This window comes from Halobellus rufus, from assembly GCF_000739575.1.
Taxonomy (GTDB): domain Archaea; phylum Halobacteriota; class Halobacteria; order Halobacteriales; family Haloferacaceae; genus Haloquadratum; species Haloquadratum rufum.
Genome location: NZ_BBJO01000024.1, coordinates 1 through 113528, shown reverse-complemented (window position 1 = coordinate 113528; position 113528 = coordinate 1). Strand labels below are relative to the sequence as shown.

111 protein-coding genes, 2 tRNA genes and 1 pseudogene are annotated in these 113528 nt (G+C 63.8%); 65 read left to right on the top strand and 49 right to left on the bottom strand.

Annotated features, from left to right (window positions below):
- Positions 1 to 183: 183 nt before the first annotated feature.
- The 3 genes from ACP99_RS10600 to ACP99_RS20025 all read left to right on the top strand — a co-directional run bounded on the left by ACP99_RS10600 (position 184) and on the right by ACP99_RS20025 (position 2789).
- Positions 184 to 1272, top strand: coding sequence for a tyrosine-type recombinase/integrase (locus tag ACP99_RS10600; protein WP_156105681.1), 1089 nt, complete (start codon positions 184 to 186; stop codon positions 1270 to 1272).
- A gap of 346 nt (positions 1273 to 1618) precedes the next feature.
- Entirely contained in the window at positions 1619 to 1948 is a 330-nt protein-coding gene (locus ACP99_RS10595) for a hypothetical protein (RefSeq protein WP_049986574.1), read from the top strand.
- Between the two features lie 133 nt (positions 1949 to 2081).
- Positions 2082 to 2789 (top strand): hypothetical protein, encoded by a 708-nt coding sequence (locus tag ACP99_RS20025; protein ID WP_156105679.1) that lies wholly within the window; start codon positions 2082 to 2084, stop codon positions 2787 to 2789.
- Positions 2790 to 3061: 272 nt separating this feature from the next.
- Here ACP99_RS20025 and ACP99_RS10585 read toward each other — a convergent pair whose 3' ends face one another.
- On the bottom strand, positions 3062 to 4060 hold the full coding sequence (locus ACP99_RS10585) for a tyrosine-type recombinase/integrase (protein WP_049986572.1): 999 nt from the start codon (positions 4058 to 4060) through the stop codon (positions 3062 to 3064).
- Positions 4061 to 4345: 285 nt separating this feature from the next.
- On the opposite strand from ACP99_RS10585, the gene ACP99_RS10580 reads away from it, so the two are divergent.
- The 4 genes from ACP99_RS10580 to ACP99_RS10570 all read left to right on the top strand — a co-directional run bounded on the left by ACP99_RS10580 (position 4346) and on the right by ACP99_RS10570 (position 6924).
- Entirely contained in the window at positions 4346 to 5140 is a 795-nt protein-coding gene (locus ACP99_RS10580; RefSeq protein WP_049986571.1) for a DUF6997 domain-containing protein, read from the top strand.
- Between the two features lie 215 nt (positions 5141 to 5355).
- Positions 5356 to 5520: a hypothetical protein gene (locus ACP99_RS20020; protein ID WP_156105677.1), complete on the top strand. Its 165-nt coding sequence runs from the start codon at positions 5356 to 5358 to the stop codon at positions 5518 to 5520.
- A gap of 1 nt (position 5521) precedes the next feature.
- Positions 5522 to 5839, top strand: coding sequence for a hypothetical protein (locus tag ACP99_RS10575; RefSeq protein WP_049986570.1), 318 nt, complete (start codon positions 5522 to 5524; stop codon positions 5837 to 5839).
- A gap of 227 nt (positions 5840 to 6066) precedes the next feature.
- Positions 6067 to 6924 (top strand): hypothetical protein, encoded by an 858-nt coding sequence (locus ACP99_RS10570; RefSeq protein WP_156105675.1) that lies wholly within the window; start codon positions 6067 to 6069, stop codon positions 6922 to 6924.
- Between the two features lie 28 nt (positions 6925 to 6952).
- Here the strand turns inward: ACP99_RS10570 and ACP99_RS10565 are convergent, their stop codons facing one another.
- Positions 6953 to 8344: a PAS domain-containing sensor histidine kinase gene (locus tag ACP99_RS10565; protein ID WP_049986568.1), complete on the bottom strand. Its 1392-nt coding sequence runs from the start codon at positions 8342 to 8344 to the stop codon at positions 6953 to 6955.
- A gap of 127 nt (positions 8345 to 8471) precedes the next feature.
- On the opposite strand from ACP99_RS10565, the gene ACP99_RS21230 reads away from it, so the two are divergent.
- From ACP99_RS21230 to ACP99_RS10550, 4 genes are all read left to right on the top strand, one after another.
- Positions 8472 to 8594, top strand: coding sequence for a hypothetical protein (locus tag ACP99_RS21230; RefSeq protein WP_269319667.1), 123 nt, complete (start codon positions 8472 to 8474; stop codon positions 8592 to 8594).
- Positions 8595 to 8802: 208 nt separating this feature from the next.
- On the top strand, positions 8803 to 9813 hold the full coding sequence (locus ACP99_RS10560; RefSeq protein WP_049986567.1) for an NADP-dependent oxidoreductase: 1011 nt from the start codon (positions 8803 to 8805) through the stop codon (positions 9811 to 9813).
- 226 nt (positions 9814 to 10039) lie between these two features.
- Positions 10040 to 10113 (top strand) — tRNA-Phe (locus ACP99_RS10555).
- A gap of 457 nt (positions 10114 to 10570) precedes the next feature.
- Positions 10571 to 12673 (top strand): DUF7845 domain-containing protein, encoded by a 2103-nt coding sequence (locus ACP99_RS10550; protein WP_049986566.1) that lies wholly within the window; start codon positions 10571 to 10573, stop codon positions 12671 to 12673.
- 386 nt (positions 12674 to 13059) lie between these two features.
- Here the strand turns inward: ACP99_RS10550 and ACP99_RS10545 are convergent, their stop codons facing one another.
- The 6 genes from ACP99_RS10545 to ACP99_RS20015 form a co-directional block, all read right to left on the bottom strand.
- Positions 13060 to 15303: a type I restriction endonuclease subunit R gene (locus ACP99_RS10545; protein ID WP_197052432.1), complete on the bottom strand. Its 2244-nt coding sequence runs from the start codon at positions 15301 to 15303 to the stop codon at positions 13060 to 13062.
- Positions 15201 to 16022, bottom strand: coding sequence for a type I restriction endonuclease (locus ACP99_RS20535; RefSeq protein WP_197052431.1), 822 nt, complete (start codon positions 16020 to 16022; stop codon positions 15201 to 15203). Before ACP99_RS20535 ends, ACP99_RS10545 begins: the two co-directional genes overlap by 103 nt.
- 22 nt (positions 16023 to 16044) lie before the next feature.
- Positions 16045 to 17319 carry a restriction endonuclease subunit S gene (locus ACP99_RS19245; protein ID WP_081927420.1) on the bottom strand — a complete coding sequence of 425 codons (1275 nt, stop codon included), beginning with the start codon at positions 17317 to 17319 and terminating at the stop codon, positions 16045 to 16047.
- A 2-nt stretch (positions 17320 to 17321) separates the two neighbouring features.
- Entirely contained in the window at positions 17322 to 19313 is a 1992-nt protein-coding gene (locus ACP99_RS10540) for a type I restriction-modification system subunit M (protein ID WP_049986565.1), read from the bottom strand.
- A gap of 136 nt (positions 19314 to 19449) precedes the next feature.
- Positions 19450 to 20145, bottom strand: coding sequence for a hypothetical protein (locus ACP99_RS10535; protein ID WP_049986564.1), 696 nt, complete (start codon positions 20143 to 20145; stop codon positions 19450 to 19452).
- A gap of 317 nt (positions 20146 to 20462) precedes the next feature.
- On the bottom strand, positions 20463 to 21335 hold the full coding sequence (locus tag ACP99_RS20015; protein WP_156105673.1) for a hypothetical protein: 873 nt from the start codon (positions 21333 to 21335) through the stop codon (positions 20463 to 20465).
- A gap of 614 nt (positions 21336 to 21949) precedes the next feature.
- Here ACP99_RS20015 and ACP99_RS20010 point away from each other — a divergent pair.
- A complete protein-coding gene (locus ACP99_RS20010; protein ID WP_156105671.1) occupies positions 21950 to 22138 on the top strand; it encodes a hypothetical protein in 189 nt (62 codons plus the stop codon).
- Here ACP99_RS20010 and ACP99_RS10525 read toward each other — a convergent pair.
- Both ACP99_RS10525 and ACP99_RS19240 read right to left on the bottom strand, forming a co-directional pair.
- Positions 22135 to 23274, bottom strand: a complete 1140-nt coding sequence (locus tag ACP99_RS10525) for a DUF4238 domain-containing protein (RefSeq protein ID WP_049986562.1) — start codon at positions 23272 to 23274, stop codon at positions 22135 to 22137. The two genes, ACP99_RS20010 and ACP99_RS10525, sit on opposite strands and share 4 nt — an antisense overlap.
- Positions 23275 to 23596: 322 nt before the next feature.
- The gene (locus tag ACP99_RS19240; RefSeq protein ID WP_081927419.1) at positions 23597 to 24190 is read right to left on the bottom strand and encodes a site-specific integrase; all 594 of its coding nucleotides are present in this window, start codon (positions 24188 to 24190) and stop codon (positions 23597 to 23599) included.
- A 305-nt stretch (positions 24191 to 24495) separates the two neighbouring features.
- On the opposite strand from ACP99_RS19240, the gene ACP99_RS20005 reads away from it, so the two are divergent.
- The 5 genes from ACP99_RS20005 (at position 24496) to ACP99_RS19220 (ending at position 29867) form a co-directional block, all read left to right on the top strand.
- Positions 24496 to 25188 carry a hypothetical protein gene (locus tag ACP99_RS20005; protein WP_049986561.1) on the top strand — a complete coding sequence of 231 codons (693 nt, stop codon included), beginning with the start codon at positions 24496 to 24498 and terminating at the stop codon, positions 25186 to 25188.
- 1 nt (position 25189) lies between these two features.
- Positions 25190 to 26050 carry a serine/threonine protein kinase gene (locus ACP99_RS19235; RefSeq protein WP_197052430.1) on the top strand — a complete coding sequence of 287 codons (861 nt, stop codon included), beginning with the start codon at positions 25190 to 25192 and terminating at the stop codon, positions 26048 to 26050.
- A gap of 2 nt (positions 26051 to 26052) precedes the next feature.
- Positions 26053 to 27255: a hypothetical protein gene (locus ACP99_RS19230; protein WP_081927417.1), complete on the top strand. Its 1203-nt coding sequence runs from the start codon at positions 26053 to 26055 to the stop codon at positions 27253 to 27255.
- A gap of 24 nt (positions 27256 to 27279) precedes the next feature.
- Positions 27280 to 27966, top strand: coding sequence for a metallophosphoesterase family protein (locus ACP99_RS19225; RefSeq protein ID WP_081927416.1), 687 nt, complete (start codon positions 27280 to 27282; stop codon positions 27964 to 27966).
- 1700 nt (positions 27967 to 29666) lie between these two features.
- Positions 29667 to 29867 (top strand): hypothetical protein, encoded by a 201-nt coding sequence (locus ACP99_RS19220; RefSeq protein ID WP_081927415.1) that lies wholly within the window; start codon positions 29667 to 29669, stop codon positions 29865 to 29867.
- A gap of 5 nt (positions 29868 to 29872) precedes the next feature.
- Here the strand turns inward: ACP99_RS19220 and ACP99_RS10510 are convergent, their stop codons facing one another.
- A complete protein-coding gene (locus ACP99_RS10510) occupies positions 29873 to 31144 on the bottom strand; it encodes a site-specific integrase (RefSeq protein WP_049986559.1) in 1272 nt (423 codons plus the stop codon).
- Positions 31145 to 31298: 154 nt separating this feature from the next.
- Here ACP99_RS10510 and ACP99_RS10505 point away from each other — a divergent pair, with 154 nt between their 5' ends.
- Positions 31299 to 31520, top strand: coding sequence for a hypothetical protein (locus ACP99_RS10505; protein ID WP_049986558.1), 222 nt, complete (start codon positions 31299 to 31301; stop codon positions 31518 to 31520).
- Between the two features lie 25 nt (positions 31521 to 31545).
- Here ACP99_RS10505 and ACP99_RS10500 read toward each other — a convergent pair whose 3' ends face one another.
- The 6 genes from ACP99_RS10500 to ACP99_RS10475 form a co-directional block, all read right to left on the bottom strand.
- Positions 31546 to 32331, bottom strand: a complete 786-nt coding sequence (locus ACP99_RS10500) for an FkbM family methyltransferase (RefSeq protein ID WP_049986557.1) — start codon at positions 32329 to 32331, stop codon at positions 31546 to 31548.
- Between the two features lie 218 nt (positions 32332 to 32549).
- Positions 32550 to 33251, bottom strand: coding sequence for a TVP38/TMEM64 family protein (locus tag ACP99_RS10495; protein ID WP_049986556.1), 702 nt, complete (start codon positions 33249 to 33251; stop codon positions 32550 to 32552).
- Between the two features lie 69 nt (positions 33252 to 33320).
- Positions 33321 to 33704 (bottom strand): glycine cleavage system protein GcvH, encoded by a 384-nt coding sequence (gene gcvH / locus ACP99_RS10490; protein WP_049986555.1) that lies wholly within the window; start codon positions 33702 to 33704, stop codon positions 33321 to 33323.
- Positions 33705 to 33713: 9 nt separating this feature from the next.
- Positions 33714 to 34907: an iron-containing alcohol dehydrogenase family protein gene (locus ACP99_RS10485; RefSeq protein ID WP_231554278.1), complete on the bottom strand. Its 1194-nt coding sequence runs from the start codon at positions 34905 to 34907 to the stop codon at positions 33714 to 33716.
- A gap of 222 nt (positions 34908 to 35129) precedes the next feature.
- The gene (locus ACP99_RS10480) at positions 35130 to 36602 is read right to left on the bottom strand and encodes a M81 family metallopeptidase (RefSeq protein WP_049986554.1); all 1473 of its coding nucleotides are present in this window, start codon (positions 36600 to 36602) and stop codon (positions 35130 to 35132) included.
- Positions 36602 to 38047, bottom strand: coding sequence for an aldehyde dehydrogenase family protein (locus tag ACP99_RS10475; protein ID WP_049986553.1), 1446 nt, complete (start codon positions 38045 to 38047; stop codon positions 36602 to 36604). The genes ACP99_RS10480 and ACP99_RS10475 overlap by 1 nt, the downstream gene beginning before the upstream one ends.
- Positions 38048 to 38393: 346 nt before the next feature.
- Between ACP99_RS10475 and ACP99_RS10470 the strand changes: the two genes are divergently transcribed.
- Positions 38394 to 39725 carry a glutamine synthetase family protein gene (locus ACP99_RS10470; RefSeq protein WP_049986552.1) on the top strand — a complete coding sequence of 444 codons (1332 nt, stop codon included), beginning with the start codon at positions 38394 to 38396 and terminating at the stop codon, positions 39723 to 39725.
- A 33-nt stretch (positions 39726 to 39758) separates the two neighbouring features.
- Here the strand turns inward: ACP99_RS10470 and ACP99_RS10465 are convergent, their stop codons facing one another.
- The 5 genes from ACP99_RS10465 to ACP99_RS10445 all read right to left on the bottom strand — a co-directional run bounded on the left by ACP99_RS10465 (position 39759) and on the right by ACP99_RS10445 (position 44661).
- A complete protein-coding gene (locus ACP99_RS10465; RefSeq protein WP_049986551.1) occupies positions 39759 to 40478 on the bottom strand; it encodes a helix-turn-helix domain-containing protein in 720 nt (239 codons plus the stop codon).
- 143 nt (positions 40479 to 40621) lie between these two features.
- Positions 40622 to 41434 carry an ABC transporter permease gene (locus ACP99_RS10460; protein ID WP_049986550.1) on the bottom strand — a complete coding sequence of 271 codons (813 nt, stop codon included), beginning with the start codon at positions 41432 to 41434 and terminating at the stop codon, positions 40622 to 40624.
- 2 nt (positions 41435 to 41436) lie between these two features.
- Entirely contained in the window at positions 41437 to 42369 is a 933-nt protein-coding gene (locus ACP99_RS10455; RefSeq protein ID WP_049986624.1) for an ABC transporter permease, read from the bottom strand.
- Between the two features lie 5 nt (positions 42370 to 42374).
- Entirely contained in the window at positions 42375 to 43436 is a 1062-nt protein-coding gene (locus ACP99_RS10450) for an ABC transporter ATP-binding protein (RefSeq protein WP_049986549.1), read from the bottom strand.
- 34 nt (positions 43437 to 43470) lie between these two features.
- Positions 43471 to 44661: an ABC transporter substrate-binding protein gene (locus ACP99_RS10445; protein ID WP_231554277.1), complete on the bottom strand. Its 1191-nt coding sequence runs from the start codon at positions 44659 to 44661 to the stop codon at positions 43471 to 43473.
- A 446-nt stretch (positions 44662 to 45107) separates the two neighbouring features.
- Between ACP99_RS10445 and ACP99_RS10440 the strand changes: the two genes are divergently transcribed.
- The 6 genes from ACP99_RS10440 to nucS all read left to right on the top strand — a co-directional run bounded on the left by ACP99_RS10440 (position 45108) and on the right by nucS (position 49750).
- Complete coding sequence (locus ACP99_RS10440) at positions 45108 to 46967, top strand: formate/nitrite transporter family protein (RefSeq protein WP_049986548.1); 1860 nt, start codon at positions 45108 to 45110, stop codon at positions 46965 to 46967.
- 155 nt (positions 46968 to 47122) lie between these two features.
- The gene (locus tag ACP99_RS10435; RefSeq protein WP_049986547.1) at positions 47123 to 47317 is read left to right on the top strand and encodes a cold-shock protein; all 195 of its coding nucleotides are present in this window, start codon (positions 47123 to 47125) and stop codon (positions 47315 to 47317) included.
- A 206-nt stretch (positions 47318 to 47523) separates the two neighbouring features.
- Entirely contained in the window at positions 47524 to 48216 is a 693-nt protein-coding gene (locus ACP99_RS21415; RefSeq protein ID WP_394324865.1) for an aldo/keto reductase, read from the top strand.
- The gene (locus ACP99_RS21535) at positions 48099 to 48368 is read left to right on the top strand and encodes an aldo/keto reductase (protein WP_394324866.1); all 270 of its coding nucleotides are present in this window, start codon (positions 48099 to 48101) and stop codon (positions 48366 to 48368) included. The genes ACP99_RS21415 and ACP99_RS21535 overlap by 118 nt, the downstream gene beginning before the upstream one ends.
- On the top strand, positions 48368 to 48862 hold the full coding sequence (locus ACP99_RS10425; protein WP_049986546.1) for a VanZ family protein: 495 nt from the start codon (positions 48368 to 48370) through the stop codon (positions 48860 to 48862). Before ACP99_RS21535 ends, ACP99_RS10425 begins: the two co-directional genes overlap by 1 nt.
- A gap of 84 nt (positions 48863 to 48946) precedes the next feature.
- A complete protein-coding gene (gene nucS / locus ACP99_RS10420) occupies positions 48947 to 49750 on the top strand; it encodes an endonuclease NucS (RefSeq protein ID WP_049986545.1) in 804 nt (267 codons plus the stop codon).
- 8 nt (positions 49751 to 49758) lie between these two features.
- Here nucS and ACP99_RS10415 read toward each other — a convergent pair whose 3' ends face one another.
- On the bottom strand, positions 49759 to 50415 hold the full coding sequence (locus ACP99_RS10415) for a type 1 glutamine amidotransferase (protein WP_049986544.1): 657 nt from the start codon (positions 50413 to 50415) through the stop codon (positions 49759 to 49761).
- Between the two features lie 175 nt (positions 50416 to 50590).
- Here ACP99_RS10415 and ACP99_RS10410 point away from each other — a divergent pair, with 175 nt between their 5' ends.
- Positions 50591 to 51121, top strand: a complete 531-nt coding sequence (locus ACP99_RS10410; RefSeq protein WP_049986543.1) for a 50S ribosomal protein L16 — start codon at positions 50591 to 50593, stop codon at positions 51119 to 51121.
- A gap of 269 nt (positions 51122 to 51390) precedes the next feature.
- Here ACP99_RS10410 and ACP99_RS10405 read toward each other — a convergent pair whose 3' ends face one another.
- The gene (locus tag ACP99_RS10405; RefSeq protein ID WP_049986542.1) at positions 51391 to 51753 is read right to left on the bottom strand and encodes an Hsp20/alpha crystallin family protein; all 363 of its coding nucleotides are present in this window, start codon (positions 51751 to 51753) and stop codon (positions 51391 to 51393) included.
- A 355-nt stretch (positions 51754 to 52108) separates the two neighbouring features.
- On the opposite strand from ACP99_RS10405, the gene gap reads away from it, so the two are divergent.
- The 3 genes from gap to ACP99_RS10390 all read left to right on the top strand — a co-directional run bounded on the left by gap (position 52109) and on the right by ACP99_RS10390 (position 55043).
- Positions 52109 to 53152, top strand: a complete 1044-nt coding sequence (gap, locus tag ACP99_RS10400) for a type I glyceraldehyde-3-phosphate dehydrogenase (RefSeq protein WP_049986541.1) — start codon at positions 52109 to 52111, stop codon at positions 53150 to 53152.
- Between the two features lie 109 nt (positions 53153 to 53261).
- Entirely contained in the window at positions 53262 to 54494 is a 1233-nt protein-coding gene (locus ACP99_RS10395) for a phosphoglycerate kinase (RefSeq protein WP_049986540.1), read from the top strand.
- Positions 54495 to 54509: 15 nt separating this feature from the next.
- The gene (locus tag ACP99_RS10390) at positions 54510 to 55043 is read left to right on the top strand and encodes a metallophosphoesterase family protein (RefSeq protein ID WP_049986539.1); all 534 of its coding nucleotides are present in this window, start codon (positions 54510 to 54512) and stop codon (positions 55041 to 55043) included.
- On the opposite strand, the gene ACP99_RS10385 is transcribed toward ACP99_RS10390, so the two are convergent.
- A complete protein-coding gene (locus tag ACP99_RS10385) occupies positions 55040 to 55630 on the bottom strand; it encodes a DUF2391 family protein (protein WP_049986538.1) in 591 nt (196 codons plus the stop codon). The genes ACP99_RS10390 and ACP99_RS10385 overlap by 4 nt on opposite strands.
- 69 nt (positions 55631 to 55699) lie before the next feature.
- Entirely contained in the window at positions 55700 to 56773 is a 1074-nt protein-coding gene (locus ACP99_RS10380) for a type II glyceraldehyde-3-phosphate dehydrogenase (RefSeq protein WP_049986537.1), read from the bottom strand.
- Between the two features lie 203 nt (positions 56774 to 56976).
- Here ACP99_RS10380 and ACP99_RS10375 point away from each other — a divergent pair, with 203 nt between their 5' ends.
- The 5 genes from ACP99_RS10375 (at position 56977) to ACP99_RS10360 (ending at position 60630) form a co-directional block, all read left to right on the top strand.
- Positions 56977 to 57927 carry an aminopeptidase gene (locus ACP99_RS10375; RefSeq protein ID WP_049986536.1) on the top strand — a complete coding sequence of 317 codons (951 nt, stop codon included), beginning with the start codon at positions 56977 to 56979 and terminating at the stop codon, positions 57925 to 57927.
- A 120-nt stretch (positions 57928 to 58047) separates the two neighbouring features.
- Positions 58048 to 58707 (top strand): HVO_0476 family zinc finger protein, encoded by a 660-nt coding sequence (locus tag ACP99_RS10370; protein WP_049986535.1) that lies wholly within the window; start codon positions 58048 to 58050, stop codon positions 58705 to 58707.
- A gap of 125 nt (positions 58708 to 58832) precedes the next feature.
- Positions 58833 to 59042, top strand: coding sequence for a hypothetical protein (locus tag ACP99_RS20000; RefSeq protein WP_156105667.1), 210 nt, complete (start codon positions 58833 to 58835; stop codon positions 59040 to 59042).
- 70 nt (positions 59043 to 59112) lie between these two features.
- Positions 59113 to 59751 (top strand): protein-L-isoaspartate(D-aspartate) O-methyltransferase, encoded by a 639-nt coding sequence (locus ACP99_RS10365; protein WP_156105665.1) that lies wholly within the window; start codon positions 59113 to 59115, stop codon positions 59749 to 59751.
- 72 nt (positions 59752 to 59823) lie between these two features.
- Positions 59824 to 60630: a protein-L-isoaspartate O-methyltransferase family protein gene (locus ACP99_RS10360; RefSeq protein ID WP_049986534.1), complete on the top strand. Its 807-nt coding sequence runs from the start codon at positions 59824 to 59826 to the stop codon at positions 60628 to 60630.
- A gap of 22 nt (positions 60631 to 60652) precedes the next feature.
- Here the strand turns inward: ACP99_RS10360 and ACP99_RS10355 are convergent, their stop codons facing one another.
- Positions 60653 to 61825: a pyridoxal-phosphate dependent enzyme gene (locus tag ACP99_RS10355; RefSeq protein WP_049986533.1), complete on the bottom strand. Its 1173-nt coding sequence runs from the start codon at positions 61823 to 61825 to the stop codon at positions 60653 to 60655.
- Between the two features lie 7 nt (positions 61826 to 61832).
- Positions 61833 to 62789, bottom strand: coding sequence for a succinylglutamate desuccinylase/aspartoacylase family protein (locus ACP99_RS10350; RefSeq protein WP_049986532.1), 957 nt, complete (start codon positions 62787 to 62789; stop codon positions 61833 to 61835).
- Positions 62790 to 62972: 183 nt separating this feature from the next.
- On the opposite strand from ACP99_RS10350, the gene ACP99_RS10345 reads away from it, so the two are divergent.
- Complete coding sequence (locus tag ACP99_RS10345; protein WP_049986621.1) at positions 62973 to 63266, top strand: DUF7536 family protein; 294 nt, start codon at positions 62973 to 62975, stop codon at positions 63264 to 63266.
- An 18-nt stretch (positions 63267 to 63284) separates the two neighbouring features.
- Here ACP99_RS10345 and ACP99_RS10340 read toward each other — a convergent pair whose 3' ends face one another.
- Positions 63285 to 64511 (bottom strand): potassium channel family protein, encoded by a 1227-nt coding sequence (locus ACP99_RS10340; protein ID WP_049986531.1) that lies wholly within the window; start codon positions 64509 to 64511, stop codon positions 63285 to 63287.
- Positions 64512 to 64630: 119 nt separating this feature from the next.
- On the opposite strand from ACP99_RS10340, the gene citZ reads away from it, so the two are divergent.
- Positions 64631 to 65770, top strand: coding sequence for a citrate synthase (gene citZ, locus ACP99_RS10335; RefSeq protein ID WP_049986530.1), 1140 nt, complete (start codon positions 64631 to 64633; stop codon positions 65768 to 65770).
- Positions 65771 to 65807: 37 nt separating this feature from the next.
- Here citZ and ACP99_RS10330 read toward each other — a convergent pair whose 3' ends face one another.
- Positions 65808 to 67229, bottom strand: a complete 1422-nt coding sequence (locus ACP99_RS10330; protein WP_049986529.1) for an MATE family efflux transporter — start codon at positions 67227 to 67229, stop codon at positions 65808 to 65810.
- A 331-nt stretch (positions 67230 to 67560) separates the two neighbouring features.
- On the opposite strand from ACP99_RS10330, the gene ilvA reads away from it, so the two are divergent.
- From ilvA to ACP99_RS10290, 9 genes are all read left to right on the top strand, one after another.
- The gene (gene ilvA / locus ACP99_RS10325; RefSeq protein WP_049986528.1) at positions 67561 to 68772 is read left to right on the top strand and encodes a threonine ammonia-lyase; all 1212 of its coding nucleotides are present in this window, start codon (positions 67561 to 67563) and stop codon (positions 68770 to 68772) included.
- A 181-nt stretch (positions 68773 to 68953) separates the two neighbouring features.
- Entirely contained in the window at positions 68954 to 70396 is a 1443-nt protein-coding gene (locus ACP99_RS10320) for a cytochrome ubiquinol oxidase subunit I (protein WP_049986527.1), read from the top strand.
- Positions 70389 to 71459, top strand: coding sequence for a cytochrome d ubiquinol oxidase subunit II (locus ACP99_RS10315; protein WP_081927413.1), 1071 nt, complete (start codon positions 70389 to 70391; stop codon positions 71457 to 71459). Before ACP99_RS10320 ends, ACP99_RS10315 begins: the two co-directional genes overlap by 8 nt.
- An 88-nt stretch (positions 71460 to 71547) precedes the next feature.
- Positions 71548 to 71751 (top strand): hypothetical protein, encoded by a 204-nt coding sequence (locus tag ACP99_RS10310; protein ID WP_049986526.1) that lies wholly within the window; start codon positions 71548 to 71550, stop codon positions 71749 to 71751.
- A gap of 27 nt (positions 71752 to 71778) precedes the next feature.
- Positions 71779 to 71859 (top strand) — tRNA-Ser (locus ACP99_RS10305).
- A gap of 174 nt (positions 71860 to 72033) precedes the next feature.
- Positions 72034 to 72207, top strand: a complete 174-nt coding sequence (locus ACP99_RS20530; RefSeq protein ID WP_197052429.1) for a hypothetical protein — start codon at positions 72034 to 72036, stop codon at positions 72205 to 72207.
- Between the two features lie 308 nt (positions 72208 to 72515).
- Positions 72516 to 74162: a thermosome subunit beta gene (gene thsB / locus ACP99_RS10300; protein WP_049986619.1), complete on the top strand. Its 1647-nt coding sequence runs from the start codon at positions 72516 to 72518 to the stop codon at positions 74160 to 74162.
- 265 nt (positions 74163 to 74427) lie between these two features.
- The gene (locus tag ACP99_RS10295) at positions 74428 to 75417 is read left to right on the top strand and encodes an ornithine cyclodeaminase family protein (protein ID WP_049986525.1); all 990 of its coding nucleotides are present in this window, start codon (positions 74428 to 74430) and stop codon (positions 75415 to 75417) included.
- A 78-nt stretch (positions 75418 to 75495) separates the two neighbouring features.
- On the top strand, positions 75496 to 75999 hold the full coding sequence (locus tag ACP99_RS10290) for a DUF7549 family protein (RefSeq protein WP_049986524.1): 504 nt from the start codon (positions 75496 to 75498) through the stop codon (positions 75997 to 75999).
- A 228-nt stretch (positions 76000 to 76227) separates the two neighbouring features.
- On the opposite strand, the gene ACP99_RS10285 is transcribed toward ACP99_RS10290, so the two are convergent.
- From ACP99_RS10285 to ACP99_RS10255, 7 genes and pseudogenes are all read right to left on the bottom strand, one after another.
- Positions 76228 to 76989: an adenosylcobinamide amidohydrolase gene (locus tag ACP99_RS10285; RefSeq protein WP_049986618.1), complete on the bottom strand. Its 762-nt coding sequence runs from the start codon at positions 76987 to 76989 to the stop codon at positions 76228 to 76230.
- A gap of 38 nt (positions 76990 to 77027) precedes the next feature.
- Positions 77028 to 78035: an aminotransferase class I/II-fold pyridoxal phosphate-dependent enzyme gene (locus ACP99_RS10280; RefSeq protein ID WP_049986523.1), complete on the bottom strand. Its 1008-nt coding sequence runs from the start codon at positions 78033 to 78035 to the stop codon at positions 77028 to 77030.
- Entirely contained in the window at positions 78025 to 79044 is a 1020-nt protein-coding gene (locus ACP99_RS10275) for a nicotinate-nucleotide--dimethylbenzimidazole phosphoribosyltransferase (protein WP_049986522.1), read from the bottom strand. The genes ACP99_RS10280 and ACP99_RS10275 overlap by 11 nt, the downstream gene beginning before the upstream one ends.
- Positions 79035 to 79661 (bottom strand): NTP transferase domain-containing protein, encoded by a 627-nt coding sequence (locus tag ACP99_RS10270; protein ID WP_049986521.1) that lies wholly within the window; start codon positions 79659 to 79661, stop codon positions 79035 to 79037. Before ACP99_RS10270 ends, ACP99_RS10275 begins: the two co-directional genes overlap by 10 nt.
- Positions 79661 to 80446: an adenosylcobinamide-GDP ribazoletransferase gene (cobS, locus tag ACP99_RS10265; RefSeq protein ID WP_231554275.1), complete on the bottom strand. Its 786-nt coding sequence runs from the start codon at positions 80444 to 80446 to the stop codon at positions 79661 to 79663. Before cobS ends, ACP99_RS10270 begins: the two co-directional genes overlap by 1 nt.
- A pseudogene (cbiB, locus tag ACP99_RS10260) lies at positions 80437 to 81446 on the bottom strand (adenosylcobinamide-phosphate synthase CbiB). The gene cobS and the pseudogene cbiB overlap by 10 nt, the downstream one beginning before the upstream one ends.
- Positions 81437 to 82090 (bottom strand): HAD family hydrolase, encoded by a 654-nt coding sequence (locus tag ACP99_RS10255; RefSeq protein WP_049986519.1) that lies wholly within the window; start codon positions 82088 to 82090, stop codon positions 81437 to 81439. The pseudogene cbiB and the gene ACP99_RS10255 overlap by 10 nt, the downstream one beginning before the upstream one ends.
- A 123-nt stretch (positions 82091 to 82213) precedes the next feature.
- Here ACP99_RS10255 and ACP99_RS10250 point away from each other — a divergent pair, with 123 nt between their 5' ends.
- The 3 genes from ACP99_RS10250 (at position 82214) to ftsZ (ending at position 84440) form a co-directional block, all read left to right on the top strand.
- On the top strand, positions 82214 to 82843 hold the full coding sequence (locus ACP99_RS10250) for a double zinc ribbon domain-containing protein (RefSeq protein ID WP_049986617.1): 630 nt from the start codon (positions 82214 to 82216) through the stop codon (positions 82841 to 82843).
- Positions 82844 to 83054: 211 nt separating this feature from the next.
- Positions 83055 to 83234: a ribbon-helix-helix domain-containing protein gene (locus ACP99_RS10245; RefSeq protein ID WP_049986518.1), complete on the top strand. Its 180-nt coding sequence runs from the start codon at positions 83055 to 83057 to the stop codon at positions 83232 to 83234.
- A gap of 3 nt (positions 83235 to 83237) precedes the next feature.
- Entirely contained in the window at positions 83238 to 84440 is a 1203-nt protein-coding gene (ftsZ, locus tag ACP99_RS10240; protein ID WP_049986517.1) for a cell division protein FtsZ, read from the top strand.
- A 54-nt stretch (positions 84441 to 84494) separates the two neighbouring features.
- Here ftsZ and ncsA read toward each other — a convergent pair whose 3' ends face one another.
- The gene (ncsA, locus tag ACP99_RS10235) at positions 84495 to 85457 is read right to left on the bottom strand and encodes a tRNA 2-thiolation protein NcsA (protein WP_049986516.1); all 963 of its coding nucleotides are present in this window, start codon (positions 85455 to 85457) and stop codon (positions 84495 to 84497) included.
- Positions 85458 to 85756: 299 nt separating this feature from the next.
- On the opposite strand from ncsA, the gene ACP99_RS10230 reads away from it, so the two are divergent.
- Positions 85757 to 86404, top strand: a complete 648-nt coding sequence (locus tag ACP99_RS10230) for a DUF7095 family protein (RefSeq protein WP_049986515.1) — start codon at positions 85757 to 85759, stop codon at positions 86402 to 86404.
- Positions 86405 to 86435: 31 nt separating this feature from the next.
- Here the strand turns inward: ACP99_RS10230 and ACP99_RS10225 are convergent, their stop codons facing one another.
- From ACP99_RS10225 to ACP99_RS10215, 3 genes are all read right to left on the bottom strand, one after another.
- The gene (locus tag ACP99_RS10225; protein WP_049986514.1) at positions 86436 to 87239 is read right to left on the bottom strand and encodes a class I SAM-dependent methyltransferase; all 804 of its coding nucleotides are present in this window, start codon (positions 87237 to 87239) and stop codon (positions 86436 to 86438) included.
- Between the two features lie 64 nt (positions 87240 to 87303).
- Positions 87304 to 88134: a deoxyribonuclease IV gene (locus ACP99_RS10220; protein ID WP_049986513.1), complete on the bottom strand. Its 831-nt coding sequence runs from the start codon at positions 88132 to 88134 to the stop codon at positions 87304 to 87306.
- Positions 88135 to 88206: 72 nt separating this feature from the next.
- A complete protein-coding gene (locus tag ACP99_RS10215) occupies positions 88207 to 89031 on the bottom strand; it encodes a lipoate--protein ligase family protein (protein WP_049986512.1) in 825 nt (274 codons plus the stop codon).
- Between the two features lie 133 nt (positions 89032 to 89164).
- Between ACP99_RS10215 and ACP99_RS10210 the strand changes: the two genes are divergently transcribed.
- The 3 genes from ACP99_RS10210 (at position 89165) to ACP99_RS10200 (ending at position 91438) form a co-directional block, all read left to right on the top strand.
- Positions 89165 to 90073, top strand: coding sequence for a serine/threonine-protein kinase RIO2 (locus ACP99_RS10210; protein ID WP_049986511.1), 909 nt, complete (start codon positions 89165 to 89167; stop codon positions 90071 to 90073).
- 217 nt (positions 90074 to 90290) lie between these two features.
- Complete coding sequence (locus tag ACP99_RS10205; RefSeq protein WP_049986510.1) at positions 90291 to 90761, top strand: DUF5793 family protein; 471 nt, start codon at positions 90291 to 90293, stop codon at positions 90759 to 90761.
- A gap of 47 nt (positions 90762 to 90808) precedes the next feature.
- Entirely contained in the window at positions 90809 to 91438 is a 630-nt protein-coding gene (locus ACP99_RS10200) for a uracil-DNA glycosylase family protein (RefSeq protein ID WP_049986509.1), read from the top strand.
- A gap of 352 nt (positions 91439 to 91790) precedes the next feature.
- On the opposite strand, the gene ACP99_RS10195 is transcribed toward ACP99_RS10200, so the two are convergent.
- Positions 91791 to 92882 (bottom strand): DnaJ domain-containing protein, encoded by a 1092-nt coding sequence (locus ACP99_RS10195; protein ID WP_049986508.1) that lies wholly within the window; start codon positions 92880 to 92882, stop codon positions 91791 to 91793.
- Between the two features lie 137 nt (positions 92883 to 93019).
- Here ACP99_RS10195 and ACP99_RS10190 point away from each other — a divergent pair, with 137 nt between their 5' ends.
- Together ACP99_RS10190 and ACP99_RS10185 are read left to right on the top strand one after the other, a co-directional pair.
- Positions 93020 to 94096, top strand: a complete 1077-nt coding sequence (locus tag ACP99_RS10190) for an MBL fold metallo-hydrolase (RefSeq protein WP_049986507.1) — start codon at positions 93020 to 93022, stop codon at positions 94094 to 94096.
- Between the two features lie 26 nt (positions 94097 to 94122).
- On the top strand, positions 94123 to 94407 hold the full coding sequence (locus ACP99_RS10185) for a DNA-directed RNA polymerase subunit L (RefSeq protein ID WP_049986506.1): 285 nt from the start codon (positions 94123 to 94125) through the stop codon (positions 94405 to 94407).
- Positions 94408 to 94503: 96 nt separating this feature from the next.
- On the opposite strand, the gene hisF is transcribed toward ACP99_RS10185, so the two are convergent.
- Positions 94504 to 95316 carry an imidazole glycerol phosphate synthase subunit HisF gene (gene hisF, locus ACP99_RS10180; RefSeq protein WP_049986505.1) on the bottom strand — a complete coding sequence of 271 codons (813 nt, stop codon included), beginning with the start codon at positions 95314 to 95316 and terminating at the stop codon, positions 94504 to 94506.
- Between the two features lie 236 nt (positions 95317 to 95552).
- A complete protein-coding gene (locus ACP99_RS10175; RefSeq protein ID WP_049986504.1) occupies positions 95553 to 97367 on the bottom strand; it encodes a glycoside hydrolase family 13 protein in 1815 nt (604 codons plus the stop codon).
- A 114-nt stretch (positions 97368 to 97481) separates the two neighbouring features.
- Between ACP99_RS10175 and ACP99_RS19995 the strand changes: the two genes are divergently transcribed.
- Complete coding sequence (locus ACP99_RS19995; RefSeq protein WP_156105663.1) at positions 97482 to 97736, top strand: DUF7550 family protein; 255 nt, start codon at positions 97482 to 97484, stop codon at positions 97734 to 97736.
- Between the two features lie 9 nt (positions 97737 to 97745).
- Here ACP99_RS19995 and purL read toward each other — a convergent pair whose 3' ends face one another.
- The gene (purL, locus tag ACP99_RS10165; RefSeq protein ID WP_049986503.1) at positions 97746 to 99875 is read right to left on the bottom strand and encodes a phosphoribosylformylglycinamidine synthase subunit PurL; all 2130 of its coding nucleotides are present in this window, start codon (positions 99873 to 99875) and stop codon (positions 97746 to 97748) included.
- 137 nt (positions 99876 to 100012) lie between these two features.
- Here purL and ACP99_RS10160 point away from each other — a divergent pair, with 137 nt between their 5' ends.
- Together ACP99_RS10160 and ACP99_RS10155 are read left to right on the top strand one after the other, a co-directional pair.
- Positions 100013 to 100696, top strand: coding sequence for a CehA/McbA family metallohydrolase (locus ACP99_RS10160; protein ID WP_049986502.1), 684 nt, complete (start codon positions 100013 to 100015; stop codon positions 100694 to 100696).
- A gap of 30 nt (positions 100697 to 100726) precedes the next feature.
- Positions 100727 to 101869, top strand: a complete 1143-nt coding sequence (locus ACP99_RS10155; RefSeq protein ID WP_049986616.1) for an asparagine synthase C-terminal domain-containing protein — start codon at positions 100727 to 100729, stop codon at positions 101867 to 101869.
- Positions 101870 to 101872: 3 nt separating this feature from the next.
- On the opposite strand, the gene ACP99_RS10150 is transcribed toward ACP99_RS10155, so the two are convergent.
- Positions 101873 to 102364 carry an NUDIX hydrolase gene (locus ACP99_RS10150; RefSeq protein ID WP_049986501.1) on the bottom strand — a complete coding sequence of 164 codons (492 nt, stop codon included), beginning with the start codon at positions 102362 to 102364 and terminating at the stop codon, positions 101873 to 101875.
- Positions 102365 to 102723: 359 nt separating this feature from the next.
- Here ACP99_RS10150 and gatC point away from each other — a divergent pair, with 359 nt between their 5' ends.
- The 4 genes from gatC (at position 102724) to ACP99_RS10130 (ending at position 106714) form a co-directional block, all read left to right on the top strand.
- Complete coding sequence (gene gatC, locus ACP99_RS10145; protein ID WP_049986500.1) at positions 102724 to 103002, top strand: Asp-tRNA(Asn)/Glu-tRNA(Gln) amidotransferase subunit GatC; 279 nt, start codon at positions 102724 to 102726, stop codon at positions 103000 to 103002.
- Positions 103002 to 104315 carry an Asp-tRNA(Asn)/Glu-tRNA(Gln) amidotransferase subunit GatA gene (gene gatA / locus ACP99_RS10140; protein ID WP_049986499.1) on the top strand — a complete coding sequence of 438 codons (1314 nt, stop codon included), beginning with the start codon at positions 103002 to 103004 and terminating at the stop codon, positions 104313 to 104315. Before gatC ends, gatA begins: the two co-directional genes overlap by 1 nt.
- Before the next feature lie 63 nt (positions 104316 to 104378).
- Positions 104379 to 105059, top strand: a complete 681-nt coding sequence (locus tag ACP99_RS10135) for a potassium channel family protein (RefSeq protein ID WP_049986498.1) — start codon at positions 104379 to 104381, stop codon at positions 105057 to 105059.
- Positions 105059 to 106714 (top strand): TrkH family potassium uptake protein, encoded by a 1656-nt coding sequence (locus ACP99_RS10130; protein WP_049986497.1) that lies wholly within the window; start codon positions 105059 to 105061, stop codon positions 106712 to 106714. The genes ACP99_RS10135 and ACP99_RS10130 overlap by 1 nt, the downstream gene beginning before the upstream one ends.
- Positions 106715 to 106745: 31 nt before the next feature.
- Here the strand turns inward: ACP99_RS10130 and ACP99_RS10125 are convergent, their stop codons facing one another.
- From ACP99_RS10125 to ACP99_RS10115, 3 genes are all read right to left on the bottom strand, one after another.
- On the bottom strand, positions 106746 to 108353 hold the full coding sequence (locus ACP99_RS10125; RefSeq protein ID WP_049986496.1) for a TrkH family potassium uptake protein: 1608 nt from the start codon (positions 108351 to 108353) through the stop codon (positions 106746 to 106748).
- Positions 108350 to 109687, bottom strand: coding sequence for a Trk system potassium transporter TrkA (gene trkA, locus ACP99_RS10120; protein WP_049986495.1), 1338 nt, complete (start codon positions 109685 to 109687; stop codon positions 108350 to 108352). The genes ACP99_RS10125 and trkA overlap by 4 nt, the downstream gene beginning before the upstream one ends.
- Before the next feature lie 129 nt (positions 109688 to 109816).
- Positions 109817 to 110350, bottom strand: a complete 534-nt coding sequence (locus ACP99_RS10115) for a type II toxin-antitoxin system RatA family toxin (protein ID WP_049986494.1) — start codon at positions 110348 to 110350, stop codon at positions 109817 to 109819.
- 171 nt (positions 110351 to 110521) lie between these two features.
- On the opposite strand from ACP99_RS10115, the gene ACP99_RS10110 reads away from it, so the two are divergent.
- The 4 genes from ACP99_RS10110 to ACP99_RS10095 form a co-directional block, all read left to right on the top strand.
- Complete coding sequence (locus ACP99_RS10110; protein ID WP_049986493.1) at positions 110522 to 111406, top strand: DUF7551 domain-containing protein; 885 nt, start codon at positions 110522 to 110524, stop codon at positions 111404 to 111406.
- 89 nt (positions 111407 to 111495) lie between these two features.
- Positions 111496 to 112377 carry an NAD(P)/FAD-dependent oxidoreductase gene (locus ACP99_RS10105; protein ID WP_081927425.1) on the top strand — a complete coding sequence of 294 codons (882 nt, stop codon included), beginning with the start codon at positions 111496 to 111498 and terminating at the stop codon, positions 112375 to 112377.
- Between the two features lie 195 nt (positions 112378 to 112572).
- Positions 112573 to 112806: a HalOD1 output domain-containing protein gene (locus ACP99_RS10100; RefSeq protein ID WP_049986492.1), complete on the top strand. Its 234-nt coding sequence runs from the start codon at positions 112573 to 112575 to the stop codon at positions 112804 to 112806.
- Between the two features lie 122 nt (positions 112807 to 112928).
- Positions 112929 to 113528, top strand: a 600-nt coding sequence (locus ACP99_RS10095) for a flavoprotein (protein ID WP_331280767.1), incomplete at its 3' end; no start/stop codon positions are given.

Below are 113528 nucleotides of genomic sequence, written 5' to 3'. Positions count from 1 at the left end.
TCGTGATCTGATCTCAGAGCGCGCGCGAGATTATGATCCGGCCTGAAAGAGAGATCGGAGGAAGAAACGCAGCTACTATCCTCCTCTCATCACCAATTATCCGACTACAGCCACCAATTTCGCTCGATCCCCAATCCCAATTAATTGGGCCGTATTTATACCCGGGCTGAATCGGATGCGATGATGGCTGGCAGAGAACTCAAACCGCTTGCGCCGCAGGAAGCCCTTGATTGGTATCTCGAACATCGAATGGATGACCTGCGAACCGCGACTCGACGAAAGCACGCCTCAGCTCTCGGTACGTTCATCGACTGGACGAAAGAGGTCGGTATCGACAATATGAACGACATCAGCGGTCGAACGCTGATGAAGTTCAAAACCTGGCGGAAGAACAATACGGGGTTGAATACGCTTAGTCTCAACGGGAACCTCGCCATCCTTAGCGTCTTCCTCCAGTTCTGTGAGGATATCGATGCGGTCCGCGCCGACCTTTCGGAGCGCGTTCCGATGCCGAACGTACCGCCAGACGAGGAAGTCAATGAGTTCGTCCCCGAGAGTGATGAAGTAGAGGGGATCCGGTCCTACTCCCGTCGATTCGAGTACGCATCGAGACAGCACGTTGAGTTCGAGTTAATCGCTGAGATCGGTCTTCGTATGGGTGCTGTTCGTGCTATCGATCTCGACGATTTCGATCCGGAAAACCGAGTGATTCACCTCCGCCACCGTCCGGAAGGCCGTGAAGAGTACGGAACGCCGCTCAAGAACGGTTCCGATGGTGAACGGATCGTCAACATCTCCGACGGACTACGGGCCTTTATCGACGACTACATCGAGTACACACGGCACGAAGTCGTCGACAGATACGATCGTGAGCCCCTATTCACAACGCCTTCTGGTCGCCCTTCGACAACAACCATACGACGTGATTTCTACAAAATGACTCGGCCGTGTGGTTACTCGAATGACTGCCCGCACGATAGAGACCTGTCTGACTGTGATGCAGCGCAAAATTCGAGCGCAGCAAAGTGTCCATCGAGTTTTAGCACTCATCCGATGCGTAAGTGGTCGATTATGCACCAGTTGGACGAGGGTGTACCGAAAGAACTGCTGAGTGATCGGGTCGATGTCTCGGTGCCCGTCCTTGACAAGCACTACGACCAGCGAACCGAGGAACGGAAATCACGCCGTCGACGGGAAGCTCTCGAAGCTAACCTCACCCAGTATGCGATGACGGACGGTGGGAGACCTGTGGATGAAGATACCAAGGAGTAGTTTGTCGGGTTGGGAAGAAGCCGTATAGTTCTCTTGCCGTCATATCGCTGACCGTACTCTGGAAGGGAATAGTGGGTGTTGTTTTCACGAATTCGCTAGTGAATCTCCCACTAGAACGAGTGTGCGAATTGATCGCTGAGAGTCCTACCAGTTACAAATGATGTTCAGATGTCCGTGCAGGATGTAGGGCGCGTATGCAGCACACGTCGTCACTCTTCCTCAGGGTGCCGAATAGTCTTGTAGTTGCGATGGAAACTATGTCTATGAGAGAGCCAGGTTCAGGGTGGGTTGAGCAGGGGGGGTCGGTCGGATTGTTGCCTATGTTGGTCGGAGCGAGCGCCACCGTGTGGGGTTCGTCATCGGCGTTTCGCTGTTGTTTTTCCTGGTCGCAGTCGTGAATTCGTACTTTGGCGGTCTTATTCCACTCATCTTCAACGTCGTGTTGGTGGTGTTCCTCTACACACGACCGTCTGCACGAGCGACGGTAACAGCCAGTGCCACTGGCCCCGGGTTCATTTATCTCGTGTTCTATCTCTATCGGGTCATTGGCCCCTTTGAAGGGCCTGTAGGGGGATACGAGCCGTTTCTATCGATCCTTCTCCGAGAATCTCAGTTGCTCGTAATCGGAATCCTGTTACTGGTGCTTGGGGTCTGGCTCCGTCGAATCACGTCGTGATGACCGGGTCTGCTGTATTCAGCCTCTATATTCAGCACGTTACATCTGTCACGTTTAAAGGGTTTAACAGAGTCAGTAAGCTCGATTTGAGGGGCGAGTTAGAAATTAGTAGCATCAAATAAAGAAAAACACTATGCTACAGTCTCGATCTCAGATCTTGATTCTCACTATACTATTGATTGTTTTTCTCGCAGTTGTCCCAATATCATATTTCGCCTTTGGAGATATTGGTCTAGAAGGCTACTCAGTCATTTCAACAAGTCTTCTCTCATTAGGACTGGTCCTACTCTACTACGAACAGCACTCTGTACTGAAATCGCAGAAAGAGCCTCTTCTTGAAATGAGCCAGTTTTATTTGAATGATGATCTTCAATATGCGAGTTCTGAAATATCCAATTTTGGAGGTGGTCCAGCAACCTCGCTCAGACTCATAATTGAGCTATATGATCTGAGTGGAGAGGACCCGATTGACAGGGTGAGTGGGACCTTGAGTAGAGTTGAAGAGGTACAAGATAGCGTAGAAAAGGTTACTCGGTCCGCATCGATCTTACCAAATGAGGTTGGGATTCCTTTTGAGATTCAATCGAAAGAGGTGATTCCGATGGGTGGCTCATCATCAGAGAGACAAAGGTCACTAGGCCGAATCTTACAAAATGAAATGGAGGATAGAGACGTTCTGTACGGTAAAATCATAGTCGAATATGATGATATATTCGACACTAATCAATATACTGCTGACTTCTCTCTAAAATTCACCATCCAAGATGGAGAGGTTCAATACGAGAATTTCACATATCTACCTTGGAAAGAGGGGTTTCCAAACAACTCTCTTGGCGGATAATCGTCGGATAGGGTATCTCAGCTTTCTTGAAACCATCCTCTTTGCAGTATTTATTACTCCGGTTGTGTGTGGTGCTTTTGAGGATATGACACCGGTCACAGTATTTGGCTGTCTGCGATTGATGGTCTATCGTTAGCCAGTAGTGCAGTGCGTGGGGAAGTTGACATTTGTTGTCGGAGTTCGATAGAATGCTCACCTGTATTGACTGACTCTGGACCACCAAATCCAGGAGATGCGCTAAGGCTCTACTTCGTCAAGCGGGAAGGGGTAAATTAGATATTATCGAGATACCCCCTTCGTTGCTCTAGTTTCACCTCTTCAGAACGCCGATCGTAGTGTTTATCGAGAACATCACGACTGACGTTCATCCGGTCGCTAACGATTTCGGTCGGAATGTCCTTCGTGAGGAAGTGAGTGATGCTACCTCGGCGAATCGGATGCGGACTGACCGCTTCTGGACACTTCTTGTCCTTCGTACCTGTACAACCGGGACAAGTCTCATTCCTGAAACAAGGTGCAGTGACTCGATACACAGCTCGCCTCAGACTACTCCGAGACCTTCTCCCGCGAGACGACGTAAACAGTGGATCGCGACCATATTCGTCGGTGATTCTCTTCCGTGTGTTTTCGATGAACTCCTGCAGTATTTCGGCGAGGCCCTCCGTAATCGCAATTGGTCGCTCACCGGATCCACCGTTCTTTAATTCCGTGCCCTGTTCGGGACGATGAACGAGTTCAAGCCGTCTGTTTTTGATATCTATATCTTCGATGTCCAGCGAGTGAGCACTACCTAACCGCATACCTGTCTCCCAGAGAAGTACGAATATCGTCTGCTCAAACGAAGCGTAGTGGTATCTCATTAGATGCTCTCGAATAGCCTCCGCGGTTTCAGCCTCAAGCATCTCTTCGGACCGCTCTTCCTCCGGAGTCACTCGTGGAATCATAACCTTCTCGTAGAGATCCGCGGGGACGGCTTCCATTGAGCCACACCACTTGATGAAAACCCGGATGGTGCTCATCTGCTGGGTCAGGGTGATCTTCTTCAGATCAGCGTCATCCTGTCGCCACAGGCGATATTCCTGTAGGTCGCGACCGGTCAAGTCATTCAGGTTATCTATGTCGTTCTCGTCACACCACCGAACGAAGGCGTTCAGTCGATATTCGTGCGACTGCACCGTCTTCTTCGACGCGTCCATCTCTTTCTGCTTCAGATACAGATCTTGCGCGCGGTCCGGCTCTAGCGGATCGAGTTCGTCGTGTTCTGTTTTCATCGGTCTCACAGAACCCCGTTAGGAGGCTGGAGGCCGCCGAAACCGACAGGGAAGGAAACGCACGCGACGCGCGGTAGTTCCGCCCGAGCCCATACGTATCACGCACGGTTTCTAAGGCACCGATTTCATCGCGTAGATGCGATGGAGCCCAATCTGGTTTCAGGCGTCAGGGTTTAGCCGCCACTCGTCCCACTGAAACGTATCGTGAGCCATTGGGATCCAGCGTTGCGCTCGGTACGGGAGGCAGCTAACGGGATATACGGCCCGAGATCGTTCGTCGGGTATTTGCAGGAGATCGGTCAGGATTCGAGCCAGTACCGGACGGCGACGGAACTCTCGATCGACACTCGGCCGGAGCTTGCGAGCCGGTTGGACGACAACGACACGATGGTCCTGCGGCTGGGCCGGGCCACGGACGGCCCCGGAACCCAGTTCGCGCTCGTTCACGTCCCAGACCACCTGGATGATTTCTTCATCGACGAGCGGGAGTTCCCCCCCGTAGACCGGGAGATATTGGATTACTCGGAGGGTGGTGATGACACGCTCGCTCTCGGACAGGACGTGCAAGATATGCTCGAAGTGTATCGGTCGCTGCCGACGTTCTCGGAGACGGGATTCGTGAACTTCGCTCTCTCGACAGGGCTTCTTTCGCGTGCGCTCGGTCTCGATTCGGATCGGATCGGAACCGCGCCGACGACCGTCGCGTCAACGTTCGAGTTCGAGTTCGAGCCGCACCCCGATCGGCCGACGGTCCTCCATCACGACGACGGGCAGATCGAAATCGACGCGCTCGTGATGACTCGTCGGAACGGCGAGCGTATCCTCTTCGTCATCGAGGCGAAGTGTGGGGGACGGCACGAACTGGCCAAACACAAACTGGGCTATCCGGCGCTCGCAGCTGAAACCTCGCTGTCGCTCGACGTCGATCGAGTCGTTCCTGTCTACCTGCGAGCGCGTCCGGTGAAAGAAGGAGTTCGGTACAGCATTTACGAGTGTTCGGGGCTCCCGATGGGCGAGGAACGCCCGTGTCTTGCAAAGCTGCACGTCATCGACGACTCTCACTACGAAGTGCGTCTCTGATTGGCTGATCTTCGCCGAAAACAGGGTAGAGACGCACCCGAGGATGTTATGAAAGTGACCGTTGGCGTGTGCACAGGATATCAAGTACGACACGTATACGGGCCCACGGCTACCGAGTCGGCGTCCGTGACGATGGCGGGCCTCGGGACCGTATCGTCTCAGTGGACCATCACGTCCCGAGAGTATTTATGAACTCGATAGGAACACACTCGCGTATGCCGACGACGAACGTCGCCTGCCCGTACTGTGGCAAAGATACGCGTGGAACGCTACCGTCGGAGGACGCGGTGATCAAAGCCGTATCCACTTTCGATGGCGAATATCCCATCCAGGCCTCGTGTTCGAACTGTAAAAAGAAATTTTCGATAGCCGCGGAGTGAGATGTTAGACCCGTATCTCAGAGAGCGGATCCGGACCGCGAGCGACTACCAGCTGACGATGGCGAAGGCGGAGCTGGAAAGCGGCGCACAAACGCCGTTCGTTATGGACGCACTCGACGAGATCCGAAGTGAGATACACGCCAGAGAACCGCTCCCCGGGGAAGAGGAGTTCGGGATCGACCCGGAGGTCGTCTCCCCGCCGAACGACCCCGACGTCGCGGACGCAGAGGAGACGCTCACGGCGGCGATCAAGTCCGAACTGCGCGACGAGACGCGCGACGCGACCCGCGACGAGACGACCGACGACACGCGCGGGTGATCCGAGTCCGGCGTTCGACCCCGCAAGGCGGCCGCGTCGACGCCGACCGACGAAACCTTCTTTCGCCGGGTTTCCGTACTGCGGCGCGTGCCACGGCTCACGACGCGGTACGTCGGCTCGCAGACGCCCCCCGAGTCGACGTCCGATCCGACGGACGAGGATACGCCCGACCCCGCCCAGGCGCCGGCGTCACCACCGCGTACACCGCGGCCGGCACCTGTTATGTCGTGCCGGGGAGCCACAGCGAGACGACCGAGTTGCCGGACGCCCTGCTCGACGCGGCCGACGGCGTGGTCGTAGAGGATGCGGGCACGCGGTACGAGAACCTGCTCCTCGACGAGCTGCGCCGGCAGCCGCAGTACGAGGAACTTCTCCGGGCGAACCTCGACGGCGACCGCGTGCCCGTCTTCGTGGCCGACGTTCCGCCCCGAGACGGACGCGAGGCGTACGAGGCGGGGACCGGCGTCGACACGGTCGTCGAGCTCGTGGCGGTGTCGGTGACGCTGGCGGTCGTCGGCGCCGTCGTCGCGGCGCTGGCGGTCGTCGGCTTCTTCGGTGCGGGTCTCCCCGAAACAGCCGTCGGCGTCGCGGTCGCGGTGATCCTCTGGCTGCCGCTCGTGACGGCGTCGTGTCTCCACGTCCTCCCCGCGAGCGCGCTCCGCCGGCCGGACCGGATCGGCGCGCTCCTCCGCGGACTCGTCGCCCGGGGACAGCTTGTGAACGCTTACTCACTCGCGGCGGCCCGGAGCGCCGCGGTGGCCGAGACGCTCGACGCCGAGCTGCTCCCGTACCTGCGCCGGGAACTCGGTCGCCGGCCCGAGCTGGTCGTCGACTACGGGTTCGCGCACCTGGACGTCCGCACGTACCTCCGGCACCCGCGGCTCCGACGCGCCGTGTTGCGGTGGTATCGATGGCACAACGTCACCGGTCGCGACTGGAGCTCCCTGAACAGAGTGCTGGCGTTCGAGTTCGACGGATTGACCGAGGCGAATACCGTCGAGACTCGAGACGGGACCCGCCACAAGCGCGTCCTGTTGCGGTTCGAGCCGCCGCCGAATAGCGGTCTGGACGCGTCGTCCGAGTGAGGGTCGATGCGTGGCCGTTCTGCGAACACTACGAAAGCTCGACCGTGACGACGTTCCCGCGCTCTTCGTTCCGATCGAAGTGTAGTGACCCACCGGACTGCCGCACGGCGTGGTAGACGAACCAGAGACCGAATCCCGCAGAGTGGTACGTCGAATTCAGTAGCGAATCCTCCGAGAACGATCGGTACTCCATCTCCGGGATGGGCGGGCCGTCGTCGCTGATTCGGATTACCACTCCCGAGTCGGTGTGCTCGACGTCGATTTCGACCCGCGGCTCCTGTCTCTCGTTGTGCTCGATCGCGTTCTCGACCAACTCCCGGAGTGCGAGTTCGAGTGTGTGCACCCCCGAGACGTTCGCCCGCTCGGGGAGATTGGTCGTGATCGTGGCCGCAGGATACGCCTCGCCGTGTTCTCGGGCGATAGCGTCGAGGACCGCTACCACATCGATAGATTCCCTCGGTTGCGGTGTCGTCAACTGGTCGATGATGAGGTGGTGGTTATCGAAGATCGAGAGCAGCCGTTCGGCGGCCGCGTCGATACGATCGATTGCGGACTGATCTCGCGCTGAACTGGCGTCTGAAACCAATTCGACAGATCCCTGTATGATGTTGACCTGATTCCGGAGGTTGTGCTGCAAGAGGTAGTCAACCGCGCGAAGGTGTTGCTCGCGGGCCTTCCGCTCGGAGATATCGCGACCGATTCCGGCCAGTCCGATCACGTCCTCGTCGTCGACGAGTCGTCGCTTGCGGAACTCGAACGGGATCTCCGTCCCTTGCTTGGTGACGACTGTCGCTTCCACGGTGTCAGCGCCCTCGGCGAACGCCGTCGCGATCGATTCGGAGATCCGTTCGGTGTGCGACTCCACGAAGAAGTCCTCGATGTCCATCGCTCGGACTTCCTCGTCGTCGTATCCCGAGACGTCGAGCAGCGAGTCGTTCCACCGATCCAGCTTTCCGTCGGGTGTGATGACGTAGAAGACGTCCGGAAGGGCATTCAGCGCGTTCTGTACGAACTGCCGTTCCGTTTCGAGTTCCTCGTGGGCACGTTCCAGTTCCGTGACGTCGATGACCACTGCCTGTCCGATGTCTCTCCCCCGAAACCGACCGGGGGCAGTGGACACCTGAATCCTCCGGATCTCACCGTCAGCACGCCGTAACTGCATCGGCGTCGGCCCCGTCGCCGTCTTCGACTCGACGACGTCGACGAGTTCTTGCTCTGCGGTGTACTGGTCCTCCGCGACGACGAAATCGAAGATGGACCGACCGATGAGCTCCTCTCTAGAATCAAGCCCCAAGAGGTCGAGAACAGCGTCGTTTCCCCAGATGATCTCTCCGGAGTCGTCGAAGAGGTTGACCGGCGCGGGCGACACGCTGATCAACTGCTGATAGTTTCTCGGCTCCGGGGTCTCTTCGTCGGCCATCGTATCCGTTGTAACCGTGATTCTCTCTTTGGGGCAGAGAGTTCTGGCCCCGTCGATACGGGGGTTATCGCTATTGTTGTTGCTATGGCGTCATATAAGTACTCGTCAGCGGTATCGGACGGGAGTGATGTCCTCACCGCATTTCGCGAACCCACACGAGGAGGCGCTGCTCGCGGTCGTGTCCTTCATCGAAGAGTACGGAATGACGCCGTCTGAAGCCGTCCACGGCGGGATAAACGTCACCGAGTGAGATTCGACGAGATGCACGAGAGTCATCCGAGAGCGAATGTTCCCATGCGAGGGGTTCGCCCCGTTCCGATATCGTCTGTTCGACACGTCGACTCCGGAAGGCTGTACTGACCTGCCGTATCTGATCGCTTCGGCGAGTCAACTGCTCGGATCACCCAGAAGCCTACCGCCTCCCGAAGTCTCTTTGACGCAACAAGCCGAAACGAGGTGTGGAAGACACAAACCGCAGTTGGTACTTCGTCGAACGGCCAGCAGGCGAACCAGACGCTGACTGCTTCGAACTCAGAGCGGCGGACGTACCAGAGCCCGCCGAAGGTGAACTGCTCGTTCGCGTCGAGTACCTCTCCGTCGATCCGTATATGCGCGGCCGGATGCGAGACAGCGAATCGTACGCGGAGCCGTGGGACGTCGGCGACGTCCTGAGCGGAGGAGTCGTCGGCGAAGTGATCGAGAGTAAGAGCGACCAGTACGACGCCGGCGACCTCGTGACCGGCGAAGGCACGTGGGCTGAGTACAGCGTTCTCGATGCAGGTGACGTCGCCCCCGTCGATCCCGAGATCGCCGACCCGCCCGCCTACCTCGGCGTCCTCGGGATGCCGGGCCGGACGGCGTACTTCGGCTTGCTCGACGTCGGCGACCCCAACCCCGGCGACACCGTCGTCGTTTCCGGGGCAGCGGGTGCGGTCGGTTCGGTCGTCGGGCAGATCGCGAAGCTGAACGGCTGCCGCGTCGTCGGATTCGCCGGCTCTGACGAGAAGATTCGCTGGCTCACCGACGACCTCGGCTTCGACGCCGCGGTCAATTACAAAGCGACCGACGACTACGGAGCCGCACTCGAGGAGGTCGCACCAGGCGGCGTCGACGTCTACTACGACAACGTCGGCGGGCCGATCACGGACGCCGTGTTCACGAAACTGAACCTCGACGCCCGCGTGGCCGTCTGCGGACAGATCGCGCACTACAACGCCGAGAGCGTCCCGACCGGCCCTCGAAAGCTGCCGCAGCTCATCGCCCCGCGTGCGACGGTCCAGGGCTTTCTCGTCGGCGACTACGCGACCCGGTTCGAGGAGGCGAGCGAACAGCTCGCAGCGTGGGTCGCAAGCGGCGAGATCGACCACCGCGAAACTGTCGTCGAGGGCTTAGAGAACGCACCGGATGCGTTCCTGGGGCTGTTCTCCGGCGACAACGTCGGAAAGCAGGTCGTCCGCGTGGCCGAGTGAGCGTCCCGTCGCCGCTCAGCCCAGTACCGGAACTATCGCCCGTCCGCACCGCGCCCGCGATAGTCCCTGCCAGTCCAGCCCCACCGAATCGGATTCGCCGTGGGCTGTTCTCGCCGATCTATCTCTCTCGCGTGACAGTTTCGCGCGACGGCGACGTGGGACGCCGTTCGCGTGGCAAGCCGATCCGAAACCCTTTTTTATATACTCGGCGTCGGTCGAAGTGCGCGCCGCCTTAGCTCAGACTGGGAGAGCACTCGACTGAAGATCGAGCTGTCCCCGGTTCAAATCCGGGAGGCGGCATACCCTTCCTGGTTCACATTCCCGTACGACATTCCTCTTAGAGTGTCGTGTCGCGCCACATTCCAGGTTTGGATTCACCAGCTCCAGTTGCGACTGCATAGCCGGGAGTATTTCGCTGTATTACCGTCTTGAAGGGATTACTAGGTTAGATCGGGAGAAATCTAAGCTCTGGTTGAGGCGCACGTTGGACGTCGCTCTAAGTAGAAAAGTTCCAAGTGTAAGCCAAAGGCAAATCGCGAGGGTCCACAACCGTTCCAAAGTTCTGACCCTCAGCGGCGAGCGCCTCCGTGTCTATAGAGTCCAACGACCAACTTCCCAATCATTACGGGAAGCCGTTGGACGCCAACCCTCTCCCAAACCAATACAGGCAAAGGAGGTGGTCGGGCGTGTCTAACGTCTCACCACTGCGGTTTGAGCGTTACGCTGCCACAGAACGGAACGGGGGTCGGTGGTCACGATGACCGAACCAGAGGATTTCTTCGACCAGCTCGACGACGCCGAAGCCGTCACTGCTGACGACCCGGATTCGGTTCAATCGTCGGTCGAGCAATCGGAGGCAGACCGTATCAGGTCGGAGAGGCAGACTATTTCTCAGACTCCTACGCGTTCCCAGCGGCGTAGCTATCTTGCGCCCAAGTACGTTGCCCGATGTCGATTCTGCCGCTGTAAATTCTCAGATATCGACGTAGCGCACCATCACCAGGGACGATGCAAAGCAGAGCCGGTTGCACAGTGTCTCCACTGCGAGGAAGAGATACAGAGTCAGGAATCATCGGAGGAGCATCTAAAATCCTGTGACGCGTATCACAGTGCCATACAGGAGGAAGCAGAGCAGGAGGACAGCTCCGCGACGGAAACCGAGGGCGAGGACAGTGAGAGCTTTTCGAGACTCTTCATCGATCCGCAACCGCACGAGTTCCACGGGTACCTCAAATGGGACTGTGCAGATCGCGAGAATCCGCTTCGATCGTACTTCGGACTTAACTCTCTGCAAAAGGAGCACGACTTCGAGAAGCACGGTCCGCTACGGACTGGCGTCAATATCGGTGGAGATGAATGGACAGTTCAGTTCCGTTTCAAAGAATCCGGTATCGCGGCACGCGATTCGCCAAACTTCGAGCTCGACGAGGTTCGAGAGTACCTGATCTACGTCTATCCGAGTGCATACTCTTCCTGGGATGACGCCAAATCTGAGGCTCGAAAGCGCGCGTATTTCCTAATCTCACCGCGCTGGCCCGATATCGAAACCAAGGAAGGGCTACGATCGATGTCCAATCCGTGTGGTATCGAGGGATACGATGTTGAGGTCGAAGGCTCCAACTGGGACTTCGAACAATACCCTAGGGTTCTACAGCAGGCACTCGGCGCACTCGCAGACCGCCAAGGATTCCGGTTTGACAGTCATACCCCAATTAATCCGGGGGACTTTGACTCTGATAGGATACACCATTCGTCGAACATCGTCGACGCTGAGCTATTCGTACGTATTCTAAAGGCACTCAGTGGACGAGTCATTGCATACGACGGGACCCTTACCCGGATTTCGATGCTCCTAGCTGGTGACCGGGAAGGATATGTGAAATCAGTACGAGATGACCGTGAATGTCCAGGCCACTACCACACTACAACAATCGATTCACGGCGTGCAGCTGAACTGATTGGTGGTCATTCTCTAGCGAAGGAGTTCAAGCACTATCATATGCGGAATCCAGATGCCGTTGAGGGAACAGAGCTCGAAAACCCGAAGATTGGTGTTTCTCTTCAGAACTCAATCAACGACGGAACGGTCTACTGGGACGATCTGGACACGCTTACCAGAGAACTCGACGAAGCCCTACTAAACGTCCTAGAGTGGTCCGGGATTTCTACTGACCCTACTGAAGGCGCGTACGTCGCTGATGATTATTTCGAGGTTGCTGGGTCGCGTCGATGGAGAAAACTCGTTTCAGGTAGCTTGCCCCGGACTGAGTCAAAACAGGATGACCAGATTTTCGCGATTGCGAGCCAGATGAACACGACGGACACCGAACTTGTTGAGACACTTCTCACCGATGGTGGGAAGATATCACCCAGCGAGTTAGCCGAATCAATTGGTGTTCATTTAGACACGATCTATCGAGCGCTCAAACGGCTCGGCCCTCTCGTTGACCACTCATATGGAGAAGTACAACTAGGGTCGAAGTACATCGCTCAGGAACTGACGGGGTATATCGACTCGGTTTCTCAAAGCATTCAAGCTGGGTGGGAAAGTGCACTCGACAGCCTCACACGAGCCGAATCATATGCTGATGATGACCCGTGGTGTCGGTGGCTGGATAGATATGGTGGAAAGATCAGTCGAACAGAGGGGGCTGATCCTGACGACCTAGATATTGGATTCAACCCGTCGACGTTGCGAGAAGCTCGTCAGCTCCTTCGAGAAGGTGCTCGTCGGTGGGCCGAGGTGACTGGTGAGCCACTTCGACAGTTCGGCTTCAAGTTCGCGCCTGCTATCACGACTGTCGACGGGAAGCGATACGCGCCGAGAAACTTCGCGGCCGCGCTCGGGACCCCCGGCTAGCGCGACGACTCCTGAGAGGCATCACTATCGATTGCTCTTTTTAGCGGATATTTTTGCTTGTTTTAGGGCCGAATAGCGTTGCTTTGAGAGTTGATTCTGGTGCGTGGCTCAACAGTAGCTTACTGGTTCTGCAAAATCCGAGGCGGGGTACCCAATTCTCCGTTAGGGGTGTGGCTAAGGAGCCACCTGAATAAACCACTGCCTCGCTTCGCTCGGCACATGTCCAGCAGAAACCGGGGTTGGTCGGCGCGCCTGACTCGGCGCGCCTTGACATCGACCAACCAACGGTGGGTCAAGTTCCTATCAGACGTCGGTTATGAACTAGATTCCCGCAGTGACAATCCCCTTCCTTCTGAATACGGTACGCCGAAGTGTCCTGACTAGAATTACCCTTCTGCTTCCTGGCTTTCTTGATACACCTGATGACGAAGATGCTCCGTGATCACTTCCTGCACTTCGTCGTTGTCCATAAACTCGGCGAACAACTCTTCGTTCTGGTCCATTCGATCAATGAACATCTCAGTGAGCGCACTGTCGAATTCCAGAGCAAAGTTCTCGCGACTATTGACCTTTGCAGACCTTCTGAGGTGATCATCTTCAAGCGCGTCCTCTTTCAACTGTTCTAAGAATAGCTGATCAGCCTCGGTAAAGTCGGTTCCCAGTTTTTCGTTGATTTTCTCAACGATAGTCGAGAGTTCGACTTCGTCGTCTTCGCTTCCCCTGCCGGTCCCTGTCTCTGTCGGCCCCTGTACTTCTCCGTCGGTCTTGTCTAGTTCAATATCACCTTCTTCCGACTTTTCGAGCCGATAGTACTGCAGCGCGAGTTCGTTGTCGAACTCAACACTCGGCTGGCCCGATCCCTTGGGGAGCTCTTTGTAGAGGAATCGGCCGAAGGTGTACAGCTTTTCGAGGTGTGTATCCGCATAGCTGACGATCTGCGATTGGAACTTATAGAGACGGAGGAACGAGCGGAGGGTCGATCGGAACTCCTCTTGGGTCTCTTCGTTCGAAATCATAAACTCGTCACGCGCAGGCTGTACCAGACTACTTAATTTCGCGTGTGCGCCCTCTGTCCCGGTATTTTCAGGGTCAAAGAAGACTTCCGCGAATCGATCTACGTCACTCTGATCGTAGATACGGAACGCTTTCAATTCGCTCGCCAGCTGCTGGAGGTGTTGCGGGTCCGTTTCCTCGGTGACGGTGGTCTTCCCATAGAAGGGTTCGAATGCCTCCTTGATCTCCGATTGCTCATTTTCGAAGTCGAGGACGAAGGTATCCTCTTTTCCGGGGTGTGTACGGTTCAGACGGGATAGCGTCTGGACCGCCTGAATCCCGGAGAGCTTCTTATCCACGTACATCGTGTGTAATAGCGGTTGGTCGAAGCCGGTCTGGTACTTGTCGGCGACAACAAGCACCTGGTAGGCTTGACTGTCGAAAGCATTCGGAAGCTCGGATTCCTTGATCCCGTCGTTCATTCCCTCCTCAGTATAGCTCTCACCGTCGTCTTCGACGGTTCCGGAAAATGCCACGAGCGCGCTGAGGTTATAGCCGTTCTCCTCAATGTACTCGTCGAGAGCCTTCTTGTATCGGACGGCGTGAGAGCGCGAGGAGGTGACGATCATCGCTTTCGCTTTTCCACCGATCTTGTGCTGCGTGTTGTTTCGGAAGTGCTCGACGATAATCTCGACCTTCTGTGAAACGTTGTGCGGATGGAGCTTCAGGAACCGCGAGATCGCTTTGACCGCTTTCTTCTCCGGCACTTGTGGGTCCTCCTCGACGACCTTCGCGACGTTGTAGAACGTCTCGTAAGTCGTGTAGTTCCGAAGTACATCGAGAATGAACCCTTCGTCGATAGCCTGCTGCATCGAGTAGAGGTGGAACGGCTCGTAGCCATCATCACCATCTGGCTCGCCGAACATCTGGAGAGTCTTCGCTTTCGGCGTCGCAGTAAATGCGAAGAAACTGAGATTCGGCTGCTTGCTTCGAGCTTCAGCACTCGCGACGATGGCATCCTCCGCGTCGTCGATTTCCTCTTCGTCGACCCCAGAGAGGATGCCCTTCATCTCAGCCGACATCTCTCCAGTCTGGCTGCTGTGTGCCTCGTCGACGACGACCGCGTAGTCCCGCTCGGGGAGCGACTGCGTGTGTTCGATGACGTACGGGAAGGTCTGGAGCGTGGTGATGATGACCGGCTTGCCGGCTTCGAGTGCACCTGCGAGCTCTTCCGATTTCGGACCCTTTTCACCGGTAATACCGTGAACTACGCCGGTCTTGTGGTCGAGTTCGTAAATGGTATTCCGAAGCTGTTCGTCCAGAATCGTCCGGTCGGTGACGACGACGACGCCGTCGAAGACCGCATCGTCGTCGGCGTTATGGAGAGAAACGAGCCGGTGAACAAGCCACGCTATAGACTTGCTCTTCCCGCTTCCCGTGGAGTGCTGAATGAGATAATCTTCTCCCGAACCTTCCTCTCTCGCATTATCGACTAGTTGACGGACGCACTCTAGTTGGTGATATCGCGGGAAGATCAGTGTCTCTTCTTCCTTGACGGTGATGCCGTCTTTTTTGATCTCCTCTGGTCGATGTGGATGAACCGTTGGAGAATATCCATCCAGCTGTCTTTCTCCCAAACCTCTTTCCAGAGGTAGGCGGTCCGATGGTCGCCTTGGCGCGGAGGGTTGCCTCCACCCTTCTCGTGCCCCTTGTTGAACGGGAGGAAGTTCGTGTCCTCTCCTTCGAGCTCAGTCGTGTAGTAGATCTCGTTCTGGTCAATCGCGAAGTGGACGAGTGCCCCGCGCTTGAATCGAAGGATGGGCTCGCTCGGATCGCGGTCTTCACGGTACTGTTCACGGGCGTTGCGGACTGTCTGATCGGTGAAGGTGTTCTTGAGTTCCGCGGTCGCAACCGGAATCCCGTTGACACTGAGCGCGAGGTCGATGCTCTGATCCGGGTTCGTTGCAGAGTGGTGGAGCTGCTGGGTCACCCCGAGGACGTTGGCGTCGTACTTCCGCTGTAGTTCGGGATTGATCCCCGTGTTTGGTCGAAACGTCGCGAGGTCGATCTTCGTCCCGGTGGTTCGGAGGCCGTGTCGTAACAGTTCAAGCGTCCCTTGGCGTTCGAGCGCGCTGGTGAGTTCTTGGAGGAAGCGCTGGCGGGTGTTGCCCTTGTGGGCGGTTTCCAGTTTGTTCCACGCCTCGGGCTGCGTTTCCTTCACGAACGAGATGATCTGCTGGGGGAAGAGGCCGCGTTCGGTGTCGAACTGGTCGCTCGGCACCCGGACGTAGCCACGGTCGAGCAACGCGGCTGCGATCTCGTTCTCGAAGGCTTTCTCGTCGTAAGGCTTACTCATCAATTGAGTCTCAGATTACATCTTACTCGTCAGATACATCAATCTGACCCGTGATAGCGGAGGTGATGAGGGCTTGCCGTTTCTCTTCGAGAATTTTTTCTATTTCTGAAATATTGTCACATACTTTCTCAGATTTAGACTTCATACGATTGATCTGGTCAACTATTTCTTTCTGCTCATCTTTCGGTGGAAGGGGTATTACCCAGTTCTTTAAATCTTGCTGTGACACTTTAACCATCGATCCACTAGACCCATGGGCATCCATACGTATCTGACTACGAGCGGGTTGGGTAATCAGCCACTCAGCTAAGAACTGCGGGATTATCTGGCTGGTGTCAACATCTATGATAAATATTAAATCTGGAGCAATAAGCTGTTGGCTGTGCTGAGGTACTGCACAAGCATCGGCGACTAACTCCGGTGTATTCGCACGAGTAACTAGGACTTGCCCGGGACTCACAATGGAACTTTTTGGCACATCCGTAGATGCGCCAATCGCCTTGTTCTCTTCTGGCCTAAATGTACCCTTGGACACTGCAGAGAGTTTTAAAACACCATATTCATCCTTCTTAGCAGGACGTGAAGCAGCCCGTGGGCTCCATCCGTTCTGCAGGGACTGAATAAGCCAACCAATTCTTGCAGTATCCCAATGCTCAGGAATCGATTCTACTCCGAGTAGTTCCGTTTCCTTCTGCGGTGAACCTGCCACTCCTCCAGTAACCAACGTCTCTCGGCGCTGATCCGTTCGTTCACTGATTATTGATCGAAATCTCTCTAATTCAGATCTCGTTCGTTCTATATCGGGGGTAATATTCTCTAAGTATTTTGTTACTCTTTTTTGAGTCTCGATATCCGGATATGGGATCTTTATATTCCCGATGAAGTCCCAAGAGGCACGGGGCATCTTCGCACCATACGTCGAAGCATCTACTTTATCGATGAATTCAGCAGATAGTAGGACGCTATGAAGGTATTTTGATGAAACATCTTTTGGATTTAAGACTAGGAATTCTGATGAGGCGACACCTTCGAAATCTGCAATAAAGGCTTTTGTTAGATATGGGCGCAATTTTCCAAAAAGAACGTCTCCAGGATAGAATTTTACCCCTTTACCCGATACAGACTCCCCCTCTCTGTCTTCTTTTAGCTTCCCCGTTCCCTGTTCTACGTCAGACAGACCAACAGTTCTCAATTCCGTTGAGTCTGCAACTACTTTGTGAACTCGCCTGTCTACGCAGTATTTAAGCCGTCTACTTTCATAGCAGGATTGAATCTTTGCTATTTCTTGGCTACTCATTTTTATTCAATAATCTCTGGAATCTCATCTTGTAGAGTCCTCCAAACCTCTGAGAGTTCCTCATTTATGCTGTCTATGCTTCGACCAGAATCGTATTCATAAAAATACCTTCCAAAGTTTATCTCATATCCCACAACTCCAAGTTCCCCATCCTCGTCATCGTAGTACTTACTGCTCTCGTTGATCCATGCATTCTCTAGATACGGTGAAACCTCCTCCTCGAAGTAGTCTCTCGGATCGGTGCCGAGTGGCACACGTTCCCGCATACGTAAATCCGTATCGTGCTCTGGATCACCCTTGCTGTTGGTCACGATCTCCGCGTCGTCATTCTGCTCACCCAGCGCCCGCTCGATTGCGTTATAAACGCTGTTACGTACGTCGATGCCCTGCATATTGAACGCCAACTCAACGTCGTCTATGAACTCGTCGCGGTCCATCCACTGCTTGTCGGCATCCAGCGTCCGCAGCGCTTCCTTCACCGCCTTCTGCGTCTCCTCTTCGCGGTTCGTGAATGCGCGCTCGTCGTCGAGGCTCTCGATGCGTTCTGCTGTCGCTTGGAAACTCATCCGGAGGGGCCGATCGATGACAATCCGACGATACCCGAACTCTTCCGTGGATACGACCTTCGAGCGCCCGTTCGCTTCCAAGTCACCAAAGATACGGGAGATTTCGTCGATGTGTTCTTGAGCGAGTTCGTGGCGCTTCTCCCCGAGGCTCTCGTCCATTTCCGCGTACAGGTCCTGTGCGTCGATTAGCTGGACCACATCCTCGCGATTCGCGGGCTTGTCGTTCGAGAGCACCCAGATGTACGTGCGAATCCCCGTGTTGTAGAAGAGGTTTTCAGGGAGCCCGACGATCGCTTCCAGCCAGTCGTTTTCGAGAATCCATCGTCGAATCGCGGATTCACCGCTGTTTGGCCCGCCGTTGAAAAGCGGTGATCCGTTGAATACGATAGCGATACGGGAACCGCCTTCTTCGGGCGGTTTCATCTTGCTGATCATATGCTGGAGGAAGAGGAACGCGCCGTCGTTGGTCCGTGGCGTACCCGCGCCGAACCGACCGGCATACCCTTCCTCCTCGTGCTCACGCTCGATCTCCTCTTTCACCTTCTTCCAAGAGACCCCGAACGGTGGATTGGAGAGCATATAGTCGAACCGCTTGCTGGGAAAGCCATCTTGAGTAAAGGAGTTGCCGTGGACGATGTTATCGGGCTCTTGGCCCTTAATGAGCATATCCGAATTACAAACGGCGTATGACTCGGGATTCAGCTCCTGCCCGAAGGCGTGGAGGCGCGCATCGTTGTTGAGTTGGCGTACGTACTCTTCGGCGACGCTGAGCATCCCACCGGTTCCACACGCCGGGTCGTAGACCGTTCGAACCGCTCCCTGCTCAGACAACGCTTGGTCGTCCTCCTGGAAGATGAGGTTTACCATCAACTCGATAACTTCACGCGGCGTGAAGTGCTCGCCAGCGGTCTCGTTGCTGAGTTCGTTGAACTTCCGGATGAGCTCCTCGTAGATGTACCCCATTTCCTCATTCGCGACCTCATCGGGATGGAGGTTGATCTCCGTGAATTGTCGGACTACCTTGTAGAGAAGATCGGCATCGTCGAGGCGCTGAATCTGGTAGCCGAAGTCGAACTTCTCGAAGATCTCCTTTGTTTCCTCGTCGTACTGATTGATGTAGTACTGAAGATTATCCGCGATATTCTCGGGGTCGTTGCACAGAGTCTCAAACGTGTACTCACTGGTGTTGTAGACCTCGGCATCGGCTGCCTTTTTGAGCGACGGAGAAACGTTTTCGATACCCTGCTCCTGGAGTTGCTCGTGTCGTTCTAGGACATCGTCCTTGTTCCGCGCAGTCACACAGTCGAGCCGCCGTAGAACCGTCAACGGGAGAATGACCTTCTGATACTCTGATTGCTTGTAATCTCCTCTGAGGAGGTCGGCAATGGACCAAATAAAATCCGCCTTCTCATTGAAGTTGTCGACCATCTATGCCGAGACGAGAAACCACGTCTGAATAATAGTTTGGACCTGCTCCTGCTAGGGATCTGCCGTCCCTCCTTGACCTCCCAATTGTAATAGAACTTTTCAAGAGATTCCTCAGAATCGCAACTGAACCGGCCAGTTAGGTCTCTTCAGTAAATATCTCCAATTCGGTTCTGTCGTACCCGTACGTGTCCATAGCCCGTTCGATGATCCGAACACAATCGTTCGCAGAGAAGTTGGTTTCGAGGTACAATCCGGTATCCGGTATCTTTCGGGGCTTGACAAGGTCCGACTGCTGACCTTCCTCAACGAAGTAGCTTCTCTTGCGTCCCTTGATATTCCTGATCGGATCGTGATCATCGACCTCTCGGAGTATCTCTGTAACCGCCTTTGAGAGGGTCTCTGCCCACGTTTCGACATCGTAAGTCTCGCCAAATATTTTGAGCACAGAGGGATTCATTCCAGTGTAATCGTCGACCTCAGCGGACCTTTTCGACTCTGGCTTTTCGGAGATATCTTCTCTGTCGGCGTTCTTCAGAAGCTTGTTAATCGTCTCTGTAAACTCTTGGTACGCTCCTTGGAGGAAGACGAACTTCTCGCTCTGCTTGTCGTACGCGTATTTTTCAGCAACTTCGTGGACGCCGCGTTCGGCTGTGGACAGATTCTTGTCGGGATTCGGTGTCCACATATCGAGTAGCTCGATGTCCCTGTTGCCTCTGCTGTACTGTCTGATGGTGTTATCAATGTTTGTGGACTTGCCGATCTTGACATCCATAATTTTGAGGCCCGAATACTCCAAGTGAGAAATCTTGATCGCGTAGACAACTTCATTCATAGTCAGGCCTTGCGTGACTGGTCTCTTGAGGTTTTCCCGAGACGATGCTTTGAATCCGCACGATCTAAAGCTGATGATGATCGCGTTCTGAACCTAGGAACGAGTACAGACCACGTATTACGTAACCGCACTAACCTCGATATCACTCTGGTATTCAGTCTTGGAAATCCCGGCTCTGGTGAATCACTGGACAGCATCGACTTTCGGGGAATCAGATCCAACGATTTGTGGCGCTACTCTAGGACAGTTTGATCATAATCCCGTGGAAACTGTGATCGCGGTGTGATTGGACTCCCTCACAGGTTTGCTCAAACCACTCATCCTAACGCAGTATGGCGATTCACCAAAGCCGAAATCCCATATTCCTCTTGAAGCTCTCTTTGCCGCGCAACAAGCTCACTACGAATAGCCTCGGAGTATTCTTGGAGATATTCTTCCCCTTGCATTAACTCAGTGTAGAGCGGCTTCACTTCGGAGTAAGCCAGCTGATTTAACTCATCTCCGTGGGCTTCCCAGAACTCATATAATTCAGAATTCTCCCCATATTCATCGACTTGCCCAAGGATACTACTCAGAATCACGAGGCGATTACGCCCATACTCCAAATCACGGGTATATTCGGACTGTTCGAAGATCTCCTTGACCGACGGGTCAAGCTCTTCCGCAATTGTGTCAGCGAGTCTGGATAAATATACTAGCAGCCAATCATATCCATTCATTTTTCGAAGTATTATTGGACAATCATTGCGGAATCGTTCAGCAGCCACGGGATCTAAATCTCTTAAACTTATGACGGAAGCCGGAGATTCTCCCCAATTATGGTACTCTAATCCGTCGTGGTACATCCACCTATTTTCTCTCTTGTTATCATCTAGATACTCGATATTATGAGCAAGAATTCGTATACTCGGGTACACTATATTCGAAATTTCGTCTATCACGAGAGGTCGATAGCGGTCCTTTCTGATTTGGTCTAGTTCTCTGCGATTCTGTCTGACTGTGTAGAGCGTTATGCCCGCTAGTGCGACCGTTCCAAGCGCAGCAAGACCTGAAACGACAGTAGATGAGGCACCTACGTCAATTCGTCCGGTGATGCCGAGTGCGAGAATGGCTACGACAATAAAAAAGAGCAGAATCAGCAGGACACCGAGTAGCAAATCAAATGTCCCGGAGCGGCTGGGTCGCATCATTTACTGTTAGATAATTGCAGTGCCGGTTAATAATTGATACTCGAGATCTCACTCGCTCTGCCGGAAATGATTCATTGGACTCTGTTGAAATCCTATTTGTTAGACTAGAGTGGACTGAAACAGCCGGTCGCTGAAGAGTGCGTATCGGCTGCGGGGCCCTACCAGCTCAAAGAAGTGTTCCGATAGCCGTGTGAGATACAACGTGCGAATCTTGTACAGCTAATGGGAGCGAAAAGGCAGCTATTACATCTACATATGTATGACGATAAGAATTAAATTCGATTGACATTATGAATTTGATAATGAATGATCTCAGTCCGAAGGCACTGGTCAGTTTGTTTTTGTCTTTCTTTGTAGCGTTACATCTGATCCCAGTAATCCTCGAAATCTCATCTGCTAAACGGACTGTTGTATCATCAATTATTTCGACCGGGTTGAACACTGATGCTGGATGGGAAATAAAGTCAATCTTCCTTGCGGTGGCCTTACTAGTAACGGTGTCAATTCCGACTTGGGGGCTACTGAAGATCGCTTTTAAAAGGTAGCTCTGTGCACTGTCTTTATCGATATACTGAATTCATTCTCTGTATCTCGCACGATGTTCTGACCGAGTTGTGGAGGAACTGGTCGGTGTAAAAGGTGTGATGCGAGATGATATCCACGTGAACGATGACACAGTCACCACCTACGTACCCCTTGACCGGTTGGAAGATCCAGAAGGATTGGAAGGGATCACGGTCAAGGTCGTTGAAGAATACGAGTACGAGTACCCGATCTCCGCCAAGCCCTCAAAGCCAGCTTAGCTGGTCAATCCGAGGTGTTCCCCGAAGACCCTGATTGTGTAGATCAGGCCAGCGTCAGGCGCTTTGGCCTCGCTGAACAGTCTACGTACCAAGTTCCGACCTTTCCAAGGCTCCGAGGTAGGCCGTTCTTTGGTGTACTTGAATCCCTCAACAGTGTTGGAGCCGGGTATGTCGGGCGATATTCTTGGTAGTTGGTAGGGTGGAATTTTTTCGACCTCGACTTTTTCCATTTCTTCTGTTTCCATTGGCATCGTGATTTGTTGTCTGCGGCGGACTTCGTCTATCCGGCTATGCAGGTCTTGGATGTAGTCTTCGGTGCTGTTGTGGAATAGTACGGTGTTTTCTGCGTTGTGGAACTGTGTCAGGTTGAACTGGTTGACAACGTCAGGGTTTTTGACCAGGACTTGTTGTTTGTGGTTGGATTTGACTTTGTACGTCTGGGGGTCGTAGAGCAGAAGCAGTTGGTCTGGACTTATCGGGCAGAAGATTTGGAGGCCTCTGTTACCCAGTCCTGCTACCGTTCCGTGATTGGGTTTGTAGCAGGGGTTGTCGAAGACTATCGGAACATCGGAGATGATGAACTCTTGGTCGGTGAGGTTGCACAGCATCACCGCTTTTAGGTCTTTGATTGCGTGGTATCCGAAGATTCCAAGCCCGATGACGTAGTGATGGGTTCCGAGTAGAGAGGCGTCAACCATTGTGTCCTCTCTTTCTTCCGGTGTAAGTTCTGGATCCCAGGTGATCAGGTCCTCGTACCGGTCGTGCTCAAAATCGTCTTTTATTGCGTCTCGCAGGAAGTCTTCGCCAGCACGGATATCTTCCTTTGTGGCCTTGGTGCGGGAGCGCTGTGTACTGATGAAGGACAGCAGTAATTTGATCCGCTGCGGGGAGAGATCGGTGAGGTTATCCTTGTTTCGGAGTTCTCTGACAGGATTTGCGTGGGATCCGTCTATGTGCTGGAGTTCGTCTTCGACTACTGGGGGGTTGCCGTAGAAGTAGCTGCGGGAGCAGATGGAGGATGTGTCGCCGGGGAAGGCTTCGCCTTTTGACAGCGGAAATACGTTTATTCGCTCGTTGTCGGCCCAGGCCCGGAGGTAGTGTTTGGGGACGTAGTGCTGGTTCTTCCGCTCAGGCATTCTTTCTTCTTTTGTACAGGGATTTCACAGTGTAAAAGCCCTTACTACAGTATACCCCCTGTATTGACCGATTGGGAGTGTAGGAATATCTCATCTGCTGAGGGTTTCAACAGGACCAATTATTGTTGCTTTTGAGATCCAGAGTCGAACCCTTTTGAGAGCTTCCTGTCTTGCCAGATATCGAAGTAGCCGATCCTCCGGAAACGGGTACTTCAACTTTATCTGGATCGGAACTTCCCCATTAGGAAACTGCCGGGGAGCTGTGACAGTGACGTGGTACAACTACGAGGTGATGAACTGCAAATCTACTGATCTGAACCCGCTATTTTCGCATAGCCGCTCCGATTCGCGTCTCGGTCGGTTCCGCCAGATATGGCTCTATAGCCGAGTAATCTGACCAGCCTCCGATACTCATCATCGTCCGGACGTCGACTTGGCGCTCGACGAGGTGATAAGTCGCCCAAGACCGGCGAAGGTCGTGAGAAGATACTGAGTTCCACCGTGTCGCGTCTGCGTCTGTCGTAACCATCTGAGCAGCTTCTTTGACCCACCGACGCACAGAGGACGTACTCGCATCGACCCACGGATCTGACGGAGCAAGATCACGCTCTCGACTGAATTTGTGGATATCATCGGCGACGTCGTCGGGCATCCACGCGTCACGTATCTTCTTGGAGCCTCCCTTCGTATTCTTCCCGCGAACCTCAAAGAGCCATACTTCTCCTTTCTCAGAATATCGTAGTTTCTTGTCGCTTGGATAGTTCACTTCAGAAGCTCGCAGTCCACACCTCCCCATCAGTTGCAGCCCGACCTCTCGTTCCCAGCCGTCTACTCCTGCCGCTTTCTCCAATCGACTGAGCTCGTCAGGTGAAAGCCAGCACTTTGTCACGTCACCGCTATCGTCGAGACGAACCATAACCGGATATCACAGAAAACTCGTCTATATCTTTCGACTGCTGGGACCAATTCTGCCGGGTGACTGGTGAAATCCGACTGTTCGTAATCGGGTTATCTAATAACTCGATTATAGTGAGTGGGATGAGGTACTCCTTACAGGAATGGTCGACGCGCAGTATCAGCTGAGGTCGCAGCCAAGTCGAGTGCTATGACCGGGCGAGACCCCAATTATTATTCAGTGTAAATTCTGGGACAGATTTATATTACGAGTATAGTAAGATGCATCATAATTAGATTGGCCGAAAGGCCAGCAGGAGCTATATTATGGGATTTGATTCAGAACAGGAGATGCGAGAGGTGGCCATAGATTCGATTAACCAAGACTTTGCGCAGGACGAGTCTATTCTCCTCGAGGAATTCACCTATGGGAATGGCAGGGCAGATATTGTACTCGCCAATCCTTCGACGGCCTATCTTGACCACCGAATCAACGAACTGAAGATCTCGTCGGCACTAGATAGCAAATCTCAACTTCAGGTTTTTCTTCAACTTCACAGCCGGGGTCCAATTACGCGAGATTATTTCTACACTGTTGGAGCAATGGGCAAGCGGAAGAAACAGAATGCGCTTGAGGAGCTACTTAAAAAAGGGTTTGTTGAAGAGCTAGATAACGGAAAAATTCAGACAGCACATGACCTACGGCGCCACGTGACCACCTCTTATTCTATAGAACTGAAGCTTAGCAAGTGGAAGAAAGCACTTGAGCAGGCTGTCCGAGGAAAATCCTTCTCTGAATATCAGTATGTGGCGTTAGACGGGGATAATGTTCTTAGAGCTATGGACAACCTCGAATTATTTGAAGAGTATGGAGTTGGTTTGATGGAAATCTCCGAAGAGGGAGATATTTGTGTTTACAAAGAACCATCTCGGCAAAAACCATATTCTCCAATGAATAAATGGCGGCTGAATGAAAGAACTATATTGGAGCAAACACCACAGTCGATTTACTCCGACTGAGATGACTCCCGACATAAGTAGGTCAGAAGTTGAATCAGCATTCCCACAATTCGAGATAATAGAAGAGATCAGACAGGGGAATATCAAGCAGGTATACACTGCTGAGTATAGTGGTGAAAAAGTCTGTCTGAAGATTATACCAGTTGGTGAGAGTCCAAGGCTACGAGAATATACTCGGCGTGAAGTAGAGATTATGCGACGAATTGACTCAGAATACTTTGTTGACCTGCTTGATTCAGATGAAACTTCTCTCGCAGGCCAGCAAACCATAGTCCTCGTAGAGGAATACTTGGAAGGTGGAACTCTAAAGGATAGAATCGATGATGGCAAGACGAGTGTCTCCCTTGGAATCAAGGTGGCAAACGCGATTCTAAGTGTTCTGCCCGAGTTTGCTAAAGACGAGATTGTCCACCGAGATATCAAACCGGGTAATGTCTTATTTACGTCAGAAGGTGAAATCCGCCTTATTGATGCTGGCGTCGCAAGAATGAATCAAAAAGACACCCTCACTCCTGATTTTAAACAGAGTGGTCCCGGAACTCCCGCATACTCAGCACCTGAAGTTCTTCGAAACGAGAAGAAAAAGGAGAATACTCGCTCTGATCTCTTTTCCACAGGGATTGTATTCTTTGAATCAATCACTGGGGAGCACCCATTTAATCACACTCTAGGAGAAGTGTCAGATATGATTCGTGAGGATAATCGACTAGAGTTATCGGGATATCTGGACAATCAACCCCTTGAACGTGATTTAAACAGATTCTATCTACGAATGACGGAATACGAGCCAATGGACCGATACCGTAAACCACAACACGCACAGGAAGACCTCGTTGAGGCTTTCAACACCCACCTCAAATAAGAATGTTCGAAGAACCAACATTCCTCGTTCAGATAGGACACAACGGCCATAAGTTGAGTCAATCGCTAATCAGTCAGAACCAAGCCGACGGTGCAATTCTAAGCCCCGCAGATTTCACTAAGGGAAAGAACTACGAAATTGCTCAAGAAATTAATGATAAGGGCGGTACGGTACTTTTTGATCCACAATATTACATTCCAAGAACTAAGCGCCCGGGATTAGATACATACGATTATTTCGATGACTACGGGGGAGATGACTTCGATACTGCGATGGTATCAAGCAGATACGAAGACCTGTGCTCAGATATAATCTCTGTCCAAGACGATCTTGGGACTGATGCGTACATTGCACCAGCGAGAAATCTAGATGCGTTCTCGGATGAGAAGATTGAGAGCTGGGTTGAACTGACTACGACATTTAAACAAGTGGCTGAAGAGACCGGGAGAGATATACCAATTCTGGCCTCGCTACCAGTCTATCAAAAATCGCTTGTCGATGCTGGACGACGAAGTGAGCTACTTAATCGTGTCACTCAATATGACGTAGATGGATTCTACGTTTCCGCTGAGTTCGAGAAGGAACAGAGACATCCACTCACGGGGTCTTCTGAGGTTTATTCCCTACTGCACCTCTTGAATACTCTCAATAAAAACCGATATGAGGTTGTAGTTGGGCATACTCACCAAATCGCTCATCTATTCTTTGGAATTGGGATCAACGCATTTGCATCGGGGCACTATCAAAACCTGAGGGCTTTTGATACACGTAGATGGGACCCTCAAGATGAACAAGGAGGGGGACGTCTCGTTGTTAAGTACTATTCTGAGGAAATTCTGAATGAGCTCAGAGTTGACCCAGAACTTGATCTAATGTACCAGAAGACCGATTTTGACATAGAGACTATTCGTACTGCTTCTCCCTACGACGAAGATCTTTTTGACGACTCTGTCCCACCATCTGCTACCGGTTGGGACTTCCGTGAAGCAGCGTGGGATCACTATTTGTGGTGTTGTAATCAAATAGCCGAAAAATATCGGGGTTTGGACGAAGACGAGCGACTGGATACAGCGAAGGAGAAATTGGAAGACGCCGAAGAGGCATATAACGATGTGAGTGACGTTTTCGGTATGTTGTCTGAGCCCGAGCCTGCAATATATTCCGACTGGCAGGCTGCCTTGTCACTTATTGAGTCCGATTTATAACGCTGTACCTCAATTTATTCTCTAATGAGAGTCGGCTTGGTTTCCGATATCCACTCTAATTCGCCTGCTCTGGATTCCGTACTTGAAGAACTAGAAAGACTAGAAGTTGACCGAATTCTCTGTGCAGGAGATCTTTTAGGTTATAACGCATTTCCGAACAAGACTCTTGACCAATTGATTGAGTATGATGTGACATCTATCCGAGGAAATCATGATGAAGCTATAGTTACCGAGACGCCATCAAACTTCAATATTCCCGCAAAGCGCGCGGTTGATTGGACTCGGCGACAGTTGTCTGATGACGAGAAACGATATCTGAGGAATTTGCCGAATAAGCGACAAATGAGTATAGATGGCAAGAATGTAGTCGTCGCACATGGATCTCCCACGAACCCAGTAAATCAGTATGTATTTGAGGATGATGTAACTCCTCAAATCTTGGACCACTGGTTCTCTTCAAAGCCAGATATAGTAGTTTTGGGGCATACTCACCGACAATTCGAAAAATCAATTGGTGGTGTGAAAATTGTGAACCCTGGAAGTGTCGGACAACCTAGAGACGGAGATAACAGATCTGCATTCGCAATTTGGAATACGGAAAAGGATTCTATTGATTTACACCGGACGGAATATAATATAGAAAAAACGGCTGGACGGACTCGTGCAGTTCTCCCACGCGAATTAGGGGATAGACTGAGCGAGGGTCTGTAGGCCTATGGACCTTCCTATGAATTCCGGTCAACCCAAGCGCAGGGGTCGTCGAAGTTTTCCGCACCTGCATCGTTAGCGATCTCTCGAAGCGTCCCGATCCGAAGTTCGTCGTGAGACGGCAGCCGACGTTCGCTGGATCGTCATCAGTATGGAAGACTCCGACGACGTCCCGGCTATCGGAGAAATCAACTCCACGCTCGAACTCTTGTCTCACCCGAGTATTGGGGTTGTCGACCACTTCGAAGAGGGGTACCAACTCCTCACTGACTCTGAGAACAGTGTGCGGCTGGTTCGATCCCTTGGAGACGTCGTTCAACTCCCAGCAGCTACCAATAATTAGTCGAGGAATTGGTCGGTATTGTTAGTTCTTGATATCTCAGCTAGGATTTTGATGTCCGAGACGGAGTCGTTGCTCTACCGGGGAAACTCGACCAATTCTCGCTGAGCAGACTCTAAGCAGTATTGAGGAATTCGTCAGCCGGATAGCCTGCTTGGGAAACTAATGATCTCGCTTCACGTCGAACCTTCCTATTTCGAGGCCGCTCTTGTCTTTGTCGAATATGGGTCTTGATGTTCGCTGCAATTTTATCAACTTCGTCAATTGTTGCACACTCGCTAACGCTATTGAGTGTCCTTTCATACCCGGTCAATGCTGGTGGTAGCCCTTGTCGGCTACCGATGATCTGATTATTCAGCTCCCGGATTTCGCGAAGATGACCTTGGACCCGTAGTTCTAGGTTTCTCGAGATTGCCATACCATTCTGTTCCAATTGTCTGGTATTCAAACTACGGTGAGCACGACATTGCTCGCACCGGGTATCCCCTGAATGCCAGCACGGGGAAACCGGAGTCTCTAAATGTTAGCAATATACGAATTAATTCGAGGTGCGATTAGGGCTGCCATCGTGGCAGTAAAGCATCTCGCCAAGGTACCTGTATGGGGCTTTGGTCCACGTAGCCGACCTCGACCAATCCTGGTCGAGGTCTTCTCACGCTAACCAACATTTCATTAGTAGATATTTCCAAATAAGATGATGGCTACGTGGCCAAGTCCCTAATTTCTAAGTGAGACCCCCTCACTTGGGCTATTTTCTGGGAAATAGTTCTCTGCACCGATGGAGGGGAGATTATTTAATCTAGCAGAATATCAGGGTTAGTATCCGAATCAATCGACTGATTCGCAAATTACAAAATCATCACGTTCGCGCTCTTGCTCAGATCTCTTCGGCGTATATGGACCAGTGATCTGAGTACGAGACTTCAACTGTAAGGAACGATGTTGTGGGGTGTAACTTTCCTAATTGGTTCTCCCCACCACATCGACCTAACGGAGCAACCCAGAGGGGGCTCCAGATAAACGCTAGTTACCCTACTGGTAAAGCGTTTCTCTTACCTTTCTCTGGGTTGCTCACCGAAATCGGCGAAATCCGATACTGACAACGATAATGGCAACCATCAACCGTGCCCAACGGCACATATTAGTTGAGCAACCCGTCTGTAGTCGAAAAAATCAGAACCTCTCCGATGTATCTAATGGAGGGTTCCGAATTGATTGAAAATCGAGCCCATCATAGAGTTCGATTAATTGAGTGTCCTCTCTGTGGCGAAGATCTCGAAAGCAAGGTACCTTCTGCCCATATCGCTCGCGAGCACAATCCCGTAGATATTGGACTTGAATATGTTCAAGAGGAGGAACAGTGATGCAGAATTATAACGGAGATCCTAAGGAGTTCCTTGAAGATAATCAAGAAGTCTTACTTCGAGTTCTCAAACATAGTGATGATGAATTTGTTCGAGCACTGATTCTCTCTGCATTAGTCGAATATGGGCCAGATCCACTAATAGAGGATGTTGAGCGTGACTTGGAACGGGCTGTAAATCAGTCCAAGGGGGGATCCTGATGTCGTCAGTCTGCCGAGGCGTCGACAAAGTCTCTGGCTTCTCGAAGAATGCTGGGATTAGAATCAACGAAGCCCACCACCTGCTCGAGCCGGTCAATTTCGTCCAGCAGAGTAGGATCCTCACGAGCGATTCTGAGGAGTTCAATTCGGGCTTCTCGCTTCTCAGCCTCCAGCTCCTCCACAGCACCGTGTTCCATTGCTTGACCGCACCAAACACAGAACGATTCGTTTCTCGGCGTCTCATTACGACAACGAGTACAAGTAACGGGCGCGAGAGGCTCGTGCTCCTCTGTTTGAACATCCACACCGTGAGCACGTGCGATTTCCCGATCATTCGCTTCGCCGAATACGGCGATATATCGAGAAGCAATGTTGGATCCACGTTTCCACCCGTGATGGTCTTCAAGATGTGCTTGGTTGACGTTCTGACTGGCAAGATAAGAGGCGCTACTCTTGCGCATCCGTCGGAAGGTAATATCGGTGTGCTCGATTCCCGCTCGTCTTGCTGGCTTCTTGAGCATCTTAAGTTTCATTCGGTAAGACGTGTCTTCAGGAGCGTTGAGCTTGCACCAAAGCGGCGCGGTAGGATCGTTAGATGCAGGATGGACGTTAAGCCATTGGAGGAGGTAACTGGTAGCCGTTGTCAGGAGAAACGACCGTTCACCTGTCTTCCCATCGACAGAGATCTTCATACCATGTTCGTGGTCAGACACATCGCCTACACGAAGACCACAGAATTCCTCACTTCGTGCACCCGAGTCCCACGCAACGGCGATAGCCGCCTTATCACGAAGATGGTGTGCATTTTTAATCATCGGCTCGATGTGATCTTCCCACCACAGCATCTTTGCGGGGTCTGGAGTTGGATCATAGCTTCGGGGTGTTCCGGCCGAGAGAAGTTGAAGGGGCTCTGGAATGTCGTCACCCTCTGTGACGCGCTTTCCAAGCATCCGAAGAGCGATACGGTAGTCGCGTTTGGTTTCCTCGTTATCGTAGTTCCGTCGGATCCATCGACCAAGATCTTTGACGGCGTCTTTACTTCCGAAGGTGCTGGTGAGTGCGACATCTGGCAGCTCTTCGGTGGTATATTTCTCCGAATCTCCAGCAAGGAGGATACAGTGCTGAAGGAGTTTGATGTGGCGTACATCAGTATATTCCACATCAAGAAACTCCAGCTCATCAGAGAAGGTGAGGAGGGTCTCTTTATCTGCATCACAAATGGTTGGAGAGTTACGAACCCGTTCACGGAGCCTCTCAATTTGGTCAGAGTCGCTCATACGGTATTTGCGGGTTCTAAGGCCGGGGTTATGAACTGTCGGTCGCAGTCTGGGAGGCGGCATCCGGTTTCTACGCGGGTTCCATTCGAGTAGCGTTACCTGAGCGGAGATGCCGGCACCACGCTATTGTGTCTCCGGAGACAACGATCCCCGTATGGCTGACGACGAGCACGGAATCGACGTCGACGAGGATACCGAACTGGAGACGGCCGACGACGATGCACAAGACGTCGAAAACCGGGACAACGAAGCGAACAGGGCGGTCGAAAAAGCGGAGAAAGAGCGCAGCATCGAGCAGGAATCCGAGGTCCGCGAAGAGGAAGCTAAAGACCAGGAGAACCCCGACGCGCACAGGGACGAAGAGCCCTACCAGTAGCGGTCGGCGGCTCTTTCTCGACGATTCACCCGTCCGCAGACGCGACGATCCGGGGTGAGCCCTCGACGTGGATCCTCCGGGTGTGAAAGCCGACCGCCTCCAGTTGCGATTCGATGGCGTCCGCGTTGTTATGCGGCTCGACGACGACGAGCCGGCACTCTGGGCGGTCGAGAGTGGCTCTCATCCCGGCGATGACCTCGGGGGCGGCACCTTCGACGTCGATCTTGACGACGTTCGGTGCGGGGTGGGTACCCGAGGAGACGATCCGGTCGCCGGTGGTCATCTCGACGGAGATGGTCTGTACCGCCTTCTCGGCCGCCACGTAATCATCCCGGAGCGACCCCTCTCTCGCGCCGGCTTCCTCGGTACCCATCACGAAGAACGGCCGTTCGCCCTCGGCATCCGTGAGCGCCCGTGACTCGACCGCGCAGGCGACGCCGTTTCGCCGGATGTTCTTCCGTAGTCGCTCGACGTTCGGCGGATACGGCTCGAAGGCGACGACGGCGCCCGACTCGACGATGTCGCCCGCGAGACAGGCGAAGACCCCCACGTTCGCGCCGACGTCCCAGAACACGTCGTCCTCGTTCAGTTCGTCGAGGATGATTCGGGCGACGGGGCGCTCTTTTCCCGCGACGTTGCGGACGTTCGCCACTTCCGAGGCGTTTTCGACCAGAATATCCGCGCTCGCCCCGTCGATTTCGAGTGAGACGGTTCCGCCGGACCAGATCCGATACAGCGTCGCGTAGAGCGATCGTGCGTAGGTCTCGCCCCCGAACCGACGGAACGCGCGCTTCAGCGTCGGTTTGTACACTCGTGATCGAAAGAACTCGTGAAACCCTCGTCCCACCATACAGCCTCCGGAGACGGATATCGGACAAAGTAATACAGTCGATACCGCTGTACGTCCGCCCTCGACGGGAGAATACGCGGATCATAGTCGGCGGCGCTCCGCGATCGGCTACGCTGCACCTGTCGAACGGAGCGCTTCCGAACTCCAGTAGGGAGTCGTTATCGCGTTCCCCGCTCCGCTCAGAGCCCCAGTCTCGACTCCAGCCGCGCGACCGCGTCGCGGACGGCCTCCTGCTTGTAGTAGCCGACCGCCGAGAGCACGATCACGACCCCGACGAGGGCGATGCCCTCGAGGAACCGACCGCTCGCCAGTTCGCCGCCGGCGTAGACGGTGATGACGTACGCCGGGAGGCGTCCGACGCTGATGACCGCGATGAACGTCCTGAGCCGAAAGGAGGTGAGGCCGGCCAGAAAGCAGATGGCGTCGTCGGGGAGCCCCGGGATGATGACGAACGCGAAGAGGCCGGGTGCGCCGACCCGCTCGACGAACTCGTCGAAGCGGGCGACGACGTCGTCGTGGAGGATGTCCTCGACGAACGACCGCCCGTATCGCTTCGCGAGACTGAAGGCGACCGCGCTGCCGACGAGCACTCCCGTGAGGCTGTACACCGTCCCCCAGAACGGCCCGAACAGGTAGCCCGCGACGAGCGCGACGACCTGTCCCGGGATCGGTGCGACGACGACCTGAACGGCCTGGATGAGGACGAACACCAGCGGCGCGAAGACGCCGAACTGCGCGATCCACTCGCGGAGTTCCGCGGCCCGGAACACGAAGGGCGCGTACCGCTGGACGGCGACGTAGAGCCCCAAGAACGCGCCGACGGCGAGGAGTACGACGAGGATTCCCCGCCAGCGGTCCGCCCTCGACGAGAAGACTCTCATTCCTCTGCGGGGAGGGTACTGGCGGACTTCAATCTTGCTTGTGGTCGGCGACCGCGTTGGACGCGGCGGTCACTCCGTCTGTTCCTCGTAGGCGTCGGGACCGAGCAACCCGTCGAGCGCCGCCTCGTCGACGCCTTCGAGTTCGATCAGCCAGCCGTCGCCGTAGGGGTCCTCGTTGATCGACTCCGGCGCGTCCGCCAGTTCCTCGTTGACCGCCGCGACCGTCCCCGAGACGGGGACGTAGACGTCGGAGACGGCCTTGATCGACTCGACGACGCCGTACTCCTCGCCCGCCTCGAGCTCCGTCCCCACCGCGGGGAGTTCGACGAAGACGATGTCGCCCAGTTCGTCCTGCGCGAAGTCGGTGATGCCGACGCGGCGGGTCTCGCCGGTCGCTTCGATCCACTCGTGCGATTCCGTGTAGCGTAGGTCAGTCGGTACGTCGAAGCTCATTGTCGTGCGTTAGATCGCGTCCTCGTACTCCAGTTCGCCGTCGAAGGCGTTCTCGAGGATTCCCGCCAAGTCGTCGACGTCGGTCGCGCGGGGATTCCCGGTGAGGCTCCCGTCGTCGAACGCCTGCTCGGCCAGCCGGGGGATGGCCTCGCGCTCGGCGGCCGTGTCCTCGAGCGTCTCCGGAATGCGGACGGAGTTCGCCAGTCGTCGGGTCGCGCGGACGGCCTTGTAGCCCTCGACGGCGGCCGGCTTCGATCGGTCGACGTCCTCGCCGAGCGCCTCGGCGATGTCGACCATCCGTTCGGGAACCTGCGGGAGGTTGTACTCCATCACGTACGGGAGGATGATCGCGTTCGCGAGCCCGTGTGGGACGCCGAACGCGCCGCCGACCTGGTGGGAGATGGCGTGGACCGCGCCGAGTCCAGCCCCGTTGAACGCCATCCCGGCCTGCATACTCGCGCGGGCCATCTCCGAGAGCGCCTCGCGGTCGCCGCCGCGGTACTCCACCGCGCGGGGGAGGTGTTCGCCCACGGACTCGATCGAATCCAGCGCGATCGCGGATGTCTGGCTCTGGGCCTTGATCGAGACGTAGGCCTCGACGGCGTGGGTGAGCACGTCCATTCCGGTCGCGGCCTTGATCGGCGCGGGCGCGCTGGCGGTCAGTTCGGGATCGACGAGCGCGAGGTCCGCCAGCAGCTTCACGTCGCCGATCTCCTCTTTGATGTCGGTGTCGGTGTCCTTGACGATGGTCCAGTGGCCGACCTCGCTGCCGGTTCCGGCGGTGGTCGGAACGTAGATGCTCGGCGGCGGTTGATTCGGGACGTTACCGCTGCCCGTGTACTCGAGGATGTGTCCGTCGTTCGCCGCGAGGATGCTCGCGGCCTTCGCGGTGTCGATCGAGGAGCCCCCGCCGACGCCGACGATGAGGTCCGCGTTCGCCGCTTCGTAGGCGTCGGCCGCCTCGTGCACGACCTCGTCGGTCGGGTCCGGCTGGACGCCGGTCCAGACCTCGCAGTCGCGGCCCGCCGACTCGATCGCGTCGACGATCGGGTCGAGGACGCCCGCCTGCGCGACGCCCTCGTCGGTGACGACGAAGGCCCGCTCGGCGTCGAACTGTGCTACGTACGTTCCGATCTCGGAAGCGGCCCCCCAGCCGAAGAGCATCCTGTTGGGGGCGTTCCACATCTGCAGTGAGTCTGTCATTGTCCTGTCTCGGAGGGTTGTCGGGCCGATGACGACGGGACTGAGCGCGTTCGGCCGTCGATTCCAGTCACGCGCGGTGGCGCGACCGGCCGCGTCGTCGGTAGCGAACGCCCTCTCCCGCGTCACTCGTCCCTGCGGTACCCGGAGCGTAGCCGCTTCGCCGCATCACTATTCTGTCTCATATGTGTGGGACGTTAAGTAGGACCGCACCCGGATCGACGCTCAGTCGTCGTCGAGCGGGTATTTCGGCCGTTGGACGTGCTCGTAGCTGAACGACGAGAGGTCGGGGCTGCACAGCCCCGGCGCGGAGACCTCTCGGATCGCCCCCGCGATCGGCTCGAAGGCCGCCCGGTAGTGGACGGTGCTCTTCAGGACGAGCACGCGCTGCCGTTCGGGCGTGATCCCTTGGCTCCGGAACACCTCGGGATCGTACGGCTGCTGGCGGTGCGAGCCGACGATCACGTCGACGCCGTCGACTTCGAGCACCGCCGTCCGCTCGAAGGAGACCTGTAGCCCGGTCGACATCGGGCCCTGGTTCCGGTAGGTACCGTCCGAGAGCGAGCGGACGTACGCGTCGACGGTGATCGGGTCGCCGTTGTCCTCGACGTGCCCGCCCAACTCGACGGTGATCGACGAGCCGACGCCCGCCTCGACCGCGGCGTCGACCGCCGCCGGGTCGTAGATGGCGGCCACGGCGACGCCCTCGACGTCCGCATCCAGCAGCGCTTCGAGGAGCACGGTCCCGTCCTCGGCGCTCCCGCCGCCGGGGTTGTCCGCGATGTCGGCTAGGAGCAGCGGGCCGTCGCTCGCGTCCCACGCGCTCGCCTCCGCGACCGCGTCGCCGACGCCCGTGTACGTCCGGTCGAACTCGTGGCGTCGGTCGTCGGCGTCGCTGGCGACGTCGGCGCAGGCGGCGCGCGTCTCCTCGGCGACGGACGCGTCGGTGACGCCGACGACGCTGAACCCCGCCTCTGGGACGTCCGCGTAGGCGAAGCCGCCGAAGACGGAGACGTCGGGCACTTGCGCGGACTCGGCGTCGCCCGCGGCGGCCAGCAGCGACGCCATCGGCTCGTCGGCCGTCTGGAGCACCGGCAGCGGCGGCAGCAGCGGCGCGCGCTCGACGACGACCGTCGGGTCCAACTCGCCGTTCAGCGTCGCGGCCATCGCCCGCGCGGCGGTCTCGCCCGTCGCGCCGATGTCGACGTGCGGGTAGGTGTCGTAGCCGAACAGGCCGTCGGCGTGGGCGACCATCCGGTCGGAGACGTTCGCGTGCAGGTCCAGCGTCGCCATCACCGGGACGTCGTCACCGGCGGCCTCGCGCACGCGTTCGAGGATATACCCGTCGCCGTCGCGGTCGCGCTCGCTCACCATCGCGCCGTGGAGCCCCAGCAGGACGGCGTCCGGGTCGTGTTCGTCGACGCCCGCGAGCAACCGTTCGAGGAAGCCGTCCAGCGCTTCCGCGGTGACGACGCCGCCGGGTGTCGCGTTCGCGGCCACCGTCGGGACGACCTCCCAGCCCTCCTCGTCGGCGACGCGGAAGAAGCCGCCGAGGTCCGTGTTCGTGCCGCGGAACTCTGGTGGGATCTCCTCGCCGACGAAGTGCGAGGTCGACTCGAACTCCTCGAGCCCCGTCGAGAGCGACGAGAACGTGTTCGTCTCGTGTTTGATCCGGGCGACGACGACCGTCTCTGCCATCAGTACGGGTCCTCCATCTCGTCAAACTCGACGACGACGCTGTCGACCGTCGTGAACGCCTCGACGCCTTCGAGGCCGCCCTCGCGGCCGATGCCGCTTTCTTTGTTGCCGCCCCACGGGCTCTGCGGCATCGACACCGGGAAGGTGTTGATCGCCACGAGGCCGTGATCGAGGCGGTCGGCCAACTGCGTCGCCTCCAGACCATCGGTCCAGATCGCCGCGGCGAGCGCGAACGGCGAGTCGTTGGCGACCGAGATCGCTTCCTCGGTCGATTCGACCGTGATGACCGACAGGACCGGCCCGAAGATCTCCTCACAGGCGACGGTCATCGAGGGATCGACGTCGTCGAAGACGGTCGGCTCGACGAACGTGCCGTCCGCGAGGCGCTCCTCGTCGGGGACGCCGCCGCCGGTCAGGAGCGTCGCGCCCTGCTCTTTCGCTGACTCGATGTACGAGAGGACGTCCTCGCGGGCGCTCTCTGAGATGACCGGCCCCATATCCGTCTCGGGGTCGGTGCCGGCTCCGAGCGTGATGCGCTCGGTCTTCTCGACGACCTTCTCGACGAGTTCGTCGTGGACGGACTCGTGGACGAGACACCGCGAGGTCGCGACGCAGTTCTGCCCGGCGTTCGAGAAGATGCCGGCGACGACGCCCCGCGCGGCGTTTTCGAGGTCGGCGTCGGGGAGCACGATCGACGGCGCTTTCCCGCCGAGTTCGAGGTCGACGGGCGTGATGTGCTCGGCCGCGGATTCGAGCACGCCCCTACCGACGCCCGTCGAACCGGTGAAGGTGATCGCGTCGACGCCGGCGTTCGACGCCAGTTCGGCCCCGACCTCGCTGCCCGGGCCGGGCACGACGTTGACCACGCCGTCGGGGAACTCGTCGAGGAGGATCTCGCCGACCCACATCGTCGTGAGCGGCGCTTGCGTGGGCGGCTTGGCGACGACGGTGTTGCCCGTCGCCAGCGCGCTGGCGATCCCCCGCGTGCCGAGCAGCAGCGGGTAGTTCCACGGGACGACGTGCGCGGTCACGCCGTACGGGACGCGCCGGGTGTAGTTCAGGCGGTTCGGGGGCGTCGGGATCGTGTCGCCACGGACCTTGTCGACGACGCCTGCGTAGTACCGGAACTGCGCGGCGCTCTCTGCGACCTCGCCCTCGGCGGTCGCGAGACACTTCCCGGTCTCCTCGGCGAGCAGCGTCGCGATCTCGTCGGCCTCTGCCTCGATCCGGTCGGCGACGGCCCGGAGCGGCCGTTCGTAGGCGGCCGGCGAACGGGCCCCCCACTCGTCCGTCACCGCCGCGGCCGCGTCGATGGCTTCGCGCGCGTCCTCGGCGTCGCCTCTCGCGACGGAGCCGACCGTCTCGCCCGTCGCCGGGTTCTCGACTGCGATCGTCTCCGCCGACGAACGACGGTCTCCGTCGACTAACAGTTCGTAGGATACCATGTCCCGTACTGGCCGATAAACCCGCCTAAGCGTTGCCCGGTTGATGTGGGAGTTTTTATATACTGACGACCGCCGACGGCGGAGGCCGTCGTCCCGGTTGCACCTGATCGCTCGTCAGACCGCACGCAGTCTTGCGGTTGCGTGAGAGGTGACCTGCACACGTCCCCTTCGTCTCTCGAACCGGGCGACCGCACTCTCTCGTCTCTCGAATCGACCGACGGCAGACCGACCGCGCGACTGCCGCCAACGAGGAGAAACTGTGGTGTGCGACCGTGGCACATATAAGAAGCCGCAAGCCTGCGGGTGAACTCATATGGCCCGATAGCGACCTCAGTAGCGTATTCCGATGACTACCCTTTCAGAGTACGACAGCGTCCGACTGGTGTGGACGGACCTCAACGGCGTCGCTCGCGGGATCACCGTGCCCGGCGAGGAAGCCGCACACGCCCTCGAAGAGGGCGTCGGGTTCGCGAACGGCGTCGCCGAACTGACGCTCGAACCCGGGCTCCTCGACGACCCGCACTACGGGGCGGAGGGCGGCGATATGATGGCGATCCCCGACCCGAGCTCGGTGGTTCCGGTCGAGTGGGCCGACGACACCGCCGCCGTCTTCACCAGCCTCAGCAACGTCGACGGGTCGCCGTTCGACCTGTGCGCTCGGGGCGCGCTCGAGAAGGTCCTCGCCGAACTCGAATCGGAGGGGTACCGCGCGCTCGCGGGCGTCGAAACCGAGTTCTCGCTGCTCAGTCCCGACGGCGACGGCGGGTGGGTCCCGTACAACGACCGCTGTTCGTACGACCTCGACGCCATCGACATGGGCTCCGATCTCATCTCGGCGTGGCGCTCGGCGATGGAGACGGCGGGCTACGACGTCCTGGGCGTCCACCAGGAGTCCCAACCCGGCCAGTACGAGGTCAACATCGAGTACGACGACGCGCTGACGACCGCCGACGGCATCGCGTTCTTCCGCCACATGGTCAAGTCGATCACGCGGGATCACGGGCACAAGGCGTCGATGATGCCCCGACCGCACTCCGGCGAGGACGCCAACGGCCTCCACTTCCACCTCTCGCTGTGGGACCTCGAGGAGTCGGAGAACCAGTTCGCGAGCGACACCGGCGGGATGCGGTTCCCGGCGGGCAAACACCCCGCGGGCGACTCCGGCATCTCGGAGGAGGCCCGCCACTTCATCGGCGGCCTACTCGAACACATGAAGGCGCTGACCGCGATCTGCGCGCCGACGGTGAACTCCTACAAGCGGCTCATCCCGGGGATCTGGGCCCCGGTCAACATCGCGTGGGGGCCGGACAACCGCTCGACGGTCCTCCGGCTCCCGCCGGAACTCGGCCCGGCGACCCGCATCGAGCACCGCGTCCCCGACTCGTCGTGTAACCCCTACCTCGGGATGGCGGCGTCGCTGGCGGCCGGGCTCGACGGGATCCGCCGCGAGATCGACCCGGGCGAACCGACCCTGAAGAACGCCTACGAGGAGGACTACGAGCGACTGCCGCGGACGCTCTGGTCGGCGCTGGATCACCTCGAAGACGACGACGTGCTCGCGGAGCTGCTCGGCGAGTCGCTGATCGACTCGTTCGTGACGCTCAAGCGCGAGGAGTTCAACCGCTCGATGGACCACATCTCGTCGTGGGAGCGCGAGGAGTACCTCGACGAGTTCTAGGCGCTCCGTGCCCGAGGACCCCTGCGTCGCTCGCTAGTGCTTCCGCGCGGCCACTTCGTCAGAACGGTCGAGCATCGGCGCGACGGCCTTCAGGATCTTCGCCTCCGAGCGCCGGAGGTGCTCGCCGACCGTCGACGTGTTCGCGGAGTCGAGTTCGGCGAGCTCCTCGATGTTGCACGCCCGCGGCGAGTCGTAGTAGCCCTCCTCGATGGCGCGTGAGAGCACTTCGAGCTGTCGCGGCGAGAGGTCTTGGACGGCCTCTTTGACCTCGGTGAGGCCGGTGAGGAGTCCGTCGAGGTCGGGCGTCCGAAGCGAGTCGACGTCGACGGAGCCGATCTGTCTGAGTTCGTCGTGTGCCTTGCTCACCTGTTCGTGACTCGACGCGAGGACGCTCCAGTGCTCGCGACCGCGGGCGACGGTCGCCGGGATCGTCGGGAAGCAGTTGTTCCGCAGCAGGACGTTCAGAACGGGCTCGGTGTCGGTGTCGTAGTCACCGGCGAGGCTGACGAAGGCCTTCTCGCCCCTGTCGTCGTAGCTGACCAACTGACTCGTGTTCATCACCGGGTGGTTCTCGAGCCACTCGATCAGCTCGTCGAGCTTCGCCTCGTCGACGCAGGTCAGTTCGACCATCGTGATGCTCGTTCCGGTGAGCCGGTACGAGTAGATGATCGTTCCCCTGACCTCCGGGAACGTGTCGTTCAGCGTTTCGGTCCAGCAGCCCTCGTGTTTGATACTGAACGTGTATTCGAGCATAATCGGCGTCCTGGCGTCTGATACCCCGGATTTCTCACACACGTATATACCGTTGTCGGGTACCGAGAGATTTCGAAAAATCAGTCGAATCTCCGCTCGATTTCCGGAATACGTTCGATTGTGCGGCCAGCGTTTCGACCCCGCTACTCGTCGTCGGCCGCTCGGTACTCGAGCACGGCCGCACCGACGACCAGCAGGATCGAGACGTAGAAGATGAGCGACGCGACCGCGGGGACGACGGGGGTGAATCCCTGGGTCATCCGCCCGTGAATCCACGTCGTGATCGTGCTCTGCGGACCGGAGAGATACGAGACGATGTAGTAGTTGTTCCACGAGAGCACGAACGCGAAGATCGCCCCGGAGACGACGCCGTCGGAGATCAGCGGCAGCAGCACCTTCCGGTAGAGCGTGACCGTGTCGGCACCGAGGTCCTTCGCGGCCTCCTCGATGTTCGGGTCGATCCCCAACGCGGTGATCGAGACGACGAACATCACGATCGGGGAGATCCAGACGAGTTCGCCGATGATCGACGGCACGATCCCGTAGCCGAGGTCGATCTGACTCGACCACATCGACATCCCCAGTCCCAAGAGGATGAGCGGGAAGAAGATCGGCAGCAGCGCGAACAACTTGAACTGCTCGCGGTACGGGAAGTCGTAGCGGGTGTACGCGATGGCCGCCGCCGTCCCGATGATCGTGCTCAGGATCGTCACCGGGATCGAGATGTACAGCGTGTTCGTCAGCGCGCTGCGGATGCTCCCGGAGGTGAGCGCCGCCTCGTACCAGCCGAACGTGAACTCGTAGTCGACGATCGAGAAGAACCGACCGTCGTAGAACGACGCGATGACGAGGCTCACGAGCGGCGTCATCAGGAACAGCGCGACGAGCGCGACGTAGCCGTACCAGACGCCCGAACCGAGTCGATCGCCGAGTCTCGTGGCGGTGTCTGTGCTCATACTCACTCACCCCGCGAGGCGATCTCCTGCAGATCGATCGTTCGGAGGATGACGATGCCCGCGACGACGGTGATGAGAAGCAGCGCGACCGCCTGCGTCGAGCCGAGCGGCCAGTTCTGCGAGTAACCGAAGGAGTACTGGATGTTGCTCGCCATCGTGAATATCGACCCGCCACCGAGGATTTCGGCTTCGACGTTCGCCCCGAGGCTGAGCACGAAGACGAACAGCGACCCGATGATTATGCCGGGCTTGCTCAGCGGCAGCAGGATCCGCCTGAAGAGCGTCGTCCGGCTCGCGCCGAGGTCTTTGGCGGCTTCGAGGGTCGTCTCCTCGATGCTGAGCATCGACAGGTAGATCGGGAACAGCATGAACGGCAGGTAGATGTACGTCGTCCCCAGGATGATCGTCGAGCGCATGTACATCAACGAGGCGTACTCGCGCACGCCGAACAGGTTGACGATGCTCTCGAGGACGCCGTTCTGAACGAGGAAGAGCGCCCAGCCGAACACCCGGATGTTTACGCTCGTGAAGAGCGGGATGATGAGGATCATCAGGAAGACCAGCTTGTACCGGGTGATCTTGTGCGCGAGCGCGTAGGCCGCCGGATACGAGACGACCAGCGTGAACGCGGTCGTCGTGATGCTCACCGCGACAGTGTTGACGAGGACGTCGCCGTAGACGCCGCTCCCCGTGACCATCCCGCCGATGACCTCCTCGTAGGTCGCGATCGACCACTCGAGGGGGTTCAGCGCGATGCTGTTCCCGGTCTGGAACGAGAACACGACGATCGCCAACATCGGCCCGACGAACATACACAGAAGCAGCACGCTCATCGGGACGAGCAGGATCCCCGGCGGCGTGAGCAGCCGCCCGAGCGGATTGTCGCCCTCGGCCACGGTGTCGACCCGCGTTCGAAGTGAGTCCATCGTCGACATCGGGATCACTCCGGCACCAGAATCGACTTCGAGGCGTCCCACTGCAGGTACGCCGCGTCGCCTTTCTCGACGTCCGTGTCTCTGAACTCGTCGATCGGGATCTCCGCGACGTACTCGCCGTCGGACTCGGGTGCGTCACACTCGACTAAGACGGTGTTCCCGCGGACGAGAACGTTCGTGACGGTGACTTCCAGCCCGAGGTCTTCGGTCAACTCGCTTCCGATGCTCGAGTCGTCGTATCGGACCACGAGGTACTCGGGATCGGCGTCGTAGTGGTACGGCACGGTCGTCGTCTGCGCGAACTGCGAGGATTTGACCTCGTATCCGTCGCCACGTTCGACGGCGTCGTCCAGCGAGAAGACGTTCGCGTCACCCATGAACTCGGCGATGAACTTGGTGCTCGGCCGGCGGTAGATCTCCTCCGGCGACCCGGTCTGGATGATGTCGCCGTCTTGGAGCACGAACAGCTTATCGCTCATCAGGAGTGCGGACTCCAACGAGTGGGTCACGTAGATGAACGTCATCCCCAACTCCTCGTTGAGGTCGGCGAGCTCCCGTTGGAGCCGCTTTCTGAGCACGTAATCGAGCGACGCCAGCGGCTCGTCGAGGAGGAGAATGTCGGGATCGTACGCCAGCGAGCGCGCGAGCGCGACGCGCTGTTTCTGTCCGCCGGAGAGTTCGGTCGCCTGCTTGTCGGCGTGGATGTCGGGGTCCAGTCGGACCTGTTCGAGGAGTTCCTCCACGCGGTCGCCGACCTCGACTCCCTTGTTCCGCATCGGGAACTCGATGTTCTCCCGGACCGTCATATGGGGGAATAGCGCCCACGACTGGAACACCAGACTCGTCGGCCGGTTCTGGGGCTCGGTGTACGTGACGTCTTCCCCGCCCAGTTCGACCGTCCCCGACGTCGGCTCTTGGTGGCCGGCGAGCATCCTGAGGAGCGTCGTCTTCCCGCAGCCGCTGGGCCCGACGATCGTGGCGAACTCCCCGGTTTCTATCTCGAGATCGACGTCGTTGACGGCGACGAGCGACCCGTATTCCGCTCTGAGATTTGTTGCTTTTAGCATAGTGAAAGATGGAACATAACGTCGCTTCCGCGTCTTATATCCGCGCTTTCGCTTCCCGCCAGATCGGCTCGAACTTCTCGAGGTCCGGGACGCCGGTGTAGAACACGGACTTGTCCACGATGTCCGGAATGTCGTCGACTCGGAGGACCTCGCTCTGCTCTTCGTTGACCGCGTCGATCGCCGCCTCGTGCGGGACGACGTTGGTGCCGCCGGAACTCGGCCACATCAGGTTCTTCGCTGTCTCCTCCTGCTGCATGTACGCGAGGTAGTTGTCCGAGACGGTGGGCTGGTTGCCCTTCACCATACACGTCGTCTCCACCCAGATGATGGCACCCTCCTCGGGGACGTGCGCCTCGAAGTTGAGGTCGCCGCCGCGTCGCAGGGTCCCGTTGATCCAGTTCCCGGAGATGAACCCGATGTCGATCTCGCCCGACTTCAGCGCCTGGTTCATCGATGCGAAGTCCGGAAGCAGCGTCTTCGCGTTGTCGAAGAGGTCGAAGGTCGCCTGTCGGACCTGCTCGACCTCCTCGTCGGTGTGCTCTTTGTACGGGTCGATGCCCTCCCGGAGCATGATGATCTGCATCGCCCAGAACATCAGGTCGTAGACGCCGACGTCGTAGTCCTCGCTCCAGGCGGCGTCGTAGCTGCTGTAGTCGGACTCCGAGACGGTGTCTTTGTTCACGACGAACGACGCCCAGCCGAACCGCTGCGGGACGCCGTACATCGTCCCGTCGACGTCGAAGGAGTAGTCGTCCTCGTTGAGGAACGCGAACTTGTACCCCTCCTCTTTCGTGAACATATCGATGTACTTATCGAACGTGTAGGGCTCCCACTCCTCGTAGTTCAGCGGCCGGATCAAGTCGGCCTCCGCGAGTTCGGGGAGCCAGGCCATATCGAACGTGGCCTGGTGGAACTGCTCCCACTCGCCGGATTCGAGGCGGTTGAACGCCTTCGGGTTCGAGGTGAACAGGTCCAGTTGGGTGTCGCAGTCGAACTGGTCGCGGAACGGGTCCTGCACGTTGGAGGCGTCGTAGCCGGTCCACGTCAGGTGGTTGATCGTCTCGCCCGTCTCGTCTTCGTCGCTCGATTCGTACAGGCTGTCGTACTCCTCGGCCGGGACGGCTGCCAGCTCTTGGGTACGCCAGGTCGATTCGCCGCCGCCACCGCCGCCGCCCAGACAGCCCGTGAGCGCGGCTAGTCCGGCCGTGGCGGAGGCAGCTTTCATGTACTCTCGACGACTGAATGAACGGTCTAGTGGCATAGTGTTCTCATCCATAGGTGTGCCGAGCCAAACCACGTCGAAACCGCCGTTTGGTGCTGCATCTATGGTACGTCACTGATTCTCACAGAATAGGGTATGATGATTGTGCCGTCAACCTACGGCTGTTTATATTGGGCCACTTGTGCGCATATAGCTGACCGATCCAAAACTAGAATCCAATATCGGTTAATGAATATTAACTTTTAACACGAATTTCGAAATTAGGATATTATGATGTGAATAAATAGTGTACGATCAGCCGACGCGGCGTCGCACGGTTCACCGGCCGTTTCGCCACAGTCGAGCATCGACCGATCCGCCGCATCGATTATCGATCGACCGCGTCGACGCCCAGAGCTGTTTCACCACAAACACTACAATAAAGTCGCCCGGGTCAGTGCCGTAATTCAATGGACGAATCTGCACCCCGAGGGGAGGACGGCCCGCCCGACCGCACAGATTTCGACGAGTTCCCGGACCGCTCGGAACTTGACGAGTCCGTCCGGGAAGCCGTCGAGCGCTCCCGGATGGGTGCGCCGGCCGTCGGCGAGGCCGTCCGCGACCGGTTCTCCGCCGACGAGGTGTTCCAGCGGATCGTCGCCGCGGCCGACGAGGAGGTCACCTCGACCGGCCGCGAACTGTTCTTCAGCGCCATCGCCGCGGGGTTCGCGATCAGCATCACCTTCCTGCTGTATGCGTCGGTCTCGGCGACCACCGACAACAAGATCGTCGGCGCGATCCTCTACCCGCTCGGATTCATCTACATCATCATCGGCGGGTACCAACTCTATACAGAGAACACGCTCCCGCCGGTCGCGCTGACCTTAGAGCGGATCGCGAGCCTTCCGGCGCTGTTGCGCCACTGGACGATCGTCCTGTTCGGCAACTTCCTCGGCGGTGCAGTCGGAACGGTCGTCCTCGCGTGGGGCGGCGTGTTCGACCCCGCTGCCGCCGACGAAGCCCTCGCGCTCGCCCGCCACGGCGCGTTCGAGGTCGGCTGGTGGGCGCTGTTCTCCAAGGCGGTCTTCGCGGGACTCATCGTCGCGGGGGTCGTCTGGGTCGGGTTCAGCTCCCGCGACACCATCTCGCGGATCGTCGTCACCTACCTGGCGTTCCTCTCGATCCCGGTCGGGGGGCTGTTCCACTCCGTCGTGGCCTTCTCGGAGGCGTGGTACCTCGTGCTGCACGGGGAGTTGGCTTTCCTCGTCGGCCTGACGGACTTCGTCCTGCCGGTCCTCCTCGGGAACACGATCGGCGGCGTCGCGCTCGTGACGCTCGTCAACTACTTCCAGACGAGCGAGGACCGCCTGGAGTCCGCGCGGTTCGAGGGGATCGAGCGTCGGCTGACGCCCCGCGAGTGGCTGCTCGGCCGGGTCGCCGGACGGTCGTACGTGCCGATCTTGGACCCCTCGGAACGGTCGCTCTCGCGGGACGGCGACTTCCGGATCATGGTTCCGATCGCCAACCCGCGAACGGAGTCGGGGCTCGTCGACCTGGCGTGCACGCTCGCGAGCGCGAAGGAGGCGGCGACGGTCCACGCGGTGCACGTCATTCAGACGCCCGGTCGCCGCCCGGCCGACCCGAGTCACCGACAGCGACAGCGGATCTCCGGCGAGTCCGAGCGCCTGATGGAACCGATCCGCGAGACCGCCGCGGGCTACGACGTCGACTTCGAGACGTCGCTCGTCGTCACCAACCGCTCGTTCGAGGAGGTGTTCAACGCCGCACGCCGGACCAAGCCCGACCTCGTCGTGCTGGGCTGGGAGGAGAACCGGCTCTGGAGCGACGCGCGCGCGGAACGCCCGCTCGAAGAACTCACCAACCAACTGCCCTGTGACTTCCTGATCGTCAAGGACCGCGGCATCGACGCCTCGCGGATCCTGCTGCCGACGTACGGCGGCCCCGACTCGGATCTGAGCGCCGAGGTCGTGGGGATGCTGCAGGCGGCGGTCGGATCGGCGGTCTCGCTGCTCCACGTCGTCGATACCGACGACGAGGTCGACGCGGGCCAGCGCTTCCTCGAGGGGTGGGCGCTCGATCACGAACTCACCGACGCCGACCTCATCGTCGAGGCCGGCGACGTCGAGACGGCGATCGAGCGCGAGGCCGCAGAGCACAGCCTGTTGATCCTCGGTGCGACCGAGCGGGGACTGCTCTCCCGATTGCTGACCGACTCGCTTCACCTCGAAGTCGTCAACGACGTCGACTGTTCGGTCTTCCTCGCCGAGCGCCCCTCGGAGCGGTCGCTCATCGAGCGGTTGTTCGGGTGACGACCGCCGTCGCTATCGGGCGAAGACTGCCGTCGCTGTCGGCTGACGCTCTTCGTCGCCGCCGGTCGGCAAGCGACGGTCGCCGACCGGGCGACGCCCGTGGTACCACGCATCGCACAACAGTTATACATCGCCGGCGATTCGGTACGACTGCAATGGCAAACGGTAAGGTTGACTTCTTCAACGACACGGGCGGCTACGGCTTCATTTCGACTGACGACGCAGACGAGGACGTCTTCTTCCACATGGAAGACATCGGCGGTCCGGACCTCGAAGAGGGTCAGGAAGTCGAGTTCGACATCGAGCAGGCGGACAAGGGTCCGCGTGCGACGAACCTCGAGCGCCTGTAAACAGGAGAGTCAACGCGACTCGCGGTAGCGGACGGAGGCTGGCGGGCGAGCGGGCAGACGAGTCCGGTTCGGTTGCGGCAGTTCTCTGAACTACATTCTCATTTCATTCATACACCCAGTCACAACGCCGCCACGTCCCCGACGTCGTTCGTCTCGGTAGTCGTGTGAGCCGACACGTTCTCAATCGCGGCGACCGAACGGACCGTATGGACGAGGTTGACGTCGAGATGGAGTACGCCGAGGCGTACGGCGCGCGCGTTCCGAAGGTGGGACTCGGAACGTGGCAGCTCACCGGCGAGTCGTGCTACGAGACGGTGTCGACCGCCCTGGAACTCGGCTATCGACACGTCGACACGGCGCAGTTGTACGGCAACGAGGCCGAGGTCGGGCGCGCGATCGCCGACGCCGACGTCGACCGCGAGGACGTGTTCCTCACGACGAAGGTCTCCCCGCGAAACGCCCGCTACGACGACGTGATCGAGTCGACCCGAGCGAGCCTCGACCGCCTCGACACGTCGTACGTCGACCTCCTGTTGCTCCACTGGCCAAACCCGCTCGTCTCCGTGTCGAAGACGGTGCGCGCGATGGACCGACTCGTCGAGATGGGCGAGGTGTACCACGTCGGCGTCAGCAACTTTCCGCAAGTGTTCCTCGACCGCGCGCGATCGGCCTCCGAGACGCCGATCGTCACGACCAGGTCCAGTTTCACCCCTACAAGCCCCAGCGCCGGATGCTCAGGTACTGCCAGAACGAGGGGATGTTCCTCACCGCCTACAGCCCGCTGGCCCGCGGGACGGTCCTCGACGACGAGGACGTTCGACGCCTCGCCGACCGCTACGACAAGACGCCCGCGCAGGTCGCGCTCCGGTGGGCAACGCAGCACCGCGACGTCGTCGTGATCCCGAAATCGACCGACGAGGACCACCTCCGGGAGAACCTCGAACTGTTCGACTTCAAACTCACGCGCGAGGAGGTCGACGCGCTGACCAAACCGTCGCTGCTGAAGTCCGGCAAGGCGATGCTCGACGGGATGGTCGGCGAGATCCGCTGATGGACGGGGCGGACGCCGATCGAAGCGGCCGACAGCGACGACGCGGCTCGCGTCGCGTCCGACGCCTCGCGGCCGCGTGGATCGGCCTCGTCGTCTTCGCGTCCGCTATCGATCCGTCGGTCGTGTTCGACACCTTCGGCGGGCTTTCGACCGTCGGAGCCACGATCAGCGGGGACGGATCGCCCGGCATCGTCGACTCCGTCGCCGCGCACGTCGACGTCTTCGCGCTGTCGCACCTCGTCGCCTACGGTGTGCTCGCGTGGCTCTTGGCGGACGCGCTCGGGGTGAAAGACGGTCGTTCGCGTCACTATCTCCGCGGCCTGCTCGTCGCGGCCGTCCTCGCATCCGCCGTCGGGGTCGGCGTCGAATTGATTCAAGCACCGCTGGCGGTCCGCACGGCGAGCGCCGTCGACGCCGCGGTGAACGGGGTCGGCGCGCTCGCGGGCCTCGGGATCCGGGCGGGCGTTCGGCGCGTGCGTGCCATCCGGCGATAACGGTGGCTCCCTCGTTCTCGCAGCCGTCAGCGACGGCGACGACGCGCGGTTTTTACCCGTCGAACGCCAACGGAGAGCGAACCGATGTCCGTCACGACGCTTCACCGACCGACCCACCGCGACGCCCTCGGGCTCTTGGAGGCGGCCTTCGGCGACGGTCGGATGGTGACCGTGTTCGGTCGGTGCACCGTCGACTACGACGGCCGGGCGTCCTCGGAACTCGGCCCGGGGGACAGGCTCGTGGTCTGCAAGCCCGACGGGACGATCCTCGTGCACACCGACGAGAACCGCAAGCCCGTCAACTGGCAGCCGCCGGGCTGCGTCCACCGAGCGAGCGTCCGCGACGGGCGGCTCCGGATCCGCAGCGAGCGCTCCTCGCCCGAGGAGCGACTCGACGTCGGATTCGAGCGCGTCGAACAGGTGACCGCCTACGAGGTGAGCGACCGAAGCGACCTCCGGCTCACCGGCAGCGAGGAGGACCTTCGACAGCGGATCCTCGACGAACCGGGGCTCGTTGAACCGGGGTTCGTCCCGACGGCGACGGAGCGGGAGACGGCCGCCGGGCCGGTCGACGTCTTCGGGGAGGACGACGCGGGCCGTCCGGTCGTCGTGGAACTGAAACGCCGCCGCGTCGGCCCGTCGGCGGCGAGTCAGCTCCGGCGCTACGTCGAGGCGGTCGACGGGGAGTTCCCCGGCGAGGGCGTCCGCGGCCTGCTGGTCGCGCCCTCGGTCACCGACCGCGCGGCGGCGCTGCTGGAGGAACTGGACCTGGAGTTCGTCTCGGTCGAGCCGACGCGGCAGGCCCCGGCGACGGAGTCGTCGGAATCGGCGGACGAATCAGAGTCGTCGGAGTCGACGGGCGGACCGGCGTCGACGACCTCCGAGTGAGGGCGTCGCTACTCGGCCGCCAGCCTGACGAAGTTCTCGAAGGTCCGTTCGACCGAGACGTCGTCGAACTCGCGGTCGCGGTCGTTCGTCGGCCAACCGAAGTCGTCCTCGATGTCCGGCAGGAGCGCGGCGGTGAACTCGGGGTGGTACTGGACGGTCCACAGCGGCGCGTCGCGGTGTCGGCTGCCGAGGTACTCGTAGTAGTCGGCGGTGGCGATCCGCTCCATCCCGTCGCCGAGTTCGGTCACGAAGTCGCCGTGGACCATCGGCACGCGCTCGCCGACGCCGTCGAACAGCGGGTCGTCGTCGAGTCGAACCCGCTCGATCCCCTTCCGGAGGCCGCGGTGCTCGACGGTCCCGCCGAGCGCGTCGTTGACGAGTTGGTGGCCGAAACAGACCCCCAGCGTCGGGACGCGCTTCTCGACGAGTTCCGGGACCAGCGCGCGCAACTCGTCCATCCACGGGTACGACGCCGTCTCGTAGACGCCCGCGGTGCTGCCGGAGAGGACGACCGCGTCCGCGTCGGCGAGCGCCTCGGGCCGCCCGCCCGAGTCGGCGTAGGTGTAGACGCGAACGCGCGCGCCCGCCTCCTCGAGGTGCCGACGGATCTCGGGCACGAAGTAGCGCGATTCCGGATCGACTTCGTTTTCGAGGACGAGTATCACGTTCGGACTGATGGCACCGGTGAGTATATAATATGCTCTCCGGGTGAACGCGACCGGGCCGCTTCCGGACGACTCGTCCGCCTCGCCCCCGACTCGCTCCCCGACATTGCCGGTGCGGCGGCGAACAGTTCGAAGCGCTTTTAGGTCGTATGGGCGTTGTTCAGCACAAGTAACTATGTCCGACAAACCCGCCTCAATGTACCGGGAACTGTCGAAGCCGTCCTACACGCGGCGCGACTACGTCACCGGCATTCCCGGCTCGAAGATCGCACAGCACAACATGGGCAACCTTCAGACCGGTCCGCAGGACTACCCGGTCCAGATCAGCCTCCGCCTCGAAGAGGAGTGTCAGGTCCGCCACGGCTCGCTCGAATCCGCGCGCCTGTCGGCGAACCGCGTGATGCTCAAGGAGGTCGGCCAGGAGAACTACAAGATGGTCCTCCGGAAGTTCCCCCACCAGATCCTGCGCGAGAACAAGCAGGCGACCGGCGCGGGCGCGGACCGCGTCTCCGACGGGATGCGACAGGCGTTCGGCAAGCCCGTCGGCACCGCCGCGCGCGTCCAGCGCAACGAGCGGGTCTTCACGATCTACTGCCAGCCCGAACACGCCGACATCGCGAAGGACGCGCTCCGCCGCGCGTACAACAAGATGTCGCCGCCGTGCCGCATCGACGTCGAGAAGGGCGAGAAGCTCCTCGTCTCCTGATTCTGCGGACGTAGTCGACGACTCTGCGGTCCCGCAGGGTTGCCCCACGAGGGGACCTAACACGTTTCCCGCTGTCTGTTCCTGTAGCCGAGGCTCCGTCGGGCGTGAATCGCCGTCGCTCGTTGGTCTCGTAGCGGTTGTAACTGATTGCTCGGCCGATCGCACGACTGCGTGTGATCGAGTGAGTGAAGGTTTGCAAACGCTACTACACCGGAGCGGTTCGGAAAATCCGCGAAACGGACGAATCCGGGGCCGTCGGTCGCGAGGGCCTATTCGAGGTCGATCGAGGCCGAGTCGTCGACCTTCTCGAAGGTGACCTGCAGGATGCCGTTGTTGAACGAGGCGCTCGCGGAGTGTTCGTCGACGCGGGCGGGCAGTCGGATCCGCTCGTCGTACTCGCGGCGGTCGCCGGCCGCGGAGATCGTGAGGACTTCGCCGTCGCACTTGAGTTCGATGGCGTCCTTCGCGACCCCCGGGAGATCGGCGACGAGGCGGAGCTCCGAGCCCTCGTCGTAGACGTCGACGTGGGTCTCGGTGGCGAACCCGGAGGCGTCGCTGCCGGTCATTTCGTCCATCATCCGCTCGATCCCATCGAAGAACTCGTCGAACGGGTCGTCGCGGTCGTCTCTCATCGCTCGTCCGTAGGAATGTTCCGAAGAAAAGCCTTCTCCCCCCGGCCGATTCGGCCGGACAGTGCGGAACACGGCGCGGTCTTTCGATTCCGCGCGCCGGCCCGAAAAACGTCAGGTCAGCGATGGAATTCCAGGTGTTCCCGCGCTGCATCCGTGTGGATCTATGAATGGAATTGATTGCTATGGTCACTCTATGCTTGATATTGCAGGATTTCTGCGCTCGGTGGGGAAGTTCACTCAGCGACGCAACGGCGTTTGCCCCGTATTTGAGCCGGTACTGACGCCGGTATTCCGTATCCGCGAACCGAATCCAATGACACGGGGATTCAAGTAGGAGGACGATGTGTACTCAGATATGAGTGAAAAATCCAATTTGGATTCCGCCGCCGCCGACGACACCGTCCGAGTCGCGCTGAACGGGTTCGGTCGAATCGGCCGCAACGTCTTCCGCGCGGTGCGCGACCACCCGAAGGTCGAACTCGTCGGCATCAACGACGTGATGGACTTCGACGATATGGCGTATCTGGCGAAGTACGACACCGTGATGGGCCGCCTCGACGACGTCGCCCGCGACGGCGACTCCCTCGTCGTCGGCGACACGTCGGTCCCGCTTTTCAACGTCCAGGACCCCACGAACCTCCCGTGGGACGACCTCGACGTCGACGTCGCCCTCGAGTGCACCGGCATCTTCCGCACGAAGGAGGACGCCTCCGCGCACCTCGAAGCCGGTGCCGACAAGGTCGTCATCTCCGCACCGCCGAAGGGCGAGGAACCGGTCAAACAGCTCGTCTACGGCGTCAACCACGACGAGTACGACGGCGAGAACGTCGTCTCGAACGCCTCCTGTACGACGAACTCCATCAGCCCGGTCGCGAAGGTGCTCGACGAGGAGTTCGGCATCGAACACGGCCTGCTCACCACGGTCCACGCCTACACCGGCAGCCAGAACCTCATCGACAGCCCGCACTCGAAACAGCGTCGCGGGCGCGCGGCCGCCGAGAACATCGTCCCGACGTCGACCGGGGCGGCGAAGGCGACGACCGAGATCCTCCCGCAACTGGAGGGCAAACTCGACGGGATGGCGATCCGCGTCCCCGTCCCGAACGGCTCGGTCACGGAACTCGTCGTCTCCCTCGACGCCGCGCCATCCGTCGAGGAACTCAACGACGCCTTCCGCGCGGCCGCCGACTCCGGCCCGCTCGCGGGCGTCCTCGGCTACACGGACGACGAGGTCGTCTCCTCGGACATTCAGGGGCTTCCCTTCTCTTCGACCGTCGACCTCCAGTCGACGAACGCCGTCAACGGCGGCGGTCTCTACAAGATCCTGACGTGGTACGACAACGAGTACGGCTTCTCGAACCGGATGCTCGACGTCGCGCACTTCATCACTCACGACTGAACCGCGATTCTGCCGGAGTGCCCCCGGCGATCGGACGACGGTTTCGACGCGACGACCGGATCCGACCACGACTAAGTAATTCCTTCCCGAACCCACCAGCCAGCCACCAATGTCGACAGACACTCCGACCGCCACGTTCGATACGCTCGATGACCTCCCGGCCGACCAGCGCGTCCTCGTCCGACTCGACCTCAACTCGCCGATCGAGGACGGAGCCCCGCAGGACAACCGCCGATTCGAGCGCCACGCGGAGACGGTCCGCGAACTCGCCGAGGCGGGCCACCGCGTCGCCCTCCTCGCGCACCAAGGCCGCCCCGGTCGCGACGACTTCGTCTCCCTCGCGGGACACGCCGAGATTCTGGCGGAGCACGTCGGTCGCGACGTCGACTTCGTCGCCGACACATATGGGAAAAAAGCGATCGACGCCATCGAGGCGCTTGACGCGGGCGAAATTCTCCTGCTCGAAAACACGCGGATGTGCGACGACGAACTCCCCGAGGAGGACCCGGAGACGAAGGCCGAGACCGAGTTCGTGCAGGCGCTCGCGCCGCACTTCGACGCGTACGTCGACGACGCCTACTCGGCGGCGCACCGCTCGCACGCCTCGATCGTCGGGTTCCCGCTCGTGCTCCCGGCGTACGCGGGCCGCGTGATGCAGACGGAGTACGAGGCCAATACCGCGATCGCCGGAAAGGAGTTCGACGGCCGCGTGACGATGGTCGTCGGCGGCACGAAGGCGACCGACGTCATCGACGTGATGAACAACTTGGGAACCAAAGTCGACGACTTCCTGCTCGGGGGCATCGCCGGCGAACTGTTCCTCCGCGCGGCGGGTGCGCCCGTCGGCTTCGACCTCGACCCCGAGGCCGACCTCTACGACTCTCAGTGGGAGGCCAACCACGCGGTCGTCGAGGAGATGCTCGACGAGCGCGGCGAGCAGATCACGCTCGCGACTGACCTCGCCTACGAGGACGACGGCGGCGAGCGCGCCGAGACCGACGTCGACGCGATCGAGGAGAAAGACGTCTCCTTCCTCGACGTCGGCACCGACACCGCCGAGGGGTACGCCGACGTCGTCCGCGACTCCGAGGCCGTCTTCGTGAAGGGCGCGCTGGGCGTCTTCGAGGACGAGCGGTTCTCCGTCGGCACCGTGACGGTGCTGGAGGCGATCGCCGAGACCGACTGCTTCTCGGTCGTCGGCGGCGGCGACACCTCCCGCGCGATCGGGATGTACGGGATGGACGAGGCCGACTTCGACCACGTCTCGATCGCGGGCGGCGCGTACATCCGCGCGCTCACCGGCCAGCCGCTGGCGGGCGTCGAAGCGCTGAAGCGCGAGTGAACTGAAGACGCGAGTATGCTCGTCGGACTCTGTTCGGACACGCACGACAACCTCGAACTCGCGGAGCGCGCCGTGGAGACGTTCGAGCGCGAGGGCGTCGAGACCGTCATCCACTGCGGCGACGTCGTCGCGCCGTTCACCGCGGCGGTCTTCGACGCCGGTTTCGACTTTCACGCCGTCCGCGGCAACAACGACGGCGAGTGGGCGCTCGCGGACGCGATCGACGGATTCGGGACCTACCACGGCGAGAGCGCGCACCTGACGTTCGAGGGTTCAGACTCCGCGGGCGACAGCGACGAGTCGGAGGGTGCCGTCGACGTCGCCGTCTACCACGGCACCAGCGAGCGACTCGTCGACGCCCTCGTCGACTGCGGCGGCTACGACTACGTCGTCCGGGGCCACACGCACGAACACGGGGCCGAGACGCGCGGCGGGACGGTCCACGTCAACCCCGGCGGGCTCCCGTTCGACGGTGCCGACGACGCCTACCACGTGGCGGTGCTGGACACCGCGACGGGCGACGTCGCGTTCCACGAGATCGACGCCTAGGTGCCCGGCAGGATGTCGCCGAGGGCCGCACCGATGCTCATCGGCACGAACGCGACGACGACGTCGCCGAGCGCGAAGAGCGGTTCGCCCCACTCGACGCGCCCCCACCCGGTCATCACGACGGCCGCCGTGAGCAACGAGACGCCGAGGACGCCGACCAGCCGCCGGGGGACGACCCCGAAAAACGGATCCTGCACCCGAACGTCCTGAATATCGGCGACGTAGAGGATACTGACGACGAGGCCGGTCGCCCCGAGGAGCGTCCCGACGAGCGAGATCGGGTGCGTCGCGAGGAAGTGCCCCACCTCGTTCGTCCCGCCCTCGACGAACATCGGGATGCCGAACAGGACGCAGCCGAGGAACGCCTCCGCGAGATCGGTGCGGTCGAACCCGCGGATCACTCTGCCGAAGACCGGGGCCTCGCTCGCGGCGACGACCGCGGCGCGGCGGGCGCTGCGAACCCGCTCGCGCTCGCGCGGCGAGTCGACCGTCTCCGCGAGCGCGTCGAACTCGGCCAGCAGTCGCTCCAGATCGTCGCGGTCGGAATCGGAGACAGAAACCTCCGATGGTTGAGTGTCGTCGGTCACGGACGCGAGGACGCCCGGCGGGATAATAAGCGTCGGTCGTGAGTCCGCGAACGCGGACGGGCCCGATCGTCAGTCGTCGGCGGTCTCGACGCCGACGCGCTCGGAGTCGTTGAACCCCGTCGGGTCGCCCGCGAGGCCGATACCGAGCGTCTCGTTCGTCCGCGCGATGCTCTCTTCGGCGTCGGCGGACTCGGTCATCGCGCGGATCGCGTCGACGTTCTCCGGGATGACGTCCGACTCCTGGTGGATCGCTTGGAAGAGATACAGGTCTCGCCCCTCGACGGCGATCGACTCGCCCCACACGCAGTTCTCCCAGAGGTCCCCGCGCGGGCGCCCGGCGTCGAGCGCGAAGTCCTTCAGTTTGCCAGCGCCGTCGAGACCGAGGCCCTCGGGGATGACGTAGACGCGTGATTCGCCCTCCAGAAGCTGGCGGACGTGCGCGGCGGTCACGTCGGATTCGAGCGTGACGTTGAGCGCGTGGACGTGCATCAGCGTCGCGGGCACCTTCAGCCCCATCGTGTCGATGGCGAGGTCGGGGAAGATGGTCTTCACGTCGGGGCCGTGGTGGGAGGGGATGCTGATCGGGTCCGGCAGGATGTCGTTGATCGGGCCGCGGGAGTTCTGACTCGGGTCGCCGCCCCGGCGGACCAGCGTCGCGCGGACCTTCTCGACGCCGTACTCCTCGTCGAGTGGTGCGACGAGCCGCGAGAGACCAGTCGTGTTGCAGGAGACGACGCGGACGGTGTCCGCGCCGCGGGCGTCGTCGTAGTTCGATCGGGCGTTGAAGCTCACCTGTGCGACCTCCGAGCCCTCGCCGCCCTGGAAGATCGCGGGCGTGTCGTAGGAGGTGTACAGCGAGCGGTTCTCCGCGCCGATTCCCGACGGCGTGCAGTCGACCATCACGTCGGCGTCGGCGACCAGTTCGTCGACGACGCCCGCGACGTCGATGCCGGCGTCGCCGAACAGCGGCGCGCGCTCGGGAATCGCCGCGTACATCGAGTAGCCGCGCTCGACGGCGGTGTGGGCCTCGAAGTTGGGCTGCGTCTTCGCGACGCCCACGACCTCCATATCGGGTTGGGCCGCGACGGCGTCGGCGACGCGTTTCCCGATCGTTCCGTAGCCGTTGACACCCACTCGTATCATCACCCGAGAATCCGGGGAGCAGACGCATAGTTATTTCGGAGCCAAACGCCGAGAAATTAACTCCTCGGTGAGTAACGCGGCCGATTTCCCCGGATCCGAGTACCGAGACAGTCGCCCGATTTTTCCGGGTCGTTCGGCGCTGGCGCGCCGATAGCACCGTCCTAATCCGAACGTCTAACACCGCGGACGACCCACACGGAACTATGACGAAGGACGGACTCGCGACCGCCGCGACGACGGCGGTCCGGCAGTGTATGGCCCTCGACGCCGAGGAGTCGTGCGTGATCGTGACCGACGACGAGCGCCAGCCCATCGGCGAGGCGCTCTACGAGGCCGCGAGCGCGGTCGCGGACGACACCACGATCCTCCGGTACCCACCGGGCGAGCAGCACGGCGAGGAGCCGCCCGGACCGGTCGCCGCCGCGATGGCCGCCGCCGACGTCTTCCTCGCGCCGACGACGAAGAGCGTCAGTCACACCCGCGCCCGCGGGAGCGCCTGCGAGGCCGGCGCGCGCGGTGCGACGCTGCCCGGGATCACCGAGGACGTGTTCGTGACGGGGCTGGACGCCGACTACGACGCGATCGCGCAGCACTGCCGAGACGTGCTCGACCAGGTCGAAGACGCCGAGGAGATCCGCGTGACCGCGCCCGCGGGAACGGACATCACCTTCGAGCCCGGCGGCCGCGAGTGGAACACCGACACCGGCATCGTCCACGAGGCCGGCGAGTTCTCGAACCTGCCGGCCGGCGAGGTGTTCGTCTCGCCGGTGAACGCGAACGGGACCTACGTCGTCGACGGGACGATGCGCCCCCACGGGCTGCTCGATGCGGGCGAGCGGCTCCGCTTCGAGGTCGAGGACGGCTACGTGACCGAGATCTCCGACGACGAGATCCGTGGACAGGTCGAGGCCGCCGCCGAGGAAGTCGGCCGCGACGCCTACAACCTCGCGGAACTGGGGATCGGCACCAACGTCGGCGTGACCGACCTCGTCGGTTCGGTCCTCCTAGACGAGAAGGCCGCGGGCACGGTTCACATCGCGATCGGCGACGACGCGGGGATCGGCGGCGACACCGACGCGCCGCTGCACCTCGACGGGATCATCCGGGAACCGACCGTCGTCGCCGACGGAGCGGAAGTGGAACTTCCGCGGTGAGCGAGCGGCGACCCACCACGCGCCGTCGCCACGGCCACCGCCGGTCGGATGCGAGCCAGCGCCTCACACGGCGACGGGTAGAAGGGCGGATTTTTACGGCCAGACGGGATAGGAGGCCGTATGAGCGCACCACAGGACCGCCTCGCGGTCGAATGTCCCTCCTGTTCGCCCGCCGAACCGACGGTTCACGAAGTACTGAAGGCGGGGAGCGGACACCACACCGTGCGGTGTACGGAGTGCGGCCACGTCCACAAAGTCCAGATCGAATCGGAGACGGAGGTCGAACGCGACGTCATCGTCTCGCAGGACGGCGAGTCGTTCTCGACCACCGTCGACGCGCCGCCGGAGGAGACCATCGCCGTCGGCGAGGAGTTCATCGTCGACAGCCCCGAGGCGATCATGCTCGTTCGGATCACCGGGATCGAGACCGGACCCGAACAGCGCGTCGAGGAGGCGGAAATCGAGGACGTCGACACCATCTGGACCCGCGCGGTCGACAACGTCTCGGTGAAGGTCACCGTCAACCCGAAGGAGGGGACCGGCGACCGCGAGGACACCCGGAGCTTCGACGTCCAACTGCCGGGCGATCACGAGTTCGTCGTCGGCGAGACCGAGTCCTTCGGCGACGAGGAGTTCCTGATAAAGGCGATTCAGGTCCGACAGGACGCCCCCGAGTACCGCCACGGGAAGTTCGACCACGAGGGGGATATGGTGTACGCGAAGGACGTCAAGCGCCTCTACGGCACCGACCAGACGACGTCGGCCTGGTCGGCCTGGTAGCGCGTCGCTGCTCGGCCTGGTAGCGCCTTTCTAAGTGGACCGAACCGAATGCGTCGGTAACTGCGCTGTCTCCCGGGATTTTCGACGGTACATTTACGTCGGATCCGCGAGAACGCGATCGCGGGATGACACGAACCGCCGCCCACGCCCTCCTCGTAGCCGCCGGTGCGCTCGCCGCACCGGTCGTCGCCGCCGGGCTCCTGTTCCCGGTGTGGACGTTCGACGTCGTCGGGTTCTACGGGTTCCTCCTCGCGGTCGCGTGCGTCGTCGCCGCGGGACTCGTCCTCGCCGTCGTCGATCTCACGCGCGCCGTCGAGCGAACGCTCGGGCCGTAGACGCCGGACCGAGCCGATACGACCCACGCACGGGGAAAGATTCGACTCGCTGGAGCCGCATAGTCGAACCGTGAGCGACGATCCGGCCGAGAGGCGACGCATCCTCGTCGAGCGACTGCGCGAACGCGGTCACGTCGAGAGCGACCGCGTCGCCGCCGCGGTCCGGTCGGTGCCGCGCCACGAGTTCGTCCCCGAGGGGCTCCGCGACCGCGCCTACCGCGACCGGCCGCTCTCGATCGGGAACGATCAGACCGTGAGCGCGCCGCACATGGTCGCGGTGATGTCCGAACTGCTCGACCTCGATCCGGAAGAGCGCGTGTTGGAGATCGGAACCGGTTGCGGGTACCACGCCGCGGTGACCGCCGAGTTGGTTCCGGCGGGACACGTCTTCTCGGTCGAGTACGACGCCGACCTCGCGGCGGACGCCCGCGACCGACTCGACCGGCTCGGCTACGGCGACTCGGTGTCGGTCCGCGTCGGCGACGGGCGAGAGGGGTGGGCCGACCACGCGCCGTTCGACGGGGCGTATTTCACGTGCGCCGTGCCGGACGTTCCGGGCGAGGTCCGCGAGCAGGTCGCGCCCGGCGGACGGATCGTCGCGCCCGTGGGCGACGTCCGCCAGGAGTTGGTCGCACTCGACAAGCGCGAGGACGAGACGTTCGAGCGGAGCGAGCACGGCGGCGTCAGGTTCGTTCGGATTCGCGGGTGAGATAGGGACTCCATCGCACCCCCGGTGCGTCCGGAGCGTGCAGTTGATTAGTCCGCACCCCCCAGTTCGGGTATGGACCCGGGAGACCTCCGCGACGAGATGGTCGACGGCATCGAGTCGCGGCTGTCCGTCGACGAGGGCGTCGCGCTCGCGATGCGGACGGTCCCCCGGACGGACTTCGTCGACGACGCGCCGTACGACGGGCGCAGCGACGTCGAGGGCACGACCGCGCTCGCCCCCGAGATGGTCGCGCGCCTGCTCACGGCGCTCGACGTCGACGCGCGGAACGTGCCGAGCGGTGCAGCCGATCGCGCGGACGACCCGTCGCAACCGGCGGATTCAGCCGACGCCACCGGCGACGTGCTCGTCGTGGGCGCGGGCGTGGGCTACACCGCCGCGATCCTCGCCGAACTCGTCGGCGAGACGCGCGTGCACGCGGTCGACATCGACCGCCGACTCGTCTACGCGGCGCGCTCGAACCTCGAATCCGCGGGCTACGGCGGCGTCCTCGTCGACGCCGGTGACGGCGCGCGCGGACTTCCCGACTACGCGCCGTTCGACCGGATTCTGGTCGAAGCGGCGGCCATCGAGCCCCCGCGGCGACTCGTCGAGCAACTCGCCCCCGGCGGCAAACTGGTCCTCCCGCTCGGCGGCCCCGAGCAGTCGCTCGCGGTCGTCGACGACGGCGGAGAAGTGATCGACCGCTGCGGCCCGGTCGCGTTCAGGCCGCTGCTCGTCGACGGCGAGCAGGGCAGCGCGCCCGCCCGGAACCGCACCGTCCGCGAGGACGCCGAGCGCGCCAGCGAGCCGGGGTACTTCGCCGAGACCGGCTGGGAGCAGGAGTGGATCGACTGGGACGAACAGCTCAGTCGTCGGTGACCGCCGGTCCTCGAATCCGCAGCTACGTCTTCAGCCCGCTACCGGTGAGTGCGACCACCACGTCGCCGTCGGGGTCGACGACCCCGCGCGTTCGGTACTCGTCGAGCGCCGCGGGCGCGACCGCACAGGTCGGCTCGACGTAGAACCCGCGCCGGTGCAGCGCGTCGAGTTCGCGCTCGACGCGGTCGGCGGGGAGCGCGACCGCGTCGCCGTCGGTGGCGTCGATCGCGTCCAGAATCTGCCGCTTTCGGACCGGCTCGCGGATCTGGATGCCGTCGGCGACGTCGTTGCTCCCGGCGGCGGCGTCTCGGCCGTGCAGTTCCGCGACGACCGGCGCGTAGCCGGCGGCCTGCGCGCCGAGCAGCCGCGGGAGGTCGTCGATCCAGCCGAGTTCGTAGAGGTCCCGGAAGCCGCGGTACGCGCCCAGAAACAGCGTCCCGTGGCCGAGCGGCGCGACGACCGCGTCCGGGGCGTTCCAGCCGCGCTGGGCGCACACCTCGTAGGCGAACGTCGCGGTGCCCGCGAAGAACGCCGGGTTCCAGGCGTGAGAGGCGTACCACGCGTCGCCCGACTCCACGGCCGCGACGCAGGCGGCCGTCACGTCCTCGCGGGTCCCCTCGACTGGCACGACGGTCGCGCCGGTCCGCTCGATCGCGCGGCGCTTGCTCGGCTTGACCGCGGCGGGCACGTAGATCTCGGCGTCGATTCCAGCCCGGGCGGCGTACGTCGCGATCGCGGCACCCGCGTTGCCCGAGGAGTCCTCGACGACCCGGTCGATCCCGAGTTCCGCCGCGACCGACAGCGTCACCGTCGCCCCGCGGTCCTTGAACGAGCCGGTCGGAAAGACGTACTCCAGTTTGAACGCGGCGTCCCACTCGGGGGCCTCGACCAGCGGCGTCGCTCCCTCACCGAGGGTTACGCGGCTCTCGACCGGAAGCAGGCCGCGGAAGGACCACAGCCCCGCCGCGGTGGATGCCCACGCGTTCGGCGATTTCACTGGGGACGACGTTGACGACTCCTCCGCGAGCGACGCTGTCGGATCCGCCGGGAGCGTCGTCGGCGGTTCCCCCGGAAGCGCTTCGCGTTCGTGCGCCGGGACCGAGAAGTCCAGCGGCGCGCCGCAGTCACAGCGCCACGTCCACTCGGCGTACGTTCGGCCACAGCCGGAGCAAGAGAGTTCGAGCGAGGGATCCATCGCGGCCTCAGTACTGGTCGACGTTCGTCCCGACCGAGCAGACGTACTCGCCGGTCGCGACCTGGGGGAGCCGTCGGGCGCGCCAGAAGATGCCGTCGTTCTTCGCCGTCACGCGCGCTTTCAGCTCCCCGAAGACGTCCGTCACCTCGAAGAGGAGGTCGCCGCGGGAGATCCGGTCGCCGAGGTCGGCCTCGAACTGCACCAGCCCGCCGCTCGGGGACCCGTACTGATCGAACCCTTTCGCGCGGGTCTGCGGCTCGGCGGGGGTCTCGCCGTCGAGGAAGTCGTATCCACGGAGGACGTTGAACACGCCCTCGACGCCGAGGGCGATGCTGTCCTCGTCCCAGCCGACGCAGCCGCCGAGTTCGGGGTCGACCGTCGGGATGCCCTCGTCGGGACCCATCCGCGCGAGTTGGCCCTTCGGCCCCTTCTGGTCGAGGACGTAGCCGCAGCCGAACGTCTTCGCGAGTTGGAGGCACTCGTCGTGGAGGCGGTGACGGCGGCCGCAGCGGACGCGGACCTCGTCGATCATCCGCGAGGTCGAGCCCTGATGGAGGTCCAAGATCAGATCCGCGCGGGTGGCGGCGTCGAAGGTGGCCGCGGCGATCCGCTCGGAGGAGGTGCCGTTCTCGTCGCCGGGGTACGCCCGGTTCATCTTCGTGTCGTCGATCGGGTTCCGGTGCTCGGCCACCTGGAACCCGTGGTAGTTGACGATGCCGACGACGAGCACCGTCCCCGAGAGGGTCTCGGGATCGAGTTGCGGGACCACCCGGCTGACGACGCCGACGCCGTTCAGTTCGTCGCCGTCCGAGGCCGCCTGCAGGTACAGCGTCGGTCCGTCGCTCGCGCCGTTTACCACCGCGCAGGGGAGGCCGACGGTCGACCCGTCGCGGGATTCGCCCACCGTCAGGCGGCCCGTGTCGATCTCGCCGGGGCCCGCACTCGCCGTGCCGAGTGTCGTCATTACCCGAGAGTCGACGGGGTCGAACTTTAGGGGTTCGGTCTCCCGCGCGATGGCGGCTGTGTGGCGTTCGGCGGCCGCGTTCGGAGTCGAGTCGTTCCCGCGCCCACGCGGTCGTCACCGCGGATCGACGCCAGACCGGCGGCGACCGACGACGCTTTGTCGGCCGCGCGGGAAGACGGAGGCGTGAGCGAAGAGGTCCCCGACCGACCGCCGCAGTCCGGACTGCTCGGCGCGCTCCGCGTGCCGCGAAACGCGACGATCGGCGTCGCCGTCGGCGTCGCCCTCGCGGTCGCCGTCTACGCCGCCCGCGTGCTGGAGCTGTTCGGGCCCTTCGCCGGGACGCGTGAGTACCCACTGTTGGGGCCCGAGGGGTGGTTTCTCGTCCTCGCGTTCGTGCTCGCGACGTCGACCGCGCTGCTCGTCACCTCGGCGCTGACCGTCGTCGAAATCGTTCGACAGGCGAAGAAGCTGGACTGAATCGTCCGCTCCGCGGCTCTATTCGACGCTCTCCTCCCCGCCGCCGACGAGTTCGCGCAGCCGGTCGGCCCCTGTGCGCGTCCCCTTCGCGATGATGACGTCGCCGCCGCGGAGCTCCGTCGTCGACCCGGGCTGGACCACCCACTCGCCGTCGTCGGCCCCGCGGCGGACGGCGATGACCCGCATCCCCGTCTCGGTCTTGACCATCTCCTCGCCGAGCGTCGCGCCCGCCAGGGGCGCGTCGACGTCGACCGCGAGCCGGACGATCACCTCGTCGGACTCCTCGACGGCGGCGGCGACGACCGGGTGGGCGTCGATGCCGCGGAGGACGCCCTCGCTGATCTCCAAGGCGGCGTCTGAGATCACCTCCGTCGCCGACGCGAGGTGGACGAGCCCGCGGAGCCGGACCGGGTCCTCGACGCGGCTCGCCGCGCGCAGCGTCCACGCCTCGAACCGGGACTTCAGCGCGTCGACCTCGGCTTCGAGCTCTCTGACCTCCTCGGCGACGCCCTCGCTGTCGAACAGCACCGCGCCGTAGGCCAGATCGACCGCGAGCTCGCTCATGTCCTTCATCAGCGTGATCGAGTCGACCGCGCGTTCGAGGTCCTCGATCGGCGGCTCGACCGCCGCCGGCGACTCGTAGGGGCGTCCCGCGACGGCCTCGTAGACGGTCTCGATTCCGTCGAGTGGCCCGCGAAGCAGCAGTGAGTCGCCGGGCTGCAACCGACTGTCGGGGCCGGGGTTCATCAGCCAGCGGCGCTTGCCCGTGACGGACTGCCGCCGGATGGCGATGACGCGGACGCCGGTCTCCGTCTCCATGTTGATGTCGAGGAGCGTCCGGTCGGCGTACGGCGAGTCCTCGGCGACGCTCGCGCGGACTAACACCTCGATGGCCTCCGGCAGCGCTGTCCGGATCGCGTCGGGCATCCCGATGTCCTCTAAGACGATCTTCGCGATGTCGCCCGCGGCGTTGGAGATCTTCTCGGCCGCGCCCATCACGCCCAAGACGGGCGCGAGCTGTTCGGCGTCTTCTGGGCTGCGTGCCGCCATCAGGAGGCTCATCCGCCCCTGCAACTGGAGGATGTCCATCCGGGTTTCGAGCTCCAGCACCTCTCTGGCGATGTCGTCGCTGCCGTTGAGGACGGCCGAGTACGAGAGATCGATGAGGAGCTCGGCGGTGTCTTTCATCTCCGCGAGCACCTCCTTGACGCTGACCGGCTCGTACTCGACGTCCTGTGGGTCCATACCTCGCGTTCGACGCCGACGACAAAAACGGTTGGTGGTCGAGACGCCGGACGGGGGGAAGGTCGTGTGAGACCCGGAAACGGTAACGCTTTTTTCACACGGAGGGAAACCGAACAAGTATGTCAGACGACCTGAAGCGCGGGCTGGAAGGCGTCCTCCTCTCGGAGTCTGAACTGAGTTACATCGACGGAGACGCCGGAAAACTGCTCTACCGCGGGTACTCTATCGAGGACCTGGCCCGCGAGGCGTCTTACGAGGAAGTCGTCTACCTCCTGTGGCACGGGGAACTCCCCGACGCCGAGGAACTCGCCGATTTCGCGTCGTGGATGGCCGAACGGCGCGCGATCGACGACGAGGTCCTCGACATCGTCCGGAACCTCGCTGAGGCCGACGAGGTGCCGATGGCGGCGATGCGGACGATCGTCTCCGCGCTCTCGGCGTACGACGAGGACGCCGACCACGAGGACGTGACCGACCTCGACGTGAACCTGCGGATGGCCTGCCGGATCACGGCGAAGCTCCCGACCGCGCTCGCGGCCTTCGAGCGCATCAGAAACGGCGACGACCCGATCGAACCCGACGAGGACCTCGATCACGCCGCGAACTTCCTCTATATGCTCAACGGCGAGGTCCCCGACGACGTCCTCGCGGAGACGTTCGATATGGCGCTCGTGCTCCACGTCGACCACGGGCTGAACGCCTCGACGTTCTCCGCGATGGTGACCGCGTCGACGCTCTCTGATCTCCACAGCGCCGTCACCTCGGCGGTCGGAACGCTCGCCGGATCGCTCCACGGCGGGGCGAACGCGAACGTGATGCGGATGCTGAAAGAGGTCGACGAGAGCGACGCCGACCCAGCCGAGTGGGTCGAGCAGGCGCTCGAAGAGGGCCGTCGCATCCCCGGGTTCGGCCACCGCGTCTACAGCGTCAAAGACCCGCGCGCGAAGATCCTCGGCGAGAAGTCGAAGTCGCTCGCGGAGGCCGCCGGCGAGACGAAGTGGTACGACTACTCCGTCGCCATCGAGGAGTACATCACCGAGGAGAAGGGCCTCGCGCCCAACGTCGACTTCTACTCGGCGTCGACGTACTACCAGATGGGGATCCCGTTGGACCTCTACACCCCGATATTCGCCGTCTCTCGGGTCGCCGGCTGGATCGCGCACGTGCTCGAACAGTACGAGGACAACCGCCTGATCCGCCCGCGGGCGCGGTACGTCGGTCCGATGGACCTGACGTTCCCCTCGATCGACGAGCGGTAAGCCCGGATCCGTCGTCGGCCCCGCGACCGCTTCGTCGTCAATCGTTCTTCGGTGCAACGCTCCCGCGCTCCCGGAGGAGCCCCGCCGCCGTCCCCGACCAGTCCGCATAGCGGAACGCGACCGCCATCGTCAGCCCCATCCAGAGGTGTGCGAGGACGATCCCGGCGTAGACGCCGTCGAGCCCGAACCGCCCCACCGTGAGGTACGAGAACCCGACGAAGAACCCGAACATACCGGTCGTCCGGGCGTAGAACGGGAGCCTGGTCTCGCCGGCCCCCTGCAGTCCGCCCGAGAGCGTACTGAACAGCGCCAGCCCGGGAGCGGAGAGGCCGTAGGCGACGGCGAAGGCGGCGGCGTACTCCAGCGCCGCCGGGGAACTCCCGAAGCCGAGCAGGCCGACGACGGGATCCGCGCCGACGACCAGCAGCGCGCCGATGCCGCCGACGGTGAGCACCGAGAGCGCGGCGGCGGCCCACCCCTCGTAGCTCGCCGTCGCGGGATCACTGCGGCCGACCGCCTGGCCGACGAGGATGTTCGTCGCGATCTTGTACCCCCGAGAGAGCGGGCCCGTCACCTGCTGGTAGACGCGCCGCCCGACCTGGAACCCGGCGTTGATCACGTCGCCCGCGGCGGCCCCGCCGGTGCCGGCGACGCCGCCCGCGACGCCGCCGAGCGAGAGCAACAGGGCGTTGAACGGGAACTCCGCGAGTTCGCTGGTGATCCCCTCGGCCATCCGCGGCAGGCCGATCCGCACGAGCTGACCGGCGATCGTCACGTCGGCGGGAACTGTGAACGAGAGCGGCGACGACGGGCGGTAGAGCCCGATCAACAGGAGGCCCGCCGAGAGGACGTTCGCCGTGGCGGTCGCGGCGGCGACGCCCCGGACGCCGAGCGCGGGCAACCACAGCAGTCCGAACCCGAGTCCGACCGAGAGCCCCACGTTGACGACGTTGGCGAGGACGTTGACGTACATCGGCGTCGCGGTGTCGCCGATTCCCTGCAGCGCGCGAGCGCCGACGAGCGCGAGGAGCCGAGCGGGCGCGCTCGCGAACACGATCGCGAGGTACGCGCCGCCGAGTCTCACCGCCTCGTCGCTGGCGGGGAAGAGCCCGACGAGCGCGGGGCCGGCGAGCAGCCCGACGGCGACGAACGGCACCCCGATGGCCGCCCCGAGGAGGAGCGACTGCGCGATCGCCTCGTCGCGGTTCGCGTCGGCACCGCTGCCGGTGTCCTGACTGGAGAGGGCGATCGCTCCCCCGCCGAGGCCGAGTCCGACGCGGAGCGGGAAGCGCGCGAACAGGTCCGCGAGTCCGATCGCGACGACGGCGGCCGGCGAGAGCGCGGCGGTGACGAGGATGTCGACCGTCCGCATCAGCGTCCGGGTCGTCTGCTCGGCCATCACCGGCCACGCCAGCGCGAAGATCCGTCGCCACACCCCGCGGAGGCGACCGAAGTCCATCGACCCGACCGACGACCCCCCGGCGCATCAGGCTGCTGGTCTCGCGATCGCGAGTCCGCGGACGACGCCCGAACCCCGGGATCGGACGGGCGACAGACAACCGTCAGACAGCGCCGAGGACATCCACGCTGTGGTGCGGTTTTCACTTTCACTCTGCGTGGGGGATATTTATGTATCTCCCGGTCTCATATCTCGTTGCACGTCACACGCGTGCATTCCCCCTTTCCCCCTCTACGCCCCTGAGCGACGCCCATCTCCCGGGCGTGTACGGCCGCCGGACGCACCGGAGACGCGAAGATTTAGGCCCGGCGACCGGCTACCTTCCAGCGATATGCTCTCTGTCGACGACGTCGAAGCGGCGCGCGACCGCATCGACGACGTGGTCCGCTGGACGCCGCTGGAGTACTCACACCAGTTCTCGGAGATGACCGGCGCGGACGTCCACCTCAAACTCGAGACGTTCCAGCGGACCGGCGCGTTCAAGATCCGCGGCGCGACCAACCGCATCGCGACGCTCGACGACCGGGCGCGCGAGGCCGGCGTCGTCACGGCGAGCGCGGGCAACCACGCGCAGGGCGTCGCGCTCGCGGCGAGTCGATCGGGCGTCGACGCGACGATCGTGATGCCGGAGCACGCGCCGATCTCGAAGGTGGAGGCCACCGAGCGCTACGGCGGGCGGACGGTCCTCCACGGCGCGGACTACGACGAGGCGCAGTCGAAGGCTCACGAGATCGAGCGCGAGGAGGGGCGGACCTACGTGCACGCCTTCGACGACGAGATGGTGATGGCCGGGCAGGGGACGATCGGCCTGGAGATCGTCGACGACTGCCCCGAGGTCGACACCGTCGTCGTGCCCGTCGGCGGCGGCGGGCTGATCGCCGGGATCGCAACCGCCGTCAAGGCCCGGAAGCCGGACGTGCGCGTCATCGGCGTCCAGGCGGAGGGGGCCGCGTCGCTGCCGGAGTCGGTCCGGACCGGCCACATCACCGAACTCGACGCGGTCAACACGATCGCGGACGGGATCGCGACCCGGAAGGTCGGCGAGCGCCCCTTCGAGGTCATCCGCGAGCGCGTCGACGAGGTCGTCACCGTCGACGACGAGCAGATCGCGGTGGCGCTGACGTACCTGCTCGAACGGTCGAAGACGCTCGTCGAGGGCGCGGGCGCGGTGCCGCTGGCGGCGCTGCTCTTCGACACCTTCGACTACAACGAGGGCGAGACGATCGTCCCGGCGCTGTGCGGCGGCAACATCGACACGAACCAGCTGACGACGGTCCTCGTCCGGGGGCTGGTCGAGACCGGCCGGTACCTGAAGATCCGGACCGTGCTCAAGGACCGCCCCGGCGCGCTGCAGGACCTCGTGGAGATCATCTCCGCGAAGCGGGCGAACATCTACGCGATCCAGCACGACCGGACGTCCCGCGACGTGGCGATGAACGAGGCCGACGTCGAGATCGACATCGAGACGCGCGGTCACGATCACATCGGCGAGGTGCTCGACGCGCTCAGAGGGGCCGGATACGAGGTCGAAGTGCTGGCGTAGCGGCGGTTTCGGGGCGCTCTAGCGGGTCGAGGTTCGATCTCCCGTTCCCCAATTACGAGAATTACCGACCGAATAATTACCATCCGCACTCTAGTAGACGAACACTGCCAACCCGCGATGCGTCTGACACTGGTTCGGGATATGCCCGGCCGTCCCTACCGATACGCGACCCCGCCCACAAATGATCGAACCCGCTCTCGCCAGTCGGCTCCAGTTCGCGCTCACGACGATCGTCCACATCATCTTCCCGGTGATGAGTATGGGACTCGCCCCGTTTCTCGTCTACTTCACGTGGAAGGACATTCGGACCGGGAAACCGGTGTACGAGCAGCTACGCCGGTTCTGGACGAAGATATTCGCCGTCTCCTTCGTCGTCGGCACCGTGACGGGGATCGTCCTCGAGTTCGAGTTCGGGACGAACTTCGCGGCCTTCTCGACGGCCGCGGGCGAGCTGTTCGGCGGCCCGCTCGCCGTCGAGGGGATGATGGCGTTCATGCTCGAGGCCACGTTCCTCGGCGTGTTCGTCTTCGGCCGTAAGCGCGTCGGCGACGTGCTGTACATGATCTCCGCGGTGGCCGTCGGTCTGGGAACGTGGCTGTCGGCGGTGTGGATCCTCGTGGCCAACTCGTGGATGCAGACGCCCCGCGGGTACGAACTCGTCGTCGAGGACGGGCAGACGATCGTCTCGCTCGTCGATCCGATCGCCGCCTACGCGAACCCGCGGTTCCCGTGGATGTTCGTGCACATGCAGAACGCCGCGGTCCTCTCGGTGGCGCTGTTCATGGCTGGCGTGGCCGCCTACCACCTGTTCAGACACTACCACTGGGAATACCCCGTCGATCACCCGGAGTTCTGGGAGACGACCCTCAAGGTCGCGATCGTCGTGATGCTGCTGACCGCGCCGTTTCAGGTGCTCCACGGCGACGCGTACGCGCGACACGTCGCCGAGACCCAGCCGCAGAAGTTCGCGGCGATGGAGGCCGTCTGGGAGACCGACAGCTACGTTCCCGAGTACATCTTCGCCGTCCCGACGGACCTCGACGACCTCCTGAACCCGCGCGCGAAGGAGATATTCGGAATCGGGATCCCCGGGGGGGCCTCGTGGCTCGTCAGCGGCGGCGATCCCTCCGCGGAGATCACCGGATTGAACGAGTTCGAAACGCAGGCACCGCCGGTCGCGATCGTCTTCTGGTCGTTCCGGATGATGGTCGCTCTCGGCTTCTGGTTCGTGCTGCTGGCGTTCTGGGCGGGCTATCGCTGGTGGCGCGGGCAGTTGCGCGAAGACGACCTCCTGCACAAGTCGCTGATGGCCTCGTCGCTGCTCGGCATCTTCGCCGTGGAACTCGGTTGGATCGTCACCGAGGTCGGCAGGCAACCGTGGGTGATTCAGGGCGTGATGAAGACCGCGGACGGCGTCTCGCCGGGGCTGACCGGGTTCGAGGCGACGCTGACGCTCGTCGGCTTCGGGGTCGTCTACCTCGGCCTGCTCTCACTGTACACCTACGTGGTCGCTCGGATCGTGCGGGCCGGCCCGCCCGCGATCGACGAACGCTCCGTCGACGACGCGTCCGATCGGCCTGCGTCGAGCAGCCAGGCGGCCGCTGCGGGAGGAGAGGATGACTGACTCCCTCGCAGCGGCCGCGGGTCTCGGACCCGCCATAGTCGACCCGGTGGTCGCGCTGCAGGCCGGCTGGCTCGCCGACGGGCCGCTGTTCGGCCTCCCGCTGACGGAGCTGTGGTTCGCGCTCGTCTTCTTCATCCTCGGGACGTTCCTCTTTCTGGACGGGTTCGACTTCGGCGTGGGCGTGCTCTTCGCGACCCGGGACTCGCCCTCCGACCGCGAGCAGTTGCTGGCGGCGATCGGTCCCTTCTGGGACGGCAACGAGGTGTGGCTCGTCGTCTTCGGCGGCGCGCTGTTCGCGGCGTTTCCGGCGGTGTACGCGACGCTGTTCAGCCGGCACTACCTGCTGATGTTCGCGATCCTCGGCGCGCTGATCGTCCGCGGGCTCGCCCCGGAGATGTACGAGCAGCGCCACGACGACGCGTGGCAGCGCTGGTGGGGCCGGGCGTTCGTCGTCGGCAGCACGGCCGCGCCGCTGTTTCTCGGGATCTTCGCCGCGAACTGGCTGCTGGGCGCGACGGCGCTCGTCTCGATCCCCTCGGTGGTCGTCGGGGTCGCGCTCGTGGCCCTCTCGACGACGGGCGGGGCCGCCTTCCTGGGCTTGAAGACCCGAGGACGGGTTCAGCGGGAGACGACCGCTTACGGCCCCCGCGCGCTCTTCGCGTACCTCGCACTCGTCGTCGTCGCCGTCGCGTACCTCCTCGCGACGCGGCCGGACCTCCGCGGGACGTTGATCGCGCCGGCGACGCTCGCGCTCCTCGTCGCGAGCGTCGGACTCGGCGCGGCCTACGTCGTCGCGATGCGGCGGGAGTCGTACGTGGGGGCGCTGGTTGCGACCGCGGGGCTCACCTACGGGCTGGTCGCGCTGATCGCCTCGGTCCTGTATCCGGTGATCGACCCGGTGACCGGGTTGACCGTCGCCGACGCGATCGTCTCGACGATCCCGCTGAACCTGATGAGCGTCGGGGCCGCGCTGTTGCTCCCGCTCGTGTTCGCGTACTTCGTCGTGCTCTACTCGGCGTTTTGGGGGCCCGTCGAGGAGGGCGAGGGCTACGCCGGCGAGTGAACGACCTCGCGTCCGGCGCTGCCGTCGTGATCATCGGACTCGACGCCGGAACGAGAGATTTTAGCCGGTCGGACGGCTCCCTCCGGACGTGACTCGCACTCGATCGGCGCTCCTGTGGGGGCTCGTCGGCGCGCTGACGTTCCTCGTGCTCGTGCAGGGCTACCGGCTGCTCGTCGAGCCGCTCGGGGTCGGCCTGCCGTTCGCGGGGGGCGTCGCCGTCGGCATCGGCGTCGCCGTCGGCGGAATTTCGTACGTCGCCGAGCCGCGACTCGCGGCGAAGGGAAGGACTTAAACGATTCAGTAGGTTACCTCCGTTCGAGCCAGGATGGCCGAGTGGTAAGGCGCACGCCTGGAAAGCGTGTTCCCTCTGGGATCCAGGGTTCAAATCCCTGTCCTGGCGTTTCTCGAATCGCTACCCTCGCGAGAGGTGTCGCCGTCGAGTGAACGAACGTGATTCGTGACGCCGGACGGTGATCCGTGTCGTCGACGTGGATGACGACCGCGAGGCTTCCTTTTCGAAAATTGAGACGCTCCACAAAGTTAATGAGTGTGCGAGGCGTCGACACGGTTGACAATGCCTGATACGAAAAATGGCCGGGAGCGCAAGGGCCGGAACAAACGCAGCCAGCTCCAAGAGGAACTCTACGAGGAGGAGATGGAGGCGCTCGATACCGACGACGAGCTCCCGCCGTTCGAGCCGTCGGGGGAGCGGCCGTTCGTCGCCGACGAACTGCCCGAGGAACTGTAACCGAGGACGGTCTGCGGACGCGCCGAACCGCGCCGCTCATTTTTTGCTTAGTACCGCGCTGAGACCCGTCTCTGTCGCTCGGCGCACGGAGTGGTACTTAAATCGACGTCCACGGGTACGACTCTCGTGGCCATCCGTGTCACACTATATCACACGCTATCGGCGTTGAGTAACCGATTTGTGCGGTTTACCGTGCTAACACGCGCTCTCTGTGCTGATCCACGAAACGGCCGAAAACGGTGCTTTTTTATAGAATCACAAACAATCAGTCGATGTCTATGAGTCAGCGAATGCAGCAGGGTCAGCCGATGATCATTATGGGCGAGGACGCCCAGCGCGTCAAGGACCGCGACGCGCAGGAGTACAACATTCAGGCCGCTCGGGCAGTCGCGGAGGCAGTACGCTCGACACTCGGCCCGAAAGGGATGGACAAGATGCTCGTCGACTCGATGGGAGACGTGACCATCACGAACGACGGGGTCACTATCCTCAAGGAGATGGACATCGACAACCCGACGGCCGAGATGATCGTCGAGGTCGCCGAGACCCAGGAGGACGAGGCCGGCGACGGAACGACGACCGCGGTCGCGACGGCGGGTGAACTCCTCAAGAACGCGCAGGACCTCCTCGAACAGGACATCCACCCGACGGCGATCATCAAGGGCTTCCACCTCGCGAGCCAGGAGGCCCGCGCGCAGGTCGACGACATCGCCGAGAACGTCGAGCCCGACGACACGGAACTTCTCAAGAAGGTCGCCGAGACGTCGATGACCGGCAAGAGCTCCGAACTCAACAAGGACCTCCTCGCCGACCTCATCGTCGACACCGTCAGCGCGGTGACCGTCGAGGCCGACGACGGCTCCCACGTCGTCGACCTCGCGAACGCCAACATCGAGACGCAGACGGGGCGTTCGACCGCCGAGTCCGAACTGCTCAACGGCGCAGTCATCGACAAGGACGCCGTCCACGACGACATGCCGACCGAGTTCGACGAGGCCGACGTGCTGCTCCTCAACGAACCGATCGAGATCGAGGAGGCCGACGTCGACACGCAGGTCAACATCGAGTCCCCCGATCAGCTCCAGCAGTTCCTCGATCAGGAGGAGAAACAGCTCAAGCAGAAGGTCCAGCAGATCGTCGACTCCGGTGCCGACGTGGTCTTCTGTCAGAAGGGCATCGACGACATGGCCCAGCACTACCTCGCGAAGGAGGGCATCCTCGCGGTCCGCCGGACGAAGAAGTCCGACATCGCGTTCCTGCGTGACGTCGTCGGCGGCAGCGTCGTCTCCGACCTCGACACCCTGGAAGCGGCCGACCTCGGTCGCGGCTCGGTCCGCCGCGACGGCGAGGACGAACTGTTCTACGTCGAGGGTCTCGACGACGAGTCCCACGGCGTCACGCTGCTGCTGCGCGGCTCGACCGACCACGTCGTCGACGAGATCGAGCGCGGCGTCACCGACGCGCTCGACGTCGTCTCGACGACCGTCTCCGACGGCCGCGTCGTCGCCGGCGGCGGCGCCATCGAGGTCGAACTCGCCCGGCGGCTCCGTAGCTACGCCGGCTCCGTCGGCGGCCGCGAGCAGCTCGCCGTCGAAGCCTTCGCCGACGCGGTCGAACTCGTACCCCGCGTCCTCGCGGAGAACGCCGGTCTCGACTCCATCGACACGCTCGTCAGCCTCCGCGAGGCCCACGAGAACGGCGACGTCCGCGCGGGCCTGAACGTCTTCAGCGGCGACGTCGAGGACACCTTCGACGCCGGCGTCGTCGAACCGGCCCACTCCAAGGAGCAGGCGCTCTCCTCGGCCACCGAGGCCGCGAACCTCGTCCTCAAGATCGACGACATCATCGCCGCCGACGAGCTGAGCACCAGCGGCGACGGCGAGGAAGAAGGCGGCGCACCCGGCGGCGGCATGGGTGGTATGGGCGGCATGGGCGGTATGGGCGGCGCGATGTGAGCGCAGTCCCGTAGGAACCCTCTCCCCCGAACGCCACCGCACCGCTTCGTCGGCTCCGTCCGACTGCAACCGATCTTCTTTCGACGCCGAATCGCCCCTAGCGCGTCGCTTCGGCGTGGCCAGCGCTGTCAACAACAGTGGCTACGCCACCCAAAAGAATCCACTAGACAGAGTATATTTAGATAGATATCTCATTTAGCTCTCCTCAGTGGTATCCTATCCAGAAATGCGATGAGTTAAGTGTATCTCCCACGAACCCGGAGGTATGGAGACGCTCCTGTTGAACGGGACGGACGTCCACGAGAACGCGTCGATGAGTGAGCTCGTGCCGGCGATCGAGGACGCGTTCGCCGCCTTCGAGCGCGGCGACGCGCAGATGCCGCCGAAATCGTACATCGACCTGCCGCAGTACAACGGCGACTTCCGGTCGATGCCGGCGTATCTGGACGCGGGCGAGTGGGACGCCGCGGGCGTCAAGTGGGTGAACGTCCACCCCGACAACCCCGAGAAGTTCGAGTTGCCGACGGTGCTGGGGACGATGATCTACTCGGACCCCGAAACCGCCGTGCCGCTGTCGATCATGGATGGCCGAGAGCTGACGATGCTCCGCACCGGCGCGGCCGCGGCCGTCGCGACCGACCACCTCGCTGTCCCGGACGCGACCTCCCTCGGAATCGTCGGCGCGGGCGTGCAGTCCTACACCCAACTCCGCGCTATCGCGGAGGTCCGCGACATCCAGACGGTCGTCGTCTCCGATCTCGACGAGGAGCGCGTCGCCGATTTCATCGACACCTTCGAGGACGAGTTCGACGTCCGCGCGGGATCGATCGAGGAGGCCGCCTCCTGCGACGTCCTCTCGACGGTCACACCCGTCGAATCGCCGATCGTCGACCGCGAGGACCTCGGCGAGCACACGCACGTCAACGCGATGGGTGCGGACGCCGAGGGGAAACACGAACTGGCCGACGAGATCCTGCTCGACGCGAAGCTCGTCATCGACGACTACGAGCAGACGACGCACTCCGGCGAGATCAACGTCCCCTGGAGCGAGGGCGTCCTCGCGGACGACGACATCTACGGCTCGGTCGGCGAGATCGTCACCGAGAAGAAGTCGGGACGGACGGCCGAAGACGGCATCTCGGTCTTCGATTCGACCGGACTCGCGATCCAGGACGTCGCCGCGGCCCACGTCGTCTACGAGCACGCGACCGAGAAGGGCAACGGATACGCCTTCGACCTGCTCGGTCTCGCGTAGGTCGACGGTCCGCGTCGACGCCGGCCTCGCGACCCGCCGCTCCGGTAGCTTTTACAGACCGGCAGACGGTGGGCAGGTATGGTCTGGGTTCGATCGGAGTACGCGGGGGCGCTGGCCGTCGTCTCGACGTGGATCGCCGCGCTCGTGCCGTGGAACGTCACGTACTCGACGGGCGTCTCCGGCGGCGCTGTTCTCTTCGTCAGGTTCCCGTTCTTTCAGATCCGCTACGCCTACGGCGTGCCCGCCGCTCGCGGCGTCAGCGTCTCTGATCCGCTCTCGGCGACGGCGTTTCAGGCCGGCCAGACGATCCAAGCGGCCTATCAGGTCTGGGCCGCCGGCGCGCTCGTACTCGCGCTCGCGGTCGTGCTCTCGCTCCTGTATTACCGCGCCGAGGAGCGCGTCGAAAGCGGTCCGTTCGATCCGGTTCGACTGCTCGGCGGGTTGCTGACGCTCACCGGCGTCCTCTTCGCCGCGTCCACGTACCTCCTCGTGACGCGCGGGTTCCCGGGGCTCCCCCTGCCGATCGGCGTCCTCCTCCTGTTCGTCTTCGGTGGTCTGTTGCTGACGGTGGACCGAACGTAGGGGCCTGTGACGATCGGTCACGTGCCCGGCGAGATTTTATATGCGATCGAGCGGCCAGCGGTCGTGTGATCTGATGACCGTCCCGCGTCGGGCCGTGATTGCTCGGCACGCCGACGCGGGAGCGACGGCGACGACGGTGGCGGGGCCGTCGTCGCGCGCGGGTGCCGACTGTTCGCCAGCCCCCACGAGCGCCGCGAGGCGGTGCAGAACCCGGCCGCCAGCGACGGCTCAGTCTCTCTGCGCGTCGTCCCCAATCCGACTGACGCGAGCCCGTTCACCCGTCACGACGCCGTACTCCGCCTTCTCGACGGTGTCGGGCGGTTCCTCGTCGCCGTACCTCGCGTCCAACGCGGCCAGCAGGGCGTCGCGGACGCAGGCGCGCGCGGCCGACCCGACCGGCGTCGCGCTCCCCGAGAACGTCGCCGACTCGCCCTCGGGGTCGCAGCCGACGAGCACCGCGTCGGAGGTCGTCCCCGGAAAGCCCGTCCGGTCGAGCAGCGTCGCCGCTTTCGCCTCGGCGGCGACCGCGACGAGGTTCGCGAGCGCGCCCGACGCGAGCGACCGCGTCGTCCCGAGGACGACGTTGACCGTGCCGTCGTGCTGTGCTTCGTCGACGCGCTCGCCCGCCTGCGCTTCGCTCCCGTCAGCCGCTGCAATCGGCAACGCCGCCGGGTTGCTCACGCCCGCCGTGACGATCGCCTCGACGGGTCCGAGTCGGGCGCGTCGCGCGTGACGCATCGAGACGCCGGTGAGGAGCGCCGGTGCGGCGTCCAGCGGCGCGTCCGCCGGATCGGCTGCCTCGTCGAAGCCGGCGTCACGGCGACGACGGACGACGTACGCCGCCACGTCGACGTCGTCCCAGCCCTCCGGCACCGACACGAGGAACGCGCGGTCCCCGACCGACTCCCCGCCGCCGTATCCCGTCGAGAGCCACCGCGTGCCCGGCCGGGAGAGCCGGCAAACCTCATCGCGAACGGTCGTCTCGAAGATCGGATCGTTTGCAGGTTTCCGCCCGCCAGACATATCGCTCATCGGTCCAGCAGCGCGTCGAGCAGCAGGTCGTTCTCGTGCGGTCGACGCACGGCCACGCGCACGTGCGAGTCCAACCTCGCGAAGGTCCGCGCGTCGCGGATCGCGATCCCGCGACGACGCGCTCGATCGAGCACCGCGTCGACCGACTCCCCGCCGACGTCGACGAGGAGGAACGGCGCGTCCGACGGCGCGACGTCGTATCGCGCCGAGAGCGCTTCGCGCATCCGCTCGCGCTCGCTCGCGACCCGCTCGCACGTGCGCTCGACGAACTCCGTCTGCCGGAGGCAGTACGTCCCGACGGCCGCCGCTGGCGTCGACAGCCCCCACGTCGGGCGGGCGGCCCGCAGCCGGTCGCCGAGGTCGCCGGTCGCGACCGCGAACCCCGCGCGAATCCCGGGCAGGCCGAACATCTTGGTCAGCGATCGAGCCGCGATCACACCCGCCTCGCCGGCGAGGCTCGGTGCGTCGGTGAAATCGAGGAAGGCCTCGTCGGCGATCAGCGGCGTGTCGGTGTCGCGACAGGCCTCCAGGAACGCCCGGAGCCGCTCGGGGTCCGCGAGCTCGCCGGTCGGGTTGTTCGGCGTACAGACGACCGCGGCGGCGAAGTCTGTCGGGTCCCGATCGAGCAACTCGCCGTGTGCGACGCCGACTGCCTCGCCGCCCTGCAGCCTGATCTCCCGCGCGTACTCGCCGAAACTGGGTTCGGGGACGAGCACCCGATCGCCGGGGGAGACGGTGACGCCGAAGGCGAGCCGCAGCGCCGCGAGCCCGCCGGCCGTCGGGATCACGTCCTCAGCATCGCAGTCGACGTAGTCGGCGGCGGCGGTCCGGAAGTCGTCGAACCCGTCGGCGTAGCGGGTCGACTCGGCGAACGCTGCCTCGTAGACGTCGGCGACTCCGTCGGGCCTGACAGGATTGGTGTTCGCGCTGAAGTCGATCACGTCGGCGTCGTCGTTGCCGCCGTGGGGGACGCGACCGACCGCCGCGACGCTGTCAGGGTCCATCGGCCGTCCTCCCCTCCCGCTCGCCGTCGGTCACGCGGTCCAACACCGCCCGGGTCGCGTCGGTCACCTCCCCGAGCCGTCCGGCCTCGTCGGCGAGCGCGAGCGCGCCGCCCATCGCGGCACCCTCCTTGGCGACGCCGTCGGCGTACGCCGACAGCGGCCCCGCCTCGTCGATGCCGAAGCCGGGATCGGACACGCGGCGGTCGAGGCCGAGCGCCTCGGCCGCACTCTCTAACTCCGGCACGTCGTCGGCGAGATACGTCGTCGTCGCGAGCGTCGCGCGCCGGGGGACGCCCGCGTGGCGAACGAGCGCAGCGACCGCGAGCAGTTGGGTCCCGCCGCCGAGGACCACGTCGGTCCCGGATTCGAGCGCCCCCGCGGTGAGTCCCGCGGCAACGGCCAGCACCGGGTCGCCGACGTACCTGACCGCGCGCTCGGGGTTGTGCGCGGCCGCTCCGGGCTCGAGGTCCGACGAGGAGAAGGCGGCGTCGACGACGCGGCGCTTCAGTTCGAGTGGGTTCTCCGGCAGCGACGACGACGTCGACTCGACGGCGTCCTCGCCGAGCGCTCGGAGGACGGCAAGCGCCGTGGTCGTCCCGCCGGGGATCGTCTCGCCGACGACGACCCGGTCGTCCGGCAGCGAGCGGCCGAACTCCCTCGCGGCCGCGAACGCCCCGGGGCCGGTCTGGACGGGGTCCGGTTCGCGGACGTCGCGGCCGGGACGCGCGCCCACCGAGACGGTCGGCGCGCCCGTCGGACGCGCGAGGCCCCCGTCGACGACGGTCACGTCGAAGCCGAGGAGCTCCCGGACTCCGCGCGTCACGACCGCGGGCGTCGGACAGCCCGTCGGACTCACCGGCGTCACGGGCGCGCGCACCGTGTCGCCGTACGCGAGGATCTCGGCGTCGGCGCTCGGGGTGTGCAAGAGCAGGTCGCGGGTCGCCCCCGCGGCGCTGATGCCGTCGATCTCCGCCGTGCGGGTCGCGCCCGCGACGAGGATCACTCGCACAGGTCCTCCGCGAGCGCGACGTCTTCGGGTCGATTCACGTTGACCGCGAGGCGGGCGTCGTACGTCAACGCCACGGTGTCGTCGTCGCCGCCGACGACGTTCAGCCCGGTCGGCGCGACCGACCGCCCACCGTGATCGAAGGCGGTGTCGAGCGACGCGCCGAGCCGTCGCTTCAGCGCCGCGGGGACGCAGACCGTGAGCGACGTCGGTTCGGGTTCGGCCGTCGCGGACGAGTGCGCGCTGCGAGCGCGCTCGACGGCGTCGTCTACGTGTTCGGGCGCGAGCAGCGGGAGGTCCGCCGGGACCGTCAGCACGGGGCGACCGACCGCTTCGAGTGCGGTGTTCAGGTCGTCGACGTACCCCTCACCCGGCGTCTCCACGACTGGAAGAGACCGTTCCCGGGCGCGTTCGGCCGTCGCGGGCGCGTTCGGTGAGACGACCGCGCGGATCGTCCCTTCTCCCGCCTCGCTCCGTCCGATCTGACTCCCCGACAGCGCGTCGACGACGCGGTCGAACATCGAGACGCCGCCGATCTCGACGAGCGGCTTCTCGGTGGCCTCGATACCGCGACCGTCGTCCGTATCGCCGCGGAGCCGAGTCCCGCGCCCGCCGCACATCACCAGAGCGTCCACGCGATCACCCCCGCGTGGACGCCGGCGACGCGCCCGAGTTCGTTCGCCGCGCCGAGGACGTCCCCGTTGATCCCGCCGAGTGCGTCGTCCGCCCAGCGGCCGAGGAACCACGCCGCGCCGAGCGGTGCGGCGAGCGCCGCGAACGCGGCGAGGTACCCCGCGCCGGTGACTGCGGCGACCGCCAAAACGGGGACGACGGCCGCGGCGACGGGGATCAGATCGCCCGGCGTCGCCCCCTCGACCAGGGCGGAGCCGAGGCCCTCGTGCGCGGCCGTTCGGGTGCAGACGAGCAGCGCGATTCCAGCCTTCGCTCCCACTTCCGCGGCGAGCGCGAGCGCGAACGCGACGCGGGGGAGCGTGCCCGCGAGTCCGAGCGCCCCCAGCCCGAGCGTCACGAACGCGAGCGCGACCGCCAGCACGCCGCCGACGCCGGTCTGGGAGTCCTTGAGCACCTCGCGCCTGCGCGCGACGTCGACGCCGCCGTGCACCGCCGCGGCGTCGCCGAGGTCGGCGAGCCCGTCGGCGTGCGTGACGCCGGTGAGGAGAACGAGTGCGACGAGATACAGCGCCACGGCGGTCGGGACCGGAACCGGGAGGACGAACGAGAGCGCCGCGAGCGCGCCGACGACGTAGCCGACGAGCGGGAGCGAGGCCGGCGTCCGGCGGAACGCGTGCCAGGCCGCCTTGTCGCCGCCGACGGGGAGCCGGGTGAGGAACCCGAGCGCCCCGCGGAACGCCGTGAGCACAGTCGACAGAGCGGTCAGAGCCACGCGATCACCCCCGCGAGCCCGAACGCGAGTGCGCCCGCGCGTCGCGTGAGTCGAACGGCTCGCGCCGCGCTCGCGACGTCCGGAAGCGAGGCGGCGGAATCCGTCGACCTCCTCGGGGACGGACTCGGATCGAGGTCGTACGCGCCCGGCTTGTGCAACCGCGCGGGCAGCAGCGCCGCCATCGTCGCCATCGGCCACCCGGAGTTCGGCGACGACGGCCTGCGGGCGAGCGCTCTGAGGTCGCGCCGGAGTGGAACCGCCGGAGCGGCCGCGGCGACGGCGAGAAACAGCGCGGAGAGCCGCGCCGGGAGCCACATCACGAGTCGTCGAGCCGTGCGGGTGCCCACCCGATCGGCTTCGATCGATACCCGAGCATCGAGTCCAGCGTGTTGACCGCTTTCACCCACGCGGCCGCCGCCGCGCCCGCGGTGAGCGGAAGCGCGGACGGGGACGTGGGTTCGAGCGGTGCGAGCGCGCTGACGGCTGCCGCGACGACTGCGAACGCGACGAGCGGCGCGACGAGACCGTCTGCGAGGTTCTCCGCGAGGCTCTCGACCGCGGCCGAGCGGACGTGCGCCGCGTCCAGGGAGTCGGCGTCGCGCCCCGCAAGCGCGAGGAGATCCATCCGCGCGGCGTCGAGGTCGGCGTCGCTCTCCTCGATCACCGTCCGCGCGCTGTCGAGCAACAGCCGCAGGCTCGTCGTCGAGAAGAGCACGCCCGCAGCCACCGCCGCCCCGAACCACGGGTGCACCGCGCCGCCGAGCCAGACGGCGGCCGCGGCCACGGACGCGAATCCGAGAGGGAACGCGACCGCGACGAGCAGGCCCACGACCCGCGGGCGCACCCCGTCAGACGCTCGGGAATTGCCGTCGCACCGCCGGTCGACCCTCGCGACGACGCGCCCGAGCAGCGCGACCGGATGGACCCGCCCCGGCGGCTCCGCGAACAGCGCGTCCAGCACGGCCGCCGACACGACTGCGACGGTCGCCGTCACGGGCACGAGTCATCGCCTCCGAGGTCGCCGTCCCGAAGCCGCTCGGCGACCGACCTGGGGTCGTTCCCCTCCCTCGAAACGTCGAGGAAAGTCCCGCCGACGTCCGCTACGCCGCCGTCGGTCGCCTCGTCGTCGCCGACGTGGACGAGCGCCTTCGGACGGGCGTCGAGGCGGTCGGCGATCGTCTCGAACGCCTTCGGGTGCGGTTTGCGCCACCCGCAGCCGACGCTGGTCACGATGGCGTCGAACGCCGCGCGGTCGAGCCCCGATCGGATCAGCGTCCGCGAGGCGAGTTCCGGGACCGAGCAGTTCGACAGCAGCCCGACCGGCCCGCACGCGGCGGCGGCCTCGACGGCCTCGACCGCGCCCGCCCGCGTTTCGACGCTCGGGTCGAACGCGGCGACGACGGCGCGTCGGGCGGCGTTGTTCGGTGCGACGACGTCGCGGGATCGCAGGGCGGCGGCGACGTGCGCGGGAAGCGGGACTTCGGCACCGCTCGGCGCGTCGACGTGCGGTTCCGCGTAGGCGGCCGCCCAGTCCTCCGGGACGGGAACGTCGCGGGCGCGGAGTTCGGTCGCGACCGCCGCAGCGGGGTCTGCCGGCGCGTCGACCGTGACCAGCGTGCCGAAGAGATCGAACGTGACTGCCACTACAGTTGGATGGATGAAAATCGACTTGAATTTGCCGGAGCGGTGGCACCTCGCGTGTCGACGCGGCTGACAGCCGTCAGACACGAAGGAAGATTCAAATACTGGCTTGCACATATGCAACCGATGAGTAAAATCACGTTCCGTGCCGACGACGACCTCGTCGAACGGTTGGAGGCGCTCGACACCTCCAAGAGCGAGGCGATGCGCGAGGCGTTGCGCACGTACCTCGACGGCGCGGACCGTGACGTAAGCGAGCAACACGAAGACCTGACGGACGAGGCAGGCGACGGCTCAGCTGAGGACGTCGCCTCGAACGAGTCGGAGGGGACCGTCGACGCGTTCATCCGAGAGCGGGTCGACGACCTCCTCGAAGAACGGATCGACGAACTGCTCGCGGACCGCCTCCCGCGGCAGCCTCCCGCCCACGACTTCAACGTCAATCTGCGACTCGACGGCGTGCGGGCCGCAGACGCTGCGACAGACGAGGCTTCGAGTCGGACGCAGACGTCGATCCCGACGGACGAATCGGAGCGTAAGACGCGACCCGCAGACGCGGCGGACGACGTCGGATCGAAGCCCTGTGAAAAGTGCGGGGAAGACGTCAGTGCCGATCACGTCTACTGCCCGAACTGCGGGGAGAAGGCGTCCCACAGGGTGTTCTGCGAGTGCGGCGACGAACTCCGATCGGACTGGGCGTTCTGCCCCGGCTGCGGACGTCGGACGTCCGCGGCAGACGTCCTAGAACGGACGTAAACGCGGTCAGTATCCGAGTAAACGCCGATTCGGACGCTTTTGTCTTACATCCAGCGTTACATTTATAAGGTGTCGCTCTGTGGTAACGTCTGCGTAAGACGGTCGTCTTACAGCCCATCTCGGAACGGGGATGTCCCCGCTGTCTACCGATTTCGGGGGTGTAAGACGTTCGCACGGGGTGTGCGCGCCGTCTTACCGGGGGAATGCAAATATGGAGCGTGTGACACTACGAATTCCGAAGCAGCAGATCGAGGAGGTCGAACAGATGGTCGAGACCGGGGAGTTTCCGAACCGGTCCGAGGCGATCCGCTCGGCTGTTCGCGAGATGATTAACGAACAGCAGGCCGACGGACGCGAGTCGCCGACCAAACACACGTGGGCCAAGGTGTAATCTATGCAAGATATCGTCAGAGAGGCTATGCAGCGCGACGAGGAAGAGCGCGAACAGGCAGCCGAGGCCCCGGACGGCGACGACGAGTTCGGTAATCCCCGAATCGTCATCGTCGGCTGCGGCGGCGCAGGCAACAACACGGTAAACCGTCTGTACAACATCGGCGTCGACGGTGCTGACACGGTCGCGATCAACACCGACAAACAGCACCTCAAGATGATCGAGGCCGACACCAAGATCCTCGTCGGCAAGTCGCTGACGCAGGGTCTCGGAGCCGGTGGCGACCCCTCGATGGGCGAACGGGCGACCGAGATGGCCCAGGGGACCATCAAGGAAGTCCTCGGCGAGGCAGACCTCGTCTTCGTCACCGCCGGGATGGGCGGCGGGACGGGCACCGGCGCCGCGCCGGTCGTCTCGAAGATCGCCAAAGAGCAGGGCGCGATCGTCGTCGGGATGGTCTCGACGCCGTTCAACGTCGAGCGCGCCCGCACGGTGAAGGCCGAGGAGGGGCTCGAGAAGCTCCGCAACGAGGCCGACTCGATCATCGTTCTCGACAACAACCGCCTCCTGGATTACGTCCCGAACCTCCCGATCGGCAAGGCGTTCTCGGTGATGGACCAGATCATCGCCGAGACCGTCAAGGGGATCTCCGAGACCATCACCCAGCCGTCGCTGATCAACCTGGACTACGCGGACATGTCCACGATTATGGATCAGGGCGGCGTCGCGGTGATGCTCGTCGGACAGACCCAGGACAAGAACAAGACCCAAGAAGTGGTCAACGACGCGATGAACCACCCGCTCTTGGACGTGGACTACCGCGGGGCTTCCGGCGGACTGGTCCACATCACGGGCGGCCCGGACCTCACCCTCAAGGAGGCCGAGGGCATCGCGAACAACATCACCGAGCGGCTGGAAGCGCGCGCGAACGTCATCTGGGGCGCGCGCATCCGGGACGAGTACAAGGGCAAAGTCCGCGTGATGGCGATCATGACGGGCGTCCAGTCCGCGCAGGTGCTCGGCCCCTCGACGCAGAAGCAGGCCGACAAGTCCAGACAGAGCATCGACTCCTCCGAGTTCGATGCCGCAGAGAACACGCAGGTCTCGCAGACGCAGCCCAACTCGACTGCGACGGGCGGCTCCTGGCAGTCCGACGGCGGACAGGAGCAGCGCGAGAAACAGAACGGCCTCGACGTCATCCGGTAGTCGTCGGGTCCGACACCGACTGACCATCGGCCGTCGTCTCCAGTCTTCCCGTTTTTACACCGCGAGCGACTCCAGCAGCCGGCACTTCCGACAGACGTCGCGCGTCGTCTTCGACCCGCAGCGCTCGCACTCGCGCATCTCGGCGGTCGACTCCCCGCGGTACCGATCGGCCGCCATCGACGCGATCTCCTCGTACCCCGAGAGGATCGAGTGCCGCGTGCCGGGGTGGTCCTCCTCCAGCTTCAACAGCAACTCCTGGATCTCCCCGCGGAACGCCTCCGAGGCGTGCGGACACTCCGTGATGTGGGCGGGCAGGTCCTTGAGGTGAGCGTACAGCGCGACCTCCTTTTCGGGTATGTCCCGGAGCGGCTTCGCCCGCGGTACGAAGTGCGGCGACTCCGTGCGCTCGTCGAACGGGCCGAGGCTCGCGTCGAAGTGCTTCGCCATCTGCTCGACGTCGCCCTCGAAGACGTTCATCAGCGCCGTCTGCGCCTCGTCGTCGAGGTTGTGTCCGGTCAGGAGGATGTCGGCGTCGAACTCCGCGGCGTACGTTTCTAACAGGTCCCGCCTGAACACGCCGCAGTACGCGCACGGAGCCATCCCCTCGGGGTCGTCCTCGACGACGTCGTCCATCCGCACGCCGAACTCCTCCTCGTAGCTCACGAGCTCGTGGCGGAGGTCGAGGTCGTCGGCGAGTTCGACGCAGGCGTCGACGCTCGCGTCCCGGTAGCCCTCGATCCCCTCGTGGATCGTCAGCGCGAGGATCTCGATGCGCGGATCTCGCCCGAACGTGTCGTCGAGGATCTGCGCGAGCACGACGCTGTCTTTGCCGCCGGAGAGGCCGAGTACCCACCGCTCGGGATCCTCCGGCGAGGCGTCTCTCGGCACGAGGTCGTCGCGGCGGATCCGTCGCCGGACGCGCTTCTCCACCGAGGCGCAAAAGTGCTTCTCACACAGGTGCGCGCCGGAGTAGCCCGCGTGCATCACCGCGTCGCGCTCGCACTTGTCGCACTCCATCGATCCGGCGTTGGCGACGCGGGAGGATACGGGTTTCGTCTCGATTCGAGCCGAGAAAAACGGGGAACGCGTGATCGAGGGAGAGGGGGGATGGGGGGAAGGCACCCCGAGGTAGCGTTGCCCCGAGTGGTCACCGCTGGTGACCGGTCGATCGACACCCCCGAGGTGCCGGGCGTGTGTAGGGACACCGTAGTGAAAGGTCCTCCGAAACCGCAGTGCCGAGCGGATATTTCAGACGTATTGACAACTCTGCCTCCGTCCGTCGAAACGCATTCCACCCCAGCAGCCCTGCGACGACTATGGAACGCTCGCGGGCACTGGCGCGACTCGAATCGATCGTCGACGTCGTCGAAGACGGATCGGTTCCGGTCCCGATACGCGAGGTGTGGGTGTACGGCGACGTCGCGCTCGGACTCGATCCCGTCGAGCGACTCGACGTCTACGTGACGAAGGACCTGCTGCTCGGCGGCGACTCCGACGCCGCGGAGACGTTCGAGACGGCCCACGGCGTCAAAGGCGTCGGGCAGACCGTCTCGGCGGAGTGGGCCGGGAACAACCCGGAACTGCTGCGGACGAACGCGAGCGGGTACGCCGCGCCGGAGAAGTGCCTCGCGGCGCAGTTGCTCCCGGACGACGACGAGTCCGCGCACTTGGAGGTCTGCAACGCTCCCTTCGAGGACAACGTCCGACAGCGGCTGAAGGGGGCGCTCGCCCGCGACGCCTACGAGGAGATACTCGACCCGCGCGGCGTCTGTCTGTACGCCGAGGGGCAGCGCTCCGACTCTGCGTTCGAGAAGCTCCGCGGCGGGGAGTTCGCGTTCCCGACGCTGCCGGAGGCGCTGTCGATGCTCGGACTGGACGACGACACCGCCGCGGAGGCCGCCGAGGCCGTCTCGAACTACCGCGCCTCCCAGTCGGGACGGACGGTTCGCGGCGACGTCGTCTGAACGCGGCCCCCAACAGCACCGCGGACCGACGTCAGCCGTCGACGCTGCCGACGACCACGTCGAAGGGGACGACCTCCGCGCGGCGGTACGTCCCCTCGCGCATCGCCTCGATGACCGCTCGGCCCATCTCGCGCCACTCGCTTCGGAGCGCGTCGTACTCGTCCGCCGAGAGCGTCTTTCGCAACTCTCGCTCGTGCTGTTCGAGCGCGCCGCCGCTGGCTTTCCGTCTCGCGGCCGCCAGCGCTCCCTCGTCGTACGGTGGTTCGGTCACTTTCCGGTGGTAGTAGCGTCGCGTTCGAATCTTGGAGAGCCCCGACTCGCGAAACAGCGAGACGAGTCGGTCGCCCATCGAGACGTCGGTCGCGACGCCCTCGATGTACGCCGCTCGGACGCGCTTTTCCAACTCGACCTCGCTGTCGACGGTCGAGTCGACGCCGACGTCGCCGTTGTCGGGTTCGATCGCGGCGACGAGATCGGTCGAGAGCTCCGAAAACGCGCGAAGCGCCGCAGTCGGGTCGGGGAGATTGACGAGCAGCGCCTGACAGACGACGAGGTCGAAGGTGTCGTCGGGGAAGGGCGGACGCGTCGCGTCTCCGGCGACGGCGTCGAGCCCCGTCTCCTCGTGCGCGATGCCGAGGAGTTCCGGGTCGGCGTCGAGACAGACCACCTCGCCCGGCGATTCTGAATCGAGGACGCGGGCGAGTTCGCCCGTTCCCGCGCCGGCGTCGAGAATCCGCCTCCTGTCGCCCAGCGAGAGGGGCGCGAGCGCCTCGCGTGAGCCGTCCCACATCCCCGCCCGCGTCCGACGAAGGTAGTCCGGCGAGAACTTCCGCACGCGCCTCCGTACCGGCGGGACCGTCAAAAGCGGGTCGGTCCGGCCTCGGTAGCGACGACGCGATTCAGTCCGCTCGGAGGTCGCGAACGCGCTGGATGTTCCACGCGAAGCCCTTCCCGTCCTCGTTCGGCGTCTCCAAGACGAGTGGGACGTCGACGAGGTCGGGGTGGTTGACGAACGCGGACATCCCCTCCTCGCCGATCAGGCCCTCGCCGATGTGGGCGTGCTCGTCCTTGTTGGTGCCGCACTCGTGTTTCGAGTCGTTCAGGTGGACGCACGCGAGGTTCGCGAGGCCGACCTCGGCGTCGAGTTCTTCGACGGTCTCGTCGACGCCTTCGGGCGTCGAGAGGTCGTAGCCCGCGGCGAAGGCGTGGGCGGTGTCGAGACAGACTTCGAGGTCCTGTGCGCTCTCCTCGAGGACGTACCCCAGATGCGCGAAGTCGTCGCCCATCTTCGTCCCCGAACCGGCGTCGGACTCGACGAGCACGGTGACGCCCTCGGGCACGTCGAGTTCGTCGAGCGCCGAGACGGCGTTGTCGAGCCCCTGCTGTTCGCCCGCGCCGGTGTGCGCGCCGAGGTGGACGTTCACGTAGGGGACGTCCAGCTGCGCCGCGGCGTCGACCTCCCGCTGCATCGAGTCGACGGACTTCTCCCGAAGGTCTTCCTTCGGCGTGCAGAGGTTCACGAGGTACGAGGAGTGGATCACCCACGGGCCGACGTCGTGTTCTGTCGACCGCTCGCGGAACGCCGCCGCGTCGTCGTCGTCGATGTCGGGATTCTGCCACACCTGCGGCGAGTGCGTGAAGATCTGTCCGCAGTTCCCGCCGTCTTCCAGCTGTCGATCGACGGCGTTGGCGACGCCGCCGGCGATCGATTCGTGTGCTCCTACTCGCATACCTTTCGCTGTCGCTCCGGGAGTAAAGCCACTTCGGAGTATCCTCGCGCCCGACTTCGTGCTCTTCTCGTATCAGGATCGATCGTCCGGACGGCGACGGACCCACTCGTCGTTCCCGTACTTCTCCTCGACTCGGGCGCGGGCGCGCTCCAGTTCGCCGTCGGTCCACGATCCCACGTCGGCGTCCGCCCAGTCTGCGAGCGATTCTTCGACTGCAGCGACCAGATCCTCGCGGGAGACGTCCGCCAGTTCGTCGACGCCGACGACGCGCTCTTCGAACTGCTCTCGCGACACTCCGTGGCCAGAGAACACGCCGAGGTGGTCGTCGGCGTAGACGGAGTACGTGAGCGAGCCGTGTTGGACGACGGCGTCGCGGCGGCGGTACTGGGCGTTTCCGCTGAGCTTCCGACCCTCGGCGACGATGTCGTGTGCCGGGTGCAGTTGCCGGAGGTAGCACGCCGGCCGCCAGATCTCCGGGACCGACTCGCTCACGTAGTCGGCGTCGACGCCCACGCGCTCGAAGGCCTCCAAGATCGGCTCACAGAGGAGGTGATACGCGTCCATCAGATCGCCCGGGAGCTCCGATTTCGGCGCGGTGATCGAGTAGGAGACGTCCCCGTCGACGTCGTGGTAGATGCCGCCGCCGCCCGTCTGTCGGCGGGTCACTGACACGCCTTCCTCGTCGCAGTGCGCCCAATCGACGGTGTCGGGGTCCTGTCCGTAGCCGAGCGAGAGCGTGCTCGGCGACCACCGGTACACGCGGACCGTCCGGGGTCCGCCCGCGGCGGCGGTTTCGGCTGCGATCTCGTCCAGTGCCATCTGCATCGGTCCGTCGCGGGCCTCCTCGCGGATCAACCGCCACTGACGGTCCGCGAGCGGGCCACTCTCGGCGGTCATACTGGAAGCTACGGCCGGTTCGGGAAAGCAATTTCGTCGCGGTGGCTACACAAATTTCACATAGCATTATATGGTTTATTTGGGTGGACAGCCGACTCGCGGACCTTTTACGCGTCGCCCGCTCACTACCGGTATGGTGCGGAATGTCGCCGGATTGATGACCGAGCTCGAACCCGAGGACTTCTATCTCCTCTCCGGCGTCGAACACGGGATGCGCTTTTCGGAGTGGGTCAACCGCGAGAAGCTCCCCTCCCTCTCGAATCTGACCGCCGAGGAGGTCGACTACCGGCTCGATCGGTGTGCGACACGAGAGTTGATCGAACGAAAGACCATCCAGTACGAAGGGTACACCCTCACTGCGGAGGGATACGACGCGCTCGCGCTGCGGGCCTTCGCCGAGCGCGATACGATCGAGGGCGTCGGTGCGCCGCTCGGCGTCGGCAAGGAGAGCGACGTCCTCGAAGTGCAGTCGTATCGCCCGCTCGCGCTGAAGTTCCACAGGGAGGGCTACACGAACTTCCGCGAGGTGATGCGCGAGCGCGATTACACGTCCGATAACCAACACGTGTCGTGGCTCTACACCGCTCGAAAGGCCGCAGAACGCGAGTACGAGACGTTGGAAGCGCTGTTCCCTGCCGTATCGGTTCCGCGACCGATCGACCAGAACCGGCACGCTATCGTGATGGACAAGTTCGACGGGATCGAACTTCACCGCGCGAAACTACCGGAGGAACAGGTCCTCGGCGTCCTCGATCTGATAGTCCGAGAGATCGCGGCAGCCTACGACGCCGGATACGTCCACGCGGATATGAGCGAGTACAACGTCGCAGTGAGCGAGTCGGGAGTGACGATCTTCGATTGGCCCCAGGCCGTGCCCACCGATCACGACAACGCGCGCGAACTCGTCCGGCGCGACCTCGATAACCTCCTGTCGTACTTCGAGCGCAAGTACCCCGGATCGATGCCCGATCTCGACGCGAGTGCGATCACGGACCGCGTCGCCAGCGACGACTTCGAGAGCGTCCGAGAACACGTGGTCTAACCGTCTTTCTCGACACATACGCCCGTTCTCACGATGGTGTCGGGAGGGCCTGTCTCCCAGCAAATAAATCGTATAGTGCAATACCGAATCTAGAAACGGGTCGATCGGCGTTCACGTCGTCGTTCCGACGTACCGTCGCCACGCCGTCGTCGACCCGGGCGGCGTCTGACGCGGGCGTTACGTTCATACACGATGGCGTCTAATCTCGACGTACGGAATGAGGCGGGATTACTTCGAGCTGGACGTGGAGAACGTCTCGTGGGTCGACGACGGCGGCGACCCCAAGAAGCCGCAGGTCCGGATCGACTTTCACGGGCCGAACGACGTACTCGAGCGGCGACTCTCGGATCCGACGGGCGGTTATCTCGAGGCGAGCGAGACGGACGTCGCGTTCAGACTCCAGGATCCCCTCGAGGACCCCGACGCGGCCGGCGTGGTGAGCGTCACCAACCGCATCACCGGCGATTTCGTCCTCGAACTCAACGAGTCCGCCGACGACGTCCTCGCGTTCATCCGTGCGGCGCGCGAGTACGGCCGGGACGCCGCCGACGAGGGACGCTACCGGGTGGAAGTCCGCATCGACGGCGAGGAGGCGGTCGTCTACGAGAAACAGACGTTCCTCGTCTACGACGCCGACGGCAATCTGCTCCGGTCACACAGCCTGATCCCCTCGGGCGTCGAGCTGTGAACGGGCAACCGGACCGGTTTTAACGGAACCGCTACTACCCCGTCAGCGTGGAGAACGTCACCGATCGCATCCGAAACCCGTTCGATATGCGGCCGCCGTGTGACCGGTTCGTTCCCGGATACGGGGACGCGAACGCCGACTTCCACGTCATCGGCGATCACCCGGGCGTTCACGGCGGGCTCGACACCGGCGTTCCGTTCACCAACGAGTCGGGACGCCGACTTCAGGCGGCGCTGCAGGAGGCCGGGCTCCTGCGGGAAGCGGGCGATCAGCCCGATCTCGTTCGGACGTTTTTCTCGTACCTGCACATGTGCGCACCCGACGTCGAGGAGCCGACGCAGTCCTCGTACGACGACCTCGAGCGATTTTTCGACGCGGAGCTCCGTGCGATCGCCGCGCACGTGCTCTTGCCCGTCGGCGCGCGCGCGACTGCCCACGTGCTCGAAACCTACACCGCACAGGCGTGGAAGACCGAGGTCGATATGGAGCGGTTGCACGCGACCGAGATCAGAGGGAGCGGCTTCCTCGTCGTCCCGATCGCGGATCCCGCGTGGTGGGACGACACGCACCACGAAGGGCTCGTCGAGGGAATCGAGACGCTCCGGTCGACGGATTACCGACGCGAGGCCGACCTCGGCCGCTTCAGTCCCGGCGACGATCCGTACCTCGTCCGGTAATCCACCGGACATCCAGTTCACGGATGAAAAGTTGGTGGTCGTCGCCTGCTCACGAGGGGAAGAAACGCAGTTGTCATATTTTGTACCGCATTCTGTGCAAAACCGATCGTGTAGTTGAAATCCGGCTAGTACCGGGCGGAAATTAGTTCTATCACAGCACTTTTGAGGCCAAACGGAAAACAAACAGTCGACGCGCGTGGTCGAACCGGGCGCGTCAGGTAAGGAGCTGCGAGACTGGTGCTCTTCGCAGTGGCTTGGTCAGTCAGGGGCCCGCTCGACGCGGCCCCGTTTCCTTTCACTAGCGCTGTTGGCTGACTCAGACCTACGGACGTTCTCACGGAGCGATCGCGAGTCACGAGCGCGGCGTGCGGGTAGTGAGTGCCACACGGCCGACGTCGAGGAGGAACCCCGCAGTCGCGAGGGCCGGGGAGAGCACGACGAGAGCGAGGACGACGCCGTCAGGAAGCGACACAGCCGTGTCGGCCGCGAGCGCGATAAGCGGGGCGACACCCCCGGCCGCATACAGGTAGGACAGCCCGCGTCCGAAGGTGACCACGACCGCCGCGAGTACGACCGCGAGCGCGACGACTCCGATCGGAAAGAGCAGTGAGAGGGGCGCATCGGGCGTCGCAGCGAGGGCGACCGCCGCCGGCCCGGCGAGTTCGGACGATCCGACGACCGCTGCCGCGGGATCGGCGAGTGCCGCACGGCGAAGCGTCGCGAGCGCGGCCGCGTTCGCCCCGAGATACTGCCACAGCCCGGCGAGATAGAGCCCGCCGGCGAGCAGCACGCCGATCCACGCGTACAGCAGCGGCGTCACGAGCCGCCGCGACTGCCGCGTCGTTTCGGCCCTCGACGCCGCAGTCGACCCGGATCGGCCCGTTTTCCCGGAGCCGACGTGGCCTCCCGCCCCGGTCGTCGTCCTCGACGATGCCCCGCTCGCCGCACTCGACGACGTCTCGCCCGTCGGTCTCGACGACCCTCCGGTCGTTGTCGTCGACGACGTCCCGGCCGTACGGGTCCGCTCGGACTCCGATCGCGTGGACTGGTTCGCTTCCGACTGCGTCCGGTGGGAGCGGCGTCGGTCCGTTCGGTCCCGACCGCTGGATTTCGATCCGCTGGCCGTCTCGTCGTCGGCCGAGGACTCGCGATCGGTCCCCGCCGCTGTCCCCGGTCGGGGTTCGGTCGGCCGGGCCGGCCCGGTCGGCAGCCCGTCCAAACGCTGTTTCACGTACGTCCGGTGGCCCATCCGGTCGTAGGCGGCGCGTTCGGTTTCGTCCGAGAGCACCTCGTGGGCCTTCTTCAGCGTCTTGAACTGCGCGGTCGCCCGCGCGTCGTCGTTGACGTCGGGATGATAGCGCCGGACCTTTCGCCGCCACGCGCGGTTGATCTCCTCGGTCGAGGCGTCGCGGGACACCTCCAGCAGGTCGTAGAAATCTTCCATCCCCTGTCAGCGCGGTTTGCGAGCGACCGAATTTAATGTACCGACGTGACCGACGCCCCGACGTCGCACCCGTCTGCGGAAATTGCCGCGGGGTACGGTATGGTAATCCTCATAGTCGTCCGAGCGGGTTACGCAGTATGGACGTCACCCGGATTCAGCTCGAAAACACGGTTTTCGAGGGGCAAAACAACGTGTACCTGCTCGAAGGGGCGGTGACAACGCTGATCGACGTCGGCATCGCGATGGCCGACGTCCGGTCGGACCTCCTCGACGGCCTCGCCGCCGCCGGCGTCGAACTGGCAGACCTCGATCAGATCCTCCTCACGCACTGGCATCCCGACCACAGCGGTCTTGCCGGCGAACTGCAGGCGGAGTCGGGAGCGACGGTCCGCGTCCACGAGGACGACGCGCCGCTCGTGGCCGGCGACGAGGCAGCGACGGAGGCCCTCACACAACTCAGAGAGCGGCGGTTCGACGAGTGGGGGATCCCCGCCGGGAAGCGGACGGAGCTGGCGGACGTCCAAGCGAACTTCGCGGGGGTCGCGGGCGATCCCAGCGACGTGCAGACGCTCGCCGCCGGCGACAGCGTTCCCGCCGGCGACGGCGAACTCGGCGTCTGGCACCTCCCGGGGCACGCCGCCGGACACGTCGCCTTCACGTACGAGACCGAGGGCGAGGAACTCCCGCTTCCCGAGGGTGACGCGGACGAGCCGGGCGAATCGGAGCCGCGTTCGGTCGCGTTCGTCGGCGACGTCATCCTCCCGGAGTACACGCCGAACGTCGGCGGTGCGGACCTCCGAGTGGAGCGGCCGCTCGAACGCTACGTCGACAGCCTCGACCGCCTCATCGCCCGCGACCTCGACTTCGCGTGGCCGGGGCACCGCGACCCGATCGCGGAGCCCTCCGAGCGCGCGCGCGTCATCCGCTCGCACCACGTCGAGCGGACGCGACGCGTCGTCGACGTGCTGCGCGAACACGGCCCCGCGGACGCGTGGACCGTCAGCGCGCACCTGTTCGGCGAACTCGAAGACATCCACATCCTCCACGGTCCGGGGGAGGCGTTCGCGCACTTAGACCACCTCGAACACGCCGGCGTCGTCGATCGCGACGGCACGGCTGCTCGGGGGGATGCAGGCCAACGCGGCAGCGTCGCCTATCGGTTGCTCGACCGCGATCCCGACGTCTCGGCGCTGTTCCCGAAGACGAAATACTGAAACGCTGTGACCGACAACGAGGTTCTATGGAACTGCGGGTCATCGACAAGACCGACGAGGAACTCCGCATCGAGGTCGCCGGCGAGGACCACACGTTTATGAACGTGATCAAAGGCGCGCTCTTGGAGACCGAGGGCGTCGCCGCTGCGACCTACGACGTGAACCCCGAGCAGTCGGGCGGACAGACCGAACCGATTCTCTCGATCAAGACGGAAGCGGGCGTCGATCCGCTCGACGCGCTCGGCGACGCCTCCCGGAGCGTCCAGACGAAGATGGACGACTTCTCCGCGGAGTTCGAGTCGGCCGCGTAGTCGGGCGCTGTCGGCTCTGCCGGGACCTCCGTCCCAGTCGCTCTGGCACTCGACCTGCGTTCGGTCCGAACCCGCGACAGACGGCCGTAGCGAGCCCTACAGTCGGACGGGCACGCCGCGCTCGTCGAGATACTCCTTCGTCTCTTGGATGCTGTAGTCGCCGAAGTGGAAGATCGACGCCGCCAGTCCGGCGTCCGCCCCGGCCTCGGTGAACACCTCGTACATGTCCTCCGGCCCGCCGCAGCCCGAGGAGGCGATGACGGGCGTCGAGACCGCGTCGCAGACGGCCTTCGTCAGCGGGATGTCGTATCCCTCCTTCGTCCCGTCGGCGTCGATGGAGTTGACGAACAGTTCGCCCGCGCCGCGTGATTCCGCCTCCGTCGCCCACTCGACGACGTCGACGCCGGTGCCCTCTCGGCCGCCCTTCACCGTGCACTCGAACCAGCAGGACTCGCCGTCGACGTCGACGTAGTGCTCGCCGCGCTCGTCGTAGCGGCGCTTCGCGTCGACGGAGATGACGATGCACTGCGAGCCGAACGCCCGCGCGCCCTCGTCGATCAGCTCAGGGTTCTCCAGCGCCGCGGTGTTGATCGAGACCTTGTCGGCGCCCGCGCGCAGCGTCTCCTTGATGTCGTCTCTGGTCCGGATACCGCCCCCGACGGTGAGCGGGATGAACACCTCGTCGGCGACCGCCGAGACGGTGTCGAGCATCGTCTCGCGGCCGGCCGCCGAGGCGGTGATGTCGAGGAAGACGAACTCGTCTGCGCCCGCCTCGTTGTACCGCTTGGCCATCTCCACCGGGTCGCCGGTGTACTGCAGGTCCTCGAAGTTGACGCCGGTGTAGACGGCGGGGTTCCCGTCGTCGTCGAGGTCGACGTCGATGCAGGGGATGATCCGCTTCGTGAGCATTTGCTATCTGACCGTTCGCGGATGAACCGCTTGATGGTTTCGACTACGCCCCTCCGTCTCGCGGTGGAACGGTGGCGTACGGAGGTTTATATACCGAGGCGCGGCCAGTCGCCCCGTGATCTGACGTCGACCGCGACGCGAGAAGCGGGTGTGCGACACACCGCGTCGCGAGGGTCCGTGTCGCCTGTTCGCCCCATAATGGTGCGCTCCCACGCCGCAAGCCCAGAGCTGCTGCGCTACAGTTCGTACACGCGCGCCTCCCACGGTCGAAGCTCGAACGCCCCATCGACGGCTTCCCCGACGCGATCCTCGCCATCCCCGTAGTTCGCGATCACGACCGAGGGAGTCGCGTCGGCGGCCCCGACGGGAAGTTCGACGTCGGTCGGCTCTCCGGAGGCGTTGAGCACCACGAGCCACCGCTCCTCGCCGAGGGTCCGCGTGTACGCCCAGATCCGCTCGTGATCCGGTACGAGCGGGTCGTAGTCGCCGTAGACCATCACGTCGTGTTCGCCCCGCAGCGCTATCAGCCGTCGGTAGTAGTGCCACACCGACTCCGGATCGTCGCGCTCGGCGGCGACGTTGATCTCCCCGTGGTTCGGGTTGACGCCGATCCACGGCTCGCTGTCGGGGTCGGTGAATCCGGCGTTCGACCCGTCGGACCACTGCATCGGCGTCCGGGCGTTGTCACGGCTGTTCGCGCGGACGGCGTCCGCGACCGCCTCGAAGGAGTCGATCTCGCCGCGATCGATCGCCCGCCGAACGGGGTGTTTCGTCTCGACGTCCCGGAACTCCGAGAGCGACGCGAACGGCGCGTTCGTCATTCCGAGTTCCTGCCCCTGATAGACGTACGGGGTGCCGCGGAGCGTGTGCAGCAGCGTCGCGAGAAGCGTCGCCGACTCGCGACGGTACGCCCCGTCGTCGCCGAAGCGCGAGACCGTCCGCGGCTGGTCGTGGTTGGAGAGGTACAGGGCGTTCCACCCCGCACCTTCGAGTCCGGCCTGCCACTTGTCGAAGACGGCTTTCAGTTCGGGGAGTTCCCACGCCTCCCGCTCCCACGGCTCCGCTCCGCGGTCGAGGTGCATGTGTTCGAAGTGAAAGAGCATCGAGAGGCCGTCGCCGTCCGGTCCCTGCCCGACGTACCGGCGCGCGTGCTCCAGCGAGAGGCTTCTCCCGGCCATCTCCCCGACCGTCAGCAGGTCCGGAGAGAGGACGGCCTCGCGCATCTCCCGGAGGTACTCGTGGACCCGCGGCCCCTCGCTGACCTGATCGAAGGTGTCGCGCTCGGAATCGGCCCCGATCGGCGGCAACCCCGGCGGTTTCGAGACGAGGTTGATGACGTCCATCCGGAACCCGTCGATCCCCTTCTCGAGCCACCAGGCCATCGTGTCGAACACCTCCTCGCGGACGCGCTCGTTCGACCAGTCGAGGTCCGGTTGCTTCTCGTCGAACAGGTGGAGATACCACTCCTCGGTCGTCTCGTCGTAGGTCCACGCGGGGCCGCCGAAGAACGACTGCCAGTCGTTCGGCGGTGCCTCGCCGTCTGGTCCCTCCTCGGCCGTCCACGGTACTTCGGCCGCGTCGCGCCCCTCGCGCCAGAAGTACCAGTCCCGGTAGTCGCTGTCGCGCGAGCGGCGCGAGCGCCGGAACCACTCGTGCTCGTCGGAGGTGTGGTTGACGACGAGGTCCATCACGAGCCTGATGTCCCGGTCGTGCAGTTCCGCGAGGAGTTCCTCCCAGTCGGCCATCGTCCCGAACTCGTCCATAATCGCGCGGTAGTCGGCGACGTCGTACCCGTTGTCGGCGTTCGGCGACTCGTACACCGGGTTGAGCCAGACGACGTCGACGCCCAGGTCGTCGAGGTAGTCGACCTTCTCGACGATGCCGGGGATGTCGCCGACGCCGTCGCCGTTCGAGTCGTTGAACGACCGCGGATAGATCTGGTAGACGACGGCCTCCTTCCACCAGCGGCGCGTCTCGCCGTTCGGTAGCGTCTCCGCGTCGTCACCGCCTCGGTCGGGGGCCGTCCCGTCTGCGGTCCCACTGTCGGCCATACCGCCGCGACGCACCGGGATCAATTAAGCCTCGGGAGGCGTTCCGGAGCGATCCGTCCGTCGCGAGCGCCCGATTCGGGAGCGTTTTAGTAGTCGGTGCGCCATACTCGGCGTATGAGCGACCACGACGACCACGGTGCGGACGGACACGGTGCCGACGAGCACGGCCACGACGACCACGGTGCGGACGGACACGGTGCCGACGAGCACGGCCACGACGACCACGGCTCGGACGAACACGGCAGCGACCTCGTGAGCACTCGGGTCACTTCGCCGATGCAGGACTTCGGAATGAGTCAGGTGACGACCGGGCTGTTGGTTCTCGCCGTCGGCCTCGTCGTCGTCTTCGGAATCCCGCTGCTCGTCTGAGATCGGGTTTCAGTCGAGTTCGGCGGCGAGAACGTCGCGAAGCGACGCGATCGTCTCGGCGTCGACAGCGAGCTTTTCGCCGCCGACAGCCAGCGACAGCGTTCCGTCCTCGGTCGCCTCGCCGAGTTCCGTCACCGGTGCGATCCCGTCGAAGGCCGCCTCGACGGCCTCCGGATCCGTGGTCTCGACGACGGCGCGGCCGGGCGTCTCCTCGAAGAGCGAGGGGAGATCGTCGACGGCGACGTCCGCGCCCGCCTCTCGCGTTACCATCTCCGCGAGCGCGACCGCGAGGCCGCCGTTGCTCACGTCGTGCACCGCGAGCGTCGACTCGGCGTCGGCGACGTCCGCGAGCGTCGCGACGACGCCGCTGGCGTTCTCCGGGAGCGTCGGGAAGCGGTCGGAGCCGCCGAGTTGCGCGAGCAGTTCGGAGCCGCCGAGCGCGTCGCTTCCCTCGCCGACGAGCAGGACCGTCCCCTCGCCCGCGAACGCCGCTTCGGGGGCGTCGTAGCCGGCCTTCGCGCCGACCATCGCGAGCGTCGGCGTCGGCGGGATCGGGCCGGCGACCGAGTCGTTGTACAGCGAGACGTTGCCGCCGACGACCGGGACCGAGAGGTCGCTGCACATGTCCGCGAGGCCGTCGACGATGGCCTTGAAGCCGCCGTAGACGTCGGGTTTCTCGGGGTTGCCGCCGTTCAGGCAGTCGACCGCCGCAAGCGGCGTCGCGCCCTTCGCGGCGAGGTTCGTCGCGTTCTCGAGGGCGACCGCGCGGGCTCCGTCGTAGGGCGCACAGTCGGTCCACGCGGGGACGGCCCCCGCGGACATCGCGAGGCCCGTTCCGGCCTCGCGGATCGCCATCACGGCGGCGTCGTCGCCGGGGAGCAGCGCGGTCCGCGCGCCGACCTCGTGGTCGTACTGTCGGTAGACCCACCGCTTCGAGGCGGTGTTCGGCGCGCTCACGACGGCCTCGAACGCGGCGTCGAGGTCGATCTCGGGTCGGTCCCGCTCGGGCTGGGTCGGCTCGGTCGAGTCGAGGTCGTTCATCGGCGCGCCGTCGGCGAGGAACTCCGGCGGCACGTCGACGACCGTCTCCCCGTCGAACGTGCAGACGTAGTTGCCCTCGGCGACCTCGCCGATCACCGAGCAGCCGAGGTCGTAGCGCTCCGCCACCGCGGCGACGGCGTCGACGTCCTCCGGCCGGACCTCGTAGCACATCCGCTCTTGGGACTCGGCGAGCACGATTTCGAGGGGGTTCATGTTCGGCTCGCGCTGGTGGACGCGATCGAGTTCGATCCGCGCGCCGAAGCCGCCCTTCGCGACGAGTTCGGAGGACGCGCCGCCGAGGCCGGCCGCGCCGAGGTCGCGGGCCGACTGTACGAGATCGGCGTCGATCAGGTCCTCGTTGGCCTCGATGAGCAGTTTCTCCGAGTACGGGTCGCCGACCTGGACCGCGGGGCGATCTTCCGTCTCGGCGTCTTCCGCGAGGTCCTCGCTCGCGAACGACGCGCCGCCGAGGCCGTCGCGGCCGGTCGCGTTGCCGACGAGGACGAGTTTGTTCCCGGACTTCTGCGCCTCGGCCGTCACGAGTCGTTCCTCGTCCAGCAGGCCGACGCAGGCGACGTTGACGAGCGGATTTCCTTCGTAATCGTCGTGGAACTCGACGCTCCCGCCGACGGTGGGCACGCCGATGGCGTTGCCGTAGTCGGCGATCCCCTCGACGACTCCGTCGAGGAGATATCTGGTGTGCTCCCGGTCGAATCCGCCGAAGTAGAGGCTGTCCGTCAGCGCAATCGGGTATGCGCCCATCGAGAGCGTGTCGCGGACGATGCCGCCGACGCCCGTCGCCGCGCCGTCGTAGGGATCGACGTACGAGGGGTGGTTGTGGCTCTCGATACCCATCGTGACGTACGTCTCCGTCTCCGAGTCGCCGTCGTTGTCGGGGAGTCGAACGACGGCGGCGTCGTCGCCGGGGCCGACGACCACCTGCTCGCCCTCCGAGTCGAACGCGGAGAGGAGCGGTCGCGACGAGCGGTACGCGCAGTGCTCGCTCCAGAGGTTCTCGAACAGCGCCGCCTCCGTGGGTGTGGGGTCGCGGCCGAGTTCGGCCGTCACCAGTTCGCGATCAGCGTCCGGCAGGCTCATTCACTTCCCTGTTCAAGAAGGGCGAATTAATGCTTTTCTGTGTGCACGTACGTGCATTTCCCGAGGCGTCGCGCGGCCCTCGCGCGAGCGACGACCGGATCGGGCCGCTTTTTTAATCCCGGCGACTACCTCCGACCGTGCTATCGGTCGAGCTGCACGCGCACTCGTCGCTGTCGTACGACGGCCGCGACCCCGTCGAACTGCTCTTAGCGCAGGCGCAGGCCGTCGGCCTCGACGCGCTGGCGGTGACGGACCACGACGAGATCGACGCCAGCCTCGAAGCCGCCGAACTGGCCCCCGAGTACGGGCTCGTCGGCATTCCGGGGATGGAAGTGACCTCGGCCGCGGGCCACGTCCTCGCGTTCGGCATCGACGAGCTGATCCCGGCGGGGCTCTCCTACGACGAGACGCTCGACCGCATCCACCAGCAGGGCGGCATCGCCGTCATCCCGCACCCGTTTCAGTCCTCCCGCCACGGCGTCGCCGCCCACATCAGCCGCGATCAACTCGCCGCCGCGGACGCCATCGAAGTGTACAACTCCCGGCTGTTCACCGGCTGGGCGAACCGGAAGGCCGACCGATTCGCGACCGCACGCGAACTGCCCAAGACCGCAGGAAGCGACGCCCACATCGGCGAGATGGTCGGACAGGCGGTCACCGAAGTCGCGACCAACGACCGCTCGGCGGCGGGGATCCTCGACGCGATCGTCGCCGGCGAGACGACGGTCGTCGGGAAGCGAACGCCGTGGCGAATCTCCTTCCGACAGTTCGGCGGCGGCGTCAAGCGCCGGATCAAGCGCACCGTCTCGGACTTGGTGTAGATGCCCGCCGCCGATCCATCGGACGGCGTCGTGCACGGTGCCGACCCCGCGCTCGTTCGACGGGCGATCGAGACCGGCGAGGCGCTTCCGGGCAGCGCGGGCTTTTCGGGCGTCGTCGACGGTGCTCTCGTCCGCGACGTGCTCGGCCGCCGGCCCCTGTTCGTCGACGCCGCCGACCCGTCGACGTGGGCGTTCGACCGCAGGAACCTCGCCGATCCCGTCTCCGCCCCGGCGGGGACGGTGACCGCCCTCGGTGACGATCCGGGCGGTGAGCCGACGTGGACGCTCCCCGAGTTCGCACCGACCAGCGACGACGAGCGGGCGCTGACAGCGGTTCGCGACGCGGTACTCGACCGGGTACGGCTCGGGACGTCCGGCGACGGTGGCTCCGCCGACGACCTCGCCGTCGCGTTCTCCGGCGGCGTCGACAGCGCGGTCGTCGCCGCGGGCGTGCCCGACGCGCCGTGCTACGTCGCGGGCTTCGAGGGAAGCCACGACGTCGCGGCCGCCCGGGAGGCGGCGGAGGCGATGGACCGCGATCTCCGCGTCGTCGAACTCACTCACGAGGACCTCCTCGACGCGGTCCCGACGCTCGTCGACGCGCTCGGCCGGACGAACCCGATGGACCTCTCGATCGCGTTGCCCCTCTTTCTCGTCGCCGAGCGCGCCGCGCGCGACGGATTCGAGCGACTCGCGCTCGGGCAGGGCGCGGACGAGCTGTTCGGCGGCTACGCGAAGGTCGCGAAGGCTCCCGACGACCCGCGGGTCGCCGCCGACACGATCCGCGGCGCGCGTCGGGAAGTGCTCGCGACGATCCCCGGACAGGCCGAGCGCGACGTCCTCGCGGTTCGCGCGGCGGGCATCGAGCCGGTGACGCCGTTGCTGCACGACGACGTCGTTGTGGCGGCGCTGGAGCTCCCGGGACACCTCCTCGTCGACGGCGACGAGCGGAAGGTGGCGCTGCGTGAGGCCGCCCGCGGGATCGTTCCCGACGCGGTCCGCACCGCGGACAAGAAGGCCGTCCAGTACGGCACGTACGTCTCCCGGGAACTGGACCGACTGGCTCGCCAGGCCGGATACAAGCGCAGAATGGAGAACCACGTCGAGCGGTACGTCCGCGACCTCGTCGGCGACGGTCCCGTTCGGCCGCCGGACGACGACGGGGACGCGTAGTCGCTACTTCTCTGCGGTTTCCGCGTCGTTTCTCGCCGCCTCGATCGCCTCTACGGAGAACTGCACGGTGTCGGGGTCGACGTCGCTCTCGCGGAGGTCGCGCTCGTCGTACCACGCCCACGCGTCGGGGTCGGCCTCGTCGTCCCCCGCGGGATCGATCTCTCGCGACGACACGCAGGCGTAGTAGACGTGGTCGATGTGCTGGTGGCCCGCCGTCCCGTCGTCGTGGACGTTGATGTCGTAGAGCATCTGGTGTCGCGGCCGCGGTAGCACCTGCCCCGCCGGCGCGTCGACGGTTGGCGTCCCGTCGATCAGGTCGGCGTCGAGTCCCGTCTCCTCGTAGACCTCGCGAAGCCCCGCCTCGTGCGGGAGTTCGTCGCGGTCGACGTGGCCACCCGGCGGCACGCGGATCCCCAGCCGATCGTGGTGGTGCAGCGCGACGGCCCCGCTCTCGACGATGTACACCGTCGCGGTGAAGTGCCGTGTCGTCTCCATACGCGCCGATGCGTCGGCGCGCACGTGGCTCTTACTGTTCGGCTCCGGCGACGGCAGCGGCCAACTGGGGGGACACGACCTCCAACTGAACGCCGCGTGCGAGCCCCCATCCGACGTTCGTTTGCCGGCCAAGGATCCACCGGGCGGGAATGGAAGGGGCCGCGGTCTCGACGAAGGTGGCCGACCCAAGCACTTCAGGAGCGAGCGAAGCGAGCGACGAAGCGCGCAGCGAGGCCCCCGAGTCGAGACCGCGGGGGCTTCCGAGGTGTTCACAAGAGCTATCGCTGTCGTCGCATATTCGCGGCCCACGTACAGCGCGCACCGAAACCCTTACTCCGGGGCCACGGCTCCTCACGGATATGAGCGAGACGCCCGTCGACGCGGAGGACGTCGAACACGTCGCGGAGCTGGCTCGCGTCGATCTCGACGACGAGGAGGTCGACGCGTTCGCGGCGCAGTTCGCGGAGATCCTCGAGTACTTCGAGGCCCTCGACGAGGTGCCCGAAGTCGAGAGCGAGGCCGACCTGGTGAACGTGATGCGACCGGACGAGGTCCGAGAGAGCCTCTCACAGGAGGAGGCGCTCGGAAACGCCGCCGAGACCGAGGACGGCTACTTCAAGGGACCGCGGGTGTCCTGATGAGCCTGAACGCGTTCATCACCGAGGAGACGATCGCGGGCGACGCCGACGGCCCGCTCGCGGGCACGACCGTCGCCGTCAAGGACAACATCAGCACCGAGGGGGTCCGGACGACCTGCGGCTCGGCGATGCTGGAGTCGTACGTGCCGCCCTACGACGCGACCGTCGTCGAGCGGCTGAAAGACGCCGGGGCGACCATCGTCGGCAAGGCGAACATGGACGAGTTCGGGATGGGCGGCACCACCGAGACCTCGGCCTACGGCCCGACGAAGAACCCCGTCGACGAGGGGCACGTCCCTGGCGGGTCCTCCGGGGGTTCGGCGGCGGCCGTCGCCGCCGGCGAGGCGGACCTCGCGCTCGGCTCGGACACCGGCGGCTCGGTCAGAAACCCCGCGGCGTTCTGCGGCGTCGTGGGACTCAAGCCCACCTACGGGCTCGTCTCCCGCTACGGCCTCGTCGCCTACGCGAACTCCCTCGAACAGATCGGGCCGATCGCCCGGTCCGTCGAGGACGCGGCGGCGCTGCTCGACGTGATCTCGGGGCCCGACCCGCGCGATTCGACGACGCGATTCGACGTCGGCGGGGAGGACGCCGAAAGCGAAACCGGCGCACACCCCGCGACCGACTCGAACTACGCCGCCGCGGCCGACGGCGACGTCGACGGCACGACGGTCGGCGTCGTCACCGACCTGCTGGACGGCGCTGACGAGCGCGTCGTCGAGCGCTTCGAGGCCGCACTCGACGACCTCCGCGCGCAGGGCGCGGAGACCGTCGAGGTCTCGCTGGAGTCGGTCGAACACGCGGTGCAGGCGTACTACGTCATCGCGATGTCGGAGGCGTCCTCGAACCTCGCGCGCTTCGACGGCGTCCGGTACGGCGAGTCCGGCGGCTTCGAGGGCAACTGGAACGACGCCTTCGCCCGCGCCCGCGAGGAGGGCTTCGGTGAGGAGGTCAAGCGTCGCGTCCTGCTCGGCACGTTCGCGCTGTCCGCGGGGTATCACGACAAGTACTACAAGAAGGCCCAGGACGCCCGCGCGTGGGTCAAGCGCGACTTCGACGACGCCTTCGAGGAGGCCGACGTGTTGGCGACGCCGACGATGCCGGTGCTCCCGCCTGCCCTCGGCGACAGCCTCGACGACCCGCTCCAGCTCTACCTGATGGACGCGAACACCGTGCCGGTGAACCTCGCGAACCTCCCCGCCATCTCGGTGCCCGCGGGCGAGGCCGACGGTCTCCCGGTCGGACTCCAGTTGATCGGGCCGAAGTTCGGCGAGGAAGCGATCGTCCGCGCCGCCTCGGCCGTCGAAGCGTAACCACAGTCAGCGGCGGAGCGGTACGTTTTCAATACCGGCGGTCGGATCGCCCACAGAGCCGTTATGTATATCATCGTCGTCGGTGCTGGAAACATCGGCACGCCGCTGACCGAGATCGCTACCGAAGGCGGTAACGAGGTTGTCGTCATCGAACGCAATTCCGCGAAGGCAGAGGCCGCAGCCACCCAGTTCGATTGTCTCGTGCTCAACGACGACGCGACGAAAAAGGAAACGCTGCTAGACGCCGGAGCAGACCGCGCGGACGCACTTATTTCGACGACCGATCAGGATGCGACGAACATTATGGTCTGTCTCCTCTCGAGGGAACTCGAGATTCCGAACGTCGTCTCCGTCGTTCACAACCCCGACCACATGAACCTCTACCGGGAGATCGGAGTGAACACGATGGAGAACCCACAGCGGCTGATCGCCGAGTACCTCTACCGCTCGGTGAAGCGACCCTCTATCGTCGATTATATGCGAATCGGCGAGGAGGCGGAGGTCTTCGAGATCCGCGTCGACGATGCCGCACCCATCGCCGGGATGACGGTCCGGGAAGCTGCCGAGTCGGGTCACCTCCAGAGCGATATGCTCGTCGTCGCGATCGAACGCGATGGGACGGGAGACCCGATCACCCCGCGCGGGGATACCGTCATCGAGGGCGGGGATCTCCTGACAGTCTACTCTGCGATGGGGGCAACACCGGACGTAACCGACGTGTTCGGTCACTTCGAGGATCATTGATGCCTCGGCCACGTCCGCGCGCAGTCTCGGGATGGCCGCGGGACCTTGCGACGATCGCTCGCGACGTCGGATCGCTGCTCGCGATGGAGGCGACACTGATGACCGCTTCGGTCGTCGTGCCGCTTGTATTTCGAGAGTGGCACGTAGCCGCAGCGTTCTTCCTTGCGGGCGGTATCACGGCCGCGGTGGGCTTCGGAGCGCGACGCGCATTCGAGACCGCGCCGGAACCCCGGATGAAACACGGGATGATCATCGCGGCGGCCGGGTGGCTGCTCGTCGCGCTCTTCGGTGCGCTGCCGTTTTTTCTCGCCGCCCGATTGACGCCTGCTGCGGTTGCGATGTCGTACGTTCCCGCGGGTGCGTCGTACGCACAGTCGAGTCTGTTGTACTTCGCGAACCCCCTGCACGCCGTCTTCGAGAGTATGAGCGGGTGGACCGGGAGCGGGCTCACGATGGCCGTTCACGAGCCGTCGTTACCGCGCGGCCTTCAGTGGTGGCGCTCGCTCATCCAGTGGGTCGGCGGGGTCGGCGTCATCGTCCTCACGGTTTCGATCTTGGCTCGTCCGGGAAGCGGGAGCTACGCCCTCTACCGGTCTGAAACCCGCGAAGAGCGGATCCATCCGAGCATCGTTTCGACGGTTCGGGAGGTCTGGAAGATCTTCCTCGGCTACACTGTCGTCTCGATCTGCGTGTTGTTCGCGGCGATTCTAACCACAGAGTACGGTTCCGCACTGCCGCTCTGGGAGGCAGGTTGGCAGGCACTCAACCACGCGATGACGGGGCTCTCGACCGGTGGGTTCTCTGTCACCGACAACTCCATCGCGACGTACGACTCACCGCTCATCGAGTTCGTTCTCCTGCCCGTGATGACCCTCGGTGCCATCGCGTTTCCGATACACTACGCAGTTCTCAAGGACCGCGATATCCGAATTCTTCGCGGTGACCTCCAGACACGCTGGCTGCTGATCCTCTTGGCCGTCGGTGCGGTGGTCCTGACCGTACAGAACGTCAGTTCCATTCCGCGCGTTCCCGCCGCTTTCGACTCGACGTGGCTCGGTCCGGGGGCCCCGTTCGATCCTCACGCAGTCGATGCGAGTCGCGACTCCGCATTCCAGTGGATCAGCGCGCTCACCTGCACCGGATTTCAGTCGGCACCGATCGGGCGCTGGACCGACGGCGGGAAGGTGTTGCTTTCCGGTGCGATGGTCCTCGGTGGCGCAGCGGGATCGACAGTGGGCGGTATCAAAATCATTCGGGGCTACGTCATCGGACGGGGAATTCGCTGGCAGTTCCGGCGCGTTTTCCTCCCGGCGAGCGCCGTCGTCGGGACGCGCCTCAACGGTCGGCGGCTCAACCGCGAGGAGATGGAGCGGGAGTTCTCCGAGGCAGCCATCGTCACGCTGTTGTGGTTACTCATCTTGGTCGCGTCCAGCCTCGTCTTGGTGAACCTCACCGCTCCGGAGTTCGGGTACGCCGACGCGCTCTTCGAGGTCGCCTCCGCGCAGGGGAACGTCGGGCTCTCGACTGGGATCACCGGACCGACGATGCACCCGGTTGCGGAGGCGATGTTCCTTCTGAATATGTGGATCGGTCGCTTGGAGATCATCCCAATCCTCGTCTTCGCGCGGTCGCTTCTCTACGGCCTTGATCCGTGAGCGAGAGTACGCGCCATGTGTTCTCTGATCGTCACCTGGTCCAGTACTCCGACGTCAACAGCACCAACACGGGGAAGATTTCTAACCGACCGATCCACATTAGCGCGAACATAAAGAGCTTGCTCGGATTCGAGAACGTGAGGTAGCTTCCCATCGGACCGACCACGCCGAATCCCGGACCGACGTTTCCGAGCGTCGCCGCCGTCGCGGACAACACTTCCAAGACTGTGAGGCTCAGGCCGACCCGCGTCGCGTCGAGGAAGATGAGCCCGGCCGAGACGAAGAATATCACCAGATACAGGAGCGTAAAGGCGTAAATTCCGCGGACGGCCTGCTCGTCGATCGTCCGACCACCGAGCCGAACCGGACGGATGGCCTCCGGGTGAGCGGTGGTGAAGAGCTCCCGTCTGATGGACTTGATAATCACGTACCACCGGATGATTTTGATCGCCCCGCCGGTAGATCCCGCAGAGCCACCGATGAACATCGCGAACAGCAGCAGGTACTGTGCGGCCGGTCCCCACGCGTTGAAGTCCATATTTGCGTATCCCGTCGTCGTGACGATCGAGACGGCCTGGAACGCCGCATAGCGCAGCGAGGGTTCGAGCTGTCCGACGATCTCTCCCCGGAACCTCTCCAGGTAGGCGGCATCGAAGGTCTCTCCCGCGGGGGCCGCCCCGACGAGTCCGTCGGCGAAGAGGATTGCGGTGACGATGGCCGTCAACACTGCCAAGGCACCGACGTAGAACTTGAATTCGGCGTCGCGGACGAGTCGCTTCGGCTCGCCCGACAGCACGTGCCAGAACAGCGCGAAGTTCGTCCCCGCGGCGATCATAAAGGGAATGATTATCCACTGGGCGGCCGCGCTGAACGCCTCGATGCTCCGGGCCTCGGGTGAGAACCCACCGGTCGGCATCGTCGTCAGCCCGTGCGCGACGGCGTTGTACAGCGTCATCGACTGGTCCACACCGGTCACGTGGAGGCCGTAGAGCAGCGCGATTTCTAGGACGGTCAATCCGAGGTACGCGCCCCACAGCGCCCGCGCGGTCTCGGCGATCCGCGGCGTCAGTTTCTCGATTCCGGGGCCGGGCGCTTCCGCGTCCATCAACTGTGCGCCGCCGACCGACAGTTCCGGGAGGATCGCGACCGCGAGGACGACGATCCCCATCCCGCCGAGCCACTGGGTGAGCTGTCGCCAGAGCATTATCGAGCGGGTGTGCGACTCGAAGGAGATATCGCCGAGCACCGTCGCGCCGGTGGTCGTGAAGCCGCTCATCGCCTCGAACAGCGCGTTCGCCGGATTCGCCAGTGTCGATTCCGGATGGGTTGCAGCGAAAAGCGGCGGCAGGCCGTGCGCCTCGATCAGGTACGGAACTGCACCGATCAGGGCGACGGCGAGCCACGTGAGCGCCACCATCAGGAAGCCCTCTCGGGCTCGGAGGTCGGGGTCGGCGTCCAGTCGCTCCAGCGCGATCCCCACGGTCATCGTGAGCGCCATCGTCGCGACGAAGGGGACGACCGTCTCGCCGTAGTAGAGTGCGACGACGAGCGGGATGCACAGCGGGACGGCGAGGTACTTCAGCACCGAACCGACGAGGCTGAGACTCGCCCGGGTGTCGACGCGGAGCGTGACGCTCATAACCGGGCAGTGACCTCGTCGACGACGTCGATTCCGGCGAACACGACGACGTGGTCGCCGACCTCGACGACCGTGTCACCGCGGGGCGTGATGAACTCCCGATCGCGCGTGATCGCGCCGATGACGACGCTCTCCGGGAGGTCGCTCGTCGACTCCTGAATCGGTCGTCCCGCGAGGATGCTCTCGGCGTCGACCTCGATTTCGAGGACCTCGGCCTTGTCCGATTCGATGAGCGCCACGTTCTCGGCGTCGCCCTCCTGCGTGAACCGCGATATCTCCTCGGCGACGACGCCCCGCGGGCTCACGCCCACGTCGACGCCGACGGTCTCGAAGAGGTCGACGTACTCGGCGGTGTCGATGATCGCGATCGTCCGCTCGACGCCCATCCGCTCGGCGAGCAGCGACACGAGCAGGTTCTTCTCGTCGGAGTCGAGCGCGGACACCACGACGTCGGCGTCGCCGACGTGCTCGCGTTCGAGGAACTCGATGTCGGTGGCGTCCGATTCCATCACGACCGTTTTCGGGAGCCGTTCGGCCAGGTCGCGCGCGCGGTCTCCGTCCCGCTCGATCAGTCGGGGCTGGAACCCGCGGTCTTCGAGCAGTCGCGCGACGTGGTAGCCGATCTCGGAGCCGCCGACGACGACGACCTCCTCGGCGGTCCCGGGCGACTCCTCGGGGGCGACAGAGCGGGCGAACTCCTGGACGCTCCCGGGCGAACCGATCACCACGACGCGGTCCTTCGGCTTGATGACCGTGTCGCCGCGGACGATCTCGACGCAGCCGTTGCGGAGGATCGCGACGAACGTCAGCGAGTCGAAGCGGTCGGCCTCCGCGACGGTCTGGTCCGCCACCGGACTGTCGGCGTCGACCTCGAACTCGGCCATCTGCACCTGTCCGCCAGCGAAGGGGTCGACGTCGCGGGCGGCCGGGAGGCCGATCATCCGGACGATCGACTCCGCGGCGAGCAGGTTCGTACAGACCATGAAGTCGACGCCGAAGGCGCGCTTCGAGCGCTCCCACGTCCGGAGGTACTCGGTGTTTTTCACTCGCGCGATGGTGAACGCATCGGAGACCGCCTTCGCCGTCGAACAGACGACGATGTTGGTCTCGTCGTTGTCGGTCGAGGCGATGACCATGTCCACGTCCTCGATGCCGGCCTCTTCGAGCGTCCCCACCGAGGTCCCGTCGCCGGTCACGCCGAGGACGTCGAGCGAGTAGTTCAACTCCTCGACGCGCTCGGGGTCGCAGTCGACGACGATCACCTCGTGAGTGTCCGCGAGGTCCGCGGCGATGCTCGATCCGACCTGCCCCGCACCGACGATCACGACGCGCACGGGGAATCACCCGGATTCATTCTCTCAGAGTGTGCCCGACGCTGGCGTATTTCTCTTTCGGCATCGATCTATCCCGCTCACGACGCCTCGTACCCCGCCGAGGATCGCTGAAACACCCGAATGTGGCGCTCAGGACCGTCGTTCGACAGTCAGATCGACCGGCCGCGACTCGCCTTCGAGGTCGACGACGATGCGCTCGACGATCCGCTGGGCCTCGCTCGCGATGGCCGGCTTGAGGCGATCGACGACCCAGTTCAGGGAGACGAACCGCGGCAGGCCGATCCCGCCCTCGTCCGCCGACCGCGGATCGTAGGCGACCTCGAAGGAGACCCGCGTGGCCGTCTCCGCCCAGTCGGGCGCGTCCGCGGGGAGTTCGTCGAGCCCCTCGATCCGCCAGCGACCGCTGGCGTCGAGGTTCTTCACGACCCGCCACTCGATGCGCTCCGGCGGGTCGACCTCGGTGACTTCCGACTGGACCGTGTAGGTGAGCTTCCACCACGCGAACCGCAGCGCGTACTGCGTCCCCGCGCCGCCGTCGCCGCGCCGCCTGACGACGTCGCGGAGGTGATCGGCGTAGGACTCGTACCGCGGGAAGTCGAGCAGGAGGTCGTAGACCGCCCGGGGCGGTGCGTACACGACGGTGCTGACGACGAGTTCGTCCACGCGGGCAGTTGGCGTGCGATCGGCAAAGCGTTGTGGGCTCCCGCCGTCGGTCCGTTCGATCGCCTCGACTCCGACCGGCGACCGCGCCGGTCGTTCCCAACGGTGCGCCGGACTCACAAGCCGAGCGTCCGACCGGAACGCACTTGTTGAAGAACGATCATATCCCACACGATGGTCGGGGCGACCCTGCGGGACATCAGCCAGCACGTCGACTGCCTCGCGGCACCGGGCGGGCCGTACGCGGTCGTCTGCGGACGCACGGGCTGTGAGCCCTACCCGGTCTCGGGCCGTCGGTTCGACGACCGCGACACGGCCGCGGAGGCCGCGGAGGCCGCAACCGAGTACCGCGCGACGCTCCGACAGTACGATCCCCAGGTGCCGTTCTACGAACCGCTGGTTCACGACCTCGAGGACGGGCCGACCGGTGCGGCGTCGTCCCCCGAGGTCGACCCGCGGGTGCGGTACCTCCGATTCTGTCACACCGTCGCGGGGGCGACGTTCGAGGCGCTCAACGCCGCGTCGCTCCGGGAGGTCGAGTCGGCGGCGATGGAGACGTACCTCACGCTGGCGGAGGTCGTCGAGGACCGCGACGACTTCTGTCTCACGCTCCTGTGGAGCGTCACGAGCGAACTGGCCCACCGCGCGGACCGGCGCGAGCGGGCGGACGTCGTCACCGCGACCGCCCGGGCGCTCCGCGGACCCGACGCGACCGCGACGCTCTCGCCCGACGAGGCGCTCCGCGCGGCGATCGAAGAGCTCGCGGACGTCGGGTTCGTCGCCGCGGACTCCGTCGCCGTCGGCGCCGGGCCGGAGCGCTGGCGGGTGACGTTCGGCGACTACGCGCTCGCCGAGCGGACGGGGCGGCTGCCGACGCTGCCGATATCGGTGACGCTCGGCCAGTACCTCCCGGGGACGGACTTCGCGTTCACGGCCGCGACCCCGGTCGACGGGGACCGCTGGCAACTCACGCTCGAACTCGACGAACCCCCGGCGGGCCTCGTCTCGGTGGACGCGACCGACGAGGGGCAGTTGTACGCGACGCCCTCGCAGTACTGAGCACGGTTCGGAGGGGCCCGTCGAATACCGGCGGGTAGTGGACGGGCCAGACCGTGAGACTCATCGGCGACAGTCGCCTCTCGGCGCGTATGGTCGCCAAAGAGACCGACGGCAGTGCGACAGCCGACCGAGACGCCCGCGACGGCGTCGAGTCCGCGGACGTCCTGATCGTCGGCGGGGGCGTCGCCGGACTGACCGCTGCGACGTTCACCGCCCGCGCCGGGCTGGATACCGTCGTCGTCGATACCGACGAGAGCATCCTCGCGCGGAACGCCCACCTTGAGAACGTCCCCGGGTTCCCCGGCGGCGTCAACGCCCGGCAGTTCCTCGACCTGCTCGCCGAACAGGCCACAGAAAACGGGGTCCGGCGGCGCTCCGGGCGCGTCACGGCCGTCGAAGCCGCCGCGGACGGGTTCGAGGTGCTGGCGGGTGTCGGTGACGACGAGTCGGAATCGACGGACGTCGACGCCGACCGCTACGTCGCCGACGCCGTCGTCGCCGCCTCGTGGTCGGACGCGTCGTATCTGGACGGCCTCGACGTGGAGACGCGCGAGGCGGGCTCGAAGGAGTACGTCGCCGTCGACGACGTCGGGCGGACGAACGTCGCGGGCGTCTACGCGGCCGGGCGTATCGCCGAGAAGTACCACCAGGCCGTCGTCGCCGCGGGCCACGGTGCGGAGGTCGGCCTGACGGTCGTCCACGACTCCGACGTCGCCTACTACCACGACTGGGTGACGCCGGAGGGCTACTTCACCGACCGCGGCCGCGAGGTCCCGCCGGGCTGTGAGGAGATCGACGGGGCCGAGCGCGACCGCCGCCACGAGGCCGCTCGCGAACGGATGCGCGAGGCGTTCGCCGAGCCGCACCCGGAACCCCAGCGGACCCATCCCAGCCTTGTCGACGACGAACTGGGGGGCTCGACGAGTAGCATTCGGCGGTCTCCGTCCGGTAGATCCTCGCCCAGCGCGTGACGGTTCAGTCTTCGAGATCCGACCGCAGTTCTACACCCGACGCCGAGCGAACGAACCGACAGACTGCATCGATCGATCTCCCGGTAATCAGGGGTGAATTTCGGCAGCCCACCGCCGTCGAACAGTTACGTCGTCGAATTTCACGCCTGAACTTGCGAGTAACGCTTATACTCGCGTCCCCCTTTATAAACACGGATGACTTCTGACCCCGAGTCGCAACGGATCCCTTTCGTCGTCGTCGAGGCCGTTGCGGCCGCAGAAGGCGTTCCCCCGATGGAGCTGACCCCGCTCGGCGAGGTCGTGGACACGGACGCGATCGAGGCCCTCTTCGCCCGCCCGACGCCGACCGGCCTCGAAGTCCGCTTCGAGTACGAGGGACACACGGTCCTGATCGACGAGGAGCGACGGGTCAGGATTCTGGACGAATAGGTGTCTGAACGGGGTGGCGCTTCTGGACGCGTAGCCTCGCCCGTCGAACTGCCCCCGCTCCTCGAACCGTCCCACCGGACGGAACGGGGGCTTTTACATCGGTCCCGACGAATCGTCGAGCGATGTTAGACGGGGTCAACGTCGCGCTCGGCGTCTCGGGGAGCATCGCGGCCGTGAAGGTCGTCGAACTCGCCCACGAGCTGCGGCGGCAGGGTGCGGCAGTCCGCGGAGTGATGACCGAGAGCGCACAGGGGATCATCCACCCGTGGGCCGTCGAGTTCGCGACCGAGAACGACGTCGTGACGGAGCTGACCGGGCGCGTCGAGCACGTCGAACTCTGCGGCCGGGAGGGCTGGGCGGACGTGCTGCTGCTCGCGCCTGCGACGGCGAACACCGTCGGGAAGATCGCCGGAGCCGTCGACGACACGCCCGTCACGACCTGTGCGACGACCGCCCTCGGAGCCGACCTCCCGGTCGTCGTCGCGCCCGCGATGCACGAGCCGATGTACGATCACCCGGGCGTGCTGGAGGCGATCGAACGCGTCGAGTCTTGGGGCGTCGACTTCGTCGACCCGCGCATCGAGGAGGGGAAGGCGAAGATCGCGACCGAGGAGGCGATCGTGACGGCCGTCGCGCGGGCGACGACCGAGCCGACGCTCGCCGGTCGACACGTCGTCGTGACCGCGGGGTCGACCGCGGAGGCGATCGACCCGATCCGGATC

Bases quoted from the DNA above. Each gene is read 5' to 3' on its own strand.
- ACP99_RS10600 (WP_156105681.1), top strand. From the start codon at position 184: ATGGCTGGCAGAGAACTCAAACCGCTTGCGCCGCAGGAAGCCCTTGAT.
- ACP99_RS20025 (WP_156105679.1), top strand. From the start codon at position 2,082: ATGCTACAGTCTCGATCTCAGATCTTGATTCTCACTATACTATTGATT.
- ACP99_RS10585 (WP_049986572.1), bottom strand. From the start codon at position 4,060: ATGAAAACAGAACACGACGAACTCGATCCGCTAGAGCCGGACCGCGCG.
- ACP99_RS20020 (WP_156105677.1), top strand. From the start codon at position 5,356: ATGCCGACGACGAACGTCGCCTGCCCGTACTGTGGCAAAGATACGCGT.
- ACP99_RS10575 (WP_049986570.1), top strand. From the start codon at position 5,522: ATGTTAGACCCGTATCTCAGAGAGCGGATCCGGACCGCGAGCGACTAC.
- ACP99_RS10565 (WP_049986568.1), bottom strand. From the start codon at position 8,344: ATGGCCGACGAAGAGACCCCGGAGCCGAGAAACTATCAGCAGTTGATC.
- ACP99_RS21230 (WP_269319667.1), top strand. From the start codon at position 8,472: ATGTCCTCACCGCATTTCGCGAACCCACACGAGGAGGCGCTGCTCGCG.
- ACP99_RS10550 (WP_049986566.1), top strand. From the start codon at position 10,571: ATGACCGAACCAGAGGATTTCTTCGACCAGCTCGACGACGCCGAAGCC.
- ACP99_RS20535 (WP_197052431.1), bottom strand. From the start codon at position 16,022: ATGAGTAAGCCTTACGACGAGAAAGCCTTCGAGAACGAGATCGCAGCC.
- ACP99_RS19245 (WP_081927420.1), bottom strand. From the start codon at position 17,319: ATGAGTAGCCAAGAAATAGCAAAGATTCAATCCTGCTATGAAAGTAGA.
- ACP99_RS10540 (WP_049986565.1), bottom strand. From the start codon at position 19,313: ATGGTCGACAACTTCAATGAGAAGGCGGATTTTATTTGGTCCATTGCC.
- ACP99_RS10535 (WP_049986564.1), bottom strand. From the start codon at position 20,145: ATGAATGAAGTTGTCTACGCGATCAAGATTTCTCACTTGGAGTATTCG.
- ACP99_RS20015 (WP_156105673.1), bottom strand. From the start codon at position 21,335: ATGATGCGACCCAGCCGCTCCGGGACATTTGATTTGCTACTCGGTGTC.
- ACP99_RS10525 (WP_049986562.1), bottom strand. From the start codon at position 23,274: ATGCCTGAGCGGAAGAACCAGCACTACGTCCCCAAACACTACCTCCGG.
- ACP99_RS19240 (WP_081927419.1), bottom strand. From the start codon at position 24,190: ATGGTTCGTCTCGACGATAGCGGTGACGTGACAAAGTGCTGGCTTTCA.
- ACP99_RS20005 (WP_049986561.1), top strand. From the start codon at position 24,496: ATGGGATTTGATTCAGAACAGGAGATGCGAGAGGTGGCCATAGATTCG.
- ACP99_RS19235 (WP_197052430.1), top strand. From the start codon at position 25,190: ATGACTCCCGACATAAGTAGGTCAGAAGTTGAATCAGCATTCCCACAA.
- ACP99_RS19230 (WP_081927417.1), top strand. From the start codon at position 26,053: ATGTTCGAAGAACCAACATTCCTCGTTCAGATAGGACACAACGGCCAT.
- ACP99_RS19225 (WP_081927416.1), top strand. From the start codon at position 27,280: ATGAGAGTCGGCTTGGTTTCCGATATCCACTCTAATTCGCCTGCTCTG.
- ACP99_RS19220 (WP_081927415.1), top strand. From the start codon at position 29,667: ATGCAGAATTATAACGGAGATCCTAAGGAGTTCCTTGAAGATAATCAA.
- ACP99_RS10510 (WP_049986559.1), bottom strand. From the start codon at position 31,144: ATGAGCGACTCTGACCAAATTGAGAGGCTCCGTGAACGGGTTCGTAAC.
- ACP99_RS10505 (WP_049986558.1), top strand. From the start codon at position 31,299: ATGGCTGACGACGAGCACGGAATCGACGTCGACGAGGATACCGAACTG.
- ACP99_RS10495 (WP_049986556.1), bottom strand. From the start codon at position 33,251: ATGAGAGTCTTCTCGTCGAGGGCGGACCGCTGGCGGGGAATCCTCGTC.
- gcvH (WP_049986555.1), bottom strand. From the start codon at position 33,704: ATGAGCTTCGACGTACCGACTGACCTACGCTACACGGAATCGCACGAG.
- ACP99_RS10485 (WP_231554278.1), bottom strand. From the start codon at position 34,907: ATGACAGACTCACTGCAGATGTGGAACGCCCCCAACAGGATGCTCTTC.
- ACP99_RS10480 (WP_049986554.1), bottom strand. From the start codon at position 36,602: ATGGCAGAGACGGTCGTCGTCGCCCGGATCAAACACGAGACGAACACG.
- ACP99_RS10475 (WP_049986553.1), bottom strand. From the start codon at position 38,047: ATGGTATCCTACGAACTGTTAGTCGACGGAGACCGTCGTTCGTCGGCG.
- ACP99_RS10470 (WP_049986552.1), top strand. From the start codon at position 38,394: ATGACTACCCTTTCAGAGTACGACAGCGTCCGACTGGTGTGGACGGAC.
- ACP99_RS10465 (WP_049986551.1), bottom strand. From the start codon at position 40,478: ATGCTCGAATACACGTTCAGTATCAAACACGAGGGCTGCTGGACCGAA.
- ACP99_RS10460 (WP_049986550.1), bottom strand. From the start codon at position 41,434: ATGAGCACAGACACCGCCACGAGACTCGGCGATCGACTCGGTTCGGGC.
- ACP99_RS10455 (WP_049986624.1), bottom strand. From the start codon at position 42,369: ATGTCGACGATGGACTCACTTCGAACGCGGGTCGACACCGTGGCCGAG.
- ACP99_RS10450 (WP_049986549.1), bottom strand. From the start codon at position 43,436: ATGCTAAAAGCAACAAATCTCAGAGCGGAATACGGGTCGCTCGTCGCC.
- ACP99_RS10445 (WP_231554277.1), bottom strand. From the start codon at position 44,661: ATGAAAGCTGCCTCCGCCACGGCCGGACTAGCCGCGCTCACGGGCTGT.
- ACP99_RS10440 (WP_049986548.1), top strand. From the start codon at position 45,108: ATGGACGAATCTGCACCCCGAGGGGAGGACGGCCCGCCCGACCGCACA.
- ACP99_RS10435 (WP_049986547.1), top strand. From the start codon at position 47,123: ATGGCAAACGGTAAGGTTGACTTCTTCAACGACACGGGCGGCTACGGC.
- ACP99_RS21415 (WP_394324865.1), top strand. From the start codon at position 47,524: ATGGACGAGGTTGACGTCGAGATGGAGTACGCCGAGGCGTACGGCGCG.
- ACP99_RS10425 (WP_049986546.1), top strand. From the start codon at position 48,368: ATGGACGGGGCGGACGCCGATCGAAGCGGCCGACAGCGACGACGCGGC.
- nucS (WP_049986545.1), top strand. From the start codon at position 48,947: ATGTCCGTCACGACGCTTCACCGACCGACCCACCGCGACGCCCTCGGG.
- ACP99_RS10410 (WP_049986543.1), top strand. From the start codon at position 50,591: ATGTCCGACAAACCCGCCTCAATGTACCGGGAACTGTCGAAGCCGTCC.
- ACP99_RS10405 (WP_049986542.1), bottom strand. From the start codon at position 51,753: ATGAGAGACGACCGCGACGACCCGTTCGACGAGTTCTTCGATGGGATC.
- gap (WP_049986541.1), top strand. From the start codon at position 52,109: ATGAGTGAAAAATCCAATTTGGATTCCGCCGCCGCCGACGACACCGTC.
- ACP99_RS10395 (WP_049986540.1), top strand. From the start codon at position 53,262: ATGTCGACAGACACTCCGACCGCCACGTTCGATACGCTCGATGACCTC.
- ACP99_RS10390 (WP_049986539.1), top strand. From the start codon at position 54,510: ATGCTCGTCGGACTCTGTTCGGACACGCACGACAACCTCGAACTCGCG.
- ACP99_RS10380 (WP_049986537.1), bottom strand. From the start codon at position 56,773: ATGATACGAGTGGGTGTCAACGGCTACGGAACGATCGGGAAACGCGTC.
- ACP99_RS10375 (WP_049986536.1), top strand. From the start codon at position 56,977: ATGACGAAGGACGGACTCGCGACCGCCGCGACGACGGCGGTCCGGCAG.
- ACP99_RS10370 (WP_049986535.1), top strand. From the start codon at position 58,048: ATGAGCGCACCACAGGACCGCCTCGCGGTCGAATGTCCCTCCTGTTCG.
- ACP99_RS20000 (WP_156105667.1), top strand. From the start codon at position 58,833: ATGACACGAACCGCCGCCCACGCCCTCCTCGTAGCCGCCGGTGCGCTC.
- ACP99_RS10360 (WP_049986534.1), top strand. From the start codon at position 59,824: ATGGACCCGGGAGACCTCCGCGACGAGATGGTCGACGGCATCGAGTCG.
- ACP99_RS10355 (WP_049986533.1), bottom strand. From the start codon at position 61,825: ATGGATCCCTCGCTCGAACTCTCTTGCTCCGGCTGTGGCCGAACGTAC.
- ACP99_RS10350 (WP_049986532.1), bottom strand. From the start codon at position 62,789: ATGACGACACTCGGCACGGCGAGTGCGGGCCCCGGCGAGATCGACACG.
- ACP99_RS10340 (WP_049986531.1), bottom strand. From the start codon at position 64,511: ATGGACCCACAGGACGTCGAGTACGAGCCGGTCAGCGTCAAGGAGGTG.
- citZ (WP_049986530.1), top strand. From the start codon at position 64,631: ATGTCAGACGACCTGAAGCGCGGGCTGGAAGGCGTCCTCCTCTCGGAG.
- ACP99_RS10330 (WP_049986529.1), bottom strand. From the start codon at position 67,229: ATGGACTTCGGTCGCCTCCGCGGGGTGTGGCGACGGATCTTCGCGCTG.
- ilvA (WP_049986528.1), top strand. From the start codon at position 67,561: ATGCTCTCTGTCGACGACGTCGAAGCGGCGCGCGACCGCATCGACGAC.
- ACP99_RS10320 (WP_049986527.1), top strand. From the start codon at position 68,954: ATGATCGAACCCGCTCTCGCCAGTCGGCTCCAGTTCGCGCTCACGACG.
- ACP99_RS10315 (WP_081927413.1), top strand. From the start codon at position 70,389: ATGACTGACTCCCTCGCAGCGGCCGCGGGTCTCGGACCCGCCATAGTC.
- ACP99_RS20530 (WP_197052429.1), top strand. From the start codon at position 72,034: ATGCCTGATACGAAAAATGGCCGGGAGCGCAAGGGCCGGAACAAACGC.
- thsB (WP_049986619.1), top strand. From the start codon at position 72,516: ATGATCATTATGGGCGAGGACGCCCAGCGCGTCAAGGACCGCGACGCG.
- ACP99_RS10295 (WP_049986525.1), top strand. From the start codon at position 74,428: ATGGAGACGCTCCTGTTGAACGGGACGGACGTCCACGAGAACGCGTCG.
- ACP99_RS10290 (WP_049986524.1), top strand. From the start codon at position 75,496: ATGGTCTGGGTTCGATCGGAGTACGCGGGGGCGCTGGCCGTCGTCTCG.
- ACP99_RS10280 (WP_049986523.1), bottom strand. From the start codon at position 78,035: ATGGACCCTGACAGCGTCGCGGCGGTCGGTCGCGTCCCCCACGGCGGC.
- ACP99_RS10270 (WP_049986521.1), bottom strand. From the start codon at position 79,661: ATGTGCGGCGGGCGCGGGACTCGGCTCCGCGGCGATACGGACGACGGT.
- ACP99_RS10250 (WP_049986617.1), top strand. From the start codon at position 82,214: ATGAGTAAAATCACGTTCCGTGCCGACGACGACCTCGTCGAACGGTTG.
- ACP99_RS10245 (WP_049986518.1), top strand. From the start codon at position 83,055: ATGGAGCGTGTGACACTACGAATTCCGAAGCAGCAGATCGAGGAGGTC.
- ftsZ (WP_049986517.1), top strand. From the start codon at position 83,238: ATGCAAGATATCGTCAGAGAGGCTATGCAGCGCGACGAGGAAGAGCGC.
- ncsA (WP_049986516.1), bottom strand. From the start codon at position 85,457: ATGGAGTGCGACAAGTGCGAGCGCGACGCGGTGATGCACGCGGGCTAC.
- ACP99_RS10230 (WP_049986515.1), top strand. From the start codon at position 85,757: ATGGAACGCTCGCGGGCACTGGCGCGACTCGAATCGATCGTCGACGTC.
- ACP99_RS10220 (WP_049986513.1), bottom strand. From the start codon at position 88,134: ATGCGAGTAGGAGCACACGAATCGATCGCCGGCGGCGTCGCCAACGCC.
- ACP99_RS10215 (WP_049986512.1), bottom strand. From the start codon at position 89,031: ATGACCGCCGAGAGTGGCCCGCTCGCGGACCGTCAGTGGCGGTTGATC.
- ACP99_RS10210 (WP_049986511.1), top strand. From the start codon at position 89,165: ATGGTGCGGAATGTCGCCGGATTGATGACCGAGCTCGAACCCGAGGAC.
- ACP99_RS10205 (WP_049986510.1), top strand. From the start codon at position 90,291: ATGAGGCGGGATTACTTCGAGCTGGACGTGGAGAACGTCTCGTGGGTC.
- ACP99_RS10195 (WP_049986508.1), bottom strand. From the start codon at position 92,882: ATGGAAGATTTCTACGACCTGCTGGAGGTGTCCCGCGACGCCTCGACC.
- ACP99_RS10190 (WP_049986507.1), top strand. From the start codon at position 93,020: ATGGACGTCACCCGGATTCAGCTCGAAAACACGGTTTTCGAGGGGCAA.
- ACP99_RS10185 (WP_049986506.1), top strand. From the start codon at position 94,123: ATGGAACTGCGGGTCATCGACAAGACCGACGAGGAACTCCGCATCGAG.
- hisF (WP_049986505.1), bottom strand. From the start codon at position 95,316: ATGCTCACGAAGCGGATCATCCCCTGCATCGACGTCGACCTCGACGAC.
- ACP99_RS10175 (WP_049986504.1), bottom strand. From the start codon at position 97,367: ATGGCCGACAGTGGGACCGCAGACGGGACGGCCCCCGACCGAGGCGGT.
- ACP99_RS19995 (WP_156105663.1), top strand. From the start codon at position 97,482: ATGAGCGACCACGACGACCACGGTGCGGACGGACACGGTGCCGACGAG.
- purL (WP_049986503.1), bottom strand. From the start codon at position 99,875: ATGAGCCTGCCGGACGCTGATCGCGAACTGGTGACGGCCGAACTCGGC.
- ACP99_RS10150 (WP_049986501.1), bottom strand. From the start codon at position 102,364: ATGGAGACGACACGGCACTTCACCGCGACGGTGTACATCGTCGAGAGC.
- gatC (WP_049986500.1), top strand. From the start codon at position 102,724: ATGAGCGAGACGCCCGTCGACGCGGAGGACGTCGAACACGTCGCGGAG.
- gatA (WP_049986499.1), top strand. From the start codon at position 103,002: ATGAGCCTGAACGCGTTCATCACCGAGGAGACGATCGCGGGCGACGCC.
- ACP99_RS10135 (WP_049986498.1), top strand. From the start codon at position 104,379: ATGTATATCATCGTCGTCGGTGCTGGAAACATCGGCACGCCGCTGACC.
- ACP99_RS10130 (WP_049986497.1), top strand. From the start codon at position 105,059: ATGCCTCGGCCACGTCCGCGCGCAGTCTCGGGATGGCCGCGGGACCTT.
- ACP99_RS10125 (WP_049986496.1), bottom strand. From the start codon at position 108,353: ATGAGCGTCACGCTCCGCGTCGACACCCGGGCGAGTCTCAGCCTCGTC.
- ACP99_RS10110 (WP_049986493.1), top strand. From the start codon at position 110,522: ATGGTCGGGGCGACCCTGCGGGACATCAGCCAGCACGTCGACTGCCTC.
- ACP99_RS10105 (WP_081927425.1), top strand. From the start codon at position 111,496: ATGGTCGCCAAAGAGACCGACGGCAGTGCGACAGCCGACCGAGACGCC.
- ACP99_RS10100 (WP_049986492.1), top strand. From the start codon at position 112,573: ATGACTTCTGACCCCGAGTCGCAACGGATCCCTTTCGTCGTCGTCGAG.